At 67.0% G+C, this 112,412-nt stretch carries 103 protein-coding genes, 3 tRNA genes and 1 pseudogene; 66 read left to right on the top strand and 41 right to left on the bottom strand.

From position 1 onward, the window contains the following. Together EJ903_RS18385 and EJ903_RS18380 are read left to right on the top strand one after the other, a co-directional pair. Window positions 1–3,260: site-specific DNA-methyltransferase (locus EJ903_RS18385; protein ID WP_210211475.1), on the top strand; the 3,260-nt coding region annotated here is incomplete at its 5' end. 10 nt (window positions 3,261–3,270) lie between these two features. Beyond that, window positions 3,271–6,057 (top strand): BPTD_3080 family restriction endonuclease, encoded by a 2,787-nt coding sequence (locus tag EJ903_RS18380; RefSeq protein WP_126618150.1) that lies wholly within the window; start codon window positions 3,271–3,273, stop codon window positions 6,055–6,057. 122 nt (window positions 6,058–6,179) lie between these two features. On the opposite strand, the gene EJ903_RS18375 is transcribed toward EJ903_RS18380, so the two are convergent. Then, a complete protein-coding gene (locus EJ903_RS18375; protein ID WP_126618148.1) occupies window positions 6,180–7,487 on the bottom strand; it encodes a hypothetical protein in 1,308 nt (435 codons plus the stop codon). 496 nt (window positions 7,488–7,983) lie between these two features. Between EJ903_RS18375 and EJ903_RS18370 the strand changes: the two genes are divergently transcribed. Next, on the top strand, window positions 7,984–8,208 hold the full coding sequence (locus tag EJ903_RS18370; RefSeq protein WP_126618146.1) for a hypothetical protein: 225 nt from the start codon (window positions 7,984–7,986) through the stop codon (window positions 8,206–8,208). 2 nt (window positions 8,209–8,210) lie between these two features. After that, window positions 8,211–8,798 carry a site-specific integrase gene (locus tag EJ903_RS18365; RefSeq protein ID WP_126618144.1) on the top strand — a complete coding sequence of 196 codons (588 nt, stop codon included), beginning with the start codon at window positions 8,211–8,213 and terminating at the stop codon, window positions 8,796–8,798. A 112-nt stretch (window positions 8,799–8,910) separates the two neighbouring features. On the opposite strand, the gene EJ903_RS18360 is transcribed toward EJ903_RS18365, so the two are convergent. Together EJ903_RS18360 and EJ903_RS18355 are read right to left on the bottom strand one after the other, a co-directional pair. Further along, window positions 8,911–8,986, bottom strand: a tRNA-Ala gene (locus EJ903_RS18360). A 146-nt stretch (window positions 8,987–9,132) separates the two neighbouring features. Continuing rightward, window positions 9,133–9,516: a TIGR02300 family protein gene (locus EJ903_RS18355; protein ID WP_126618142.1), complete on the bottom strand. Its 384-nt coding sequence runs from the start codon at window positions 9,514–9,516 to the stop codon at window positions 9,133–9,135. Between the two features lie 246 nt (window positions 9,517–9,762). On the opposite strand from EJ903_RS18355, the gene aroA reads away from it, so the two are divergent. From aroA to EJ903_RS18330, 5 genes are all read left to right on the top strand, one after another. Next, window positions 9,763–11,100 carry a 3-phosphoshikimate 1-carboxyvinyltransferase gene (gene aroA, locus EJ903_RS18350; RefSeq protein WP_126618140.1) on the top strand — a complete coding sequence of 446 codons (1,338 nt, stop codon included), beginning with the start codon at window positions 9,763–9,765 and terminating at the stop codon, window positions 11,098–11,100. Between the two features lie 17 nt (window positions 11,101–11,117). Next, entirely contained in the window at window positions 11,118–11,774 is a 657-nt protein-coding gene (gene cmk / locus EJ903_RS18345; protein ID WP_174237328.1) for a (d)CMP kinase, read from the top strand. 169 nt (window positions 11,775–11,943) lie between these two features. After that, on the top strand, window positions 11,944–13,650 hold the full coding sequence (rpsA, locus tag EJ903_RS18340; RefSeq protein WP_126618136.1) for a 30S ribosomal protein S1: 1,707 nt from the start codon (window positions 11,944–11,946) through the stop codon (window positions 13,648–13,650). Window positions 13,651–13,901: 251 nt separating this feature from the next. After that, window positions 13,902–15,557 (top strand): HD domain-containing phosphohydrolase, encoded by a 1,656-nt coding sequence (locus EJ903_RS18335; RefSeq protein ID WP_126618134.1) that lies wholly within the window; start codon window positions 13,902–13,904, stop codon window positions 15,555–15,557. A 160-nt stretch (window positions 15,558–15,717) separates the two neighbouring features. Continuing rightward, complete coding sequence (locus tag EJ903_RS18330) at window positions 15,718–16,185, top strand: preQ0 transporter (protein WP_126618132.1); 468 nt, start codon at window positions 15,718–15,720, stop codon at window positions 16,183–16,185. Between the two features lie 105 nt (window positions 16,186–16,290). On the opposite strand, the gene EJ903_RS27360 is transcribed toward EJ903_RS18330, so the two are convergent. The 3 genes from EJ903_RS27360 to EJ903_RS18315 form a co-directional block, all read right to left on the bottom strand. Beyond that, on the bottom strand, window positions 16,291–16,689 hold the full coding sequence (locus tag EJ903_RS27360; protein ID WP_210211474.1) for a hypothetical protein: 399 nt from the start codon (window positions 16,687–16,689) through the stop codon (window positions 16,291–16,293). Window positions 16,690–16,820: 131 nt separating this feature from the next. After that, window positions 16,821–17,195 (bottom strand): response regulator, encoded by a 375-nt coding sequence (locus EJ903_RS18320; protein ID WP_126618130.1) that lies wholly within the window; start codon window positions 17,193–17,195, stop codon window positions 16,821–16,823. A 106-nt stretch (window positions 17,196–17,301) separates the two neighbouring features. Further along, window positions 17,302–17,913: a LysE family translocator gene (locus EJ903_RS18315; RefSeq protein WP_126618128.1), complete on the bottom strand. Its 612-nt coding sequence runs from the start codon at window positions 17,911–17,913 to the stop codon at window positions 17,302–17,304. 174 nt (window positions 17,914–18,087) lie between these two features. Here EJ903_RS18315 and EJ903_RS18310 point away from each other — a divergent pair, with 174 nt between their 5' ends. Continuing rightward, a complete protein-coding gene (locus tag EJ903_RS18310) occupies window positions 18,088–18,354 on the top strand; it encodes a hypothetical protein (RefSeq protein ID WP_126618126.1) in 267 nt (88 codons plus the stop codon). A 36-nt stretch (window positions 18,355–18,390) separates the two neighbouring features. Here EJ903_RS18310 and EJ903_RS18305 read toward each other — a convergent pair whose 3' ends face one another. The 8 genes from EJ903_RS18305 to EJ903_RS18270 form a co-directional block, all read right to left on the bottom strand. Next, complete coding sequence (locus tag EJ903_RS18305) at window positions 18,391–20,376, bottom strand: molybdopterin biosynthesis protein (protein WP_126618124.1); 1,986 nt, start codon at window positions 20,374–20,376, stop codon at window positions 18,391–18,393. A gap of 101 nt (window positions 20,377–20,477) precedes the next feature. Beyond that, window positions 20,478–21,707: a molybdopterin-binding protein gene (locus tag EJ903_RS18300; protein ID WP_126618122.1), complete on the bottom strand. Its 1,230-nt coding sequence runs from the start codon at window positions 21,705–21,707 to the stop codon at window positions 20,478–20,480. Window positions 21,708–21,747: 40 nt separating this feature from the next. Then, window positions 21,748–22,665, bottom strand: a complete 918-nt coding sequence (locus tag EJ903_RS18295) for a diguanylate cyclase (protein ID WP_126618120.1) — start codon at window positions 22,663–22,665, stop codon at window positions 21,748–21,750. Between the two features lie 8 nt (window positions 22,666–22,673). Next, window positions 22,674–26,468, bottom strand: coding sequence for a response regulator (locus EJ903_RS18290; RefSeq protein ID WP_246015724.1), 3,795 nt, complete (start codon window positions 26,466–26,468; stop codon window positions 22,674–22,676). Window positions 26,469–26,601: 133 nt separating this feature from the next. Further along, window positions 26,602–27,372 (bottom strand): RNA methyltransferase, encoded by a 771-nt coding sequence (locus EJ903_RS18285; RefSeq protein ID WP_126618116.1) that lies wholly within the window; start codon window positions 27,370–27,372, stop codon window positions 26,602–26,604. Between the two features lie 47 nt (window positions 27,373–27,419). Then, window positions 27,420–28,544, bottom strand: a complete 1,125-nt coding sequence (locus tag EJ903_RS18280) for a UDP-3-O-(3-hydroxymyristoyl)glucosamine N-acyltransferase (protein ID WP_126618114.1) — start codon at window positions 28,542–28,544, stop codon at window positions 27,420–27,422. Between the two features lie 128 nt (window positions 28,545–28,672). Then, on the bottom strand, window positions 28,673–29,497 hold the full coding sequence (locus EJ903_RS18275; protein WP_126618112.1) for an ABC transporter permease: 825 nt from the start codon (window positions 29,495–29,497) through the stop codon (window positions 28,673–28,675). After that, on the bottom strand, window positions 29,484–30,302 hold the full coding sequence (locus EJ903_RS18270) for an ABC transporter ATP-binding protein (protein ID WP_126618110.1): 819 nt from the start codon (window positions 30,300–30,302) through the stop codon (window positions 29,484–29,486). Before EJ903_RS18270 ends, EJ903_RS18275 begins: the two co-directional genes overlap by 14 nt. 117 nt (window positions 30,303–30,419) lie before the next feature. On the opposite strand from EJ903_RS18270, the gene EJ903_RS18265 reads away from it, so the two are divergent. Then, complete coding sequence (locus EJ903_RS18265) at window positions 30,420–31,742, top strand: ActS/PrrB/RegB family redox-sensitive histidine kinase (RefSeq protein WP_126618108.1); 1,323 nt, start codon at window positions 30,420–30,422, stop codon at window positions 31,740–31,742. 2 nt (window positions 31,743–31,744) lie between these two features. After that, window positions 31,745–32,341 carry an ActR/PrrA/RegA family redox response regulator transcription factor gene (locus tag EJ903_RS18260; protein WP_126618106.1) on the top strand — a complete coding sequence of 199 codons (597 nt, stop codon included), beginning with the start codon at window positions 31,745–31,747 and terminating at the stop codon, window positions 32,339–32,341. Between the two features lie 91 nt (window positions 32,342–32,432). Here the strand turns inward: EJ903_RS18260 and EJ903_RS18255 are convergent, their stop codons facing one another. The 8 genes from EJ903_RS18255 to EJ903_RS18220 all read right to left on the bottom strand — a co-directional run bounded on the left by EJ903_RS18255 (window position 32,433) and on the right by EJ903_RS18220 (window position 40,353). Further along, window positions 32,433–32,636: a YgaP family membrane protein gene (locus EJ903_RS18255; protein WP_126618104.1), complete on the bottom strand. Its 204-nt coding sequence runs from the start codon at window positions 32,634–32,636 to the stop codon at window positions 32,433–32,435. 110 nt (window positions 32,637–32,746) lie between these two features. Continuing rightward, window positions 32,747–33,412: a Crp/Fnr family transcriptional regulator gene (locus EJ903_RS18250; RefSeq protein ID WP_126618102.1), complete on the bottom strand. Its 666-nt coding sequence runs from the start codon at window positions 33,410–33,412 to the stop codon at window positions 32,747–32,749. A gap of 36 nt (window positions 33,413–33,448) precedes the next feature. Beyond that, complete coding sequence (locus EJ903_RS18245) at window positions 33,449–33,985, bottom strand: MAPEG family protein (protein ID WP_126618100.1); 537 nt, start codon at window positions 33,983–33,985, stop codon at window positions 33,449–33,451. A 36-nt stretch (window positions 33,986–34,021) separates the two neighbouring features. Then, the gene (locus EJ903_RS18240; RefSeq protein WP_126618098.1) at window positions 34,022–34,978 is read right to left on the bottom strand and encodes an acetyl-CoA carboxylase carboxyltransferase subunit alpha; all 957 of its coding nucleotides are present in this window, start codon (window positions 34,976–34,978) and stop codon (window positions 34,022–34,024) included. A 259-nt stretch (window positions 34,979–35,237) separates the two neighbouring features. Then, window positions 35,238–36,833, bottom strand: coding sequence for a malate synthase A (gene aceB / locus EJ903_RS18235; RefSeq protein ID WP_126618096.1), 1,596 nt, complete (start codon window positions 36,831–36,833; stop codon window positions 35,238–35,240). Window positions 36,834–37,197: 364 nt separating this feature from the next. Continuing rightward, window positions 37,198–38,274, bottom strand: coding sequence for a site-specific tyrosine recombinase XerD (locus tag EJ903_RS18230; protein WP_126618094.1), 1,077 nt, complete (start codon window positions 38,272–38,274; stop codon window positions 37,198–37,200). Continuing rightward, on the bottom strand, window positions 38,271–40,232 hold the full coding sequence (locus tag EJ903_RS18225) for a hypothetical protein (RefSeq protein ID WP_126618092.1): 1,962 nt from the start codon (window positions 40,230–40,232) through the stop codon (window positions 38,271–38,273). Before EJ903_RS18225 ends, EJ903_RS18230 begins: the two co-directional genes overlap by 4 nt. After that, window positions 40,213–40,353 carry a hypothetical protein gene (locus EJ903_RS18220; protein WP_246015723.1) on the bottom strand — a complete coding sequence of 47 codons (141 nt, stop codon included), beginning with the start codon at window positions 40,351–40,353 and terminating at the stop codon, window positions 40,213–40,215. The genes EJ903_RS18225 and EJ903_RS18220 overlap by 20 nt, the downstream gene beginning before the upstream one ends. Before the next feature lie 303 nt (window positions 40,354–40,656). Between EJ903_RS18220 and EJ903_RS18215 the strand changes: the two genes are divergently transcribed. The 4 genes from EJ903_RS18215 to EJ903_RS18200 all read left to right on the top strand — a co-directional run bounded on the left by EJ903_RS18215 (window position 40,657) and on the right by EJ903_RS18200 (window position 43,799). After that, window positions 40,657–41,304 (top strand): shikimate kinase, encoded by a 648-nt coding sequence (locus tag EJ903_RS18215; protein ID WP_126618087.1) that lies wholly within the window; start codon window positions 40,657–40,659, stop codon window positions 41,302–41,304. Between the two features lie 4 nt (window positions 41,305–41,308). After that, window positions 41,309–42,430 (top strand): 3-dehydroquinate synthase, encoded by a 1,122-nt coding sequence (aroB, locus tag EJ903_RS18210; RefSeq protein ID WP_126618085.1) that lies wholly within the window; start codon window positions 41,309–41,311, stop codon window positions 42,428–42,430. 183 nt (window positions 42,431–42,613) lie between these two features. After that, window positions 42,614–43,072, top strand: a complete 459-nt coding sequence (locus tag EJ903_RS18205; protein WP_126618084.1) for a CBS domain-containing protein — start codon at window positions 42,614–42,616, stop codon at window positions 43,070–43,072. Between the two features lie 130 nt (window positions 43,073–43,202). Beyond that, window positions 43,203–43,799: a DUF2889 domain-containing protein gene (locus EJ903_RS18200; RefSeq protein ID WP_126618082.1), complete on the top strand. Its 597-nt coding sequence runs from the start codon at window positions 43,203–43,205 to the stop codon at window positions 43,797–43,799. A gap of 45 nt (window positions 43,800–43,844) precedes the next feature. Here EJ903_RS18200 and EJ903_RS18195 read toward each other — a convergent pair whose 3' ends face one another. Both EJ903_RS18195 and EJ903_RS18190 read right to left on the bottom strand, forming a co-directional pair. Next, window positions 43,845–44,339: a ribbon-helix-helix domain-containing protein gene (locus EJ903_RS18195; RefSeq protein WP_126618080.1), complete on the bottom strand. Its 495-nt coding sequence runs from the start codon at window positions 44,337–44,339 to the stop codon at window positions 43,845–43,847. A gap of 218 nt (window positions 44,340–44,557) precedes the next feature. Next, entirely contained in the window at window positions 44,558–44,833 is a 276-nt protein-coding gene (locus EJ903_RS18190) for a BolA family protein (RefSeq protein WP_126618078.1), read from the bottom strand. A 155-nt stretch (window positions 44,834–44,988) separates the two neighbouring features. On the opposite strand from EJ903_RS18190, the gene EJ903_RS18185 reads away from it, so the two are divergent. From EJ903_RS18185 to cobT, 3 genes are all read left to right on the top strand, one after another. Beyond that, window positions 44,989–45,582, top strand: a complete 594-nt coding sequence (locus EJ903_RS18185; protein WP_417281850.1) for a J domain-containing protein — start codon at window positions 44,989–44,991, stop codon at window positions 45,580–45,582. Between the two features lie 75 nt (window positions 45,583–45,657). Then, the gene (gene cobS / locus EJ903_RS18180) at window positions 45,658–46,662 is read left to right on the top strand and encodes a cobaltochelatase subunit CobS (protein WP_126618076.1); all 1,005 of its coding nucleotides are present in this window, start codon (window positions 45,658–45,660) and stop codon (window positions 46,660–46,662) included. A 110-nt stretch (window positions 46,663–46,772) separates the two neighbouring features. Next, window positions 46,773–48,650: a cobaltochelatase subunit CobT gene (gene cobT, locus EJ903_RS18175; RefSeq protein WP_126618074.1), complete on the top strand. Its 1,878-nt coding sequence runs from the start codon at window positions 46,773–46,775 to the stop codon at window positions 48,648–48,650. A 69-nt stretch (window positions 48,651–48,719) separates the two neighbouring features. Here the strand turns inward: cobT and EJ903_RS18170 are convergent, their stop codons facing one another. After that, a complete protein-coding gene (locus EJ903_RS18170; RefSeq protein WP_126618072.1) occupies window positions 48,720–49,460 on the bottom strand; it encodes a TetR/AcrR family transcriptional regulator C-terminal domain-containing protein in 741 nt (246 codons plus the stop codon). A gap of 103 nt (window positions 49,461–49,563) precedes the next feature. Between EJ903_RS18170 and EJ903_RS18165 the strand changes: the two genes are divergently transcribed. Beyond that, a complete protein-coding gene (locus EJ903_RS18165; RefSeq protein WP_210211473.1) occupies window positions 49,564–50,640 on the top strand; it encodes an NAD(P)-dependent alcohol dehydrogenase in 1,077 nt (358 codons plus the stop codon). A 190-nt stretch (window positions 50,641–50,830) separates the two neighbouring features. Here the strand turns inward: EJ903_RS18165 and EJ903_RS18160 are convergent. Then, window positions 50,831–50,920 (bottom strand) — tRNA-Ser (locus EJ903_RS18160). Between the two features lie 207 nt (window positions 50,921–51,127). Here EJ903_RS18160 and rplU point away from each other — a divergent pair. From rplU to EJ903_RS18135, 5 genes are all read left to right on the top strand, one after another. Next, entirely contained in the window at window positions 51,128–51,445 is a 318-nt protein-coding gene (gene rplU / locus EJ903_RS18155) for a 50S ribosomal protein L21 (protein WP_126618158.1), read from the top strand. Between the two features lie 36 nt (window positions 51,446–51,481). Then, window positions 51,482–51,769, top strand: coding sequence for a 50S ribosomal protein L27 (gene rpmA / locus EJ903_RS18150; RefSeq protein ID WP_126618070.1), 288 nt, complete (start codon window positions 51,482–51,484; stop codon window positions 51,767–51,769). 165 nt (window positions 51,770–51,934) lie between these two features. Beyond that, window positions 51,935–53,290: a GTPase ObgE gene (gene obgE, locus EJ903_RS18145; RefSeq protein ID WP_126618068.1), complete on the top strand. Its 1,356-nt coding sequence runs from the start codon at window positions 51,935–51,937 to the stop codon at window positions 53,288–53,290. After that, window positions 53,280–54,419: a glutamate 5-kinase gene (proB, locus tag EJ903_RS18140; protein ID WP_126618066.1), complete on the top strand. Its 1,140-nt coding sequence runs from the start codon at window positions 53,280–53,282 to the stop codon at window positions 54,417–54,419. Before obgE ends, proB begins: the two co-directional genes overlap by 11 nt. Further along, window positions 54,419–55,072 (top strand): HAD family hydrolase, encoded by a 654-nt coding sequence (locus tag EJ903_RS18135; RefSeq protein WP_126618064.1) that lies wholly within the window; start codon window positions 54,419–54,421, stop codon window positions 55,070–55,072. Before proB ends, EJ903_RS18135 begins: the two co-directional genes overlap by 1 nt. A 49-nt stretch (window positions 55,073–55,121) precedes the next feature. On the opposite strand, the gene EJ903_RS18130 is transcribed toward EJ903_RS18135, so the two are convergent. After that, entirely contained in the window at window positions 55,122–55,865 is a 744-nt protein-coding gene (locus tag EJ903_RS18130) for a sulfite exporter TauE/SafE family protein (RefSeq protein WP_126618062.1), read from the bottom strand. A 184-nt stretch (window positions 55,866–56,049) separates the two neighbouring features. Between EJ903_RS18130 and EJ903_RS18125 the strand changes: the two genes are divergently transcribed. From EJ903_RS18125 to EJ903_RS18020, 22 genes and pseudogenes are all read left to right on the top strand, one after another. After that, on the top strand, window positions 56,050–57,324 hold the full coding sequence (locus tag EJ903_RS18125) for a glutamate-5-semialdehyde dehydrogenase (RefSeq protein WP_126618060.1): 1,275 nt from the start codon (window positions 56,050–56,052) through the stop codon (window positions 57,322–57,324). A 40-nt stretch (window positions 57,325–57,364) separates the two neighbouring features. Next, window positions 57,365–58,021, top strand: a complete 657-nt coding sequence (locus EJ903_RS18120; protein ID WP_246015722.1) for a nicotinate-nucleotide adenylyltransferase — start codon at window positions 57,365–57,367, stop codon at window positions 58,019–58,021. 4 nt (window positions 58,022–58,025) lie between these two features. After that, window positions 58,026–58,463 (top strand): ribosome silencing factor, encoded by a 438-nt coding sequence (gene rsfS / locus EJ903_RS18115; protein WP_126618056.1) that lies wholly within the window; start codon window positions 58,026–58,028, stop codon window positions 58,461–58,463. Between the two features lie 30 nt (window positions 58,464–58,493). Further along, entirely contained in the window at window positions 58,494–58,952 is a 459-nt protein-coding gene (gene rlmH / locus EJ903_RS18110) for a 23S rRNA (pseudouridine(1915)-N(3))-methyltransferase RlmH (protein ID WP_126618054.1), read from the top strand. Between the two features lie 76 nt (window positions 58,953–59,028). Then, window positions 59,029–60,603, top strand: coding sequence for a 2,3-bisphosphoglycerate-independent phosphoglycerate mutase (gpmI, locus tag EJ903_RS18105; RefSeq protein WP_126618052.1), 1,575 nt, complete (start codon window positions 59,029–59,031; stop codon window positions 60,601–60,603). 80 nt (window positions 60,604–60,683) lie between these two features. Further along, window positions 60,684–62,093, top strand: coding sequence for a murein hydrolase activator EnvC family protein (locus tag EJ903_RS18100; protein WP_246015721.1), 1,410 nt, complete (start codon window positions 60,684–60,686; stop codon window positions 62,091–62,093). After that, entirely contained in the window at window positions 62,094–63,488 is a 1,395-nt protein-coding gene (locus EJ903_RS18095) for a S41 family peptidase (protein WP_126618048.1), read from the top strand. A gap of 21 nt (window positions 63,489–63,509) precedes the next feature. Continuing rightward, the gene (locus tag EJ903_RS18090; RefSeq protein ID WP_126618046.1) at window positions 63,510–64,733 is read left to right on the top strand and encodes a divergent polysaccharide deacetylase family protein; all 1,224 of its coding nucleotides are present in this window, start codon (window positions 63,510–63,512) and stop codon (window positions 64,731–64,733) included. 17 nt (window positions 64,734–64,750) lie between these two features. Further along, the gene (locus tag EJ903_RS18085) at window positions 64,751–65,266 is read left to right on the top strand and encodes an RNA pyrophosphohydrolase (RefSeq protein ID WP_126618044.1); all 516 of its coding nucleotides are present in this window, start codon (window positions 64,751–64,753) and stop codon (window positions 65,264–65,266) included. 147 nt (window positions 65,267–65,413) lie between these two features. Continuing rightward, window positions 65,414–65,725 (top strand): STAS domain-containing protein, encoded by a 312-nt coding sequence (locus EJ903_RS18080; protein ID WP_126618042.1) that lies wholly within the window; start codon window positions 65,414–65,416, stop codon window positions 65,723–65,725. Further along, window positions 65,710–66,087 (top strand): response regulator, encoded by a 378-nt coding sequence (locus EJ903_RS18075; RefSeq protein ID WP_126618040.1) that lies wholly within the window; start codon window positions 65,710–65,712, stop codon window positions 66,085–66,087. Before EJ903_RS18080 ends, EJ903_RS18075 begins: the two co-directional genes overlap by 16 nt. A gap of 49 nt (window positions 66,088–66,136) precedes the next feature. Next, on the top strand, window positions 66,137–68,440 hold the full coding sequence (locus EJ903_RS18070; RefSeq protein WP_126618038.1) for a chemotaxis protein CheA: 2,304 nt from the start codon (window positions 66,137–66,139) through the stop codon (window positions 68,438–68,440). Window positions 68,441–68,467: 27 nt separating this feature from the next. Then, window positions 68,468–69,007 (top strand): chemotaxis protein CheW, encoded by a 540-nt coding sequence (locus tag EJ903_RS18065; protein ID WP_246015720.1) that lies wholly within the window; start codon window positions 68,468–68,470, stop codon window positions 69,005–69,007. Between the two features lie 100 nt (window positions 69,008–69,107). Continuing rightward, entirely contained in the window at window positions 69,108–71,723 is a 2,616-nt protein-coding gene (locus EJ903_RS28055; protein WP_126618034.1) for a methyl-accepting chemotaxis protein, read from the top strand. Between the two features lie 25 nt (window positions 71,724–71,748). Next, window positions 71,749–72,681 carry a CheR family methyltransferase gene (locus tag EJ903_RS18055; protein ID WP_126618032.1) on the top strand — a complete coding sequence of 311 codons (933 nt, stop codon included), beginning with the start codon at window positions 71,749–71,751 and terminating at the stop codon, window positions 72,679–72,681. Continuing rightward, entirely contained in the window at window positions 72,678–73,352 is a 675-nt protein-coding gene (locus EJ903_RS18050; RefSeq protein ID WP_126618030.1) for a chemotaxis protein, read from the top strand. Before EJ903_RS18055 ends, EJ903_RS18050 begins: the two co-directional genes overlap by 4 nt. Further along, complete coding sequence (locus EJ903_RS18045; protein WP_417281851.1) at window positions 73,352–74,416, top strand: protein-glutamate methylesterase/protein-glutamine glutaminase; 1,065 nt, start codon at window positions 73,352–73,354, stop codon at window positions 74,414–74,416. Before EJ903_RS18050 ends, EJ903_RS18045 begins: the two co-directional genes overlap by 1 nt. Window positions 74,417–74,908: 492 nt before the next feature. Beyond that, window positions 74,909–75,589: pseudogene (locus EJ903_RS28155) on the top strand (methyl-accepting chemotaxis protein); the annotation flags it as partial. Between the two features lie 49 nt (window positions 75,590–75,638). Next, a complete protein-coding gene (locus tag EJ903_RS18035; RefSeq protein ID WP_126618026.1) occupies window positions 75,639–75,944 on the top strand; it encodes an STAS domain-containing protein in 306 nt (101 codons plus the stop codon). Between the two features lie 6 nt (window positions 75,945–75,950). Then, window positions 75,951–76,694 carry an ATP-binding protein gene (locus tag EJ903_RS18030; RefSeq protein WP_126618024.1) on the top strand — a complete coding sequence of 248 codons (744 nt, stop codon included), beginning with the start codon at window positions 75,951–75,953 and terminating at the stop codon, window positions 76,692–76,694. Further along, window positions 76,691–77,899 carry a fused response regulator/phosphatase gene (locus EJ903_RS18025; protein ID WP_126618022.1) on the top strand — a complete coding sequence of 403 codons (1,209 nt, stop codon included), beginning with the start codon at window positions 76,691–76,693 and terminating at the stop codon, window positions 77,897–77,899. Before EJ903_RS18030 ends, EJ903_RS18025 begins: the two co-directional genes overlap by 4 nt. Beyond that, window positions 77,896–79,047 carry a PP2C family protein-serine/threonine phosphatase gene (locus tag EJ903_RS18020; RefSeq protein ID WP_126618020.1) on the top strand — a complete coding sequence of 384 codons (1,152 nt, stop codon included), beginning with the start codon at window positions 77,896–77,898 and terminating at the stop codon, window positions 79,045–79,047. Before EJ903_RS18025 ends, EJ903_RS18020 begins: the two co-directional genes overlap by 4 nt. A gap of 128 nt (window positions 79,048–79,175) precedes the next feature. Here EJ903_RS18020 and rpsD read toward each other — a convergent pair whose 3' ends face one another. Continuing rightward, complete coding sequence (gene rpsD, locus EJ903_RS18015) at window positions 79,176–79,790, bottom strand: 30S ribosomal protein S4 (protein ID WP_126618018.1); 615 nt, start codon at window positions 79,788–79,790, stop codon at window positions 79,176–79,178. Between the two features lie 270 nt (window positions 79,791–80,060). On the opposite strand from rpsD, the gene EJ903_RS18010 reads away from it, so the two are divergent. From EJ903_RS18010 to EJ903_RS17970, 9 genes are all read left to right on the top strand, one after another. Beyond that, complete coding sequence (locus EJ903_RS18010; protein ID WP_126618016.1) at window positions 80,061–81,203, top strand: NAD(P)/FAD-dependent oxidoreductase; 1,143 nt, start codon at window positions 80,061–80,063, stop codon at window positions 81,201–81,203. Between the two features lie 140 nt (window positions 81,204–81,343). Beyond that, on the top strand, window positions 81,344–81,823 hold the full coding sequence (locus EJ903_RS18005; protein WP_126618014.1) for an Hsp20 family protein: 480 nt from the start codon (window positions 81,344–81,346) through the stop codon (window positions 81,821–81,823). Window positions 81,824–81,920: 97 nt separating this feature from the next. After that, window positions 81,921–82,142 (top strand): DUF1150 family protein, encoded by a 222-nt coding sequence (locus tag EJ903_RS18000; protein WP_126618012.1) that lies wholly within the window; start codon window positions 81,921–81,923, stop codon window positions 82,140–82,142. 185 nt (window positions 82,143–82,327) lie between these two features. After that, window positions 82,328–83,416, top strand: coding sequence for a hypothetical protein (locus tag EJ903_RS17995; RefSeq protein WP_126618010.1), 1,089 nt, complete (start codon window positions 82,328–82,330; stop codon window positions 83,414–83,416). Between the two features lie 36 nt (window positions 83,417–83,452). Further along, the gene (locus tag EJ903_RS17990) at window positions 83,453–83,947 is read left to right on the top strand and encodes a VOC family protein (RefSeq protein WP_126618008.1); all 495 of its coding nucleotides are present in this window, start codon (window positions 83,453–83,455) and stop codon (window positions 83,945–83,947) included. A gap of 77 nt (window positions 83,948–84,024) precedes the next feature. After that, a complete protein-coding gene (locus EJ903_RS17985) occupies window positions 84,025–84,450 on the top strand; it encodes a tellurite resistance TerB family protein (RefSeq protein WP_174237326.1) in 426 nt (141 codons plus the stop codon). Window positions 84,451–84,585: 135 nt separating this feature from the next. Then, window positions 84,586–84,969 (top strand): VOC family protein, encoded by a 384-nt coding sequence (locus tag EJ903_RS17980; RefSeq protein ID WP_126618006.1) that lies wholly within the window; start codon window positions 84,586–84,588, stop codon window positions 84,967–84,969. A 7-nt stretch (window positions 84,970–84,976) separates the two neighbouring features. Beyond that, window positions 84,977–85,657: a helix-turn-helix transcriptional regulator gene (locus EJ903_RS17975; protein WP_126618004.1), complete on the top strand. Its 681-nt coding sequence runs from the start codon at window positions 84,977–84,979 to the stop codon at window positions 85,655–85,657. 149 nt (window positions 85,658–85,806) lie between these two features. Beyond that, on the top strand, window positions 85,807–86,670 hold the full coding sequence (locus EJ903_RS17970) for a LytTR family DNA-binding domain-containing protein (protein WP_126618002.1): 864 nt from the start codon (window positions 85,807–85,809) through the stop codon (window positions 86,668–86,670). Between the two features lie 66 nt (window positions 86,671–86,736). Here the strand turns inward: EJ903_RS17970 and EJ903_RS17965 are convergent, their stop codons facing one another. From EJ903_RS17965 to EJ903_RS17955, 3 genes are all read right to left on the bottom strand, one after another. Continuing rightward, window positions 86,737–88,314 (bottom strand): hypothetical protein, encoded by a 1,578-nt coding sequence (locus EJ903_RS17965; protein WP_126618000.1) that lies wholly within the window; start codon window positions 88,312–88,314, stop codon window positions 86,737–86,739. Next, window positions 88,314–89,003: a ParA family protein gene (locus EJ903_RS17960; RefSeq protein WP_126617998.1), complete on the bottom strand. Its 690-nt coding sequence runs from the start codon at window positions 89,001–89,003 to the stop codon at window positions 88,314–88,316. Before EJ903_RS17960 ends, EJ903_RS17965 begins: the two co-directional genes overlap by 1 nt. A gap of 149 nt (window positions 89,004–89,152) precedes the next feature. Next, window positions 89,153–90,232, bottom strand: coding sequence for a class I SAM-dependent methyltransferase (locus EJ903_RS17955; protein WP_174237325.1), 1,080 nt, complete (start codon window positions 90,230–90,232; stop codon window positions 89,153–89,155). 261 nt (window positions 90,233–90,493) lie between these two features. Between EJ903_RS17955 and EJ903_RS17950 the strand changes: the two genes are divergently transcribed. The 3 genes from EJ903_RS17950 (at window position 90,494) to EJ903_RS17940 (ending at window position 92,521) form a co-directional block, all read left to right on the top strand. Beyond that, window positions 90,494–91,084, top strand: a complete 591-nt coding sequence (locus tag EJ903_RS17950; RefSeq protein WP_246015718.1) for an NUDIX domain-containing protein — start codon at window positions 90,494–90,496, stop codon at window positions 91,082–91,084. Window positions 91,085–91,097: 13 nt separating this feature from the next. Then, window positions 91,098–91,754, top strand: coding sequence for a 3'-5' exonuclease (locus EJ903_RS17945; RefSeq protein WP_126617993.1), 657 nt, complete (start codon window positions 91,098–91,100; stop codon window positions 91,752–91,754). Between the two features lie 101 nt (window positions 91,755–91,855). Then, a complete protein-coding gene (locus EJ903_RS17940) occupies window positions 91,856–92,521 on the top strand; it encodes an NnrU family protein (RefSeq protein WP_126617992.1) in 666 nt (221 codons plus the stop codon). 59 nt (window positions 92,522–92,580) lie between these two features. Here the strand turns inward: EJ903_RS17940 and EJ903_RS28050 are convergent, their stop codons facing one another. Continuing rightward, entirely contained in the window at window positions 92,581–93,375 is a 795-nt protein-coding gene (locus EJ903_RS28050; RefSeq protein WP_126617989.1) for a cold-shock protein, read from the bottom strand. A 286-nt stretch (window positions 93,376–93,661) separates the two neighbouring features. Here EJ903_RS28050 and EJ903_RS17930 point away from each other — a divergent pair, with 286 nt between their 5' ends. Beyond that, a complete protein-coding gene (locus EJ903_RS17930; RefSeq protein WP_126617987.1) occupies window positions 93,662–94,546 on the top strand; it encodes a DMT family transporter in 885 nt (294 codons plus the stop codon). Between the two features lie 31 nt (window positions 94,547–94,577). Here the strand turns inward: EJ903_RS17930 and EJ903_RS17925 are convergent, their stop codons facing one another. From EJ903_RS17925 to EJ903_RS17890, 8 genes are all read right to left on the bottom strand, one after another. Further along, window positions 94,578–97,157, bottom strand: coding sequence for an ATP-binding protein (locus EJ903_RS17925; RefSeq protein ID WP_126617985.1), 2,580 nt, complete (start codon window positions 97,155–97,157; stop codon window positions 94,578–94,580). 133 nt (window positions 97,158–97,290) lie between these two features. Next, on the bottom strand, window positions 97,291–97,932 hold the full coding sequence (gene maiA / locus EJ903_RS17920; protein ID WP_126617983.1) for a maleylacetoacetate isomerase: 642 nt from the start codon (window positions 97,930–97,932) through the stop codon (window positions 97,291–97,293). Window positions 97,933–98,049: 117 nt separating this feature from the next. Next, the gene (locus EJ903_RS17915; RefSeq protein ID WP_126617981.1) at window positions 98,050–99,015 is read right to left on the bottom strand and encodes an MBL fold metallo-hydrolase; all 966 of its coding nucleotides are present in this window, start codon (window positions 99,013–99,015) and stop codon (window positions 98,050–98,052) included. A 31-nt stretch (window positions 99,016–99,046) separates the two neighbouring features. After that, window positions 99,047–99,751, bottom strand: a complete 705-nt coding sequence (locus EJ903_RS17910) for an ABC transporter ATP-binding protein (protein WP_126617980.1) — start codon at window positions 99,749–99,751, stop codon at window positions 99,047–99,049. 12 nt (window positions 99,752–99,763) lie between these two features. Then, entirely contained in the window at window positions 99,764–100,588 is an 825-nt protein-coding gene (locus EJ903_RS17905; protein WP_126617978.1) for an ABC transporter ATP-binding protein, read from the bottom strand. Further along, window positions 100,585–101,532 (bottom strand): branched-chain amino acid ABC transporter permease, encoded by a 948-nt coding sequence (locus EJ903_RS17900; protein ID WP_126617976.1) that lies wholly within the window; start codon window positions 101,530–101,532, stop codon window positions 100,585–100,587. The genes EJ903_RS17905 and EJ903_RS17900 overlap by 4 nt, the downstream gene beginning before the upstream one ends. A 4-nt stretch (window positions 101,533–101,536) precedes the next feature. Then, complete coding sequence (locus EJ903_RS17895; RefSeq protein WP_126617974.1) at window positions 101,537–102,412, bottom strand: branched-chain amino acid ABC transporter permease; 876 nt, start codon at window positions 102,410–102,412, stop codon at window positions 101,537–101,539. Between the two features lie 108 nt (window positions 102,413–102,520). After that, window positions 102,521–103,675, bottom strand: a complete 1,155-nt coding sequence (locus EJ903_RS17890; protein WP_126617972.1) for an ABC transporter substrate-binding protein — start codon at window positions 103,673–103,675, stop codon at window positions 102,521–102,523. A 405-nt stretch (window positions 103,676–104,080) separates the two neighbouring features. Here EJ903_RS17890 and paaX point away from each other — a divergent pair, with 405 nt between their 5' ends. The 6 genes from paaX to EJ903_RS17860 all read left to right on the top strand — a co-directional run bounded on the left by paaX (window position 104,081) and on the right by EJ903_RS17860 (window position 112,142). Then, a complete protein-coding gene (paaX, locus tag EJ903_RS17885) occupies window positions 104,081–105,040 on the top strand; it encodes a phenylacetic acid degradation operon negative regulatory protein PaaX (protein ID WP_126617970.1) in 960 nt (319 codons plus the stop codon). A 333-nt stretch (window positions 105,041–105,373) separates the two neighbouring features. Further along, window positions 105,374–106,402: a diiron oxygenase gene (locus tag EJ903_RS17880; RefSeq protein WP_126617968.1), complete on the top strand. Its 1,029-nt coding sequence runs from the start codon at window positions 105,374–105,376 to the stop codon at window positions 106,400–106,402. 114 nt (window positions 106,403–106,516) lie between these two features. Further along, window positions 106,517–107,572 carry a 2Fe-2S iron-sulfur cluster-binding protein gene (locus EJ903_RS17875; protein ID WP_126617966.1) on the top strand — a complete coding sequence of 352 codons (1,056 nt, stop codon included), beginning with the start codon at window positions 106,517–106,519 and terminating at the stop codon, window positions 107,570–107,572. Window positions 107,573–108,256: 684 nt separating this feature from the next. Then, window positions 108,257–109,312: a sulfotransferase family protein gene (locus EJ903_RS17870; protein ID WP_210211472.1), complete on the top strand. Its 1,056-nt coding sequence runs from the start codon at window positions 108,257–108,259 to the stop codon at window positions 109,310–109,312. A gap of 71 nt (window positions 109,313–109,383) precedes the next feature. Then, window positions 109,384–111,060: a methyl-accepting chemotaxis protein gene (locus tag EJ903_RS17865; RefSeq protein WP_126617964.1), complete on the top strand. Its 1,677-nt coding sequence runs from the start codon at window positions 109,384–109,386 to the stop codon at window positions 111,058–111,060. A 92-nt stretch (window positions 111,061–111,152) separates the two neighbouring features. Beyond that, a complete protein-coding gene (locus tag EJ903_RS17860; protein WP_126617962.1) occupies window positions 111,153–112,142 on the top strand; it encodes a 50S ribosomal protein L11 methyltransferase in 990 nt (329 codons plus the stop codon). Window positions 112,143–112,196: 54 nt separating this feature from the next. Here the strand turns inward: EJ903_RS17860 and EJ903_RS17855 are convergent. Then, window positions 112,197–112,273 (bottom strand) — tRNA-Met (locus EJ903_RS17855). Window positions 112,274–112,412: the final 139 nt, after the last annotated feature.

The raw sequence follows: 112,412 nt of genomic DNA, 5'->3' as shown, positions 1-112,412 counted from the left end.
GTCGAGTCTACCCGCAGCGACTCCCGCTGAAAATCCCCGACCGCACCACAAGCCAAGCCGATTCATCTATTTTGAATCGGCTCCTAACGGCGCGCGACAGCCTGATCGATGAGGGCGTGTTGGAACGCGGACGCGGCAAAGGCGGTTCCGTGCGCCGGGTTCCAGCGGAGGAGCCGGTTGTCATTGAGGATGAAGAGGAAACCTCTGTCGCCCTTGAGGAGGACGAGGACGGCCCTGTCGAGATCGAAGAGGACGAGGAGGAAACCGAGGACGGCTTCACCCTGACCCACACGGAAGAGGCACCAGCCACACGGAAACCAACGTCGGGTGGAAGGCAGAAGTCCCGGAAGGGCGCCAAGCCGACCGAAGACGCACAGGTCATCAGCTATCGGCACCTCAACAAGCGGGTGAATAACCCGGAGGTCGGCATGGTGCATCCGGAAAACGATCCCGACCGTCCGAAGACCGTCTGGGCCTACGATCCCCACATCGACCCGGCATTGCAGTTCGACAGCGGCCGGGCCGCCATCGAAAAGCTGATCGACGACGCGCTGGACAGCGGCGATCTGGAGCGCATGCGTGACGCCCTGACCGAACTGAAGCGGCTGCAATCCCCCTATCTGAATTGGACGGGCAAAGCCGAACACACCAGCTTCGCCGTCGATACGGTGTCGCTGCATGTGCATGAGCGCATCGACCCGGCCAGCATCCTGTCCGCCGTTCGCAAGCGGCTGAAGTCCGGTAAGGAAACGGTCGAGCGGGCGGTGCAGTTGGGGCTGTTCGAGGCCCCCTTCGAGACCCTGCCGCTGCGGCAGGCGGTGGATTTTTACCGGCATGAAAAGAACTGGTCCAACCGCCTGATCGCGGGTGATTCCCTGCTGGTGATGAACTCCCTGATCCAGAAGGAAAGCATGGCCGGGCAGGTGCAGATGATCTACATCGACCCACCCTATGGCATCAAGTATGGGTCAAATTTCCAGCCGTTTACCAACAAACGCGACGTGAAGGATGGAGCGGACAGTGATCTCACTCAAGAACCGGAGATGATAAAGGCATTTCGGGATACTTGGGAACTCGGGATTCACTCTTATTTGACTTACCTAAAAGATAGAATTTTTCTATCTCATGAACTTCTATCCGAAAGCGGAAGTATTTTTGTCCAAATCTCTGATGAGAATGTACATTTTGTTCGCAATATTATGGATGAGATTTTCGGAAAAGAAAATTTTTGCGCGCAGATTATTTTTAGAAAAACCACAGGAAAAGCTAGCACCCTCTTGGATACAACTTGTGATTTTATCATTTGGTATGCCAAAAATCGGGATAACGTAAAGTACCATTCTCTTTATGAATCCAGAACGCCAAGTGACGACTATAACCTGAGGTTTATCGAATTGAGCAATGGAGCTCGGAGAAATTTAACTAATGAGGAGGCCCTGGGGGTTGTTGACATTCCTGCTAATTCAAGAGTTTTTCGACCAAACCCTATAACAAGCGCTCGTCCTCCACAAGAAAATGACGTTAAATTATTTAAATTTCAGAACAAGGAATTTAGCCCTGGGCAACGGACATTTAGCACAGACAAGAGCGGGCTAGATCGTATTAGCAAAGCGGGAAGGCTTATAGCAAGTGGGAATACTCTAGGATTTACAAGATATCTGGACGATTTCCCCTTCAAACCTAGCAATGACATTTGGGAAGATACTAGGCAAAGTGGATTCGGAGATACCAAGGTATATGTCGTCCAAACATCCATGAGGGCAATTGAGCGATGCCTTCTCATGACCACTGATTCCGGTGATTTAGTGCTTGATCCAACATGTGGTTCGGGCACGACTGCGTTCGTCGCTGAAAAGTGGGGACGGCGTTGGATCACATGCGATACGTCGCGGGTTGCCGTGACGCTGGCAAAGCAGCGGCTGATGACCGCTAGTTTTGACTATTATGCGCTTCGTTATCCACATGAAGGTCTGAAGGGTGGATTTATCTATAAAACGGTGCCTCACGTAACCTTGAAATCTATCGCCAACAACCCTGAGATCGATGAGATCTATAACAGAATGCATCCGGTAATAACGGCGGCGCTTGCCACGCTCAATGCCGGGCTAAAGAATACGCCCCCCTTCACGCCGGATCAGGGAGTACGTAAGGGCAAAAAGGTGACGTTTGCCAAAGGCGAAACCCTGCATGAATGGGAAGTGCCGTGCGACTGGCCGGAGGAATGGCCCGGCGCCGCACGCCCGGCTTTCGACGTCTTCCGCGCTGCACGTCAGGCCATGCAGAGGGAGATGGACCGCTCTATCTCCGCCCATGCCGAACCGGAAACCCTGTACGACCAGCCGGAACCGGAGCGGAATAAGCTGCGCATCACCGGCCCCTTCACGGTAGAGGCGGTGCCGAACCCAACCGTGCTGGCGCTGGACGAAACCCTGCCGGCCGACGAGGCGACGGTGACGGTCGCCCGGTCCGGCGAAACCTCGCGGCAAACCCTTTGGCGGGATGAGCTGATCAAGACCGGCATCCGCGGCAAGGGTGGGCAGACGCTGCGCTTCGCCGAGCTGGAAACCGTTCCCGGCCTGCGCCACCTGCACGCCATCGGCACCTTTGCCGACAGCGGAGAACGTGTGGTCGTCAGCTTCGGCCCCGAACATGCGGCATTGGAACAGCGGCAGGTCGAACGGGCGCTGTCGGAAGCGGAAACCCTGCGGCCCGCACCGAAATTCATCGTCTTCTGCGCCTTCACCTTCGATCCCGAGGCCTCCAAGGACATCGACGAGGTGAAATGGCCGGGGGTGACGCTGCTGAAGGCGCAGATGAACACCGACCTGCTGACCGAGGATCTGAAGAAGGCGCGGTCGAGCAATCAAAGCTTCTGGCTGATGGGACAGCCTGATGTGGATGTCCGCCGTCGCTCCGATGGCCTGTGGGAGGTCGAGGTCAACGGCTTCGACTATTTCGATCCAAAGGCGGGGGAACTGATTTCCGGGGGCAAGAACAAGATCGCGATGTGGTCGCTCGACATCGATTACGACCAGCGTTCCCTGTTTCCCCATCAGGTGTTCTTCCCGATGGCCGACAAGAAGGGCGGATGGAACCGCCTGAAAAAGACCATCCGGGCCGAACTGGATGAAGGGCTGCTGTCGCAGTTCCACGGCACCGTGTCGCTGCCGTTCGCGGCCGGCGACAACCGGCGCATCGCGGTGAAGATCGTGGACGACCGGGGTATCGAGTCCCTGAAGATCGTCGCCCTGGACGAGTGAGAAGCCGGTCGTGAATACCCCCCAGTCTCTCATCATCAATTCCGCCTTCCAGTGCCCGGAACAGCATTGGGTGGAAGGGCCGGGCGGCACGCTGGTGATCCGCCCGGAACGGCGGCCCGCCGCCTATGAGATCTTCGACATCCGCAACAATACCCGCCGAACCGAGGAACTGCCCCAGGTCAACGACATCCGCCAGCGGGTGGACCGCTGGCGCGACGCCGATTATCCCGGTGTCACCAGCGTTTCCCGCCGGCTTCTGGAACATTGGCACGACCGGGCGGCCCGACAGCACCCCTTCTACTTTTGCCAGCTTGAAGCGATCGAGACGCTGATCTGGTGGGTGGAGGCGGCGGCGGAATATCGCCAGGGCATCTATGTGCCCGGCGATGGCGGCCCGTGGGAACGACTTTGCAACAAGATGGCGACGGGCGCCGGTAAGACCACGGTGATGGCGATGATCATCACATGGCAGGTGCTGAACGCTCTGACCTATCCCAAGCGCAACAAGGATTTCAGCCGAGCCGTCTTCATCGTGGCGCCGGGGTTGACCGTGAAGGATCGGCTGCGCGTGCTCTATCCTGGCGAGCCGGACAATTACTATGATGCCTTCTCGCTCTGCCCGTCGGAGGCGTTGCGCCAGAAGTTGAACCAGGCGGTCATCCGGATCGAGAACTGGCACACCCTGATGCCACTGAAGGAGCCGAAACGGTCGGTGGTGAAGAAGGGTGCTGAGTCGGACGCCGCCTTTGCCCGTCGCGTGCTGGGTCCGCTTGTGAGCTTCCGGGATATCGTGGTCATCAACGACGAGGCCCACCACGCCTATCGCAAGCCGCCGGAACTGAAGATCAGCAAGAAGGTCGCCGAGGAACAGGGCATCGACCTGGACGAGGCGACCCGCTGGATCGAAGGGCTGGACCGCATCCACAAGACCCGGCGTATCCAGCGCTGTTTCGACCTGTCGGCAACGCCCTTCGCCCCCACCGGCAAGGCCAGCACCGACACCGCCCTTTTCGACTGGATCGTGTCCGATTTCGGCCTGAACGACGCCATCGAAGCCGGGCTGGTGAAGACGCCGCGCGTGGTGGTGCGGGATGACGCCCTGCCCGATGCCCGGACGCTGCGGTCCCGCCTGTACCACATCTATCGCGACCCGTCGGTGTCGGAGGACCTGAACCGCAAGGCGCAGCCGCATGAAGCCCTGCCCAAGCTGGTGCAGGACGCCTATACCCTGCTCGGTGCCGATTGGCGGATCACGCTTCAGCAATGGCAGGATGCCGGTCATCATTCGCCGCCGGTGATGCTGACCGTCTGCAACCGCACCGAAACCGCCGCCAGGATCGAGCATTATTTCAGCCATGGCGATGCTCATTGGCCGGAACTCCATGCCCCGACGAAGACGCTGCGAGTCGACTCGAAGGTGCTGGAGAAGGCGGAACTGGGCGAGGCCGCCGCTGCCGACAAAGATTACGAGGCCAAGCTCAAGGCGATCATCGATGCCGCCGATCTGCCGGAAACGCGGAAGGAAGCCCTTCTAGAGCTGAAGAAGGAAGATCTGCTGCGCGCCATCGTCGACAGCGTGGGCAAGCGCGGAGGAGCCGGCCAGGAGCTTCAGAAGGTCGTCTCCGTCGCGATGCTCTCGGAAGGGTGGGACGCCAAGAACGTTACCCACATCATGGGGCTACGTGCCTTCACCTCTCAGCTTCTGTGCGAACAGGTGATCGGTCGCGGTCTGCGGCGCGTCTCCTACGACACCGATGACAACGGGCTTTTCATCCCTGAATACGTCAACGTGTTCGGCGTGCCGCTGTCGATCAGCCAGAATGTCGGCGATGCTGGAGAAGCGCCGCCCCCACCCAAGCCCAGCACGCAGATCGAGGTTCTTCCCGACCGTGGCGCGCTGGAGATCCGTTGGCCGAACGTGCTGCGGATTGAAACGGTGGTGCGGCCGACTCTCACGGTGGATTGGACTCGGGTGGAGGCTCTTCAGCTGAACCCAGCGGCAACCCCGATTTCTACCGATCTTGCTCCGGCGCTGGGCGGTGCCACTGACATGAGCAAGGTAACGCGTATCGACCTTGAAGCCCTTCCTGATGGCTTCCGGCTTCAGCGGTTGACCTTCCAAGCGGCGCGCAAGGGCTTTGCCGAGCTGCGTCAGAGCTTTAAGGGGACGGAGGGCTTTCTGGTTTTCCAGCTCATCCGGCTGGTTGAGCATTTCCTGACATCCAACCTGTTGGATATCCCGTCGCTGTTCCATCAGGACCCGTTGAGGAAACGTATTCTGGTCGCGCTCAACATCGATCTCGTTGTCCAGCATCTGTTGCGCTACGTCCGGGAGCAGAACACGACGAAGCTGGAACCGATCTATGACGAGGAGAACCCCATCGGTTCAACGGCACAGATGCGGACTTGGTACACGACCAAACCGGCCACCCCGACGGTCAAATCCCACATCAGCCATGTTGTCGGCGACTCGGCATGGGAGCAATACGCGGCCAACGCCTTTGAGAGAAGCCCCAACGTGATTGCCTATGCCAAGAACGATCACCTTGGCTTCCAAGTTCATTACCTGTGGGCTGGTTCCCGACGGCGCTACATCCCCGACTTCATCGTCAGGTTGTCAAACGGCAAGACGCTGGCCCTGGAGATCAAGGGCGAAGACAGCCCGCAGAACCGTGCCAAGCGCGACGCGCTGGACGAGTGGGTGAAGGCGGTGAACGCCGCCGGCGGGTTCGGGGAATGGGTTTGGGGAGTGGCGTTTCGACCGGAGGAAGTGCATGATGTTATCGCAGGTATTTGATAGGCCCTCTATATTAGTCCAGTATAGGTATTTCCATTAAATTGAATACGCAGCAAGGTAAAGCCTGCTTGATATAATCCATAATTTTGGAAGATATTCATGGCAGGCTTTCATTGCCTGAATCAAACTACTTTTGAAAAATATTCCTTCAAGAGTGTTTGGTTCCTAAATAGACGATTAAGGAAGAAAAACAGGACGCAAGTTCCATCATCAAGAAAAAACGGCAATGATGAGTTGTCAATCTTGAATGTTTTATATCGAGTTCTTGCCTCCCCCTTTTGGTGGGGGTTCTTTTCCCTAACAGAAAACTCGTCTATCGTATAGAAAAAATACTCATGATCAAGATGGTTTATGATATATTTGCCCCCAATTTTTGAATACTGCAAGTGAAGACCTTGAGTAACAATGCAATCATCATGAACTTCAAAGTTGCTGCATATCTCTTCAAATGTAATTTCTCCTTCTGATATCACGACCCAAAGATTGTCATAATTATCTGGAGAGTACAGTTTTGAGATTTCGGGCGACCCGAGGTCAGAAAGTGAAAATATCTTCCCAAACTCAAGCTCTTCCATGATAATGGAATTATTCGGAATTTTATCTGCTACATAGTGACTGTCTACACGAAACGCGACATCCACTATAGCACCAATGTCTTTAAGTTCCTTAATAAAAAGTACTATTGAATTCTCCACGCCTTTTATAAGTATGTGTGTATCAAGAGTCTTGTCATAAAGCTTTGACTGTGTGCTTGGCTTTATCTCAAATCTGCTTCCAGTAGATATAAGCCCATATTTATTGTATTGCATATCATCATTCAAATCTATTCCTTTAGATTTATAATATTCCTCAAGAAAATTTATCCTAGGGTCATCAAATGCCGGCACCATGTAAGAACAAAAATCCTTATACATCATGTTAACTATCTCAAAATGGAAAAGTTCGTCATCCGTCAAAATCCGACCAGATTGATGGAAAATATCCTTCAAGATTTGGTAATCTTCGCATATATATGATTTCATTGAATCAAATGAAATATTTTCTAATTTGTTATTTGATCTCACGATATATGATAAGGATATGTAGTCAAACATATTATGATCTAAATTTTTCTTGAAGCGTTCCATTGATGCCGATCTTTCGTCGAGAATTTTTTCCTTATATCTTTTGATAATAAGATCTTTTATAAAATCTTCTTTAGTTATGCCCCACACAAAAGCCATAAGATCAGAGCTAATTCTTTCATCTCCGTTAATATACAATCCATTTAGATAACCAAATTGGAAATTTCTATAATATTTATTAGATGTTAGGGATTCAATCGCAAAATTTCTTTCCTCTCTGAATATAGATTCAAATATACTGCTAATATCTATATTAGACTTTTGGCGGATAAGGATATCTTTAAGGGCAACATACAGGTTTTTCATTTAATTACTCCTTGGTCTTTCTGAGATATTAGGGGCTTTAGATCTCTTTGATCTGTTCAACCGACATAAGTTGTGCGACCGCAAAACTAATACCGGACGGACCAGTGACATTTTAGACGAGCATATCAAAAATAGCATGTATACGCCATCTGGAACCACGCTCATCACCGCGTCGAGGATAGAGCTATTAGGTAAGACGAAAACAAGGTACGGTCACTTACGTAATCGCTTACATTTCTTGATGCTCTTTCCTATATTTTATATATTTCAATATATTATGATGGAAATTAATAAGCTTCCCAAGCTTACGACGAGGGTTCGATTCCCTTCACCCGCTCCAAAAAATCTCCCAGAAAAATCAACAGATTGCGCAAGCTCCTAGGTTCTAAGGCCGAAAATCCCTTAGAATTTCTGGACCAGATTGGACCACGCAGGTCCAACGCACGCGGTCCAACGGGGGCAGCATGGCGACCATCGACAAACGCGGTGAGTACCAGTGGCGCGCGTGCGGCGCGACGGTAAGAGCCTGACCAAGACGTTTGAGACCTTCGAGGCTGCCCAGGCGTGGGCTTTGAGCCTTGAGGGCAAGATCGTCGGTGACGAATACCAGGACCGCCGGAAAGCGCAGGGCACCACCCTCGCCCAGGCCTGCGACTGGATGATCGCCAATCTCAACCGGCGGCAGGGTGGAGGTGCCCTGAGCCGCCGGAGCGGGCGCTGACGATGCAACAGCTCGCCACCATCATCAATCGAACCCGTGAGTTCACCCCCAACGGCGCCAAGGTTCCCGGACGGGATCACCTGTTCATGTTCATCCTGGTGGGGATCGCCACCTGGGCGCGGCCGGACGCGATCTTCGACCTCACCAGGGATCAGGTGAACTTTGACTCTCGACGGATCGCCCTGAACCCGGAGGGGCGGGGGCAGACCAAGAAGTACCGGCCGGTCGTCGCGATGCCGGACTTCATCACCGAGTTCCTGAAGCACGCGGACCACCAGATCGTGAACTATTGCGGTCGGAAGGTCGCCTCGGTGCGCGGGTTCTTCCAGGACCTTCAGGGCACGCAAGGTTTGCCTGACTGGCTCCAGGCGAAGTCGATCCGCCACACCATGGCGAAGCACGCCCGCGCCGCCGGGGTGGACGACTGGCACGTCTCCGGTCAGCTCGGCCACCGCAAGCCCGGTCGCTCGACGACCGAAATCTACGCCAAATACGACCCGTCCTACCTGTCGGAGACCCGGCAATTCACGGACGATTTCGTGCGCCAGCTTCAGAAGCTGGTCCGACCGTCGCTGGGCGTGGACAGATGAACCGGCGTACCCAAAGCGCGCTGCGTATCCCGTGCGTATCCCAAGCCAAATATGCAGCCACTGGCCGAAAAGAGAAAAGGCCAGCAACCCCTTGGGATTGCTGGCCTTTATTTGGTGGAGCCAAGGAGGATCGAACTCCTGACCTCTACAATGCCATTGTAGCGCTCTCCCAGCTGAGCTATGGCCCCTTTGTCTCTGGGAGCCGGTCGTTTCCAACCGGCGTCGGTGGAGCGGGATAATAGTCAGGACGCCGGGCGATGCAAGCGGAAAATTCCGGGGGCATCGCTTTTTTGTCCGGCCTCCGCCAGCGGCCCGCGCCACCGGCGGGCGCGCGTCAGCGCTCCTCCTCGTCCTCGCCGTCGACCACGACCTCGTCCATGTCGTCTTCGCCCAGTTCGGAGGTGTCTTCGATCAGGACGTCGTCCTCATCCTCGACCGCGTCGGCGGCGTCGTCGATGTCGTCGACCGACACGTCGTCCTCAACGCCCTCCAGCTCGGCGGCCTCGGCGTCCTCAACCTCGACCTCATCCTCCTCGACGACGACGACCTTCTTGGTGTCGTCCGCCGGGGCCGGGCGGGCCTTGCGGGACTTCAGCAACGCTTCGGGGTCGAATTGCGCGCCGCAGCTCGGGCAGACCGGCGGATCCTTGCGCATGTCGTAATAGCGAGCGCCACAGCTCGGGCAGATGCGCTTGACGCCCCATTCGGGTTTGGCCACGCCACGTCCTCCGTCACAGAAAAAATCAGGAAAGCTCAAGTTGCGCCCTTTGCCACGCGGCACGGCGCTTGTCAAAAAAAACCTGCGACGCGGCGCACAAGTGGGAAGATCATGCCCGAATCCGCGCCCCAATCCACCGGAAACCGCACCGCGCTCGCGTCGCGTGCGGGCCTGTGCTAGGTACACGGCCAATGGCTTTGCGCCCATATCGTTTCGCCCGTATCACTTCATGCCCGAGGGTTTCCCATGTCGCAGGTCAAACCGCTGCGTTCCTCGTTTTCCGGCCCGCTCGTCGGCACCGTCCAGGTGCCGGGCGACAAGTCGATCTCGCACCGGTCGCTGATGCTGGGGGCCATCGCCGTCGGGGAAACCGTGATCCATGGCCTGTTGGAAGGCGAAGACGTGCTGCACACCGCCGCCGCCATGCGGCTGCTCGGCGCGCAGGCCGACCGCGACTCCGATGGGGTGTGGCGCGTGCGCGGCGTCGGGCTGGGCGCGTTGCAGGAACCGGCCCAGGTGCTGGACATGGGCAACAGCGGAACCGCCGCGCGGCTGCTGATGGGTCTGGTCGCCGCCCACCCGATCACCTGCGTGTTCACCGGCGACGCCTCGCTGAACAAGCGCCCGATGGCGCGCGTGACCAAGCCGCTGGAACAGATGGGCGCGCGCTTCGTCGGGCGGTCGGGCGGTCGGCTGCCGCTGACCGTGGTCGGCAGCGACCAATTGGTGCCGATCACCTACCGGCTGCCGGTGGCGTCGGCCCAGGTGAAATCGGCCATCCTGCTGGCCGGCCTGAACACCCCCGGCACCACCACGGTGATCGAGGCGGAACCCACCCGCGACCACACCGAAACCATGCTGCGGCATTTCGGCGCGACGGTGACGACCGAGCGGCAGGAGGACGGCGCGCTGGCCGTCACCGTCACCGGCCAGCCGGAATTGACCGGGCGCAGCATCCATGTGCCCGCCGATCCCAGCTCCGCCGCCTTCCCGCTGGTGGCCGCGCTGCTGCGCCCCGGCTCGGAGATCGTGTTGAAGGACGTCGGCATGAACCCCCGCCGCACCGGCCTGTACGACACGCTGATCGAGATGGGGGCCGACATCACCTTTGAAAACCAGCGCGACGAAGCCGGGGAGCCGGTGGCCGACCTGCGGGTGAAGCACAGCCGCCTGCGCGGCGTGGTGGTCCCCGCCGACCGCGCCCCCAGCATGATCGACGAATACCCGGTGCTCGCCGCCGCCGCCGCCTGCGCGGAAGGGACCACGGTGATGCTGGGGCTGAAGGAGCTGCGGGTGAAGGAAAGCGACCGTCTGGCCATGGTCGCCGACGGGCTGGCCGCCTGCGGCGTGTCGCGCGAGGTCGGGGCCGACGACAGCCTGACCGTGCACGGGACCGGCGAACCGCCCAAGGGCGGCGCGCTGATCGCCACCGCGATGGACCACCGCATCGCCATGAGCTTCCTGGTGCTCGGCACCGCTTCGGCCGAACCGATCCAGGTCGATGACGGGGCCTTCATCGAAACCAGTTTCCCCGGCTTCGTGGAGCTGATGAACGGGCTGGGCGCGAAAATTTCGGAGGCCTGACCGCCATGACCACCCCCATCGTTGTCGCCATCGACGGCCCGGCGGCCAGCGGCAAGGGCACATTGTCGCAACGCGTCGCCCAGGCCTTTGGGTTCGCCCATCTCGACACCGGGGTGCTGTACCGCGCCGTCGGCCTGTCGGTGCTGCGGGCGGGTGGCGATCCTGCCGACACCGCAGCGGCGGCGCAGGCGGCCTTGGCGCTGACCCCCGACCACCCGATCCTGCGCGAGGTGGAGCTGCGCACCGACGAGGCGGCGCAGGCCGCCAGCAAGGTGGCGGCGGTCCCGGAGGTGCGGGCGGCCCTGCTGGATTTCCAGCGCCGCTTCACCCAACACCCCCCCGGCGGCGCGCCGGGGTCGGTGCTGGACGGGCGGGACATCGGCACCGTGGTGTGCCCCGACGCCAGCGCCAAGCTGTTCGTCACCGCCTCGCTGGAGGTGCGGGCGGAGCGGCGACTCAAGGAGTTGCGGACTCGGGGGATTCCGGCTATACCGTCCGACGTCCTGGAGGACATGAAGGCTCGTGATGCGCGTGACAGCCAGAGAGCGGTGGCCCCGCTCCGTCCGGCTGTTGACGCTTTTGTGCTTGATACTTCCGCTCTCAGCGCCGACGAGGTGTTTGATCAGGCGGTGGCTTACATCGGCTCGAAAACCGGACTGCGGCCTGCGGCCTGACCGCTGGGCTTGGGTCGCGGGGCGGGCGGGTCGAACGCTCTCCACGGAAAACCATCAACCCAAGTCGCCGGGCGTGGTGCCCGGCGCGGCGGTTTTGTGAGGGTCGCGCCCATTTTGCCGTGGGCATGGCCGAAGCGGAGCCGCTTTTGCGCCACCTTTAGGAGTTTCAATGGCACAAGCACAGGCCCGGACGGTCGAAAAGGAAAGCTTTGCGGCTCTGTTGGAAGAGTCGCTCGGCGCCGCCGACTCGCTGGAAGGCACCGTCGTCAAGGGGCGCGTGGTCGCTGTCGAGAACGACATGGTCACGATCGACGTCGGTCTGAAGTCGGAAGGCCGCGTCGCGCTGAAGGAATTCGCCGTCGCCGGGCAGGCTCCCGAGCTGAAGGCCGGTGACACGGTCGAAGTCTACCTGGAGCGCATGGAAGACAAGAACGGCGAAGCGATGCTGAGCCGTGAGAAGGCCAAGCGCGAAGAAGCCTGGGCGCTGTTGGAGAAGTCCTTCACCGACCAGAGCCGCGTCACCGGCGTCATCTTCGGTCGCGTCAAGGGCGGCTTCACCGTCGACCTGTCGGGCGCGGTTGCCTTCCTGCCCGGCTCGCAGGTTGACATCCGTCCGGTCCGCGACATCTCGCCGCTGCTGGGCACGCCGCAGCCCTTCCAGATCCTCAAGATGGACCGTTCGCGCGGCAACATCGTTGTCTCGCGCCGCGCCGTGCTCGAAGAGAGCCGTGCGGAGGCCCGTTCGGAGCTGGTGGCCAACCTCAAGGAAGGCCAGATTCTCCAGGGTGTGGTCAAGAACATCACCGACTACGGCGCGTTCGTGGATCTGGGTGGCGTCGATGGCCTGCTGCACGTCACCGACATCGCGTGGCGCCGCATCAACCATCCGTCGGAAGCCCTGCAGATCGGCCAGACCGTCACGGTCCAGGTCATCCGCTTCAACCCGGAAACCCAGCGCATCAGCCTGGGCATGAAGCAACTGGAAGCCGATCCGTGGGAAGGCGTCGAAGCCAAGTACCCGGTCAGCGCCAAGTTCAAGGGCCGCGTCACCAACATCACCGACTACGGCGCCTTCGTGGAGCTGGAGCCGGGGATCGAGGGCCTGGTCCACGTGTCCGAAATGTCCTGGACCAAGAAGAACGTCCATCCGGGCAAGATCGTGTCGACCTCGCAAGAAGTCGAAGTCATGGTCCTGGACGTCGATCCGCAGAAGCGCCGCATCAGCCTCGGCCTCAAGCAGTGCCTGGACAACCCGTGGGAAACCTTCACGGACAAGTTCGGCGCGGGCACCGAGCTGGAAGGCGAAGTCAAGAACATCACCGAATTCGGTCTGTTCGTTGGCCTGCCGGGCGACATCGACGGCATGGTCCACATGTCGGATCTCGACTGGAACAAGTCGGGTGAAGAGGCGATCGCCGAGTACAAGAAGGGCGACCGCGTCAAGGTCAAGGTCCTCGACGTCGACGTCGAGAAGGAGCGCATCAGCCTCGGCATCAAGCAGCTCGCGAACGATCCGTTCGAAGCCGCCACCGCCGGTCTGAAGAAGAACGAGGTCGTCACCTGCACCGTGACCCAGGTCACGGACGGCGGCATCGAAGTGTCCGTTGGCGAGGGCTACACCGGCTTCATCCGCAAGTCGGACCTGTCCCGCGAGCGTTCCGAACAGCGCCCCGAGCGTTTCGCCGTTGGCGAAAAGATCGACGCCAAGGTCACGCAGATCGACCGTGGTTCGCGCCGCATCTCGCTGTCCATCAAGGCCCGCGAGATGGAAGAAGAGAAGCAGGCGATGGCCGAGTACGGTTCGTCCGACTCGGGTGCGTCGCTGGGCGACATCCTGGGCGCCGCGCTGAAGCGCAAGCAGCAGCACGACGAGTGATCGGATCGGCGGCGATCCCGTTTCCCGCGCCTGGGCGCGGCGTGACGGGATCGCCCCGCCCCCGTCACGCCGGGTTATGAGACGAAAAGGCCGCTGCCCATCCGGGACAGCGGCCTTTTTGCTGCCGCGCGCCCGGCCTGCGCCCAGCGCGGCGAAAGTTCGAAGACCGAACCGATGAGGATTGAAGCGGCGGCGTTGCCCAGGTAGTTTTGACCAGCGGGCGACGCTGACACACAACCACCGGGATCGCCATGCCGAACCGTTCTGCACCCTCGGACACTCCTGGCCCGGCCAAACCCGCCGCATCCCTGCCCATTCTGGTGGTGGACGCCGCGCCAACCCTGATGGCGCTGGCCACCGAGGCGCTGGCCACCCTGACGGTGGAGGGGGCCGCTGTCCGGTTGATCGCCGCACACAGCAGCGCCGACGCGCAACAGGCGCTCTACGATCACCCGGACATCGCCCTCATCCTGATCGATCCGGCCCTGGGCGGCGGGGCTGATGATGCGCGCGTCGGGCTGGACCTGATCGCGCACATCCGCACCGACATGGGCAACCAGCGCACCCGCATCGTCCTGTGCACCGAACATCCGGAAGCGCTGGGTGATGACGCCCTGCCCGCCACCCACGACGTCAGCGATTGCCGCGCCAAGGCCGATCTGACGCCGCGCGCCCTGCGCGCCGCCGTGGCCGGGCAATTGCGCGCCTTCGCCAGCCTTCAGGCGCTGGCCGCCGGACGCAAGGATTTGGCCCGCATGCTGGTGGCGACCACCGGCCTGTTGGAGATGCGCACGCCCGACACCCTGTTTCCCGCCATCCTGCCCCGCGTCGTCGGCCTGTTGGGGATGGGGCGGCACGCTCTGCTGTGCGTGCAGGGCGACACCCAGCCGCGCGACCGCAAGATCCGCGTGCGCGCCTGCATCGGGCGCTTTGCCGCCTGGAAGGACGCCGATCTGGCCAATGTGGGCGAACCGGCCATCGAAGCGGCGCTGGCCCGGCTGTCGCCCAGCAGCGAAACCATCATCGAGGATGGCTTCTGCGCCCTGCGCCTGCGCGCCCGTGGCGGCATCACCGGCATGATCTATGTCGAAGGCCAGCGCGACAGCGGTGCCCGTGAATGGCAGTTGCTGGAGCTGTTCCGCAACAAATGCGCCATCGCCTTTGAAAACGCCCTGCTGTTCGAAGAGCTGAACATCGCGCAAAAGGCCACGGTTCTGGCGATGGCCTCCTTGGCCGAATACAAGGACAACGCCGCTCCCGGCCATTTGCAGCGCATCGAACGTCTGGTCGGCGACACCGCGCGCGAATTGCACGCCCGTGGCCAGTTCCGCGACGAGCTGGACGCCGATTGCCTGGACCGCGTCGGCCTCGCCGCCATCCTGCACGATGTCGGGATGCTCAGCATTTCCGAAGAAACGCTGGGCATGCCGGGGGAATTGGGCGGCAACGACATGATCGCGGTGCGCCGCCACACCGAGGTCGGCCACCGCATCCTCAGCGCGGCGGCGGCCCCGCTGCGCGGTCGTTCGCTGTTGGCGATGGCGGCGGAGATCGCCCGTTACCACCACGAACGCTTTGACGGGTCGGGCTATGTCGAAGGCTTGGCGGGCGACGCCATCCCCATCGCCGCCCGCATCACCGCCGTCGCCGACGTGTTCGACGCGCTGATCACCGAACGCCCCTATCGCGGGGCCTGGACGCTGGACGAGGCGGTCGACTGGATCGCCGCCAAGGCGGGGGAGGAGTTCGACCCCCGTGTGGTGGACGCCTTCCTGGCCGTGATCCGCCGCCTGCGCGCCACCGAACCCGATTGGTTCCCCAAGGCCGGGGGCGGCAACGGTGTGCTGGGCGGCTTGTTGGGGCGCAAGCTGCGCGGCCTGTTCGGACGCCGCCCCGTGTCACCGTAAGCGTCGCCGCAAACGCGCGTGTGGGGTGACGGGCCGCCTCTTCTCTCGGCTTGGCGAATCTGGTAGATCCCGCGTCGCGCGGGGCGCTCGCATTCACGCGGGTTTGCTCCGGTCATCCGCGCCCGTATTGCCACGGGTCGCCCATCCGGGAATCGTGAACATGATCTGGCTTTCCGCCTACATCGGCAGCATCCTTGCCATCAACTACGCCTTCAGCCTGTTTCCCCATCTGGATCTCGTCTGGTCCTGCTGGGTTGGTCTGATTTTCGTTCTGCGCGACATGGTGCAGGTCCGTTTCGGCCATTGGGCGCTGGCCGCCATGCTGGCCGGGACCGTGCTGTCCTATCTGCTGGCGGACCCCTTCGTCGCCACCGCCAGCGTCGCCGCCTTCGCCGTGTCGGAACTGATCGACTGGCTGGTCTTCACCGTCACCAAGCGCCCGCTGCGCGATCGCCTGTGGCTGAGCGCGGCCCTGTCGGTGCCGGTGGACACCGCGCTGTTCTTCGGCATGCTGGGGGTGTGGGATCCCGGCGTGTGGGCCGCCAGCCTGGCGTCGAAGCTGGTGGGCGTGTCGGCGGTGTGGGCGCTGATGCGCGCGCGCGAAGGCCGGATCGCCGTCCCCGCCTGATCGCCAGCGCTTTGCCAAAGCGAACCGCAAGGGCACAAAAAAGCCCCCGCCCTGTTGGGCCGGGGGCTTTTTTCATGCCCTGGGAAGCGCGCCGAACGGCCAGCCTCAGCGACGCGGACCACCACCGGCGGGCTTGGAGGCGTACCACCAATCACCGATCAACGCGCCCGCCGCCGCCCCGATGAGCGTCGAGAAGGGGCCATGCGCCAGCGCGCCGACGCCAACACCCCCCGCCGCCATGCCGACGCCAATCGCCAACGCCTGACCGGGCGGCAGACCGAACACGGTCGGAGAGGCCGCAGCCACAGGGGCCGGGGCCGCCGGGGCGGAAACCGCAGGGGCTGGAGCCGCCGCCGTTGGCGCAGCCGGGGTTGTTGGCACAGCCGGAGCCGGTGTTGCCGCCGGAGCGGGAGCGGCGGGGGCTGGGGCAGCCGTCTGCGCCTGAACGCTCAGGGGGGCGACCGCCAGAAGCGTGGCAACCGCCAGCAGACCGATTTTGCGCATCACACAATCTCCACGCGGAAGGATGGGAGCCTCATCATGACACCGCAACGCGAGCACCGCCACATCGGCGCGGCCCCGGCGTGTCTCCGCCGGTCCATCGACGTGTCCCCCGAGGGACTCAACCGGTGGCCTCAGCCGATGACGTGAGCGGCCAGCACCTCGGACGCCAACAGCCCCGGATTGATCGGTTTGGAAATCACCCGGGTCACGCCCAGCCGTTCGAACACGGCGGCGGTCATGTGGGCGGGGACCTTCTCGTCCACCGCCGACAGAACGATGATCTGGGCGTGCGGGCGCAGGTTGCGCGCCGCCTGGATCAGTTCGAATCCGTCATGCTCCGGCATGATGATGTCGGTGACGATCACGTCGAAATCCTGCAACGACAACACCTCGATGGCGGCCAGCGCCCCATCGCACATGACGATCTCGTGCCCGTCCTTCGCCAGGATCGCGCGCACCAGATTGCGCGTCACCGGATCGTCATCGACCACCAGAACCTTCGCCATCCGCCCCATACCCCTGCTGCGCGGCCAAACCGCATAAGCTTAATAGCAGATGCGCAAACAACCAATGCGGAAAGATCCCGATCGCCCACACCGCAACGCCCGCGCGTCAGCGGTCGGCCAAGGCCAGCTTGGCCCCCAACGCCGCGAACGCCCCGGCAAAGACCCGCCGCATCCAGGTCAGCGCCTGCGGACGAGACACCACATGGGTGCGGACAGCGGCGGCGCACAGCCCATAGACGGCAAAAACACCGAACGTGATCAGCATGAACACGCCGCTGAGTTCCAGCATCCGCGCCAGGGGCTGGTCGGCCCCATCGGGCACGAATTGCGGCAGGAAGGCCAGGAAGAAGATCGACAGTTTGGGGTTGAGGATGTTGATGAGCACCGCCGACAGGATCACCTGCGCGTCGCTGCGGGGGCTGTGGTCCGGCTCCACCGTCAGCGCGCCATGGTCGCGCAGCGTCACCCAGGCCATGCAGAGCAGATAGAGCACACCCAGATATTTCAGGATCTGGAAGGCCAGCGCGCTGGCGTGCAGCACCGCCGCCACCCCCAATATCGCCGCCGCCATGTGCGGGACGATGCCGATGGTGCAGCCAAACGCCGCAACCAGGCTGGCCCGCGACCCGCGCGACAGGCCCGCCGCCAGCGTGAACAGAACCCCGGTGCCGGGCGACGCGGCCACGATCAGGGAGGTCAACAGGAACTCAACGCCCATGGCCAACGCGCTCCCGCTTCCGGTGACTCCACCCAGGGTGCCCGCGATACCCCTGCCCTGTCCAGCGTGGACGCGGGACGCGCGCGCTGCACGCTTGACAGCGCGCGCGTCCCGGCGCTTTCTGCCCCGCATCCAGGCCCGCCGCCCGGGCCGACCGCCTTCGGAACCCGTGCCATGCCCCTCGACGATTTGACCGACGCCGCGCTGACCGCCGACACCAGCCTCGCCACGCTCGACCGGATGGATCCCTCCGCCCGTCCGCGTCTGGCCCTGCTGCACCCGGTGTTCGCCATGGCGGACGCGCTGCCGGGCGAGGCCAGCCTCGGCGCGGTGGCCGACGCCATCGGCCTGCCGGTCGCCGCCCTGCTGGCGACGGCGGGCGGGGCGATCCGGGTGGAGGCACCGGCGGGCGGCTGCGGCTGCTCCTGCTCCACCCACTGACCCCCGCCTCACCGACCCGCGCGTCGGCGGGGATGCTCAGCGGCTGAAGCCCATCTCCCGCAGCGCCTGGACCACCTCCGCCGACTCGAGCAACGCGATGAAGCGCCGCACCGCCGGACGGTCGCGGCGACTCGTGGGCAACACAAAATCATAGTGTTCCTCGCGCAGCGGCAGGAACCCCAAGCCGTAGAGCGACGCCGCGCTGGAGATCGCCACCCCCCAATCCGCCCGCCCCTGCGCCACCGCCACGGCGACGGCGTTGTGCGATTTCGCCTGCGTCCAATAGCCGGTTGGGCGGACACCGCCCAGCAGCCGGTCGGTCAGAATGCGGGTCCCGCTGCCCGCGTTGCGGTTGATCAGGATGCAGTCGGCCTGCCCGGCCACCCCGGCCAACGCCTCCTCCGCTGTCTTTCCCGCGAATCGCCCATCGCCCGGACGGAACAGGATGCCCTGCATCCGGCGATAGCCGGGAACAAGCTCCAGCCCTGGCGACAGGAACGGCGTGTTGTAGGCACCGGTCGCCGCGTCCATCAGATGGATCGGGGCCAGATCGCATTCGCCGCGCCGCGCCGCCGCCAGCCCGCCGCTGGACCCGACGTTCAACGCCTTCACCGTCATCCCATCGGCGATCAGGCGGCCCAGAACCGCGTTCAGGCCCAAACACTGGCTGCCGACCACGATCAGATCCGCCGGGGCCAGCGACCGCCCCAGCAACTGGACCGACACCGGGGTTCCGGCCTCCACCGCTTCGGCCTGCGCGTCGATGGCAAGGAAACCGTCGGCGTGGCTGAAGGCCGTGACGGCACCCGATCCCTTCGACAGCGGGTAGGCGGCCAACCCGTCGGCCTCCGCGCCGTCCGCGCCCTGCACCAGCGACACCATGACGTATTCGGTGCGCCCGCGCTCCGACCCCAACCGGACCGGCAGGGTGGCGGCGACCGCCTCCGTCGTCGCGGGCGGCAGCCCGGCCAGCGCGCGCAGAACCGGGGCGACAAAGCTGTGGAAGGTGAACATGGCGGAGGTTGGAAAGCCCGGCAACACCACCACCGGCTTGCCCGCCGTCACCGCCAGACAAAGCGGCTTGCCGGGTTTCAGCGCCACGCCATGGGCGACGATGCCCGGATCGGTCAGACGGGCGATCATCGCGTGCGACCGGTCCCCCGCCCCTTTCGAGGTGCCGCCCGACAGCAGCAGCGCGTCGCAGGCCAGCCCCTGGGCGATCAAACGGTCGAGCGATTCGTCGTCGTCCGCCGCGATGCCCAGCGCAACCGGCTCGCAGCCCAGTTCGGTGACGGCGGCGGCGAGGATGGCGGCGTTGGAATCATAAACCAGGCCGGGGCGGATCGGCTGGCCAGGAGCCACCAGCTCGTCGCCGGTGGACAGGATGGCGACGCGCGGGCGGCGGAAGACCGTCACCTCCGCCTGACCGATGGCGGCCAGCACGCCGATCTCGCGCGAGGTCAGGAGCTGCCCGCGCCGCAACACCACCTCCCCCCGGCCGATGTCGGACCCGGCGGCGGCGACAAAAGCCCCCGGCGTGGCCGCTTTGCCCACCACGAGCCACAGGCCGGTCTCGCCTGCCGCCGCCCCGGTTTCCTCGGTGTCGGTGTGTTCGACCATCACCACGGCGTCGGCCCCGCGCGGCATCATCCCGCCGGTGGCGATGACGGTGGCGGTTCCCGGTGCCACCGGGATCGTCGGCGTGCGCCCGGCGGCCAACACCTCGGCGTTCAGGCGCAGGCGGACGGGGGTGTCCTCCGTGGCGCCCGCCGTGTCGTCGGCGCGCACGGCAAAACCATCGACGACGGCGCGGTCGAAGCCCGGCACATCGACACCCGCCGTCGCGTCCTCTGCCAACACCCGGCCCAGCGCGGCGGCCAACGGAACCACATCGCGCCCGCGCGGGGTCAGATCGAGATGGCGGTGAAAGCGGGCGCGCGCCTCCTCGCCGCTGATCACGTCGAGAAACTGCTCCTGGCGGGCGGCCTGGGCCACGAAACGGCGGATGTCCTCGGTCGGCACGCGCGCACCCTCATCGCTCAAAGGCGGTCAAACGGAGCCGCATGCTAGCACAGCCGCCGACAGCGCCACCCCCTGCGTTGGTCGCACCCGCTCTTTGCCCATCACACCAGCATGTGAACCTGAACCGTGGCCCCCGCCGGGACCCCTTCGCTGTCCGCCGGGCACACGACCACGCCATCGGCGCGCGCCAACGCCGCCAAGCCCGGAACCACCGGGGACGCCACCGGCTCCACCCGATCACCACCCCGGCCATCGCCCCAGCCATCGCCCCAGCCATCGCCGATGAAGCGCACCCGGTGCAGATCGACGCTGCCGATCTCCGACACCAGCTTGCGGGCGGTCACGGCGGTCACGGCACGGCCCAACCCAGCCCCCACAAAATCCGTCACGCCCAGGCCCGCCCGCCGCCGCACCGCGCGCGCCCCCAACAGCGCGTAAGCCGACCAGCAGGCCATCGGCTCGCCGGGCAGCAGCAGCACCGGCACCGCCCCCACGGCCCCCAGCCCGGCGCTGTCGCCGGGGCGCAGGGCCACGCCGTGCCACGCGACCCGACCGGCGGCGGCCAGCGCCAGCGGGGCCACATCGTCCACCCCCACCCCGGTGCGTCCGGCGGTCAGAACCAGATCGGCCCCACCATCATCACAGGCCGCGCGCAGCGCGTCGGCCACCACCCGCCCGTCGGCGTCGGTGGAAACCGGCCCCAGCACGTCCGGAACGCCGCCATCGCGGCGGACCAGCGCGGCCAGCATCAGGCCCAGCGCCTCCCCCTCCCCGCCGCGCGGCCCACCCACCAGCAGAATGCGGACGCGCGGCGGCGGGTGCGCCGTGACCAGCCGCAGCCCAAGCCCCGCCAGCAGACCAAGATCGGACGGTCGGAGCACCCGGCCCACCGGCAGCGCACTGGCCCCCGCCGACAGGGCGGCGGCCCGCCGCTCCACACCGGCCCCCGGCGGGACCGCCTCGACCGCTTCGACACCGCCAGAGCTGCGCAGGAGCGCCTCCACCGGCAGCACCGCGTTGGTCCCGGGGGGCAGGGGATCGCCCGACGACAGGCCGTGCGCGCCGATCAAGGGAATGGGGGTATAACTCCCGGCCCCAAGGCTGTCGGCGGCGTCGATCGCCACCCCGTCGCGCGCCGCACGGTCGGCAGGGGGCCAATCCCCGGGGGCGATGACGGGCGCGGCCAGACACAGGCCGACCGCCCCGGCCAACGGAACCGGTCGGGGGGCCAGCGGCGGACAGGCGGCATCGATCCCGGCCTGCGCGTCGCGCAACGACACCCGGCGGGAAAAGCCGCGCCCGCGCGCGTCCTGAAAGACAAAGCCGGTCATGGATCCGTCCGTGCTGCGACTCCGTCCACGCCCCTGCGCGTCAACGGGCGGGAACCAGCGCGCCTTGCGCCCGGTTGCGCCCGCTGCGCTTGGCCTGATAGAGCAACTGATCGGCGGTTTGCGTCAGGGTGGCCGGGGCCACGTCCATGGTGGGAATGACCGTCGCCACCCCCAGGCTGATGGTGACGTGCGAGGCGACCAACGACTGGGCGTGCGGAATGGCGCTGTCCGCCACCGCGCTGCGCAGCCGTTCGGCCACCTGCATCGCCCCCTCGCCCTCCGTTTCCGGCAGCAGACAGACAAACTCCTCCCCACCGTAGCGGGCGACCAGATCGCCGGTGCGCTTCACCCGGTCGGCCAGCACCGCCGCCACCGCGCGCAGGCATTCGTCACCGGCCTGATGGCCGTAATGGTCGTTGTAGGTCTTGAAATGATCGACATCGAGGAGGATGAGCGACAGCGGTTGCCGCGAGCGCGCGCAGCGCCGCCATTCCCGCGCCATCGTCTCGTCGAAGCGGCGGCGGTTGGCGATGCCGGTCAGCCCATCCAGAAAGGACAGGCTGCGCAGCAGATCGGTTTGCCGTTTCAGCAGCAGATGGTTGCGCACCCGCGCCTTGACGATGGGCGGGCTGATCGGCTTGGTGATGAAGTCGATGGCCCCGACCTCCAGCCCGCGTGTCTCGTCCTCCACCTCGCTTTTGGCCGAGATGAAGATGATCGGGATGTCGTGGGTGGCGGGATCGGCCTTGATGCGGGCGCACACCTCGTACCCGTCCATCCCCGGCATCATGATGTCCAGCAGAACCAGATCGGGCAGCCGGGTCTGCACCAGATCCAGGGCCTTTTCGCCATCGGTGGCGAAATAGATGTCGTAGTCGTCCTTCAGAATCCGGCTGAGCACATGGACATTCGACGGAATGTCATCAACAACCAGGATCTTCGGGCGCGCGTCGGCCATGGGCGGTGTCAAACCGTGGGCAGGGAGACACCCAACTCTCGCGCAATCCGCTGCACGATGCCAAGCGCCCTTGGAAAGTCCAAACTGTCGATGGCGGCGGTCAGGCTCTTCATGGCGGAAGACTCGACCACCGGCGTCAACAGCGGTGCGAGTATAGCGAACTCCTCCGCCGCTGCGAAGTTACTGTCTTGCAACAATCTGACAAATTGCGCCAACTCCCTTTCCAGACGGGCAACATCATCGGACGACGACACCGCCGAGGGCGGTGGCACGGCGGCGGCCCCGGCGCGCTCCAGACGCCGGGCGGAGTCCAGAACGGCGGCCATTTCCACCCGCATGGTGGGGATCTGCGCCGCAACCCCGTCGGCGCTGCCCACATGGGCGGCGATCTGCACCGCATCCGCCGCCGCTGACAGGGTGCGCGCGCCGATGTTGCCCGCCAGACTTTTCAACTCGTGCCCCAACGCCTTGGCGCGCGGCAAATCGCCCCGCTCCAGCGCCGCCGCGATCTCCTCCACCGCGCCGCTGTAGGTTTTCGCAAAACTCTCGACGAAGCGGCGCAGCAGGGCGACGTCGCCATCAAAGCGGCTGAGGGCGTCGACCACATCCAACCCCGGCAAGGCATCGGGCAAGGCGTCGGGGTTTGGGGCCGGCGATGGAGAGGGGGACGCTGCCAATGACGGCCGACCGGGTCGCGCGGGCGGCGGTGCCGCGTCCCACCCGGGCCCCGGCTCCGCCCGCAACGGCGGACCGATCCAGCGCGTCAGCACCGTGAAAAGCTGTTCGATGTCGAACGGCTTGGGCACATGGTCGCTCATGCCGTGATCCAGGCAGCGTTGGCGGTCGGCGGGCAACGCGCTGGCGGTCATGGCGATGATCGGCAGGCGGTCGCCACCGGGAAAGCTGCGCATCGCGGCCGTCGCTTCGAATCCGTTCATGTCCGGCATGTGGACGTCCATCAGCACCGCGTCGAACCCCTGGGGGTTGTTGCGCAGCAAGGCCAGGGCGTGCCGACCATCCTCGGCGGTTTCCACGCGCGCGCCCGCGCGCTCCAGGATCTCGCGCGCAACGTCACGGCTGATGCCGTTGTCCTCCGCCAGCAGCAGGCGACGCCCCCGCAGCACCCGGCGGGCCGACCATTCCGCCGCCTCGGTGACAGTGGTCGCGGTGTCGGCGGTGGCCCCGACCGCCCGGTCGGCGGATGGGGCGCTCCCTTCGCCCCGGCCTTCCTGCCGGGCGTAGGCCACCGTCACCGCGTCCAGCAGGGTGGAGGCCGTGACCGGCTTCACCAGGAACCCCGCCACGCCGATCTCCTCGAATTGCGTGCCGACCCGCTCGCGCCCATAGCCGCTGATGACGATGATGATGGGCGCGCCGGTGGGATCATCGGCGCGGACACGGCGGGCGGCCTCCAGCCCGTCCATCTCCGGCATCTTCCAATCCATCAGGACCAGATCGTACGGATGGCCCGACCGGGTGGCGCGTTCGATCTCGTCCAGCGCCTCGCGCCCGTTGGCGCAGGCGGTCGCCGCCCAGCCAAAGGTTCCAGCGATCTCGGCCAGCACCGCGCGCGCGGTCGGGTGGTCGTCCACCACCAGCACCGACAGATCGCGCGGAACCGACCGCGCAACGGTTCGCGACGGCAGCGCCTCGCGCCGAACGCCGAAGCGGGCCTCGAAATGGAAATCGCTGCCCCGCCCCACCACGCTGTCCACATCCATGCGTCCGCCCATCAGCCCGACCAGCCGGGCGCAGATGGCCAGCCCCAGCCCGGTGCCGCCAAAGCGGCGGGTGGTGGAGGCGTCGCCCTGGCTGAAGGCCTGGAACAGCCGCTCCTTCTGCTCAGCGGAAATGCCAATGCCGCTGTCGCGCACGGAAAAGGACAGGATCACCCCGTCGTCCGTGTCGGCCCGCCGCTTGACCGCCACCACCACCTCGCCCCGGTCGGTGAATTTGATGGCGTTGCCCGCCAGATTGATCAGCACCTGCTGCAACCGCAACGGATCGCCGATCAGGCTCAACGGCACGTCGGGGGCCACCGAAAACAGCACCTCGATGTCCTTGTCCTGCGCGGCGGCCCCGATGATGACGCCCAGATTCTGCAACAGATCGTCCAGGCGGAAATCGACGCTTTCCAGCTCGATCCGCCCGGCCTCGACCTTCGAGAAATCCAGGATGTCGTTCAGGATGCCCAGCAGCGATTGCGCCGACACCCGCACCTTGCGCAGGTAATCGGCCTGCCGGTCCGACAGCGCGGTCTGCTGCAACAGATGGGTCAGGCCCAGGATGGCGTTCATCGGTGTGCGGATTTCGTGGCTCATGTTGGCCAGAAATTCGGTTTTGGCCCGGTTGGCGGTTTCGGCGGCCACACGGGCGCTCGTCATCGCCGCTTCGGCGCGCTTGCGTTCGGCGATCTCGTGGAACACCAGAACCGCCCCCTCGACCCGGCCATCCTCCAGCATCGGCGAGGCGGTGTATTCCACCGCCACGGCGTTGCCGTCCTTGGTCCAATAGGTGTCTTCCAGGCCCCGACGGATCTCGCCGGTCTGCAACACCGCCATCACCGGACATTCCATAAACGGGTACGGGGTTCCATCCGCGCGGGTGTGGTGGATGAGGGCGTGCAGGTTGCGGCCCAGCAGCTCCTCGTTCGAATACCCGGTCAGCACCGAAGCCGCCGGGTTGGCAAAGGTGACGATGCCGTTGCGGTCCACACCGCAAATGCTGTCGGAGGCCGAATGCAGGATCAGGTTCATCCGCCGATTGGCGTTGGCGAACGCCCGGTTGGCCTCCGCCAGACGGTTGGCGGTGCGGTCCAGGTCGGTGTTGGCGTCCGCCAGCCGCCGTTGACCGGCGTCCTCGCGCGTCAGGCTGCGGGCGGCGGCAAAGGCCAGACCGGCGCAGCAGAACACCGCCAGCGCCAGGAAGAGACCGCCGCGCACCGCGCGCTCCTCCCACACCGCCATCTCCGCCGCTTTGGACACGCCGACCAGAACGATCAGCGGCAGATTGGTCACGCGCTGGAAGGAGACGATGCGCGTGCCGCCTGACGTCGGGGCGGCGATTTCAAAGGTTTCCGAGGCGGAGTAGATGGCGCGGCGCAGCGCCTCCCGCACATCCTCCCCCACCAACGCCTCCGCCGCCGGAACGCGCAGCACCGGCTTTCCATCGGTGCGGAACACCGCGATGGTCGCCCCTGCGCCCAGTTCCAGGCTGTCGAACAATTGCTGGTAATAATCCAGATCGACGTTCGCCTGCACCACCGCCTGAAGCGGCCCCTTGTCCGGCACCCGCCGGGTGATGACGAAGGAGTCCTGGCCGGTGATCGGCCCGACGATCCGTTCCCCAACCTGGAACTCGGTTCCGTTGGCGTGAAGCGGGAAAAAGCCGCGATCCGACGCGTTGAAGGCTGGCGCGGGAAAGCCCCGGGTGGTCAGCAGGGTCCGGCCATCGGGGGCGTAAACCCAGGCCGCCGAGATCTCCGGCAGATTGTCGACCATCTGGCTCATCGATTGCCACATCGGGCGGTTGCCGGGCAACCCCTCCAGCCCGTACCGACCGATCTGCTCGATGATGCGGACCAGAGCCAGATCGCCGGTGGCCACCGTGCGGCGCAGATGCTCCTGCACCACCCGCGCGGCGTTCTGCACCCGCTCTTCGGCGTGGCGCAGGGTGTCCTCGTGATCGGTCCAGGTGTGGTAAACCCGCAGCGCCACGCCCAGCGCCACAATCAGCACCAGGGCGATCAACAGCAGCCGATGGGACCGGGAGCGGGACACGGGCGTCGGCTTGGTCACTGTCATGCTCTCGCTCATCATCGCCGCCGTCGGTCGGCCCCCACGCCGCGCCCATGCCGCAAAGTATGAGCGTCGGCGCACCGCAACGGCAAGTGGGATGATCCCGACCCCAACCAACCGTTCCGGCGGTCGGACGCGCTCAGGCGTCGCCCTTGCGCTTGCCGGTCAGCGCGGCGATGACGCCGTGGAAGGTGCGGACCTCCTGCTCCGTCATCTCCATGCGCTCCAGCGCGTTGCGCAGGGTGCGGACCATCGACGGGCGTTTTTCCGGGCTGGTGAAAAAGCCGGTGCGGTCCAGAGCGCCTTCCAGATGCTCGAAGAAATTGACCAGTTCGCCCTTGGTCGCCGGGCGGGTCGCGCCGAAATGGACGAAGCGGTCGGGCGGCAGATCGCCGGTCTGGAACCACTCATAGCCGATCAGCAGAACCGCTTGGGCCAGATTGAGCGAGGCGAAGGACGGGTTGAGCGGCACGGTGATGAGGGTCTGGGCCAAGGTCAGATCGTCGTTCACCAGCCCGGTGCGCTCCGGCCCGAACAGCACGCCCACCCGCTGCCCGGCGCTGTAGCGCGCCCGCATCTCCTCCGCCGCCACGCGCGGGGTGACGAAGCGCTGGATCATGTCGCGGGTGCGCACGGTGGTGGCGAACACCACCTCCAGATCGGCCACCGCCTCGGCCGTGCTGTCGTAAAGCCGGACGTTGTCGATGACCAGATCGGCCCCGGAGGCGCTGGCCCGCGCCTTCTCGTTCGGCCAGCCGTCGCGCGGGCGGACCAGACGCAGATCGGTCAGGCCGCAATTCAGCATCGCGCGGGCGCAGGCCCCGATGTTCTCGCCCATCTGGGGCTGGACCAGAATGACGGACGGGCCGCCCAGAACGGACGGCAGGGTGGGGTTTTGGCCGGAGGTCATCGGATCAAACGCTGTGTCTGGTGTCGCAAATGAGGGATGGCGGCGGATCAGCCGCGTTCGGGCTGATCGGCACCCGGGCCGTCCGTTGACGGGGTGGCGGGGGCGTCGCTGGCGCGCAAGCGGGCCTTCAGCTCCGCCACGTCGGCGAACAGGCGCTTGAGCCGGGCCAACCCCTTGTACTGCTCGAACGCGCGGGCGCGCGGCACGGCGGGGTAGCCCATATAGACCTCTTTGGCCGGGATGTCGGTGCCGACGCCGGAATTGGCCGCGACCACCGCGTCGTTGCCGATCTTCACATGGTCGGCCACCCCGACCTTGCCCGCCAGCACCACGCGGTCGCCGATGATCGTGCTGCCCGCGACACCGACATGGCCGCACAGCATGCAGTTGGTTCCGATCTGCACGTTGTGGCCGATCTGCACGAGGTTGTCGATCTTGGTCCCGCTGCCGATGCGGGTGGCGGTGACGGTTCCCCGGTCGATGGTCGCCCCGGCCCCGATCTCCACATCGTCGCCCAAAATCACGGTGCCGATGGAGTTGACCCGGCGGATCAGCACGTTGGTGCCGACCACGCGCCCGGTGGTCTTGGCCGATTCGACGCTGCCCGGCTCGGGCGTGACAAAGCTGAAGCCGTCGTTGCCGACCGCCGCGTTGGGGTGGATGATGCAGCGTTCGCCCAGCACCACCCGTTCGCCGATCCGCGCGCCGGGGTGCAGCAGGCTGCCCGCACCGATCACCGCGTCGGCCCCGACGGTGACGTGCGGCAGGATGACCACCCCCGCCCCGATCCGCGCGCGCGGCCCGACATAGGCAAAGGGCGCGATCGACACGCCATCGGCGATCTCCGCATCCGGCGCGACGTATGCCTGCGGGTGGACACCCGCCTCTGCGTGGACCGGGCGTTCGAACAGGTCGAGCAAACCGGCCATGGCGTAGCGCGGCCGCTTGACGATGATGCGCGCGGCCAGCCCCTCCGGCACCTCCGCCCCTTCGGCCACCACGGCGGCGCGCGCCCGGCTGCCGGGCAGCAGCGCCAGCAGATCCTTGTCCATGGCCAGCGCCAGATCCTCCGGCCCCTCGGCCTCCGACGGATGGACGGCGCGCCGGATCACGAGGGTGGCGTCGCCCTCAACCTGGGCACCCAACGCGGCGGCGATCTCGGCGATGTTCATGGCGGCGCAAGCTCCACAACAAAAAGACGGGCGCGGCGATCAGGACACACACGGCGCGCCGGGCGCGCCCTGCTTACCACGGTCGCCCCGCCGCTGGCGAGCCGTTCGGGCAGGCGCTCCCCGCTCCATCACTCCCCGGTCTGCAACAGCGCCCCGCGCACCCGCGCCCGGTGGAAACCGTACAGAAACACCCCGACCGCCACCGCCATATAGAGCGCGTTCAGCCCGACGGCCCAGGCCAGATGATCCCAGCGCATCGCCCCGTCATAGACCACCGCCCGCAGCCCTTCGAACACATGGGCGGACGGCAGCGCCCACGCCACCGCCTGCAACCAGCCGGGCAGGACCGCCACCGGGTAATAGACGGCGCTGACCGGGGCCAGCATGAAGGTGACGATCCAGGCCAGCCCCTCCGCCCCCATGCCATAGCGCAGGATCAGGGCGATGATGACCAGCCCCAGCGACCAGCCCATCAGGATCAGGTTGGCGAAGAACAGCAGCAGCGGCAGCCCCAGCCCGAACACCGAATAGCCGAAAAAGGGCAGCGCCAGCAGGGCGGCGGGGATCACCCCCAGCAGGGTGCGCAGCAGGCTCATCGCCATCAGCGACAGCAGCCATTCGCCGGGGCGCAACGGGCTGACGAACAGATGGCCCAGATTGCGCGACCACATTTCCTCCAGAAACGAGATCGACACCCCCAACTGCCCGCGAAACAGCACGTCCCACAGCAAAACCGCGCTGACCAGCACGCCGCCGCCCTGGGCCACCCAACCGCTCGACGTCGCCATGAACTGGTTGATGTAGCCCCACAGGATCATCTGCACGGTCGGCCAATAGGCCAGCTCCAGCAGGCGCGGCCAGGATCCGCGCAGAAGATACCAATAGCGCAACACCATCGCGCCGACCCGGCGCGGGGAGAAGGCGGGGGAAGCCACCACGTCAGTCCGCCGCATTCGCCCGCTCCGTCATGGGGGTTTCAGCCCGCGCGATGTCCAGGAACACCTCCTCCAGCGTGGCGCGGCCGTAGCGGGCGAGCAGGTCGGACGGCGCGCCCTGGTCGACCACCCGGCCCCGCCGCATCACCAGCACATCGTCGCACAGCCGTTCGACCTCCGGCATGTTGTGGGAGGCGAGCAGGATGGTGGCCCCGGTGCGGGCGCGGTACGCCTCCAGATAGCGGCGGATCCAATCCGCCGTGTCGGGGTCGAGCGAGGCCGTGGGTTCGTCCAGCAACAGCACCTCCGGCTCGTTCAGCAGCGCCTTGGCCAGGGCCACCCGTGTTTTCTGCCCGGCGGACAGACCGCCCGACGGACGATTGAGAAAACGCGCAAGGTCAAGCTGATCGGCCAGATCGCGGACGCGCTTTTTGACGCAGGTCAAACCGTAGAGGTGCCCATAAACGGTAAGGTTCTCCTGCACCGTCAATCGATGGGGCAACTCGACGTAGGGGGAGGAGAAGTTCATGCGCGCAAGCACGGCATGCCGATGGCGCGCCATGTCCACGCCCAGAATTTCCACCCGTCCCGCCGTCGGCAGCAACACCCCCAGCAGCATGGAGATGGTCGTCGTCTTTCCGGCCCCGTTGCCGCCCAACAACCCGGTGACGCTGCCGCGCGCCACCCGAAAGGACACCGCATCCACCGCCGTCACCGCCCCGCCGGGCGTGTCGAACCGTTTGGTCAGTGCCTCGACCGCAATGGCGGGGGGCCGAAGGGGGGAGGCATCGGCGGCGGATGGATCGGGCGGGCGCTGGGTCATGGGCACAGAATATGGTGGCCCCCGGCGCGAACGCCAGAGCCGCAAGCGCCGCCGCCACGCCGACACCCGCACAAAAACAGCGCCGCGACTCACGCGGCCGACCGAGGAAACGCCCCTGTGACCACGCTTGCCACCACCCTGACGGCCCCGCTGTCGCCCCCCACCTACGGATCCCACCCCGACGGGCGCATCACCCTGCGCACGCTGATCCTCATCCGCTGGGTGGCGATCCTGGGACAGATGGCGACGGTGGGGGTTGTGCAGGGCGTCTTGGGCTTTGCCCTGCCGCTGGGTCCGGTGCTGGCGACCATCAGCGCGTCGGTCCTGCTGAATCTGGTGGCGATGGCCCAGCGCGGCGGGCGGCTGCGCCTGCCCGACCGCGACGCCGCGCTCTATCTCAGTTACGACATGCTGCAACTGTCGCTGCTGCTGTATCTGACCGGCGGCCTGAGCAACCCGTTCTGCATCCTGCTGCTGGCCCCGATGACGGTGGGTGCCGCGATCCTGTCGCGCTACAGCACCGTGCTGCTGACCGGGCTGAACCTGAACTGCCTGACCGCGCTGGCGCTGTGGCACTTCCCCTTGCCGTGGGAGGAGCCGATCCGCTCGATGGCCCCGCTCTACGCCTTCGGCGTCTGGCTGGCGCTGTCGGTGTCGGCGGTGTTCATCGCGGGCTACGTCTTCCGCGTGGCGGCGGAGGCCCGCCGCTTCGCCGACGCGCTCGCCGCCTCGCAGGTGGCCTTGGCGCGCGAACAACGGCTGTCGTCGCTGGGCGCGCTCGCCGCCGCCGCCGCGCACGAGCTGGGATCGCCGCTGGGGACCATCGCCGTGGTGGCCAAGGAGTTGGCGCACGACCTGCCGCCCGACAGCCCCTACGCCGAGGACATCGGCCTGCTGCAAAGCCAGGTGATGCGCTGCCGCGAGATCCTGGCCGATCTGGCGCGCAAGCCGGAGGCCGACGGCGGCGACCCGTTCGAACGGCTGCCGTTGACCGCGCTGATCGAGGCCGCCGCCGCGCCGCACCGGCTGGGTCACATCGCCTTCGCCGTCGATCCCCATCCGGTGGGCGAAGCCGAGGAGCCGGTGTTCCGCCGCAGCCCGGAGATCATCCACGGCATCGGCAACTTCATCCAGAACGCCCACCAGTTCGCCCGCCAGCGGGTGACGGTCGCCGCCGCCTGGGACGGCCGGACCGTGACCGTCACCGTGATGGACGACGGCCCCGGCTTTCCCGCCCATCTGCTGGGCCGGATCGGCGAGCCGTATCTGTCGGTGCGCGGCGAACGCTCCAGCCAATCCAGCCACATGGGGCTTGGCATCTTCATCGCCCAGACGCTGCTGGAAAAAACCGGCGCGACGGTGCGTTACGAAAACAACAAGGGCGGTGGTGCCCGGATTTCCGTACGCTGGAAATCAATCAACAGCAAGAAAGAGGATTAACGGTGGAGAACGCCAAGACAACCGACGACGCGCTGTCGGGGGAAACCGTCAAACTCACCTTCACCGGCGACGTGACCCGCAGCCTTTTGATCGTTGACGACGACGCGCCCTTTCGCCTGCGACTGGCGCGCGCCATGGAAAAACGCGGCTTCAACGTGGTGGCCGTGGACAGCGTGCAGTTGGGGATCGAGGTGGCGCAGGAATCCGCCCCCGCCTTCGCCGTGGTCGATCTGCGGCTGGCCGACGGCAGCGGGCTGGACGTGGTGTCCGCCCTGCGCGACGCCCGGCCCGACGCCCGCATCGTCATGCTGACCGGCTATGGCAACATCGCCACGGCGGTGGCGGCGGTGAAGGCCGGGGCGGTCGATTACCTGCCCAAGCCCGCCGACGCCGACGCGGTGGAATCGGCGCTGCTGGCCGATGGCCGCCCCCTGCCCCAGCCGCCGGAAAACCCGATGTCCGCCGACCGCGTGCGCTGGGAACACATCCAGCGCGTGTTCGAGCAGTGCGAGCGCAACGTGTCGGAGACGGCGCGCCGCCTGAAGATGCACCGCCGCACGCTTCAGCGCATCCTAAACAAGCACGCCCCGCGCGGCTGACGCCCCCGGACTTGCGAAAGCGAACAGCCCGCCCGGAATCAACCGAGTGGACTGTTCGCATGGCCAGCGGGCGCGTTGCGTGTGACCCGGATCAGGCCGCGCGGTCATCCCCCGCACCGGTGTTCACCCCCAACAGGGTGTAGGCCGGGCAGGACCCCAAAAACGCGGTCAACAAGGGAACGACGCCGATCAGGCCCCACAGGCTTTGCGGCCCGACAACGGTCAGCGAAATCAGCACAAGCCCGACGATGGCGCGCAAGGCCCGGTCAACCGGGCCGACGTTGCGGCAGAACATGATGGCACCTCTCAGGTGGAAAGAACGCGGGATCGACTCCCGTCCTACGCCCTTTCCCCACCCCCGTCTGTGACGGAGTCACATGATTTCCTAATATTTTCCGGAACGCCTCAACCGTCTGCCAGGCCACCCAGCGCCGCCGCGTCGCGCAGATCGATCCGCCCGCGCGACAGCGCCAGCAAGCCGCGCCGCTCGAACTCCTTCAACTGGCGGCTGACCACCTCGCGCGCGGTCCCCAACTCGACCGCCAGCGCCTGATGGGTCATGGTCAGGCCGCCGTCGGCGTCGCGGTGGTCCAACAGGAAGCGGGCCAGACGCAGATCGACGCGGCCGAACGCCACCTCCTCCACCAGCGCCATCATCCCGGTCAGCCGGGTGCCGAAGGAGGCGAAGACGAAGTTGCGGAACACCGCCGACCGCGCGACCAGATCCTGGAACGGCCCGGCGGCCAGCGCCACCCCGTCCAGGTCGCTTTCGGCCACCGCCTCGGCGCTGTAATCGGCCTGGGTCAGCAGACAGGCGGTGGTGACGATGCAGGTCTCCCCCCGCGCCACCCGGTACAGCACGATCTCGCGCCCGCTGTCGGAGGTCATCTGCACCCGGACCGACCCATCCAGCACCATCAGGAAGGTGTGGCAGCGGTCGCCCGCCCGGAACAGCACCGCCCCGCGCGGGACCGCCACCCGCTGCCCGGCGGCGGTCAGCGCGGCCAACCCGTCGCGCTCCAACCCGGCCAACAACGGAAACGCGCTCAGCCAATCCGATCGGTCGAGCATGTCCTGTCCCCCATACCGCGCTTGCGGCCCCGCCGCTCACGCCACGCTTTTGCTCAGCGCCAGCCCCAGCACCGTGACGTTGGTCGCCAACGTCATCGCCATGCCCGGCGCGCGCCACAGCGGGTGCACCAGATAGCCGCCCCAGAACAGCAAACGGCCCAGACAGAACAGCCCCACCGCCAGCCGCGCCACGCCCAACTCACCCGGCGGTGACAGCGCCACCAGCGCGGCGAGCGCGGGCAGGAAGACCAGCGCCTGTTCCACGCTGTTGCTCAACACCCGTTGGTTGACGCGCTGAAAGGCCGATTCGGGATCGGTCAGCGGGTTGACGGCCCGGCTCCGTCCGCGCGCCAGGATGACGCCGCCAACCATGGCGAACAGGATCGCGGCGGGCCACAGCGCCAACCCGGCCCACACGGCAAAACGGTCCAGCGTGGGATCGGGGAGCGGAACACGACCGGCAAAAACAAAAAACGCGGCGGCGGTGAGGACCGCCACCGCGCCGTTGAGACCGGGGATGCGCGTGATGGACGAAACGGGCCGCGCGGGGGAGGGACGGTTCTCATCGGCCATGGCGATTGCGCCTCCCCCACCCGGTCGTCAGGGCGATCAGCCCAAACCCTTCTGGCCCATCTCCAGGAACTTTTCGCGGCGCTTGGCGCGCAGCGTCGCCCCGTCCAGCCCGTCCAGATCGCGCAGCGACTGTTCGATGGAATCGCCCAACGCCTTGACCATGCCAGCCGGGTCGCGGTGCGCGCCGCCGATGGGTTCCGGCACGACGCGGTCGATGACGCCCAGTTCCTTCAGGTCATGGCTGATGAGGCGCAGCGCAATCGCCGCCTCCCCCGCCATGTCGGAGCTGCGCCACAAGATCGACGCACAGCCTTCCGGCGAGATCACCGAATAGATGGCGTGCTCCAACATCAGGACACGGTCGGCGGTGGCGATGGCGATGGCCCCGCCCGACCCGCCTTCGCCGATCACTGAGGCGACCATCGGCACCTTCAACCGCAGACAGCGGGCGATGCTCGACGCGATGGCCTCCGCCTGCCCGCGCTCTTCCGCCTGCACGCCGGGGAAGGCCCCCGCCGTGTCGACCAGCGAGACGACCGGCAGGTTGAAGCGGTCGGCCAGATCCATCAGGCGTTGGGCCTTGCGGTAGCCCTCGGGCTTGGCCATGCCGAAATTGTGACGGACGCGCGACTCGGTGTCGTGGCCCTTTTCCTGGCCGATGACGACGACCGACCGGCCCCGGAACCGCCCCAGCCCGCCGATGACCGCGCGGTCTTCGGCAAAGCAGCGGTCGCCCGCCAGCGGCGTGAAATCCTCGATCAGCCCGTTGACGTAATCCAGGCAATGCGGACGGTTGGGGTGGCGGGCCACCTGCACCTTTTGCGCGGGCGTCAGCTTGGCGTAGGTCTGCCGCAGGAGCTTGTCGACCTTGGTTTGCAGCTTGGCGACTTCGTCGGCGATGTTGATGTCGCCGGCGTTGGTCAGGTGCCGCAACTCCTCGATCTTGCCTTCAAGCTCGGCGATCGGCTTTTCAAATTCGAGAAAGGTTTGCATGCCGGACACTGTGTTTGGGCGGGGCCTGGGTTTGGCACGGCGTGGGATCGCCAAGCGCGGGCTTGGTTAGCACGACGCGCGCCCCCAAGCCACCGGATAACGACACAACGACAACGTCACGTCCCCCAGGACGGGGTCCAGGACGCCGACCTTCCTCTACCGTGATCGCCCCTGGGATGCCAGGATCATTTTTGGATCAAGGCGGGCAGTGATCAGGTCTTGCCTCCGATCCTCCGCACCGCACCCGGACGTTTCGACCTCACCCCACCCCCGCCAGCAGCCGGTCATCGGCGGGCGTGGTCAGGAAGTCGATGAAATCGGGGGCCGTCACCAGATCGGTGAAGAGAGCGGCGGCGGCGTGGTCGTCCGGCGCGGTGGGGGTGCCGGGCCGGTTGCGGGCGGCCAACTCCTCGGCGATCAGGGCGCGCACCAGATCCACCGTCACCGTCCGGCCATCGTCCAGCGTAACGGCGTGGCGGATCCAGTGCCAAACCTGGCTGCGGCTGATGTCGGCGGTCGCCGCGTCCTCCATCTGGTTGAACAGCGGCACGCAGCCGACGCCGCGCCGCCACGCCGCGATGTGGGCGATGCCGACGGCGATGTTGGTGCGCAGCCCCGCTTCCGTCTTCGGCCCGGTGGGCAGGGCCAGCAAGTCGGCGGCGGTCACGGCCACGTCGGCGCGTTTGCGGGCGGTCTGGTTGGGGGTGGGCATGTAGGCGTCGAACACCGCCATCGCCACCGGGACCAGGCCGGGATGCGCCACCCAGGTACCGTCATGGCCGTTCGACGCCTCGCGCTCCTTGTCGGCGCGCACGCGGGAGAAGGCGGCCTCGTTGGCGGCGGGATCGTCCTTCACCGGGATGAAGGCGGACATGCCGCCGATGACGGGGGCGTTGCGGCGGTGGCCGACCTTGACCGCCAACTGGCTGTAGGCCGAGAGAAAGGGCGTGTCCATCGTCACCGCCGCCCGGTCGGGCAGGACGGCGGCGGGGTCGTTGCGGAAGGTCTTGATGACGCTGGCGATGTAACCCCAACGCCCGCAATTCAGCCCGGCGGCGTGGTCGCGCAGTTCATACAGGATCTCGTCCATTTCAAAGGCGGCGGTGATCGTCTCGATCAACACCGTGGCCTTGATCGAGCCATAGGGCAGCCCCAGGCACTCTTCGGCCAGCACGAACACCTCACGCCACAGCCGCGCCTCGAAATGGCTTTCCAGCTTGGGCAAATAGAGATAGGGGCCGCTGCCGCGCGCCAGCAGGTCCCGCGCGTTGTGGAACAGGAACAGGCCCGCGTCGAACAGGGCGGCGGACACCGCCTCCCCCTCCATCCGCAGACGGGGTTCCGCCCGGTGCCAGCCGCGCGGCCGGACCGCCAGCACGGCGGGGCGGTCGGTCAGCCGGTACGTCTTCCCGGTGGCGGGATCCTCGTGGGTGATCGTCCGGCGCACCGCGTCATAGAGATTGATCTGGCCGTGGAGCAGGTTGGCCCAGGTCGGGCTGCTCGCGTCCTCGAAATCGGCCATGAACAGCTTGGCCTCGGAATTCAGGGCGTTGATGACCGTCTTGCGGTCCACCGGCCCGGTGATCTCGACCCGGCGGTCGCGCAGATCGACCGGCAGTGGGGCGATGGTCCAATCCGCCTCGCGAATCGCGCGGGTTTCGGGCAGGAGATCCGGGCGCTTGCCCTGATCGAACAGCGCCTGCCGCTGGGCGCGGACGTCCAGAAGCCGCAACCGCTCCGGCCCGAACCGCCCCTCCAGCTCCGCCAGAAAGGCCAGCGCCTCCGGCGTCAGGATGCGGTCGAATCCGGGTTCCATCGACCCGCGAATCTCCAGACCCGCGATGATGTCGGCCATGGCGCTGCTCCCCCATCCCTGTTCGTGACCGCCCGATTTGCGGCGGTGGGTTGAAGAGCCTTTGTAGCACGCGACCGTTTTTGGTTGAGGACGACCCAACGTCGCAGTGCGGGGCGCGGGGGGAGGGCGTTGGGATTTTTTGACACAGATGAACACAGATGAACACAGATGAACACAGATGGACACAGATGGACACAGATGAAGATAGATGAAAATTTACTCTCTTCATTTGATCAAAAAACGGCAGCAGTTGATTGAAACACCAATTGATTTATCAATGATTCAGCCATCGAAATTGACGGGATCATTTATTTGTTAAACAACAAAAAACAACACCCCATCATCCATCAAAATCCATCTGTGTTTATCTGTGTTCATCTGTGTCAAAACCATCCCCAACGTCTCCAACCACCCGCCGGGCCAGCGGATGATGTTCCTGCATGACCGCGCGCAGGCGTTCGGTGACGACGTGGGTGTAGATCTGGGTCGTCGCGATGTCGGCATGGCCCAGCATTTTTTGGACGGAGCGCAGATCGGCCCCATGGTCCAGCAGATGGGTGGCGAAGGCGTGGCGCAGGACGTGGGGGCTGACCTTGTCCGGGTCGATGTTGGCGGCCAGCGCCAAATCCTTCAGCAATTGGGCGAAGCGCTGCCGGGTCAGATGCCCATCGGTCGAGCTGCGGGAGGGGAAGAGGAAGGGCGTCTGCGCCGCCTCGCGCCCCGGCACCACGAAATGACCCCGCAGGGGCAGATAGGCGACCAGCGCGGCCAGCGCCGGATCGGACAGCGGGACCAGCCGTTCCTTGCCGCCCTTGCCGCGCACCACCAGCCCGCGCCCGTCGCGCAGGATCGCCGTCATCGGCAGCCCGACCAGCTCGGACACGCGCAGGCCGGTGGCGTAGAGCACCTCCAGCAGGGCGACCAGCCGCAGCCCCTCCGGCCCGCCGCGCGCCTCGGCGGTGGCGATCATCGCCCCGACCTCCGCCTCCGTCAGGATCTTGGGCAGGGGCCGCCCCAGCTTGGGGCTGTCGAGCGCGGAGGCCGGATCGTCCACCCGCAAGCCTTCCGACACCAGAAAGCGGAAGAACTGCCGCATTGCCGACAGCCGCCGGGCAAGGGTCCGGGGGGAGGCCGGATCAACGGATGAATCCCCCTTCGCCATCCGGCCCGACGAGGATTCGTCCGGCGATCCGCTCTGCGCGGCCAGATAGGCCCGCAGATCGTCGGTTCCCGCCCGGTCCAGCGGCGTGCCGCGTTGGCCCAGCCAGCGCCCCAGATCGGTCAGGTCGCGCTCATAGGCCATGCGGGTGTTGGCCGCCGCCCCGCGCTCGGCGGTCAGCATGTCGAGAAAGGCGTCGAGGTGCGGCGACACCGGCAGCGGGCGGGGCTTGGCCGGGCGGCCGCGCCGTTTGGCCGGGGCCGAAGCCGGGGGCTTGATCATCGTTCGGATCCTGTCGGGGCGACCAGGGCCGCCATCGCTTCGCGGACCAGGGCGCGGGCGTCGCCCTCCAGCCCGACCGCCGTCAGATTGGCGGCGACCCGCGCCACCAGCCGGGGCGGCGTTCCGGTGGGGCCGCCCTCGCCCAGCAGCAACAGCGCCACCGCCACGGTTTCGCCTACCCGGCCACCGGTCGCCGCGTCGCCCAGCCGTTGCCACAGCGCCGGATCGACGCCGCCCACCACGCCACCGGGCGGCCCGGCCCCGTCGGTCGCCGCCAGCCACGCCGAATCGGGCACGGCCACGCCCACCGCCTGCAACAAGGCCAGCTGCCCGGCCACCCGCGTCCGCGCGTCGTCCCCGGCCCCGCGCACCGCTTCGGCCAACCAGGGGGACAGGCCCGCCGCGTCGGCCCCGCGCGGCAGCAGGCCGGACACCGCCGCCAGCGGCCACAGCCACGCCGCGTCCGCCGTCCGCCCACGCTGGGCCAGATCGTACCAGCGCTTGGCCGCGTCCAGCCGCCCCACGGCGGCGTAGAGCCGGGTCGCCGCCGGAGCCAGCGCCGCCGCGTCCGGCGTCGGCGACACGGTGTCGAGCAGCGCCGCCGCCGCCCCGCCCACCGGACCGGAGCGCCACAACGGATCGACCAGTTCCACCGCCAGCGCCGCCAGGGCGACGCGGCGGCTTCCGTCCATCGTCGCCGCCATCGCCTGGTGCAGCAGCGCCCGGCCATAGGCGGAGCGGTCGCGCCCGGCCAGATCGCGGGCGCGCAGGATCTCGTCCCCCCGCACCGGGATTTGCGCGTAGAGATCCAGCAATTGCCGGGTGTCGAGGAACAGCGCCGCCGCCGCCCGTTCCCCCGCCGACGCCCGCGTCGCCGGGTCGGTCGCCGGGTTGGTGGCGATCGCCGCCAGCAGGGCCGGGTCGGTCAGCGCCAGCGCGTCCGGCGGAACCGGCACCCGGGCCGTGCGCATCGCCGCCAACGCCACCGGGCTGGCGTCGAGCAGGGCGCGCCGTCCCGGCGGCGGTCCGCCGGTCAACGACTCGGCCAACGGCAAAAAGGGATCGGCCCGACCGGCGCGCTCGCGCAGCATCGCCAGCGCCAGATCGGCCCCGGCGCGGTCGCCCAGACGGGCGCGGCAATAGAGATCGACCTTGCGCCAATAGGGATCCTCGAACCCCTGCCCACGGGCCTGAGCCTTGGCGCACTCCATCGGGCCGAACAGCAGCTCCGCGTCGGTCAGGGCGCGGGCGGCGGCCTCATCCCCGCTCAACAGGCCGGGCAGCCGGTCGGCCAGTTCGGCGGCGGCGCGGGCGTCGCCCAGCCGGGCCAGCGCCGTCACCCGCAGCGCGCCAAAGCGGCGGCCAGAGCGGTGGGAGGATGGCGCGTCGCCAAAAACGGGGGCCGGGCCGGAGGGTGGCGCGCCAGCGGACACCGCCAAAGCGGGGGATCCCGCGCTCAACAGCAAACGGCGTTGCAGCGCCTTGGCGGTGGGCGACGGGGTGTTGACCGGCAACGCGGCGAGCAGCGGGAGGGCATCGGCCTGGGACACGCCGCGCCAGGGATCGCCGCCCAGCCCCTCGCCACCGCTGAGCAGACCGGCCCCGTCCGGGTCGGGCGGCCCCAGCGGCTGGGACGCGACCGGCGGCGGGCGCGGAACCACCGGAACCACCGCCATGGAGGGAGCGGCGGGCGGGGCGGCCTCCTCCACCGGCGAGGTCACAGGGGGAGCCACAGGCGACGGAACCGGGACCGAGGCGGACGGATCAGCCGACGGTGTGAGGCGGATCGGCGGGCCAACCACCTGGGCGCAGGCGGTGTCCATCGTCATCAGTGGAAGCGCCGCGAGGCAAGCGGCCAGGCATCGGGCGGTCAGCGCGCAGGCCAGCGACGACCGGCTGATTCCCCGCCCCCGCCGGGTCGCCCCCGGTCGGGACGGGTCAGCGCGGGAACCGCTCATCCGGCAGAACCTTCTCCACCGCCTTGGACGGAGCCGGCAGGTCCCAGGACGCCAGGAGCACCACACCGCCACACAAGACCAGCAGCAGCAAAACGAGAAGGACGGAGGCGAACCGGCTCATGACACCAGAACTGTTGTGACGGGAGAACGACAAGGCCAGGAACCCTATCAGAGTGGAAACCACGCGGCGTGGGACAAGAAACGGCCGCCGCCCCGCGCGCGGCCACCGGGCAGCGTCGGCCCGAAGGCCACCCGTCGCTCAACGGGGCGCAGTGTAGCCGCAGGACCGGACCCGGCGCAACAGACGCAACCGTGCGGAATGCGCGGATCAACCGCCCGCCGCCTGCGTTCCGGGATGGCGTCCGGGGGCGGTTGCTTGCTATGACGGTGCGACGTCACGAATCGGCGATATGGACAAGGCACGATGGGACTGCGCAACGCGACGACCGACCCGCATCCGGCTCCGGCGGAGGACGCGCCGCCGCGCCTGCCCCGCACGGTGGTGCTGGTCGGCCTGATGGGGGCGGGGAAAAGCGCCATCGGTCGCCGTCTGGCCGCGCGCCTGAACCTGCCCTTCCGCGACGCCGACATCGAGATCGAGGCGGCGGCGGGCTGCACCATCGCCGAAATCTTCGCGCGCGATGGCGAACCGGTGTTCCGCGCGGTGGAACGCAAGATCATCGCCCGCCTGCTGACCGAGGAGCCGGTGCACATCCTGGCCACCGGCGGCGGGGCCTTCATGGACGCCGACACCCGCGCCACCGTCCACGCCCATGGCGTGTCGGTCTGGCTGCGCGCGGAACTCGACGTGCTGATCGCCCGCACCGCCAAGCGCACCCACCGCCCGCTGCTGAACCAGGGCAACCCGCGCGACGTGCTCAGCCGCCTGATGAATCTGCGCTATCCGGTCTACGCCGACTCCGACCTGACCGTGGTCAGCGACGAACGCCCGCCCGACGCCACGGTCGAACTGGTGATCGAGGCGCTGGAGCGGCATTTCGGCATCCCCCTGCCCCACCGCGCCGCGCCGACCGCCGCCCCCGCCACCAGCAAACCCGCCGGGACTCCATAAGACCATGACCGCTCCGCTCGACACCGTTCACCTGAACCTCGGCGCCCGCAGCTACGACATTCTGGTCGGCGACGGCATCCTGTCCGACGCGGGGTCCCGCATCGCCGCGATCACGCGGGGCCGCGCCCCCATCGTCGTCACCGACGCCAACGTCGGGCCGCGCCACCTCGACACGCTGAACGCCGCGCTGATCGAGGCGGGGATTGCGCCCGCCCCGGCCATCACCGTCCCGGCGGGGGAAAAGACCAAGGATTTCGGCCACTTCCAAACCCTGCTGGAGGAGGTTCTGGGGCGCGGAATCGAACGGTCCACCGTGCTGCTGGCGCTGGGCGGCGGGGTGGTCGGCGATCTGTGCGGCTTCGCAGCGGCCTCTCTGCTGCGCGGCATCGACTTCATCCAGGTGCCGACGACGCTGCTGTCGCAGGTGGACAGCTCCGTCGGCGGCAAGACCGGCATCAACAGCCGCCACGGCAAGAACCTGATCGGGGCCTTCCACCAACCCCGGCTGGTCATCGCCGACACCGCCACGCTCGACACCCTGCCCAAGCGCGAGGTGCTGGCCGGTTACGCCGAGGTGGTGAAATACGGGCTGATCCGCCTGCCCGACTTCTTCACCTGGCTGGAGGGCAACGGCCAGCGCGTGGTCGATGGCGACAGCGCCGCCCGCCGCCACGCCGTGACCGTCAGTTGCCGGGCCAAGGCCGACATCGTCGGGGTGGACGAGCGGGAGAGCGGCGACCGCGCCCTGCTCAATCTCGGCCACACCTTCGGCCACGCGCTGGAGGCGGCGACCGGCTTCGGCCAAACCCTGCTGCACGGCGAAGGTGTGGCGATCGGCATGGTGCTGGCTTTTGACCTGTCGGTGAAGCTCGGCCTGTGCCCGGCCGACGACGCGCGGCGCGCCCGCGCCCATCTGGCCGCCGTCGGCCTGCCGGTGCGCCCGACCGACATCCCCGGCGTGGCCTGGAACGTCGATGAGCTGATCGCGTCGATGGCCAAGGACAAGAAGGTGGCCGATGGCCGCATCACCTTCATCCTGGCCAACGGCATCGGCCAGGCCTTCACCCGCCGCGACGTGGACGCCGACGCGGTTCGCGCCGTGTTGACCGAGGCGGTGACGGCCTGATCCTTTTGGCGCAGGGGTGGGGCCTTCCCTCCTTCCACCCCAGCCGAAATGGATAGGGTTATGACAATCCGTCTCGTTGACTGATTGGATGGTCCGCTGTCACGATCAAGGGTCCGCAGCGCACACCGCGCGCCGCGCAACGTTGGTTGTCCGCTAAAATCCACACAATCAGGAGGGGGACACATGCCGACCCGCAAACTGGTGCCCGACGTCATCAAGAATCAGGCTTTGTCGTGCCTGCCGCCCAGCGCGACGGCGCGCGACGCCGCCTTGCTGATGGCCGAGCGCCGCATCGCCGCCGTTCTGGTGACGGAAGGCCGGACCCTGAAGGGCATCGTCACCGAACGCGACATGACCGTGCGGGTGGTGGCCGCCGGGCTGGATCCGGCGACCACCCCATTGAGCGTGGTGATGACCGCCGACCCGGACACGCTGCCGCCCTCTTCCCCCGCCATCGCCGCGCTGGACCTGATGGAACGGCACCATTACCGCCATCTTCCCGTCGCCGTGGACGGCGAGGCCGTGGGTATGGTGTCGATTCGCGACCTGTTCGCCGTGGTCCGCGCCCATCTGGAGGATGAGATCCGCGACCGCGAAGCCTACATGTTCGGATCGGGCTATTCGGCGGAGGGGGCGGCCTGATCGCCTCACCCCTGACGCATAGGTAACGCTGCATTGCGGCGGGGTTGGCTTGACCCATGGGCGAACCCCGCCGATAGTTCGTGATGCCGCAGGACAATCCGTTCCCAGGCACACCGAACCGAGAGCCGCGATGCCCCTGTCCGCCCCCGCCGACCGCCAGCCGATCCACACCCGCAAGGTGACGTGCGAAGGCTTCCGCCGCGCCGATGGCCTGTGGGACATCGAGGGCCACATCACCGACGTCAAGGCCTATCCCTTCCACACGGACGAGCGCGGCCACCTGGAACCGGGCGACCCCATCCATCAGATGTGGATGCGCCTGACGGTGGACGACCAGTTGACCGTCCAGGCGGTGGAGGCGGTGACGGACCACAGCCCCTACCGCGCCTGCCCCACGATCACCCCCCGGTTCCAGGCACTGGTCGGTTTGCGCGTCGGCCCCGGTTGGACCCGTGCGGTCAAGGAAAGGCTGGGCGGGCCGCAGGGCTGCACCCATCTGGTGGAGTTGCTGGGACCGATGGCGACCACCGCCTTTCAGACCGTGTTTCCCATCCTGACGCGGGAAAAGGCGGAAAAGGCGAAGGCCGAAGGTCGCCCGGCAGCGGACCGCAAGGAGCGCCCGGCCCTGTTGAACATGTGCCACATCTTCGCCAGCGATGGCGAGGTTACGCGCAAGCACTGGCCGGAGCATTACACCGGCCCAGGCGCTGAAGAAGCGGCGGACTGACGCGCGCCTCGGCCCGCATCACCCCGCGTCACACCCCGGCGCGCGTCACACCTCCACGAAGGACCGCGCGCCCGTCACCAGCTTCGCACCGGTCGTACAGAAATCTTCATCGTTCACATCGCGGGTGGGCGGTGCGGACACGGCGTCCGCATCGCCCTCACCCTTGGGCAATTCGAACGGGGTTCCCACAAAGGGATCGCTGCCGCCGTGACCGGCGCGCAGATGGCCGTCCTCCGTGCAGGCCCGCCGATAATAGGCGGCGATGAAAACCCGCACCGCCGAGGTCAGGGTGACGTCGGCCTCCTCCGGTGGCACGCCGCGACGGCGGGCCTGCTCCTCGATCCGTTCCTTGATCGCGGTGCACAGCTTGTTGACCGAAAGATTTTCCCGATGGCCGATCTCTTCCAGCGCATCCCACATGGACGGTTCCAACCGCATGCTCGTGCGGTGGCCCCCGACCATGATGTTCTGGCTCCTCAGCGGCTCCACCCCGTGCTTGGGAAGATCCGCCCGCTTTTTCTTCGGCCCACGTTTAGCCATTCGCCGCCCTTTCCATGAACCCCAACGAACACGCGCAGTGTGTGTCCGTCCTGGCGCGATACATGGTTGTACAGATGGCACTCTACTAAACGATACGAGAATTGCAACAACACTCGCCGAATTTCGCGTCCCGGTTTTCTAAAATGACGACCATCGGTTGCACGCCTATGTGTGCATTTCTGTCGAGCACCCCCCGCAATGTTTCGAATTATTTGGTCTCACGCCGCCGCTTCGGCTGGGGTTTGCGTGGTCAGGGCCAGGGCATGGACACGCTCGCGCAGCTCGTCCGCCAGCAGGGCGTAAACCATCCGCTGCCGCGCCACCCGTGATTGCCCGGTGAAGGCCGCTGACACGACGGTGACGTGGAAATGGGTTTCGCCCTTGGCGTCGGCCCCGGCGTGCCCGGCGTGTCGGTGGGATTCATCCACAACCTCCAATCGGTCGGGCGACAGGCCATCGGTCAGCTTTTGGCGGATGCGGGCGGCGTATTCCATGGGAGCCTCAATTGGTGATCAGGCAGAACGGCTTGTGCCCACCCAAGAGGGGCAAGCTGCGGCACCCCTGTCAAGCCGGTGATGCTCCTTGCGCGCGCATGACGGACGGACGCGCGGGCGCGCTTGCCAGACCGTTTGCCGCTTCTCATACTCCGATGATGACCAAGAGCCGTGCCCGCAACAGCTATGATCCCCACCCCGCCGCCGCGCGCGCGGGTGCCCGCGTCTGCGATCATCCCGATTGCGTCGCGGCGGGTGAGCATCGCGCGCCCAAAAGCCGCAGCTCGCTGAACGAGTATTGGTGGTTCTGCCTGGAGCACGCGCGCGACTACAACCGCGCCTGGGACTATTACGCGGGCATGAGCGTCGACGAGATCGAGGCCGAGGTCCGCCGCGACACCACATGGCAGCGCCCAAGCTGGCCGATGGGCAAATGGGGTGCCCAGGAAAAATTCCTGCGCGACCGCGTGCTGCACGGCTTCAGCTTTGAATTCGGCCGCGACGCCGACAGCGCGGAGGCCGAGGCGAAGGCCGCCCAGCGCCGCCAGGCCGTCCGCACGGCGGAGGAGGAGGCGTTGGCCGTCCTGAACCTGACGCCGCCGGTCGATTTCGTGCAGATCAAGGCGCGTTACCGCGAGCTGGCCAAACAGCACCATCCCGACGCGAACGGAGGAGACAAGGCCGCCGAAGAAAAATTGAAAGAGATCAATCTCGCCTACAACACGCTGAAAGCCTGTTATGCTGCGTGAACCCCCGATGGCGGGCCGGGTTTTCCCCGCGACCGCCGGACAACCGACACTCGCTGGAACGTAAGAAGCCAACCCATGCCTTCCCAAGGAGCCACGCAGGCCAGTTCGGCCCTGTTCGACCACAAGCCCGACACCACCGTTTCCGTGCGCGATGTCTTCGGCATCGACAGCACCATGCAGGTGCCGGCTTTCAGCCAACGCACCGAACATGTGCCGGACGTGGACGAAGCCTATCGCTTCGACCGCGACACGACGCTGGCGATCCTTGCCGGATTCGCGTTCAACCGACGCGTCATGATCCAGGGCTATCACGGCACCGGCAAATCCACCCACATCGAGCAGGTGGCCGCCCGCCTCAACTGGCCCTGCATCCGCGTCAACCTGGACAGCCACATCAGCCGCATCGACCTGATGGGCAAGGACGCCATCGTCCTGCGCGACGGCGTCCAGGTCACGGAATACCGCGAAGGCATCCTGCCCTGGGCCTTGCAGCACGCCTGCGCCCTGGTGTTCGACGAATACGACGCGGGCCGCCCCGACGTGATGTTCGTGATCCAGCGCGTGCTGGAACTGGAAGGCAAGCTGACGCTGCTGGACCAGAACCGCGTCATCCGCCCGCACCCGGCCTTCCGCCTGTTCGCCACCGCCAACACGGTCGGTCTGGGCGACACCACCGGCCTGTATCACGGGACCCAGCAGATCAACCAGGGCCAGATGGACCGCTGGAACATCGTGGCGACGCTGAATTACCTGCCGGTCGAGGATGAAATCCGCATCGTCTCGGCCAAGGTGAAGGTGTACGACGACGCCAAGGGCCGCGATCTGGTCGCGTCGATGGTGCGTCTGGCCGACCTGACCCGCACCGGCTTCATCCAGGGGGACATCTCCACCGTGATGAGTCCGCGCACGGTCATCACCTGGGCGGAAAACGCGCGCATCTTCAACGACGTGGCCTTTGCCTTCCGCATCACCTTCCTCAACAAGTGCGATGAGGTGGAGCGTCCGACGGTCGCGGAATATTACCAGCGCTGCTTCGGCGTCGAACTGCCGGAAACCGGGGTCCAAGCCACCCTCGTGTGACCGGCCGCCGGACCGCCGCGCCTGCTCCCCGACCGGACAGGCGCGGCGTTGCGGCCCGGTTGCAACGCCGGACCGCCGCTGATTGACCGCCACCAACGAAGACCCCAGCGATGACCACCCAGAACGACAGCCCCGTCGAGGCCTTCAAGCGGTCCACCACCGCCACCGTGCGCGCCCTGTCGCACCGGGCGGAGGTGCAGGTCGCCTTTTCCTCCGACCCGCCGGGCATGGCCGGGCAACGGGTGCGGGTCCCGCTTCCGGCGCGCGATCTCAACCCGGTGGACATCGCCAAGCTGCGCGGGGCCGCCGACGCGGTGGCGCTGCGCCTGCGTCACCATGATCCGATGATTCACGCCCACCGCCAGCCGCTGGGCGATTCCGCCCGACTGGCCTTCGACGCGCTGGAACAGGCGCGGTGCGAGGCGCTGGGCGCGCGCCACATGGCGGGCATCGCCCGCAATCTGGAAGCGGCACTGGACGACAAATACGCCCGCCAGGGCTTCGACCGCTTCGAGGATCGCGGGCAGGTCCCCTTGTCCGAAGCGCTGCGGATGATCGCGCGCGAGGTGATGACCGGCGCGCCGCCGCCGCCTGCCGCCGCCCACGCCGTCGATCTCTGGCGGCCCTGGATCGAGGAGAAGCTGGGCAAGGATCTGCACGGACTGGCCGATCACGCCGCCGATCAGGATTCCTACGCCCGCGCCGTCCGCCGCCTGCTGACCGATCTCGACATGGAGGTCGGCCAGGAACCGGAAGACCAGGAGCAGGAGGAGGACGACACCCAAAACGCGTCGGACAATTCCGACTCCTCGCAACAGGGGCAATCGCGCGGGGAGGATGACTCCGACAGCGACTCCGAATCGATGGCGTCGTCGGAGATGCAGGACTCCTCCGAAATGGGCGACAGCGCCGAGGAGGGGGCCGGCGAAGACGGCGACATGGAGATGGGCGAGGGCGAAGGGGCCGAACAGCCCGCCGGTCCCGGCCAACCCTGGCGCGCCGACCAGAGCCGCCGCAACGACACCGATCCCAACGCCTACAAGGCCTACACCACCAAATTCGACGAGGTGGTCGAGGCGTCCGACCTGTGCGACCCGGCGGAGCTGGAACGGCTGCGCGCCCTGCTGGACCAGCAGTTGCAGCATCTTCAGGGCGTGATCTCCAAACTGGCCAACCGCCTGCAACGCCGCCTGATGGCCAAGCAGCAACGGACCTGGAGCTTCGATCTGGAGGAGGGCATCCTCGACGCCGCCCGGCTGGCCCGCGTCGTCGCCAACCCGGTGCTGCCGCTGTCCTTCAAGAAGGAAAAGGAAACCGATTTCCGCGACACCGTGGTGTCGTTGCTGATCGACAATTCCGGCTCGATGCGCGGGCGGCCCATCTCCATCGCCGCGATGAGCGCCGACATCCTCGCCCGCACGCTGGAACGCTGCGCGGTGAAGGTGGAGGTTCTGGGTTTCACCACCCGCGCGTGGAAGGGCGGGCAATCGCGCGAATCCTGGGTGGCGGCGGGCAAGCCGTCCAACCCAGGCCGCCTGAACGATCTGCGCCACATCGTCTACAAGGCCGCCGACATGCCGTGGCGGCGCGCCCGCAAGAATCTGGGCCTGATGCTGCGCGAAGGCGTGCTGAAGGAGAACATCGACGGCGAGGCGCTGCAATGGGCCTTCAACCGCCTGTTGGCCCGCCCCGAACAGCGCCGCATCCTGATGGTGATCTCCGACGGAGCGCCGGTCGATGATTCGACGCTTTCGGTCAACGCGGGTAACTATCTGGAACGCCACCTGCGCCAGGTGATCGAACAGATCGAAACCCGGTCGCCGGTGGAGCTGGTCGCCATCGGCATCGGCCACGACGTCACCCGCTATTACCGCCGCGCCGTCACCATCGTGGACGCCGAGCAGTTGGGCGGAACCATGATGAACAAGCTGGCCGAACTGTTCGACGAGGACGACCGGCGCGGCGGCGGGCGTCGCCGCTGGCGCTGACCAGGGCCATCACACGGGCGGCGATCATGACGCGGGCGACCCATGGCGGGGAGCCGGGCCGCCCGTCTTTCAGGCACCTGTCGGGTGCTGCGGGGGCGGCGTTTCCGACGGCGACTCGGCAAGGCTGGCCAACCGCACCCGTTCCAAACCGTCCAGAATCAGGTCCAGCCCAAAGGTGAAGGCGTGCAGGCCGTCGTGGCGGCCCTCCGCCACCTCGGCCGTCAGCCCCCGGAAATAGGGCAGATCGGGCGGAATCATCGGCAGATAGCCGCGCGCCGCCGGGGCGTATTCTTCCGGCTTCAGCGGAAATTTCAGCGCCTGGACCGTGAAGCCATAGACATGGCTGTCGATGGCGTTCCACGCGTGATCGGCCTGGGCGTAGCTGAACCCCGCCTCGCGCAGGCAACCGACGGTCGCGTTGATGTAGCGCAGCATCATCGGCCCGACGCTGATCCGCGAGATGATGAGCAAGGCCGCCCAGGGATGGCGCGTCAGCGTCGCGTGGGCCGATACCGCGCGCCGCCGCATCTCGGCCCGCCAATCGCCGCCGATGGCGGGCAAGTCGATCTCCCCGACGACGCGGTCGACCAGACCGGACAGCAGCGCGTCCTTGTTGGCGACGTGGTTGTAGAGCGACATCGCCTCCACCCCCAGGGCGCTGGCCACCCGGCGCATGGACAGCGCGTCCAACCCCTCCGCGTCCGCAAGCGACAGGGCGGCGTCCAGCACCCGGTCCGGCGTCAGCGGTTGGCGCGTCGAGGAACGCGGGGCGCGGCGCGTCGGAGTCGGTGGGGTGGTGGCTTTGGCCATCGCTTGAATCGTCCCGGCTTGACAAACTTACCACGTAAGTTTTACCTGATCCCACGCTTACGCCGTAAGCACAAGACCCTTGCAACACAGGTGGTAGCCGATCATGAGTGCGCTGAAAAGCCCGGCAGAGGACGGGGATGATCTGGGGGCTGATGCGGATTCGCCCCGGCGTGGCGACCACCGTCTCAGCATGGCGGCGGTGGTGGCCGACCGCTATGGCCCGCCCGACATCCTGCGGGTGGACGCGCTGCCTCCTCCGGTCGTTGCGGACGACGAGGCGCTGATCCAGGTCCGGGCCGCGACCTTGTGCAAGGGTGACGTCCATCTCCTCACCGGCCGCCCCCACGCGCTTCGGCTCGCCGGATACGGCCTCCGTCGCCCGGCCCACCGGGTTCCCGGTCAATCCCTGGCCGGGTGGGTGTGCGCCGTCGGGCGGAACGTCACCGGCCTGCGGGTGGGACAGGAGGTGTTCGGGCTGGTGCATGGCGGGGCCTTCGCCGAATTCGCCGCCGTCCCGGCCGATCACCTCGTGCCGATTCCCGCCCACCGAACGGCGGAACAGGCCGCCGCGCTGCCGCTGTCGGGCCTGACCGCGCTGCAAGCGCTGCGCAACGCCGGGCGGCTGCAAGCCGGGCAGCGCGCGCTCATCAACGGCGCGTCGGGCGGGGTGGGAACGCTCGCGGTGCAGATCGCCAAGGCGCTGGGGGCGGAGGTGACGGCGGTGTGCAGCGGGCGGAACGTGGCCAGCGTCGCCGCGCTGGGGGCGGACCGCGTGGTGGATTACCAGCGGGAGGATGTGGCCCGCTGCGGCCTGACCCACGATGTGATTCTGGATTTGGTCGGCAACCGCCCACCGTCGGACTGGCTTCCCCTGATGACGCGCGAGGGCGTCTTCGTCTCCGGCTCCGCCGGGCCGGGCGGCGATTGGGTGGGGCCGCTGGTGTGGATGGCCAGGGTGGCGGCCGTCGGGGCGCTGTCCCGCCGCCGGATGACCCCGTTCCTGATGAAGCCGAACAGGCCCGATCTGCTGACGCTTGGCTCCCTGCTGGAACGCGGGCAGGTGCTGCCGGTGATCGACCGCCGTTTCTCCCTGGACCAGACCGCCGACGGATACCGTCATTTGATGGAGGGGCACGCCCAGGGAATCAGCGTGATCGCGATGCCGCAGGGCGCGGCGTGACCAAACGGCCCCGCCACAGAAGCCGTCGCCAACCGGGCGGCGGCGCGGGATGCGCAGCCAAAGGAAGGGAGCGCAAAGACCGCGCACAGCAAAAAGGCCACTCGAACGAGCGGCCTTGCTGAAACTCTGTGAACTGAGCGTTCTGTTTTCTTCGCAGATCGCCGTGGTCCGGCGTGTCAACTCTGCGATATGGCGGAGGGGGGGAGATTCGAACTCCCGATACCCTCACAGGTATGCCGCATTTCGAGTGCGGTGCAATCGACCACTCTGCCACCCCTCCGCGCCCCCGTTTCCGGGGTGGGCGGAACCTAATCAAACCGCCGGACCGGTGCAAGCCCTTTTTTGCAGAAAAATGCACGAAGACCGAACAGCAACCTGTTGACTCTCGGCATGGGCTGCGTATAGATCCCCGCTCCCATGAACGGGCTTGCGCATCGAACGGTGGGCGAGCAGCCCGCCGTTTGTTTTGATATAGGCAGTGACGACGATGTTTGCAGTGATCCGCACCGGCGGCAAGCAGTACAAGGTCGCCAATGGCGACGTGATCCGCGTTGAAAAGATCGAAGCCGAAGCTGGCGCTTCCATCACGCTCGATGACGTGCTGATGGTCGGCGACGTCGGCAACACGACGATTGGCACCCCGACCGTGGCAGGTGCCGCCGTGGTGGCCGAGGTGGTCGCTCAGGACCGTGGTCCGAAGATCATCGTCTTCAAGAAGAAGCGCCGCCAGAACTATCGCCGTAAGAACGGCCATCGCCAGGACCTGACCGTCCTGCGCATCACCGGGATCAACGGCGCGGCCTGATCGGGCCGACGTCGTTTCAGGACAGGAGTCAGATAAATGGCGCATAAAAAGGCAGGCGGCTCGTCCCGCAACGGTCGCGATTCCGCTGGTCGCCGTCTGGGCGTGAAGCGTTTCGGCGGCGAAGCCGTTGTGTCGGGCAACATCATTGTCCGTCAGCGCGGCACCAAGTTCCATCCGGGCGTGAACGTCGGCCTGGGCCGCGACCACACCCTGTTCGCGACCGCCAACGGCCACGTGTTCTTCAAGCACGCCGCCAACGGCCGCACCTATGTGTGCGTTGTCGAGCCGGCGAACGACTCGGTTCCGGCCGTCGCGGCTGAGTAACCAGAGCCTCTGTATCGGGGTCGTCGCACGGCCCATATAGCAGGCCCGTACGGTTGTGGGATAAAATCGGGGGACCGGGCGACCGGACCCCCGATTTTTTGTTTCTAGCCCCCTGTTTTTCTGTCTTTTCCGCCAACCGGGCGTTCCACCGGGCAAAGGTGCACGATGAAGTTTCTCGATCAGGCCAAGGTGTTTCTGAAGAGCGGTGACGGCGGCCCCGGTGCCGTGGCCTTCCGCCGCGAGAAGTTCATCGAGTTCGGCGGCCCGGACGGCGGCGACGGCGGGCGCGGCGGCGATGTGGTGATCGAGGCCGCCGAGGGCCTGAACACCCTGATCGACTACCGCTACAAACAGCATTTCAAGGCGCAGCGCGGCCATCACGGCATGGGCAGCAACCGCAACGGCGCGCGCGGGGCCGATGTGGTGCTGCGCGTCCCGGTCGGCACCCAGATTCTGGACGAGAATCAGGAAACCGTGCTGTGCGACCTGACCGAACCCGGCCAGCGCCGCGTGTTCCTGCGCGGGGGTGACGGCGGGGCGGGCAACGCCCATTTCAAGACGCCGACGAATCGCGCCCCGCGCAAGTTCCATCCCGGTTGGCCGGGGCAGGAGCAATGGGTGTGGCTGCGGTTGAAGCTGATCGCCGACGCCGGTCTGCTGGGCCTGCCCAACGCCGGGAAATCGACCTTCCTCGCCGCGACCACGGCGGCCAAGCCGAAGATCGCCGATTACCCCTTCACCACGCTGACCCCGAATCTGGGCGTCGTCCGCGCCGGTGACGAGGAGTTCGTGATCGCCGACATCCCCGGCCTGATCGAGGGCGCACACGAGGGCCACGGGCTGGGCGACCGCTTCCTGGGCCATGTCGAGCGCTCCCGCATCCTGCTGCACCTGATCGACGGGACCGCCGAGGACGTCGTCGCCTCCTACCGCACGATCCGCAACGAGCTGAACGCCTATGGCGGCAATCTGGCCGACAAGCTGGAGGTGATCGGGCTGAACAAGGCCGACGCCCTGCTCGACGAGGAGATCGAGGAGAAAAAGGCCGCACTGGAAGCCGAATCGGGGGCCGAGGTGATGATCCTGTCCGGGGCCACCGGCCAGGGCGTGCAGCAGGTGCTGTACCGTCTGCTCACCGTCATCAAGGAGTCGAAGGCGGAGGATCCCGACGTCATCCACGCCCCCGCCACCCGCTCCCTGCCCCGCCCGCCGGTTGGCCAGAAGCTGCCGGACGACGGCGAAATGCACTGGGACGACGAGATCGGCGAATGGGTCGGCGGCGACGACGCCGATGAGGCGTTCGACGACGAGGAACATGAGGGCGAGGAAGCCGCTCTGGCCGAGGACGAGCTTGAGGACGGCGAGCTTGAGGACGGCGACGACTCCGAATCGGACGAGACCGAATCGGAAGACGCGGAGTCGGATGAGGCCGACGACGAGGCCGAAGACAGCGAAGACGCCGAGGACCAGGACGGCGCGCCCCAGAAAGACACGAACGGAACCAAGCCCGATGTCGTCTGAGAATCCCACCCTGCTGTCGTCGCGCCGTCTGGTCGTCAAGATCGGCTCCGCGCTGCTGGTCGATGGTGAGACGCGGCAAATCCGCCGCGCCTGGCTCGACGCCCTGGCCGACGACGTCGCCGCCTGCCGCAAGCGCGGGCAGGAGGTGGTGATCGTCACCTCCGGGGCCGTGGCCTGCGGGCGCGAGCATCTCGGCCTTGTCGGGCGGGCGCTGAAGCTGGAGGAAAAGCAGGCGGCGGCGGCCACCGGGCAAATCCGCCTCGCCCACGCCTATCAGGAAACCTTGGCCCGCCATGACGTGACCGTGGCGCAGGTGCTGGTGACGCTGGAAGACACCGAGGAGCGGCGGCGGCACCTGAACGCCCGCAGCACCATCGACACCCTGCTGAAGCTGGGCGCGGTCCCGGTCATCAACGAAAACGACACCGTCGCCACCGCCGAAATCCGCTTTGGCGACAATGACCGCCTCGCCGCCCGCGTGGCCCAGATGATCAGCGCCGACACGCTGATTCTGCTGTCGGACATCGACGGTCTTTACACCGCCGACCCGCGCAAGGATCCCGACGCCACCCACATCCCGACGGTGCGCGAACTGACCCCCGACATCGAGGGCATGGCGGGCGAACCGCCCCCCGGCTACAGCAGCGGCGGCATGGTGACGAAGATCGCGGCGGCGCGCGTCGCCCTGTCGGCCGGGTGCCGTATGGTCATCGCCAAGGGCAAGCGCCAGAACCCGCTGGCGGCGCTGGAACAGCGCCCGGAGGAAGGCGGCGCGCTGTGCACCTGGTTCCTGCCGCAGGCCGAACCGTCGAGCGCGCGCAAGGCCTGGATCGCCGGGCATGTGAACACCGGCGGCGTGCTGACGGTCGATGACGGCGCGTTGCGCGCGCTGTCCAACGGGGCCAGCCTGCTGCCCGCCGGTGTCATCGACGTGGCCGGGGATTTCGAACGCGGCGACGTCGTCATCGTCCGCACCCGCGAGGGGCGCGAGGTGGCGCGCGGTCTGGCCGCCTACTCCGCCGCCAACGCCCGCCGCATCGCCGGGCGCAAAAGCCACGAGATCGAAGAGTTGCTGGGCTACCGCGACCGCGACGAGATCATCCACCGCGACGATCTGGTGGTGCGCTGATGCGCCGCCCGCCCGTCCGCGCCGTTCTGTGGGACATCGACGGCACGCTGATGGACAGCGAGCCGTGGCACAAGCGCGCCATCGTCGATGTCTGCCGGGGCTATGGCCATGACCTGACGGAGGCGCAATGCGCGTCGCTGGTCGGCGTGTCCTTCCGCGAGCTGTGCACCCAACTGAACGCCGCCCGGCCGCTTCCGGTCACGGTCGATCAGTGCCTGGACGAGATCAACGCGCTCTACCTGACGCGGGTGGCGCAGGTCCAGCCGCGTCCGGGAGCCTTCGCGCTGGTCGAATCCTTTGCCGCGCGCGGCTTGCATCAGGCCTGCGTGTCCAACAGCGGGCGCGAGGTGGTGGACGCCCACATGGTGGCGATGGCCCTGCCCCATTTCCGTTTCAGCATCAGCCGCAACGATGTCGCCAACGGCAAACCGCACCCGGAACCCTATCTGACCGCCGCCGCCAAGCTGGGCCTGCCGCCCGAGGCCTGCGCGGTGATCGAAGACAGCCCGACCGGTGCCCGCAGCGCCGCCGCCGCCGGGATGCTGACCATCGCCTGGCCGCAGGATCCCGGCATCGTCTTCGACGCCGTCGATCATCTGGTCGAGGATCCGGGCGCGCTGGATTGGGACCGGCTGTGCGGGGCGCGCGCCTGACGGCGCGGCCCTCGCGGCGCTCAGACTGTCCTGTTCAGCTCTGTACCAATCAGGCTTTCACCAGAAAGAAATAGACCGTCATCGCCACGCCGACGGCGATGACGAATTTGCGCAGGATCGGCGGCGGGATGCGGCGGGCGATGGACGCCCCGGCGTAACCACCGGCCACCGCCGCCACCAGCATGATCAGCGCCTCGGTCCAATAAACGGCCCCGCCGAAGACGAAGGCGATGACCGCCACGGCGTTCAGGCAGCCCGACACCAGGGTTTTCAGCCCGTTCATCGCGTGCAGATCGGTCAGACCGAACACGCCCAGCGTCGCCAAAATCAGAATGCCGATGCCGCCGCCGAAATAGCCGCCATAGACGGCGATGAAGAACTGCGTCACCAGGACCGAGCTGTAACCGACCGTCACCGTCCGCCGGATCCAGGCCGACACCTTCGGCCCGAAGGCGAACAGCACGGTGGCGAACAGCAGCAGCCACGGAACGATGGCTTCGAAGGTGCGTTCGGGCGTCCACAGCAGGGCCAACGCGCCGATCAGCCCGCCGATCAGGCTGACACCCAGGAAGGAGGGCAAATGCACCTCCTTGATCTTGCCCAACTCCCGCCGATAGCCGTAGGCGCTGGCCAGCGCGCCGGGGGCGACGGCCACCGTGCTGGTGGCGTTGGCGTTGAGCGGCGGCACGCCCGCCAGGATCAGCGCCGGAAAGGTCAGAAAGCTGCCGCCACCGGCCACGGCGTTCAAGGCACCGGCGAAAAAGGCGGACACGATCAGCAGCAGCGTGAGCATCGGCAACCATCCGGTCGTTGACGGAAAACGGCCCCGACTATGCCCCGCGCCCACGAAAACCGCGCATTGCGTTTTCGGCGGGTCGGCTGCGCACGCCCTCCGTGCGGCTTTCGTCGGGGCGCGGCTTTGGTTTAAGGTCGGTGTCCCCCGTCAGAGGGATTCCCTTTTCTGGAAAGAAAGCGCCATGTCCGCCTTGCTCGACACCGCCGATGCCCTGCACGACCAGATGCTTGCCCTTGGCCGCGCCGCCCGCGCCGCCTCGGTCTCGCTGGCGGCCGCGCCAGGACCGGACAAGGATCGGGCCTTGCGGGCGGCGGCGGCGGCCATCCGCGCCAACAAGGCGGCGATCCAGGCCGCCAACGACGCCGATCTGGCCAACGCGGGCGATCTGTCCGGCCCCCTGCGCGAACGGCTGACGCTGAACGATGAGCGGATCGAGGCGATGGCCAAGGGTCTGGAGGACATCGCCGATTTCCCCGATCCCATCGGCGGCGTGCTGGCCGACTGGACCCGGCCCAACGGGCTGAACATCCAGCGCGTGCGCGTGCCGCTGGGCGTGATCGGCATCATCTATGAAAGCCGCCCCAACGTGACCGCCGACGCCGGGGGCCTGTGCCTGAAATCCGGCAACGCCGCCATCCTGCGCGGCGGATCGGAAAGCGTCCAATCCTCCCGCGCCATCGCCGCCTGCCTGGCCGAAGGGCTGCGCGCGGCGGGCCTGCCGGAGGACGCGATCCAACTGGTCCCCACCACCGACCGGGCGGCGGTCGGCCACATGCTGCGGATGCGCGAGTTCATCGACGTCATCATCCCGCGCGGCGGCAAATCGCTGATCCAGCGCATCGCCGACGAAAGCCGGGTCCCGGTCATCAAGCATCTGGACGGCAATTGCCACGTCTATGTCCACGCCGGGGCCGATCTGGACAAGGCGCGCAAGGTGGTGCTGAACGCCAAGATGCGCCGGACCTCCATCTGCGGGGCGGCGGAAACGCTGCTGGTCGACCGCGCCATCGCCGACACCGCCCTCGCCCCGCTCGTCACCGATCTGCTGAACGCCGGGTGCGCCGTGCGCGGCGACGCCGCCACCCAGGCGGTCGATCCGCGCGTGACCCCGGTGGACGCGGCGGATTGGGACACCGAATATCTCGACGCCATCATCGCCTGCGGCGTGGTGGACGGGGTGGACGCCGCCATCGACCACATCAACCGCCACGGCTCCCACCACACCGACTCGATCGTCACAGAGGATGCGGCGGCGGCCGAACGCTTCCTCCAACGGATCGACAGCGGCATCGTGCTGTGGAACGCCTCCACCCAGTTCGCCGACGGCGGGCAGTTCGGCATGGGGGCGGAGATCGGCATCTCGACCGACAAGTTCCACGCCCGTGGCCCGGTGGGGGCGGAGCAGCTCACCAGCTACAAATACGTCGTGCGCGGCAATGGCCAGACCCGGCCCTGACCCGGACGCGGGAAAGACCCTCTCCCCCCCGGGGAGAGGGTTGGGTGAGGGGGCACCCGCAAGACCGCCCAGGGGCGGGCCGCACCCCTTCTCCGGCCCGCGTTACGCCGGGTTGACCATCGGGCTGCTCGGCGGCTCCTTCAACCCGGCCCATGACGGGCATCGGGACATCAGCCTGTACGCGCTGAAGACGCTGGGGCTGGATCGGGTGTGGTGGCTGGTCAGCCCGCAGAATCCGCTGAAGGCGCAGGCGGGCATGGCCCCGCTGCCCGAACGGCTGGCCGAAGCCTGGACCGTGGCCGCCCACCCCCGCATCGAGGTGACGGCGATCGAGACCGCGCTGAAGACCCGCTTCACCGCCGACACGCTGGCCGCCCTGATCCGGAAATTCCCCAAAACCCGCTTTGTTTGGCTGATGGGGGCGGACAATTTGCGGCAAATCCCCCGTTGGCGGGCCTGGACGCGAATCTTCGAGTCGGTCCCCGTTGCGGTTTTCGCCCGTCCGACCTATTGTCTGAATGCGTTGAGCGGCCAGGCCGCCCAGCGTTACAGGCGTCGGCGGGTGTCCGTTTGCGGGGTGAAGGGGCTGGCGCGCCAAAAGCGGCCGGCCTGGGCGTTCTTGCGCAACCCCCTCAATCCGGCCTCGGCGACGGCGATCCGGCACGCACGCGCCACCCGGATCGCGCATCCGTCGTGACACGTTGCAAGAGGTTACAGCCATCACCACGCACACCGAAACGGCCGCGTCCGCTGCGCAGCCGGTCGCCGTTCCCCTGATCCCGGAAGTCCAGGATCTGAAGGCGCTCATCGAACAGGCCCTTGACGAGGATCAGGCCGACGGCGTCACCGTCATCGATCTCGCCGGGAAGGCCACCTTCGCGGATTACATGATCGTCGCCTCGGGCCGCAACACGCGGCACGTCGGGGCCATGGCCACCAAGCTGACCGAAAAGCTGAAGCAGGCCGGGTTCCGTTACGTCGAAACCGAAGGCATGGAACAGTGCGATTGGGTGCTGGTCGATGCCGGTGACATCATCGTCCATCTGTTCAAGCCGGAAGTCCGGACCTTCTACAACATCGAAAAGATGTGGGGGGCCGAGATGCCGGCACCGACCGACCCGGCGCGTTTGAGCGCCTGACGGTCCACGGGGCGGAGGGGCATCAGCGTCATGCGATTGTGGCTCGCCGCCGTCGGTCGGTCGCGGGGGGGACCCGCCCGCGACCTGTTCGACGAGTATGTCGGACGCCTGAGCTGGCCCTTCACCCTGCGCGAGGTCGAGGTGAAAAAACGCCTGACCTCCGACGAGTTGAAACGGCAGGAGGCCGACCTGCTGCTGGCCGCGATCCCCGCCGGGGCGGTGGTGGTCGCGCTGGACGAGCGCGGCAAGGCCCTGCCGAGCGAAGCCTTCGCCGCCAAGCTGGGCGACTGGCGCGACCGGGGAACCGGCGACCTCGCCTTTCTGATCGGCGGGGCCGATGGCCATGGCGACGCCGTGCGGGCGCGCGCCGATTTCCTGATGGCCTTCGGCCCGATGACCTGGCCCCACATGCTGGTGCGCGGCATGCTGGCCGAACAGATTTACCGGGCGCAGCAGATTTTGGCCGGGCACCCCTATCACCGAGTCTGATCCCCCGAACACCCCAACCCGAACCCACCCGAACCCACGGTTCCTGACCCCCATCCGTCCGCAAGAGGCACCCGCGATGACCGATCCGCAGCGTCCCGCCCACACCCCGAAGCCCGTCGTCCTGTGCATTCTGGACGGCTGGGGGTATCGCGAGGAACAGGCCGACAACGCCATCGCGCTGGGCGACACGCCCAATTGGGATCGGCTGTGGGCGGACGAACCCACGGCACTCCTCGACGCCAGCGAGGAGGAGGTCGGCCTGCCCAAGGGCCAGATGGGCAATTCCGAGGTCGGTCACATGAATCTCGGGGCCGGGCGCATCGTCATGCAGGATCTGGTCATGATCGACCACGCCATCCTGAACGGCGATCTGGAGCGCAACCAGGCGCTCTATGATCTGGTCAAGACCCTGACCAAGACCGGCGGCACCTGCCACCTGATGGGGCTGCTGTCGCCGGGCGGGGTGCATTCGCATCAGGAGCACATGGCCGCTCTGGCCGCGATCCTGGCGCGCGAAGGCGTGCCGGTGGCCATCCACGCCTTCACCGACGGGCGCGACGTGCCGCCGCAAAGCGCCAAGGATCAGGTTGCGGAGTTCATGGCCGACGTGTTCGAGCTGCCGGGCGTGGAGATCGCCACGGTGATCGGGCGTTACTACGCGATGGACCGCGACAAGCGGTGGGACCGCGTGGCCAAGGCCTTCGCCGCCATGACCCAGGGCGTGGGCGAACGCGCCGCCGACCCGATCCAGGCGATCGAACAGAGCTACGCCACCGGCAAGCACGACGAATTCATCCTGCCGACCATCATCGGCGACTACAGCGGCATGAAGGACGGCGACGCCATCCTGATGGCGAATTTCCGCGCCGACCGCGCCCGCGAGATCCTGAGCGCCTATGTCGAGCCGGGCTTTGACGGGTTCGAACGCGGCGCGCAACCGGCGCTGTCGGCCATTGTCGGCATGGTCGAATACTCCAACGCGCTGGCCCAGCGCATGACCACCCTGTTCCCGCCGAAATCCCTGACCAAGGTGCTGGGCGAGGTGGTGAGCGACGCCGGGATGAAGCAACTCCGCATCGCCGAAACGGAGAAGTATCCGCACGTCACCTTCTTCTTCAACGGCGGGGAGGAGCGCGTCTACCCCGGCGAGGACCGCATCCTGGTCCCGTCGCCGAAGGTCGCGACCTATGATCTTCAGCCGGAAATGTCGGCGGCCGAAGTCACCGACAAGCTGGAAGCCGCCATCGACGCCGGGACCTACGACCTGATCGTCGTCAACTACGCCAACCCCGACATGGTCGGCCATTCGGGCATGCTCGACGCCGCGATCAAGGCCGTCCACGCGGTGGACACCAGCATCGGCCGCCTGGAGGCCGCCGTGCGGCGCCAGGGCGGGACCATGCTGATCACCGCCGACCATGGCAATTGCGAGCTGATGAAGGACCCGGACAACGGCGGCCCGCACACCGCCCACACGCTGGACAAGGTGCCGCTGGTGCTGGTCAACGGCCCGGCGGGGGCGCGGCTGGACAACGGCCGCCTCGCCGACATCGCGCCGACCCTGCTCGACCTCATCGGCCTGCCGCAGCCCGAGGAAATGACCGGCCGCAACCTGCTGACCCGCGACGCCGCCCGCGCAGCGGCCGAATAAGCGGTCCAGCGATGGCATCACCGCCCCCCTCTCCCCCCCGTTTCCCTTCTCCCCGCCGGGGAGAGGGTCGGGGTGAGGGGGTGCCGGGTGCCGGACCGTCCTCGGCCCGATTCGTCGTCGTTGCCCTCCTCACGCTCTCCACCCCCGCCATCGCCCAGACCGACCCCCACCCCGACGCCGCCGGGCAGGCGTTGAAGCGGGTGGAGCAGGAACTCCAAAACGACCGCAACCGCCAGCGCCAGTTGGACCGCCAGTCGCAGACGCTCGACAAGGAGCTGAACGAGCTGCGCGGCCAGGTGATCGGGCTGGCCGATCAGGCCCGTGTGCAGGAACGCGGCCTCGACGAGCTGGAAGGCACGCTGGCCGCGCTGGAGGCCGAGGAGCAGCGCCGCACCGCCGCGCTGGACAGCGAACGCGCCCAGATCGCCGGGCTGCTGGCCGCGCTGCAACGGCTGGCGCGGGTCCCGCCGGAAGCCGCCCTGATCCGGCCGGAGGGGCCGGTGGACACGCTGCGCTCCGCCCTGCTGCTGCGCGACACCGTGCCCGCCCTGCGCGCCCGCGCCGACGCGCTGCTCGCCGCCCTGACCGGGCTGGCCGAGACCCGCGAATCGCTGGTCGCCCAACGGGCCAAGGCGCTGGCCGCGCGCAAGGCGCTGGCCGAGAAGCAGGCCGACATCAGCCGTCTGGTCAGCCGCCGCGAGGAGCTGTCCCGCCAGACCGACGCCGAACGGCAGCAGCTGGCCCAGCACATGGGGCAATTGTCCGGCCAGGCCAGCGACCTGCGCCAATTGATGGACCGGATCGAAAGCGAACGCCGCGCCGCCGCCGAGACCGCCGCCAAGCGCGAGGCCGAACGCCGGGACAGCGAACGGAAAGAGGCGGAAAAGCGACAGGCCGAACAGCGCGAGGCCGAACGCCGACTCGCCGCCCAGAAGGAGGCGGAGCGCAAGGAGGCCGAACGCAAGCTGGCCGAGCTGCGCGCCGCCGAACAGAAGGCCGCCGCCCAGAAAGCCGCCGAGGAGCAGCGCGCCAAGGACGAGGCCGCCCGCGCCGCCGCCGAACTGGCGCTGGCGAAGAAGGCCCCCAGCGGCCCGCCCAGCGTGGCGGGCATGCCGACCCCGGTCGGCGGCAAGCTGACCACCCGATTCGGCGAGACCGACCGATTCGGCGCGACCAGCCGGGGCGTGACCATCCAGACCCGCGCGGCGGCCACCGTGGTCGCCCCGCAAGGCGGGTCCGTGGTGTATGCTGGGCCGTTCAAAGGCTATGGCCTTATTTTGATCGTTGAACACAGCGGCGGATATCATAGTCTCATTGCGGGTTTGGGCCGGATCGACACGGCGGTCGGCAAGACGGTGGCGGCGGGGGAACCCATCGCGGTCATGCCGGGCGACGGAGCGCCGGACCTCTATTTCGAACTGCGGCGCAATGGTCAGCCGATCAATCCGCAGCGCGGGTTCGGCACCCCAGAGGGAAAAGGACGCGGGTAGATGAGGATGTTGAAGCGAGCCGCAACGGCGGCGGCCCTGGTGTTTCTCGGCGCTGGGGTTGCCACCGTCACCGCCCAATCCAGCAACACGTCGGAGACCTACCGGCAACTGAACCTGTTCGGCGACGTGTTCGAGCGCGTGCGCGCCGAATATGTGGAAAAGGTCACGGACGAGCAGCTGGTCGAGGCGGCGATCAACGGGATGCTGACCTCCCTGGATCCGCACTCCAGCTACCTGAACAAAAAGAATTACCAGGATATGCAGGTCCAGACCCGGGGCGAGTTCGGCGGGTTGGGGATCGAGGTGACGATGGAAAACGGCCTGGTCAAGGTCGTCTCGCCCATCGACGACACCCCGGCCTTCCGCGCCGGCCTGCAACCGGGCGACCTGATCGTCCAGTTGAACGGCGAAGCGGTGATGGGCCTGACCCTGAACGAGGCCGTTGAAAAGATGCGCGGCCCGGTGGGCAGCGAGCTGAAGATCACCGTCCGCCGGGGCGACGTCGGCGAACCGTTCGAGGTGTCGCTGACCCGCGCGGTGGTCAAGGTGCAGTCCGTCCGCCACAGGGTGGAGGGCGAGATCGGCTATGTCCGCATCACCAGCTTCAACGAACAGACCCAGGTCGGCCTGGAAAAGGCCATCGCGGCGATCCAGCAGCAGTTGGGCGACAAGCTGCGCGGCTTCGTGCTCGACCTGCGCAACAACCCCGGCGGGCTGCTCGATCAGGCGGTGTCGGTGTCCGACAGCTTCCTGGACAAGGGGGAAATCGTCTCCACCCGTGGCCGCAAGTCCGAAGAGGGGACCCGCTTCAACGCCAAGCCGGGCGACCTCATCAAGGGGCTGCCGCTGGTCGTGCTGATCAACGGCGGGTCGGCCTCCGCCTCGGAAATCGTCGCCGGTGCGTTGCAGGACCACAAGCGCGCGATCATCATGGGGACGCAATCCTTCGGCAAGGGATCGGTCCAGACCATCATCCCGCTGCCCGGCCATGGGGCGATGCGCCTGACCACGGCGCGCTATTACACGCCGTCAGGCCGCTCGATCCAGCAATTGGGCATCACCCCCGACATCGAGGTGCACGTCGCCAAGGTGGAGGATCTGGAGGGCAACGTCGCCCGCCGCCGCGAGGCCGATCTGAAAGGCTCGCTGCGCAACACCGACCCGGCCAACCAGAACCGTCCGGGTGCCAAGCCGCCCGCCGCCGGGGCGGCCAACAGCGCCACCCCGCCCGCAGCCCCCACCCCGGCCCCCACCCCGGCCAACGCCCCCGCCGACCCCGACGCCCCGGCTCCGGCGGCTCCGGGTGCGGCCCCGCCGTTCGACAACCAGTTGACCCGCGCGCTCGACCTGTTGCGCGGTGTCGCGCTGTTCCAATCGCGCGCCGCCGGGCGCTGACCGGATCGGGAGCACGACGCGGTGAAAGCGCCAGCGTTTCTTGGGCGCCTGAAATTCGATGTCCGGGGTCTGCGCCCCGGCGTCGGGTTCCTGGCCCGCCTTCGCCGCAAGATGAACCCGCACGCCGATTTCGGCGATGAGGATGACAAGCCGCGCCGCCCACCGCCCAAACTGCTGTTGGGGGCGATCGGCGGTGTGGTGCTGGTCGTGGGCGGTCTGGTCGGCTGGCTGGCCCTGAACGCCGAGGGAACCACCCAGGCGTGGGAAGCGGCGTCGCCGAAACTCAGCCTCGCGGTGGCCCCGCCCCCCGCCCCGCCGCCGCCCAAAGCGCCGCAACCGGCCGCCACGCCGCCCGCCGCACCAACCCCGGCCACGCCAGCACCGGCGCAACCGCCCACCACCGCCGCGCCGCTCGCCCTGCCGGAGGCCACCGCCAACGTCACCCTGACCCCGGCCCCGGTCCCGGGCATGGTCGAGGACAGCCGCAACGGCCCGCTGCCGAAGGTGGCGGAGGATGGGCGCAAGCCCTGGCAGGTTTACGCCCGCCCCTTCCCCGCCGCCGACAAGCGTCCGCGTGTGGCCATCGTCATGGCCGACATGGGCATCAGCGGCGTGACCACCGGCAACGCGCTGGCCAAGCTGCCCCCCGCCGTGACGCTCGCCTTCGTCCCCTATGCCGAACGGCTGGACAATTGGGTGGAACGCGCGCGGACCAAGGGGCACGAGGTGATGCTGGCCGTGCCGATGGAGCCGCAGAATTACCCGCGCGACGATCCCGGCCCCAACGCCCTGCTGACCATGCTCGGCCCCGACCGCAACATGGAGCGGCTGGAATGGTCGCTGGGGAAGGTCGTCGGCTATGTCGGCATCACCAGCACCACCGGCAGCAAATTCACCGCCAACCAGGCCGCCGTCCAGCCGATGATCGACGCGCTGAAGGCGCGCGGCCTGCTGTTCGTCGACGCCCGCGCCAACCCCAAGAGCGTGGCCGGGCCGCTGGCGATGCTGGCCGGGGTCCCGCGCGCGCTGGCCGACCGCACCATCGACCGCGACCTGTCGCGCGGGGCCATCGACGACCAGCTGCGCGAGCTGGAAGGGCTGGCCAAGGCCAACGGGGCCGCCGTGGGCATGGCCTCCCCCTACCCGACCACGATCGAACGGATCGCCCTGTGGATGACCTCGCTGAACGACCGGGGGGTGGTGCTGGCCCCGGTGTCGGCGGTGGTCAACATCCAGAAGCAATGACGAAAGCGCCGTCCGCCATGTCCAAACACGACAAGACCAAGGCTCCCAAGCCCATCGACCGCGACTCGCTGCCCTACCGCCCCTGCGTCGGCATCATGCTGCTGAACGACCGGGGGGAGGTGTTCGTCGCCCGCCGCACCGGGTCGGAGGCCGACTGGCAAATGCCCCAGGGCGGCATCGACGACGGCGAGGACGCCCGCAGCGCCGCCTTCCGCGAGCTGGAGGAGGAGATCGGCACCGCCAAGGCCGAGTTCCTCGCCCTATCCGCCACCCCGCACCGCTACGACCTGCCCGACGATCTGCTGGGTCGGGTGTGGAAGGGGCGTTGGCGCGGGCAGGAGCAGACCTGGATGGCCGCCCGTTTCACCGGGACCGAGGCCGACATACGGCTCGACACCGACCACCCCGAATTCGACGCCTGGAAATGGATCGACGCGGAGGAGTTGCCGGGCCTGATCGTCGCCTTCAAACGCCATGTGTACGAAGCGGTCCTGGCCGAATTCCGCCCCCTCATCGCCCGGTTGAAAGGCTGACTCCCGATTCGCGGCACATCCCTCGCCGCTGCCCGTCGAAAAGGATTGCGGTTGCTCCTAAGTTCTAGGACCCTGCGCAACGTGGCAATGATTTTGGCTTAACACATCCGTGTGGCCGAACGCAGGGCAGCGAAGGGAAAGCGGGGCATGACTCTGATCAAATGGAGCGAAGAGGCCGGGCGCGTCCGCCTGACCCTGCCCAGCGACCTGGATCTGCCAATGGCGCAACCGCTGCTCGACAGCCTGCGCGCCGCCTTCGCCGCCGCCAACGACGTGACGGTGCAGGCCGACGCGGTGGAGCGCGTCAGCGCGGCCACCGTGCAGACCCTGGTGGTGGCCGCCCGCGACAGCGCCGCGCGCGGGGCCGTCTTTGCCATCGCCACCCCGTCGGACAGCCTGAGCGAAGCGTGTGAGGATTTGGGCCTTCAGGATTGGCTGAAGCAATGGAGCCGCGCGTGAAAAAGAAGGTTTTGACCGTCGATGATTCCCGCACCATGCGCGACATGGTGTCCTTCACCCTGCGCGGGGCCGGCTACGAGGTGGTGGAGGCCGCCGACGGACAGGCGGCGATGACCGCCATCGCCGCGTCCAAGGTCGATCTGGTCATCACCGACCTGAACATGCCGGTGATGGATGGCCTGACCCTGATCCGCAAGCTGCGCGCCATCCCGGCCCACCGCAGCCTGCCGATCCTGATGCTGACCACCGAAGCCGACGATTCGAAAAAGGCGGAGGGGCGGGCCGCCGGGGCAACCGGCTGGATCGTGAAGCCGTTCAACCCGGACAAACTGATTTCCGTCGTGCAGAAGGTCTGCGGCTGACCCCGCCGGGTCGGCACCCGCAAACCGCGCACGGGCAAGGAGAGCGATCGTGGACGATCTGAGCCGGTTCAAGCAGACCTATTTCGACGAGAGCGCCGAACTGATGGCGGTCGCCGAGGCCGGGCTGCTGCGGCTGTCCCCCGGCGACGTCGACATGGACGAGGTGAACGCGATCTTCCGCGCCGTCCATTCGATCAAGGGCGGAGCCGGGGCCTTCGGCTTTTCCGAACTGGTCGCCTTCTCCCACGAATTCGAAACGGTGATGGACGAGCTGCGCAACGGCGCGATCCCCGTCACCACCGACCTGATCGACACGCTGATCCGCGCCAACGACCTGTTGGGCCAGTTGCTGGGCTGCGCCGGGGACGAGATCGATCCGCCGCCCGGCCTGACCGACGACACCGTCGCCGCCCTGCGCCACGCCCTTGCGGCGAATCGCACCGGCGACCCGCCGCAGCCGGTGGCCGAATCGGCGGCTCCCCCCGCCAGCGCGACGCCGGACGATGAGGATGACGAGGCCGGAATCTTCGGCGACGCGCTGGCCGCGATCCACGCCGCCCGCGCCGACGACGACCCGCCCGGCACCGGTTCGGGCACCGCCGACCGCGTGCGCTGGACCATCCGTTTCCGCCCCAAAAGCGACCTGCTGCTGTCGGGCAACGAACCGGCCTACATGCTGCGCGCCCTGCGCCGTTTGGGCGAGGCGGACATCCACTGCCATCTGGACGACCTGCCCGCACTGGCCGATCTGGACGCCGAGCTGCTGCATCTGTCCTGGACCATCACCCTGACCGCCGACGCATCGGTCGGGCGCGACCGGATCGACGACGTGTTCGAGTTCGTCGCCGACGATTGCGACCTCCAGATCAGCGCCGATGCCCCGCTGCCCGCCGTCGTGGAACCGTCGGCCCCCGCCGCCAGCGCTGCCCCGCCGCCGCCCGCCCGCACCGAACCGTCGGCGGTCCCCGGCCCACCCGCCGCACAAACCACAACCACACCAGCCACCACATCACCGGCCACCGCCAAAAGCGACGGCGCGAAAACGGATGGCCCGGCCAAGCCGCGCAGCGGCAACAGCGGCGGCGATCATGGCGGTCTGACCACCCACACCATCCGCGTCGATCTCGACAAGATCGACCGGCTGGTGAACATGGTTGGCGAGATGGTCATCACGCAGGCGATGATCGCCGAGCATCTGCGCGATCTGCCCCCCGGCCAGTTCCAGGAGTTGCAGGAGGGGTTGGAGCAGCTGGCCCAGCACACCCGCGAACTGCGCGAAAGCGTGATGTCGATTCGCGCGCAACCGGTGTCGAGCGTCTTTTCGCGGATGCCGCGCCTGGTGCGCGAATGCGCCACGATGACCGGCAAGGAGGTGCTGCTCGCCACCTCCGGCGAAAACACCGAGGTGGACAAGACGGTGGTGGAGAACCTCGTCGATCCGCTGACCCACATGATCCGCAACTCCATCGACCACGGGCTGGAAGGGCCGGAGGAGCGCGAACGCATCGGCAAGCCGCGCGCCGGAACCGTCCATCTGTCGGCGCAGCACCGCTCCGGCCGCATCGTCATCGAGGTGACGGACGACGGGCGCGGCATCAACCGCGCCAAGGTGCTGTCCAAGGCCATCGAAAAGGGGCTGGTCCAACCCGGTGCCAGCCTGACCGACGAGGAGATCGACAATCTGATCTTCCTGCCGGGCTTCTCCACCGCCGATCAGGTGTCGAACCTGTCCGGGCGCGGCGTCGGCATGGATGTGGTGCGCCGCAACATCTCGGCGCTGGGCGGGCGCATCGGCGTCTATTCCACGCCGGGCGAAGGCTCCCGCTTCGTCTTGTCGCTGCCGCTGACGCTGGCGGTGCTGGACGGCATGGTCATTTCGGTGGGAGAGGAACGGTTCGTCCTGCCGCTGACCAACATCGTGGAAAGCCTGCGCCCCAAACCCGTCGATCTGCACGGGCTGGTCAACAAATGCGACGTGATGATGGCGCGCGGCGAGTATGTGCGGCTGGTCTATCTCCACCGCCTGTTCGGCATCCCCAAGGCGGTGGACGACGCCACCCGTGGGCTGGTCGTGCTGGTGGAGACGGAGGACGGATCGCGGCTGGGGCTGGTGGTGGACGAGGTGCTGGGCCAGCAGCAGGTCGTCATCAAAAGCCTGGAATCGAACTTCCGCCGCCTGGACGGCGTGGCCGCCGCCACCATCCTGGGCGACGGGCGGGTCGCCCTGATCCTGGACGTCGCGGGCCTGCGCGAGATGAGCCGCCACAGCGGCGACAGCGACCGCGCCCGCCCAACCGCCACCCCCACTCCGGCGCTGGCCGGTCCCTCCCCGCGTCAACGCCAAACGGTCTGAGGCCCAGCGATGAGCATGAGCAGTTCCATGGCACTCGCCACCGTCGGAGGCAGCCGGTCCGACGCCCTGTCCCTGAACGGGACGGAGGATCAATACGTCTCCTTCACCGTCGGCACCGAGGAATACGGGGTCAACATCCTGGCGGTCAGGGAAATACGCGGCTGGACACCGGAAAGCCGACTGCCCAATCTTCCCGACTATGTCCGGGGGGTCATCAACCTGCGCGGCATCATCATTCCGATCTTTGATCTGCGCGCCCGTTTCGGCGGCGGCAAGACCGAGGTGACGAAACGCCATGTGGTGGTGGTGATCCAGGTTGGCGAGCGGACGCGGGGCATTCTGGTCGACGCGATTTCCGACATTCTGGCCATCGGCCCGGACGCCATCAAACCGCCGCCCGACGTGGACAGCGGCCTGATCGACGCCGAGTATCTCAGCGGTCTCTACACCGCCGAGAACCGCATGGTGACGCTGCTGAACGTCGACAAGCTGTTCGCAAACGAACATGGCGATCATCAGGACCCGGTTGACAGCCGGGCGATCGCCGCCAACGCCGCGACTCCCTGAACGCCACCCGACCGGGGCCTCGCCCCATCGGCCAACACCCCAACCACCAACGCCCCAACCGCCCCACTGGCCAACGCCCAAGACGCCGGAGACAACCGTCATGACCACGCAAGTCACCACCGCGCCCGCCGCCACCGACAACGGTGCCCCCCTGCGCCGCATGGGCATCGCGCAACGGCTGTGGCTGGTGTTCGGCCTGCTCCTGGCCTTGATCGCCGCGCAGTTGGGGATTGGCATCCTGGGACAGAACAGCCTGAACAACCGGCTGGACCACGCGCTGAAATCGGGCGATCTGGCCCTGTTCGCCAAGGATCTGGAAAGCCGACTGGCCAACCAGCGCATCCAGGGGCGGGACTTCATCTTCACCGGTGACATCAGCTCGTTGGAGCGTCAGCGCGCCCTGCGCGCCGCCTTCGAAAAGGCGATGAGCGAGCGTCAGGCAACCCTCAACGCCTCCTCCCAGGCCGCTGCCTTTGCCGAACTGTCGCGGCTGCACGGCGAGTATCACGAGCAGTTCGAACAGGTCCGCGTGTTGCGCGAACGGTTCGACCGCCTCCTGCGCGACCGGATGGACCCGAACGGCGAGCGTGTCACTGCCCAACTGGAAGAGGTCGTGACGGCGAGCAAGGACAACAGCACCGCCGCCATCGACGCGCAGGAGGCGATCAAGCACTGGATCACCGTCCGCTTTGCCGCCAACCGCGCCCTCGGTCTGAAGGATCCCGCCGCCGCCACCCAGGTGGAAGGCCAGAGCAAGGAGCTGGGTGAGCATCTGGCCGAGTTGACCGCCGCCTTCCGCGCCTCCCCCACCGTCAGCGCGGTTTTGCGCGATGTGGAGGCGCGCGCCACCGACTACCGCGCCGCCGTCAAGGACGCGCTGGCGCTCAACGCCACCATCACCCAACGCACCGCCGAAGTGGCCAAACAGGTGGCGCGGATCAACGATGTGATCGGCGGCATCATCACCGCCCTGCGGGCCGAGCAACTCGCCGACGAGACCGCTGCCGAGCAGGAGGCAACGACGAACACCCGCCTGTCGATCGGGCTGGGCCTGCTGTCGCTGCTGATCGGGGTCTTCGCCGCCCACCGGATCGGGCGGTCGATCATCGACCCGATCACCGGAATCAAGACGGTGATGACCGACCTGCTGGCGGGCAAGCTGAACGTCGCCGTTCCCCACACCCAATCCGGCGACGAGATGGGCGAGATGGCCCGCGCCGTCGCCGCCTTCAAGGACGAGGCGGTGGAGGCGGCCCGGCTGCGCATCGCGCTGGACCGGGTGTCGGCCAACATCATGATGGCGGACGCCGATGGCCAGATCCTCTACGCCAACGACTCCATCATGGGCATGTTCCGCCACGCTGAAGCCGATCTGAAAAAGGCCTTGCCCAACTTCGACAGCAAGACGCTGTTGGGCCAGAATTACGACATCTTCCACCGCGACCCCAGCCACCAGCGCCGTCTGTTGAGCGCCCTGACCCAGACCTATCGCGGGTCGGCCAAGGCGGGCGGGCGCACGTTCGAGGTGATCGCCAACCCGGTGGTCAGCCGCCAGGGCGAAAAGCTGGGGACCGTCATCGAGTGGCGCGACCGCACCGACGAACTGGCGATTGAGGCCGAGATCAGCGGCATGGTGGACCGTGCGGTGCGCGGCGACTTCGCCCACCGCATTGATCTGGCCGACAAGGCCGGTTTCTTCCGCTTGGTCAGCGAGGGCATCAACCGCCTGTCGGAAAACGTCTCCGCCGTCACCGAGGAGCTGGCCACCGCGCTCGAAACCCTGTCGCGCGGCGACCTGACCCGCCGGATCGAGCAAAATTACGAGGGCGTGTTCCAGCGTCTGAAGAACGACTTCAACAACACCGTCGCGCAACTGTCCGACACCGTGCGGCGCATCGACAGCGCGGCGTCCTCCATCGCCACCGCCAGCCGCGAGGTGGCGGCGGGCAGCCTGGACCTGTCGGAACGCACCGAGCAGCAGGCCAGCAGCCTGGAGGAAACCGCCGCCAGCATGGAACAACTGGCCGCGACCGTGCGGTCGAACGCCGAGAACGCCCAGCAGGTCAACCGCTTCGCCACCGACGCCCGCAGCGTGGCGGCGCGTGGCGGTCAGGTGGCGGGTGACGCGGTGGAGGCGATGCGGCGGATCGAGCAATCCTCGCAGAAGATCTCCGACATCATCGGGGTGATCGACGAGATCGCCTTCCAAACCAACTTGCTGGCGCTGAACGCGGCGGTGGAGGCCGCGCGCGCGGGCGACGCCGGGCGTGGCTTCGCCGTGGTGGCGCAGGAGGTCCGGCAACTGGCCCAGCGCTCCGCCCAGGCGTCGAAGGAGATCAAGGCGCTGATCCTGGACAGCGGCGCGCAGGTGCGCGAGGGCGTCGATCTGGTGCGTTCGGCGGGCGGTGCCCTGACCGAGATCGTCACCGGCATCGGTCGCGTCGCCGATCTGGTCGCTGAGATCGCCCGCGCCACCAGCGAACAGGCCAGCGGTCTGGACGAGGTGAACATCGCCGTCGCCCAGATGGACGAGATGACCCAGAAGAACGCCGCCCTGGTGGAGGAAAGCACCGCCGCCGCCCGGTCGTTGGAGGATCAGGCCGACCAGCTGCGCGAACAGATGACCTATTTCACCCTGGATCGTGTTTCTGGAGATCGCTTCTCGGGGGATCGCGCCTCCGGGGATCGGGGCGACCGCCGCCGCGCCCGCGTCTGACCACCCTTGTTGAGATCGGCCCACCATGACCGGCCCGCAGGTTCCGTCCGATGATCCCCGCCCCGACGCCGACCGGCGGCCCCGCCCGACCGGTGCGGCGGCGGATTTTCGGAACACCCGCGAGTTCCGTTTTGAACGGCACCATTTCGACCTGATCGCCCGGCTGCTGCACCAGTTGGCCGGGATCGCGCTGGCCTCGCACAAGGTGGAGATGGTCTACGCCCGGTTGGCGCGCCGCCTGCGCGACCTGCGCCTGCCCGATTTCGACGCCTATTGCGCCCTGTTGCAGAGCGAAGACGGGGCGCACGAGATCGGCTACCTCGTCAACGCTCTGACCACCAACCTGACCAGCTTTTACCGCGAGGCCCACCACTTCACCTTTCTGGAACAGACGGTGCTGCCGGAACTGCGCGAGCGGCACGCCAAGGTTCCCAAGCCCCGGCTGCGCCTGTGGTCGGCGGGCTGCTCCTCGGGGCCGGAACCCTACAGCCTCGCCATGGTGCTGGTTGCCAGCCTGGGGCCGGAGCTGCGGCGCTGGGACGCCCGCATCCTGGCCACCGACATCGACACCCACATGGTCGACACCGCCCGGCGGGGGGTGTACAGCGCCGACAGCGCGTCGGGCATCCCGGCGGCGATCCGGTCCCGCTTCACCCGCCCGACGACGCTGAACGGCGAACCGGCCATCGCCATGACCGACGATCTGAAGCGCCTCATCACCGTCAAGCCGCTCAATCTGCTGGAACGTTGGCCGATGTCCGGCCCGTTCGACGCCATCTTCTGCCGCAACGTGCTGATCTATTTCGACCGGCCCGGACGGATGCAGGTGATCGAGAATTTTGCCCGGATGATCGGCCCCGGCGGCTATCTGTTCCTGGGGCATTCGGAAAGCCTGTATGGCGTGTCGGACCGTTTCCAGCAGGTCGGCCCCACCATCTACCAACGGGTGGGGCCATGACGCGCGAGACGACGGACGATCACCCCGACGCGGACGCCACCCGGCGCAGCACCGGCTCCCCCAACCGGCGCGCCAGGTCGGCCCTCAACCGGGGAACGGGGCTGGAAACGATCAAGGTGTTTCTGGGCGACCACGCCGTCAGCGACCGGATGGACGTGATGATGTCCACCACCCTGGGGTCCTGCGTGTCGGCCTGCATCCACGACCCGGTGCGCGGCATCGGCGGCATGAACCATTTCCTGCTGCCCGAGGTCCCGGAATCGGAGCTGAGCGGCAACGGGGAGGCGGCGCGCTATGGCTCGGTGGCGATGGAGCGCCTGATCAACGCGCTGCTCTGCGCCGGGGCCGAGCGGCGGCGCTTGCAGGTCAAGCTGTTCGGCGGTGCCCGCGTCATCGACAGCAGCTATGACATCGGCGGCATGAACAGCCGCTTTGCCCTGGACTATGTGCGGGCCGAGGGGTTGATTTTGACCGGTCAGGATCTGGGCGGTGCGTCGGCGCGCCGCATCCGGTATTTTCCCCACGCCGGGCGGGCGATGCGCCGTATGCTGAATCCCACCATGGTTGTGGACACCATCACCCAGGAGCATCATTTCATGTCCAACCTGCGGCGCGGCCCGATCGATGGCCCCGTCGAGCTGTTCATCGCCACCGACACGGACGAGGGTTGATGATGAGCCGAGCCATCCGCGTCGTGATCGTCGATGACAGCGCGCTGATGCGCGAAATGCTGAAGGACATGCTGGCGCGCGAACCGGCCATCGAGGTGGTGGGCGTGGCCCGCGACCCGTTCGAGGCGCGCGAGATCATCAAGGCCACCAACCCCGACGTCATCACGCTGGACGTCGAAATGCCGAAGATGGACGGGCTGTCCTTCCTGGAAAAGATCATGACCCTGCGGCCGACGCCGGTCATCATGATCTCCACCCTGACGCAGGAAGGCTCCGACGCCGCCATCCGCGCGCTGGAGCTGGGGGCGGTCGATTGCCTGGCCAAGCCGGGCAGCGCCGACGGCAAAGGGTTCGAACAGACCGGACGCGAGCTGGTGTCCAAGATCATGGTCGCCGCCACCGCCCGCCTGTCGATGCGCCGCCCCGCCGCCGCCGTCGCCCCGCTTCCCAGACCGCGCCGGGCCGAGACGGGCAACCGCCTGATCGCCATCGGTGCCTCCACCGGCGGGGTCGAACGCATCCGCGACGTGCTGGCCGTCCTGCCCGCCGATTGCCCGCCCATCGTCATCACCCAGCATATGGGGCCGAGCTACGTCCCCAGCTTCGCCGCCCGGCTCGACCGGATGTCCGCCCCCAACGTCCAGGTCGCCAGCCACGGCGCGCGGCTGGCGCAGGGGGTGGTCTTCATCGCCCCCGGCGACCGCCATCTTGCCATCGCCCGCGATGGTCTGGGGCTGGTCTGCCACATCCAGGACAGCCCGGCGGTCAGCGGCCACCGGCCATCGGTGGATGTGCTGTTCGGTTCCGTCGCCAAGGCCGCCGGGCCGAACGCCGTCGGCGTCATCCTGTCGGGCATGGGCCGCGACGGGGCCATCGGCCTGAAGGCGATGCGCGACGCCGGTGCCCACACCATTGGTGAACAGGAATCGAGCTGCGTGGTGTATGGAATGCCGCGCGCCGCCCGCGAAGGCGGGGCGGTGGCGGTGGAGCTGTCTTTGGCGCAGATTCCCGCCGAAATGATGCGCGCCTACGACGCCATCGGCGACCGCCCGCGCGGTTCCTGAGGCGGATGATGCCCGGACGGAAGGGACAGAGTGAGGAGTTTGGATATGTCGTTTGACGGTGCCGCGCCCCGGACGCCCGCCGCCGGAACCGCTTCGGTCGACGCCACCGCCAACACGGTGGCGGTGTCGCACGACCTGCTGTCCACCTGGATGGGGTTCGCCGACGTTCAGCGCCGGACCTTGGGCGTGGTGCAGAGCGAGTTGATGCGCACCTCCCAGCATGTGGAAGACGCCACGCTCGATCTCTCCACCCGCTTCCGCATCCTGGCGGAAAAGGCGCTGGAACAGTCCCAGCGCGTCGCCGACATCATCGCCATCGCCGGGTCCGTCCGCATCGACGACGAACGGGTGCCAATGGACCAGCTGGTCGTTGGCATGCAGGACATGATTTCGGACATGGTCAGCAACATCGTCACCCTGTCCCGCCACGCCATGAGCATGGTCTATCTGCTCGACGACGTGCAAAAGGACGTGGTGGAGCTGGAAAAATCCATCGGCGACATCGACGGCATCAACCGGCAGACCAATTTCCTGGCGCTGAACGCCACCATCGAGGCCAGCCGCGCCGGGGAGGCCGGGCGCACCTTCGCCGTCGTCGCCCAGGAGGTGCGCCACCTGTCCAGCTCCACCGCCGCGCTGGCCGAACGGATGCGCAGCAAGGTGACGGCGGTGGTCAAGGGCGTGCGCCACGGCCACGAGATCCTGCGCGAGATCGCCAACACCGACATGTCGCCGCAGATGCTGGCCAAGGAACGGGTCGACAAGACCATGGTCAGCCTGGTGGAGCAAACCAACCATTTCCAAAGCGTGCTGGAAACCGCCGCCACCGTGTCGGCGGAGATGTCCTCCACCATCGGGCGCGTCATCACCGGCATGCAGTTCCAGGATCTGACCAAGCAGCGGATCGAGGCGATCAACGACAGCCTCGCCGTGCTGTGCGTCGGCCTGAGCGACCTGGAAACCCAGATCCGCGACCAGGTGCCACCGGATGTCGGCGCGCGCGAACCGCAGGAATGGCTGAACACCCTGTTGAGTCGCTTCACGTTGAGCGAAATGCGCGGGCGTTTTGTGCGAAAACTTCTGTTGGAAGGCACCGCGTTGGACGAAAACGGGGTGCTTGACGTGGACGCATCGCATAGCGACAGTGCCGGTGGAGACATTGAGCTGTTCTGACGAATCGCTGTTCTTTGGTTGAAAGACACGGGTTTCTGGGAGCACTAGTATGGATTACGGGATTGAACAGCGCGACCGGGACGACACCATCCGCCTGCGCGGACGCCTGACCTTCAACGATCACGCCAAGCTGCGGGCGTTGATCGGCGAAATGAAGCAGGCCAAAGGGCAGCGCCAGACGCTGGATCTGTCGTCGCTGGAGTTCGTCGATTCGGCGGGCATTGGCATGTTGTTGATCGCGCGGGAGGAAATGACCGCCGTGAACAAGACCCTGGTGCTGCGCGGCGCGGTTGGCCAGGTCAAGCGGGTGCTGACCGTGGCGCAAATCGGCAAGCTCATCCCCATCGAGGATTGAGGCCGCATGGCCCGCCGGACGCCCGCCCCACGAACCCGCTTCACCGCCCTGCGCGGTCTGGCGATTGACGAGGAGCGGCTGTCCCGCTGCGCCGCGTGGTTGGGATTGCCATCGGTCGCCGGTGCCGACGCGGGCAGGCGGGGGCACGGTTCGACGCTGGCCCTGCTGGATGGTCCGCAAGGGGCGGAGGACAGCGCCGCATGGCTGCCACCGGTGGCGGCCTGGATCGAACCGACATCCGCCCCCGACGCCCAACCCACCCTGACCTGGCAGACCGAACGGGCCGGATCGGTCGATCTCTACATCAATCTGACCACCGAAACCGCCAATGACCTGCATCTGGCCGGACGCGTGCTGACCGCGCTGGCCGCCCGCCACCCCTTGCCGCCGGAGCGGCGCGACGATCTGGAGCTGGCCCTGCACGAGGCCATCAGCAACGCGCTGGTGCATGGCAATCTGGAGGTCGCGGGCATGAAGGAGTTGAGCGCAACCGAGTTGGAGCGCTTCTCCCGCGATCTGGTCCGCCAGATGGCGAATCCGGTTCTGGCGCAACGGCGTCTGGAGGTGGCCGTCACCCTGGAACCCTCGGCCCTGGCGGTTGAGGTCGCCGACGAGGGCGGCGGTTTCCAGCCCAACCGGACGGAGTGCCATGGCGCGTCCGGCCGGGGATTGGATTTGATCGCCACCGTGGCGGATTCGGTGGAGTTGAAGGACGGCGGTCGCCGCATCCGCATGAGGTTTTCGCTGTGACGCCGCTGACACTGGATCCCGAAAGCGATCTCGCGGCGGATGTCGGCGCTGGACTGCCCGATTGCCCGATTCTGATCGTGGACGACACCCACCTGAACCGGACCCTGATCGGGGCGATCCTGAGCGAGGCCGGGTTCCACAACCTGCATTACGCCCGCGATGGGCAGGAGGCGCTGGATCTGGTGGCGGCGCGGCAACCCGATCTGGTCATCCTGGACATCATGATGCCGGGAATCGACGGGTTCGAGGTGTGCCGCCGTTTGCGCGCCGATCCGGAGACCGCCGATCTGCCGATCCTGGTGCAGACCTCGCTGACCTCCGGCGAGGATCGCAACCGCGCCTTCGTCGCCGGAACCACCGATCTGGTGTCCAAGCCGCTCGACCGGTCGGAGTTGGTCGCGCGCGTGCGCATCCATCTGGAAAGCCGCGTGCTCATCCGCCACCTGCAAAGCTTCCGGGCGCGGGTGGAAGGGGAGTTGGCCATCGCCCGCTCCATGCACGAGCATCTGTTGCCCTCGCCCACCCTGTGCAACACGCTGGGGTCGCTGGCTGGGGTGGTGCTGCGCGCCCACACCGAGATTTCAGCCAATCTGGGAGGCGACCTGTGGGGGGTGCTGCCGCTGGATGACGGGCGGCTCGGCATTTTCCTGCTGAACATGTCCGGGCAAGGCGTGTCGGCGGCGATGAACGCCTTCCGGCTCCACACCCTGCTGCACGAACTGACCGTCGATCATGGCCTGGACCCGGCGGCGATGCTGACCGCGCTGAACCGGCAGGCGGTGGGTTTGCTGGAAGACGGGCAACACGCCACCGCCATTTATGGCGTGATCGATGGCGAGCGGGGCAGCTTCACCTACGCCGCCGCCGAATCCGCCCCGCCGTTTCTGCTGCCGCCGAACGGGGAACCACCGGTCTATGGCGGCACGGGCGGCATGGCCATCGGGATGAACAGCGGCACCCGCTACCACAGCGACACGCTGCCCCTCGCCCCCGGGGCCGTGCTGGCGCTTTATTCCGTCGCGGTGCTGCAATCGCTGAACGAGGGGGGAGTCGGGGTCGGCCTGGGATGGATGATCGCGGGGGCGATGTCCGAAGGCGGGGGAGACGAGGGTTTTTCCCGCGTCGTGAACGCCTTGCGCGCCGCTCTGGGCCACGCGAGCGGCGATGACCACACGCTGGTCTGGATCGAGCGGAGGGGACCATGACGACCGCCGCCGACGCCCGCATCCTGGTGGTGGACGACAACCGGGTGAACCGCAACCTGCTGCTGGCGTTGTTGGAGCGCGGCGGTTTTCATCACGTCGAGCAGGCCGAGGATGGGAACGACGGGTTGGCCCGGTTGGAGCTGTTCCAGCCCGATCTGATCCTGCTGGATCTGATGATGCCGCGCATGGACGGGTTCGAGATGTGTCGGCACCTGCGCGCCGATCCCCGATGGAAATCCCTGCCCGTCCTGATCCAATCCAGCCTGAACCGGCCCGAAGACCGCGCCCGCGCCTTTTCCGTTGGGGCGACCGATTACGTGGCCAAGCCGATCAATGGCGGCGAATTGCTGGCCCGGGTGCGCATCCATCTGACCAAACGCGCGCTGCTGCACGACCTGCAACGATATCACCGCCGCGCCCAAAGCGAGTTGGCCCTGGCCCGCAGCATGCAGGAACGGCTGTTGCCGTCCGCAGCGCGACTGACCAGCACGCAAGAGGCGCTGGGCATCGCCATCGACGCCCATTTCGCCCCGTCGTCGGAGTTGGGGGGAGATTTCTGGGGTGAGCGGCGGTTGCCCGACGGGCGGCTGGCGGTGTATCTGGTCGATTTTTCCGGCCATGGCGTCGGTGCCGCGCTCAACACCTTCCGCCTGCACGCGATTTGCCAGCAATTGGCCGCCATCAGCGGCGAACCGGCGCGTTTTCTCGCCACCCTCAACAAGCGGCTGTGCGGGTTGCTGCCTTTTGGCCAGTTCGCCACCATGCTGGCCGGGGTGATCGACCCGATGGAAGGGGTGTTCCACTACGCCTCCGCCGCCGCCACCGCGCCGATGGTGTGGGCACCGGGCGACGACGCCCCGCAACTGGGCGATGGCAGCGGGTTGCCGCTGGGGCTGCTGTCGTCCGCCCAATACGACAACCGCAGCCTGCCGCTGCCGCCGGGCGGGCGGTTGTTCCTGTATTCCGACGCCGCCATCGAAATCCCGGTTGGTGGCGATGTGCTGGACGAAACCGGGCTGGCCGCGCTGGTCGCCCGCCACCGCGACCGGGAGGGCGACGCCTTCCTCGCCGCGCTGCTGGCCGATCTGCGGGCCACCGGCCCGATCGACGACGATCTGACCGCGCTGCTGCTGACCCGCAAGACCTGACGGCGCGATCGGGCGCGCCGGGCGTCTCCCTCCCAAAATCCAGCCATAGAAAAAGGCCGCTCCCGAAGGAGCGGCCTTTTTCGTGTTCGCCGTGTTCGACGCGATGGGACGGGCCGAAGCCCGACCGATCAACGCGAGTAGAATTCGACGACCAGGTTCGGTTCCATCTGGACCGGGTACGGCACGTCGGCGAGCAGCGGCGCGCGGACGAAGCGGCCCTTCAGGGCGCTGCTGTCGACTTCCAGATAGTCGGGGATGTCGCGCTCACCCGAGGCCGAGGCTTCGAGGATGAGGGCCATCTGCTTCGACTTGGTCTTGACCTCGACCACGTCGTTGTCCTTCAGGCGGGCCGACGCGATGTTCAGGCGACGACCGTTCACCAGGATGTGACCATGGTTGATGATCTGGCGCGCGGCGAACGGGGTCGGCGCGAACTTCATGCGGTACACGACCGCGTCCAGACGACGCTCCAGCAGGCCGATCAGGTTCTCGCCGGTGTCGCCCTTGCGGCGGACGGCTTCGGCGTAAATGCGGCGGAACTGCTTCTCACCGATGTTGCCGTAGTAGCCCTTCAGCTTCTGCTTGGCCATCAGCTGCAAGCCGTAATCCGACGGCTTCTTGCGACGCTGGCCGTGCTGGCCGGGGCCGTACTCGCGCTTGTTCAGCGGGCTTTTGGAACGGCCCCACAGGTTGACGCCAAGGCGGCGGTCAATCTTAAACTTGGACTCTTGACGCTTGCTCATAACGACCTGCCTCGTTGATGCACGAGTTGATGTTGTCCCGGTAGTTCCGCCCGCCTTGCGGCGACGGACGGGGCGCAAACGCTACGCGCGCCCGCTTTCCCAGGAGGTGAAGGCGCGCACTATACCCATCCCGCGCCCCGAGTCAAACGCGCTGTGACGGCAAAGCCCGCAACGCCCCCATGCCCGTGGCATCATCATGGTTCTTGCGCCCCGCCCGGCTTTGCGCTCCCCTGCCCGTCGCCTGGAACGCGGAACAGAGGGTGCGGCGCGATGGAGCGGGTGGAATGCGTGGTGGTCGGGGCCGGGGTGGTCGGGCTGGCGGTGGCCCGGCGGCTGGCGCAGGCCGGGCGGGAGGTCATCGTTCTGGAGGCCGCCGACGCCATCGGCACCGGGACCAGCTCCCGCAATTCGGAGGTCATCCACGCCGGCATCTATTACCCCACCGGCAGCCTGCGCGCCCGCCTGTGTGTGGCCGGGCGCGACGCGCTCTATGACTATTGCCGCAGCCATGGGGTGGAGCACCGCCGCATCGGCAAGCTGATCGTCGCCAGCGACGAGAACCAGCTGCCCAAGCTGGAGAGCATCCGGGCGCAGGCCGCCGCCAACGGCGTGACCGACCTCTACGCCATCGACGCCGCCACCGCGCGGGCCTGGGAACCCAACCTGCGCGCCGCAGGGGCGCTGGTCTCCCCCTCCACCGGGATCATCGACAGCCACGGGCTGATGCTGGCGCTGCTGGGCGACGCCGAGGATTCCGGGGCCATGCTGGCCCTGCTCAGCCCGCTGGTGCGCGGCCACCGCAGCGCCGACGGCTTCGTGCTGGAGGTCGGCGGGGCTGAGCCGATGCGGCTGGGCTGCACCACGCTGATCAACGCCGCCGGTCTGGGGGCCTGGGCGGTCGCCGCCGGGCTGGAGGGGTTCCCCGCCGAACAGGTGCCGCCGCGCGTGCTGGCCAAGGGCAATTATTACGCACTGGGTCAGGGCCGCTCCCCCTTCGCGCGGCTGGTCTATCCGGTCCCGGTCGATGGCGGGCTGGGCGTGCATCTGACGCTCGACCTGGCCGGGCAGGCTCGCTTCGGCCCGGATGTGGAATGGCTGGGCAACCCCGACACCGGCCCGACCGGTGACGGCATCGACTACGCCGTCGATCCGGCGCGGGCGGAGAGCTTCTACGACTCGGTGCGCGCCTATTGGCCGGGCCTGCCCGACGGGGCGCTGGTTCCCGCCTATTCCGGGGTGCGGCCGAAACTCAGCGGCCCCGGCCAGCCCCAGCGTGATTTTCTGCTGCAAGGGCCGGAGACGCACGGAATCCCCGGTCTGGTGAACCTGTTCGGCATCGAATCGCCGGGTCTCACCTCCTGTTTGGCCATCGCCGACGCGGTGGCGGGGATGGCGGGCGTGGTCGATCCCTGATCGAGAGCCTTGACCACGGCCCCCCATCTCCCAATCTATTGTCGTGGCAGCGCCGAATCCGTTTGGGCTGCCGCTTCGCCGGGCGCCGGAAACGGGCCTTAGCTTTGTGCAACTCGCTCGCGTCAAGAGGAGGATGCGCCGTGACGACCACCCGCCTGTCCCTGTTCAACAGCCCGCTGCTGTTGGGCTTCGATCAGTTCGAACGCACGCTCGACCGGATCGCCAAGAATTCCGCCGAAGGCTACCCCCCCTACAACATCGAACAGATCGGCGACGACGGCCTGCGCATCACGCTGGCGGTCGCGGGCTTCACGTCCGAAGACCTGTCGGTGCAGATCGAAGACAACCAACTCGTCATTCGCGGTCGCCAGACCGACGACAAGTCGCGCATCTACATCCATCGCGGCATCGCCGCCCGCCAGTTCCAGCGCAGCTTCGTGCTGGCCGATGGGATCGAGGTGGTGGGCTGTTCGCTCGACAACGGTCTGCTGAACATCGACCTGACCCGCCCGCTGCCCGAACCGAAGGTGCGGACGATCAAGATCGAGCAGCCCGGTGCCGCCGCACCCGGTGGAGCCGCCCGCACCATCGACCTTGCGGCGGATCGCAACGGGGGCTGACCCCCGCGTTGACCGCCTTGCCGCCCGCTGCATCGGCATCCGTCTTTCCGCATCACGGCCCGCCCACCGTCCGGGGGCCGTTTGGAGTGTCGCGACCATGACCCACGAAACGATCGAGCATCTGCGCCATCTCTCGGTCCAGGATTTCGCCACGCTGGGCCTGGATCACCTCGCCTATGTCCGTCCGATGGAACGGGACGGCGCGCTGGTCTTTTCCATCCACGCCGCCGACGGGTCGCCGTTGAGCGTGCTGGCGGAACGCGACACCGCGTTCGCCGCCATCCGCCAGAACGACATGGAGCCGTTGAGCGTCCATTGATGACCGTTTGGCAACGCCTTCCCCGCGTTGCCAAACCGGGCTGCTGGCGGGTATTGCGTTGTACCCTAATGGTTTTCTGTTGCGAATCGTGGCATCTCCATCCTTGCCACCATCGGCCTCTGCTGTATGGTGCATCCTGACGATGACGGATTTGCAACACGCTGCACGCATTGGGAGAGGTTGGGTTGAACGGCGACGCCAGTCAGGCCGACGCACACGCACAAACCGAAGCATCCTCCAGCGCCGAGGAGACCAAACGTCGATCGCTGGACGAGGAGGCGCGCGATTCGCTGCACATCCTGCCCTTGTCCAGCATCCCGTTGGAGACGCCCGGCCTGCAGCACGCCCGCCTGATCAAGAATGTGCGACTGCAAACCGTGGTCGAGATGTTTCACGGCACCCAGACCGGCAGCGGTCAGGTGGTTCCCCGCCATGTCCCGGCCTATTTCGAATCCTACAAGGAAGAGGTCGAGCGCGATCTGGTGAAGATCGAGAAGATCGCCACCGCGTCAAGCTTTGACGTCTATTCCTCGCGCATCGAGTTGCGGCGTTTGAAAATCGACGTGAACAACGTCGAGTGTCTGACCTTGTCGGACCGCAAGAAAAAGGAACTGACCAGCTACATGCGGGTCTTCACCCGCCCCTTGATGGAGTATGTCTACGGCCAGGAAGACATGCAGGTCGCCGACGTCAGCGACATCATCCGCCTGTTCGCCACCCCCAACAAGGACGAGGCGCTGCGCAACCTGCGCATGATGGCCGACCGGCTGGACATCGAGCTGACCGAGATCCCGCATTTCCTGGAAGAGTATGGCGACATCTTCCTGTCGCTGGCCTATTTCCGCAAATGCCTGGACGAGATCGTGCCGGAGGTTCAGCGCTTCGTCACCTGGATGGCCGACATCCGCACCTCGGCGGAGGTCAAGCGCGACCCGCGCCAGATGAAGATGCTGGACGACATCGCCCGCGACCTGACCGACATCTCCACCTCGATCACCGGGCGGTTCGAAAGCTTTGACAACCGTTCCAAGGATTTCTGGAGCGACATCAACGCCGACACCTTCCGCACCATCCGCGAGCTGATCGCGTCCCACCACGTCACCATCGGCGGCGTGCTGTGCGGGTTGGCGGTGAAGATGAATTTGTGGAAAAGCCGGTTCCAGCGCGGCGGCGGCGGCCCCAACCGCCGGATGGAGTTCGTGAAGTCGGAGATCCTGCCCGGCCTGTCGCACATCAAAGCGCTGGAAACCTCCGCCCGCATCGGGCACAGCTGAGTCGGTTCCCGTTCCGACGCAAGGCTCCGCCCCACCATGCCCGCCAGCCCCGCCATAGCCGACAGCCACGCCCGCCACGACCACATCAACGTCATCGTGCGCGACATGAAGCGCGCCGTGGCCTTTTACCGCACGGTGTTCGGCATGACGGTGACGCTGAACCAGACCTTGGGCGGTCCCTGGTTCGAAGCGCTGCTGGAACGGCCCGGGGCCACCGCCGACTGCGTGATCCTGGTCAACGCCGACCGACGTCTGCGCATCGAGCTGCTGCGCTTTCCCGACCGCGACGGGGTGCCGGACGGCCCGCAGGCCATCGGTCATTTCGCCGTGGCGGTGGACGACCTTCACGCCGTGCGCGACCGCGCCCTGGCGGCGGGGGCAACCGCCGTCGGCCCGGTGGTGACGGTTCCCGACAGCGTGCTGCCGCGCGGCAAGCTGATGTGCTACCTGCGCGACCCCGACGGCGCGCTGTTCGAACTGGCGCAGTACCCGGAACCCATCCCGGCCCCGCCCGCAGCCCCCACCCCATAATTTTTTGCATGGCCCCTCTGTTCGTCACGCGCAGCATCCCCACATGCAGGGCGGTTCAACGACAACGGAGTTTTTCCATGGGCCTGTTCGACAAGTTCAAGGGTGCCGCCCCGCTGGACATCACCCCCCGCCGCGCGCTGGCGGTGGCGCTGATCCAATGCATGGCGTCGGATGGCGAGATCGACCCGGAAGAGGTCGCGCATCTCATTTCCGTCCTGGGCCGCAACGCGACGCGCGACGAATTGGACCGCTGCCTGAAGCACGCCCGCAGCACGCCCCCCGCCCAGTTCCTGGCCGATGCAACGCCGAAGCTGTCGCAACAGCAGCGGCTGTGCATCCTGCTGAACATGATCGACAGCGCCATGGCCGATGGCGAGGCCGAGGCGGGCGAACGCGATCTGATCATCCAGTACCAGCAGGCCTTCGGGTTCGACGACGCGACGATGGAACCCTACTTCGCCGCCCTGGTCGCCAAGAACGACCGCGCGGTGCTTGACGCCTGATCCTCCACCGGCGGATTTTGTCCGCCGGGCGTCACCCTCCTGACAGCACGCTGTCAGGAGGGGGGGCGTACACAGGGTGCGTGCCGGCACACACCCTGTCTACCACCCTCCCTCTTCTGTCAGGAGTTTGTTGCGATGATGCCCACCAACGTGGCCGTGTGGTTCGAGATTCCGGTCAGCGATCTGGCCCGCGCCGTCAGCTTTTACGAAACGGTGTTCGCCGTCACTCTCGACCAGAGCGGTTGCCCCAGCGGCATGACGATCCGTCTGGCCCTGTTCCCCGCCGACAAGGGGGCCGTGACCGGCTGCCTGATCGAGCATGAAGGGCACACCCCCGGCGACAGCGGCTCCATCGTCTATCTGAACGGCGGGGTGGATCTGTCCGAACCGCTGGCCCGCGCCGAGGCCGCCGGTGCCCGCATCGTCGTGCCCAAGACGCCGATCACCCCCGAGCTGGGTTACTTCGCGCAATTCATCGACAGCGAAGGCAACCGCATCGGCCTTCATTCCATGGGTTGATGCCACCATGCGCCGCGCCGACCGCCTGTTCGACATCGTGCAACTGCTCCGCAAAGGGCGGTTGATCACGGCGAGCGAGCTGGCGCGGCGCTTGGAGGTGTCGGAGCGCACCATCTACCGCGACATCCGCGACCTCGCCGCCTCCGGCGTGCCGGTGGAGGGCGAGGCCGGGGTCGGCTATCTGCTGCGCGACGGTTACGATCTGCCGCCGCTGATGTTCACCCGCGACGAGGTGGAGGCGCTGGTCGTCGGGGCGCGGCTGGCCCGCGCCTGGACCGGCGGGGCGCTGGCCGCCGCCGCCGCCCGCGTGCTCGACAAGGTCGAAGCGGTGGTCCCGGAAACCCGGCGGCGGGAGTTGGCCGACAGCCGCCTGTTCGCCCCCGATTTCTTCCCGCCCGCCCTGCGCGAGCGGATGGACCTGCTGCGCGCCGCGATCAACGATCGCCGGGTCCTGCTGTTCGATTACCGACGGGAGGATGGGGCGGCGTCGGCCCGCGCCGTCCATCCGCTGGGCCTGTTCTTCTGGGGCCGAACCTGGACGCTGGCCGCCTGGTGCGAGCTGCGCCAGGAGTTCCGCAATTTCCGCATCGACCGGATGGACGCGGTGCAGACCTTGGAACGCGGGTTCGAGGACGCGCCCGGCCGCCGCCTGGCCGATTTTCTCGCCTCCTGCCCCTATCAGGACTGACGCGCGCGCGTTTCCGCTTGACCGGGCCGACGGCTGCGCGACTCTCCCGCATCGGTCGCCCCTGTTTCGAGACGGTCCATCTTGCGGTGTCCTGCCCGTGCGTTGTTGCCCCACCCGTTCGCGCCCGCGCCTTTGCGCAGGAGAGCGGAATGACCGCCTTGCGCGCCCATCTCGCCCGCCGCGCGCCGGTTCTGGTCATCAGCGTCGCCGCGCTGGCGGTGCTGGGACCGTTCGGCACCTTTCAGGATTTGAGCCTCGCCGGGCGGCTGGCCTATTGGGGCGGGTTGCTTCTGGCGGGCACGCTGGAATTCGATCTGGTCGTCTGGCTTGCCAAACGGATGTCCGCCGACCTGACCCGATCCTGGCGCTGGATGTTGGCGGCGGGGTTGCTGACCGTCAGCGTCGTGCAAACCGGCGTGGTCGCCCTCATCGAACAAACCTGGCGGAACGGCGGCCCGCAGGGGTTGGGCAGTCTGCTGACGCTGTACGGCTATGTGCTGGTCGTCACCCTGCTGGTCGCCGCCCCGCCGATCTGGCTGGAGCTGCGCCGCCACGGCGTGATCGACGCGGCCCCGCCGCCAGCACCCCCAACGATCCCCGATGCGGTGGAACCGGACGCCGCCCTGGTGCCGGATCTGATGCCGACGCCAGCGCCCGATCCCGGCACGGCCCCGTTCCTGGACCGCATCCCGCCCCGGCTGGGCCGCAACCTGCTGGCCCTGGAAATGGAGGATCACTATGTCCGGGTTCACACCGACCAGGGCAGCGATTTGATTTTGCTGCGGCTGCGCGACGCCATCGGCGAATTGACCGGAATGGAGGGGATGCAGGTCCACCGTTCCCATTGGGTGGCGGACCGCGCGGTGGCGGGGGTGGAGCGCACCGCCGACGGGCGCTTGACGCTGGTGCTGACCGACAGCCGCCGCGTTCCGGTCAGCCGACGTTACAACGCCGCCGTGCGCGCCGCCGGATGGACGGAGCGCAACGACGGCGTGGAAACAAACGAGATGTAAGCGGGCCGCGATGGACCCGGGCGGACACGATCATCCGCCACGGATCACGGCGGGATCACGTCAAGATCAGGACTTGCCACCCAGCAGCGCCGCGCTGCGCGCGGTCAGCAGGGCCGACGCCTGGTTGGCGGCCACGCGCGCGCGCGCGTCATCCAGCCACGGGCCATAGGCCTTGGCCGCAGCCCCTTCCAGCGTGGAGAGCAGTTCGACCGTGGCGACCAGATCGCCCGAGGCGATCAGGACACCCGCCTGCTCCAGCACGGTCGCGGACTTGCGGACCTCGCCGGTGCTGAAGGAGACGACGCGCAGCAGATCGGCGGCACCGTAAAGAGCCGACCACAATTGATCGACGATGCCGGGACCGGCGTCGGCCACCACGGGGGCGGTTTCCGGGCTGGTCCCGCTGTCGGCGGCGGCGGGGGCCTCCACCGGCGGTTCGGCGGGGGTGGCGGGGGCCGGAGTCGGCGCGGCGGCAGCGGCTTCGGCGGCGGCCTTGGCCTCGTCAGCGGCGGCGCGCAAATCGGCGGCCAGCGCGTCCGGGACGATCAGCACAAAGCTTTCGGCCAGCGTGTCGGCGGTGGGTATGCCGACGGCCGCGCGCGGAACCAGCGCGTCCAACGCCTTCTTCAGCGGTTCATCGACCACGCCCGAGGCGCGCACCGCCGCCAATTCCGCCGCGAAGGGATCGGAATCGTCCAGCGCCGCCGTCAGCTGGGCGATGGCCAGCGCGCCGAACGCCTTGGCGTCGGGCAGAGCGGCGACCTTCTTGTTCAACGCCGCCAGCGCGCCTTCCAGCGCGGTCACACGCTCGGTCAACGAGGCGCTGGCGGTCGTCGCCGTGCCAAGCTTGCCTTCGACCGCCGTCACCCGTTCGTCCAGGACGCGGCTGGCCGCAACCTGACGCTTGATCTGCGGCGACCACAGCGGGGTGGTGGCCGCCGCCGCCAGTCCGGCGGTCGCCAACACAACCGCGACCGTCGCCAGGAGGCCACCGGACCGGGCCGGGGGCGGAGCCGGAACGAAGGTGGACTGAGAGGGGGAGGCAGAGGCCGGTGCTTTGACCGTTTCGCTGGGGGCAGAGGACACAACGGTCTCCATGACTGGGGGGACAAGGATGGGGGCGGGAGCGACCGGCGCGGCGGGCGGAGCGGGTGCAGGCCCCACGGGCGAAACGGGAGTCGCCACCGGCGGCGGGGATGGTGGCATGACCGCCTCTGGCGGCGATGGTTCGGCTGCCGCCTCTGGCGGCGATGGTTCGGCTGCCGCCTCTGGCGGCGATGGTTCTGCCGCCGCCTCTGGCGGCGATGGTGCTGCTGCCGCCTCTGGCGGCGCGGGTTGAGGAGCGGGCTGGGCCTCCGGCGGCGGAACCACCTCGGACACCGCAACCGGCGCGACCACGACGGCGACCGTCGGCTCCACCGGTGCCGTCTCAACCGCCTCGACCGGAGCGTTCGCGACCGGCGCATCGGCGGGTGCCGCTCCCACGGGAACCACGGCGTCCACCGGTGCCGGTTGCGGCGGAGCGTCCACCGCCGCCTTGGATTTTGCTCTGCGCTTGGCCGGAGCCTTTGCGGGAGGCGGCCCGGCAACCGGATCGCTGGGGGTGAGGTTGTCGCGCAGGGACGGACGCTTGCGTGAGGCCATCACTTCACCCTTTTGACGATCGCGGCCAGCACGTCGATCTCGCCATGAGCCGCCGAACGCGGGGCGTAGGACCCCACCCATTCCCCCGCCGTGAAGGCATCGACGTGGGCGGTGCGCTGGCCGATGGCCGGGGCGACGGGTTCGCCGAAATCATGCAGCACGGCCTCGATCTCCTTGCCCGCCGCCGTGCGACGGTCCACCCGCGACGGAACCAGAAGGCAGGCCGGACGGCCATCGTCGCGCCGCGCGCGGGCGCGCCGCAACAGCTCGATCGCCTTGGTCGTCGCCTTCAGATCCGCCCCGCTGGCGGTGACGGGGACCACGAACAGGTTGGCCGCGACCAGCGCGTTGAGGATGGCGTCGCCCAGTTGCGGCGGCAGGTCGATGACGACGAAATCATGCTCCAACCGCAGCCGTTCAACCACCGTGCCCCAGGCCTCACCATCGCGACCCGATGCGGAACCGCCACCGTGCCCGGTGTTTTCCGATTCCTCAAAAGGCAAGGCGTGGACGGTCAGGCCCAAACGCCCCTTGGCCGCCCAATCGCTGGCGGTACCCTGCGCGTCGGCATCGACGACCGCGACCTTGACCTTGCCGCTGCCGCGCAGGGCGCAGGCGAGGTTGACCGCCACCGTGCTTTTGCCGGTGCCACCCTTCAGATTTCCGACCGCGATGATTTTTCCTGACATGGGAAAACGGTATCGCAGATATCCGCGCAAAGAAAAGCGCGGACATGCCCCAACACCCCCGATTTCCCCATATTTTTTGGCGTCGCAGCAAATGACCGGGCGGCAACGGCGCAACCGGAAGAAGCCACCCCCCTCCCGATGCCACGGCGTCACCCCGGCTTGATCGCCACATAGCGGCAGAATCGCAAGCCGTTGCCCAGAACGGACAGCCGCGACCACCACAGCCGCAACTCACGCGCCAGCGCCTGCAGCACCGGGCCGCTGGGAACGCTGTTCTTCAGCGTTTCGCCCAGCTTGCGCACCCGTTCGATGATCTGGCGGCGGTGAAGCTGGGTCAGATCCTCGCGGATTCGCAGATCAAGATTGCGTTGGGTCAGCTCGTCGGCCAGACGCGCGCCGGTCCAGGGATAGACCTCCATCGGCTCTTCCTCGCGCCAGCCGTTCCAATTGTCCCAGGAACCGGGGGTCCCGTCGATGACGTAATCGAACATCAGGATGCCGCCCTTGGGCTTGACGCAATCGCCGATCCGGTCGAGGAACGCCTCCTTGTCGCGGACCCGGTGGATCACCCGGTCGGCCATCACCAGATCAAAACTGCCCGCCTGGTTGAAATGCTCCGGATCGTAATGGGTGATCGGGGCCTTTTTCGACACGCCCGCCGCCTTGGACCGGTCCATCGCCAGCTTGGCCAGCAGGGGCGACGGCTCCAACCCCGTCACCCAGGTGTCGCAGGTGTTGACCAGCGCGCGGGCCGTGCCGCCCAGCCCGGCGGACAAATCCAGCACGCTCTTGGCCGCGTTCAAGCCAAAGGGGCGCGTGGCGTCCACCATCCATTGCGCGTCGCCCGGCCCGGTCAACCCCTCTCCCCACAGCAGTTGCGCGCCCTCGCTGCGGGCGGGCGACCACACCGGGTCGCCATGCCGGTCCAACTGCATCAAGGCCAAGCGGTCCAGCTCCGTGGTCGCGGCGGGTGGTTCCGCACCGGCGTCAACCTGCGCAGCGGTGGCCGCCGCGCCCGGCAACGGCGAGGTCGGACCCGCCACCGGCAGACCACCCGCACCGCCCACCGCATCCACCGGGCGCAGGGCGGACCGGCGATCCATCGCGGCACGGCCAACCGGGCGCGCGGACGGCAGGCGGGACAGGTCATAACCTTCCCACCACGCCGCCAACCGGGTGCGCCAGTCGGGCTTTTGCCAACGATCAAGATCACGCGGGGCGAAGGTCATCGGTTTTGCTGTTCCGCCTGGTTCCGGAGAATTTTATTTAAATTAACACTTGGGCCTTTTGCTGGACGCTCTTCTTGATTTAAAAAGTAAGCGCCAAGTCATTGCCTGTCAAGAAACCAATATTTAACGATTTTCTCTTGCTTGTGATGAATATGCAGAAAATTTTATCGAGTTTTCCCATGATGGGTCGTTGCGGGTTGGGCAATGCCTGCCTATAGTCCACCCACACCAACGCCCGACCCGACAGCGCAGGAGTGTCGCGTGCCGCACCAGACCGGCAACCCGTGGACGGTGCTGTCCAGCACGACCCAGTACGAGAACCCGTGGATCGAGGTGATCGAACACAAGGTTCTGGCACCAACGGGAAAACCAGGCCTTTACGGCGTGGTCCGTCCGCGCAGTCTGGCGACCGGGGTGGTGGCGATCGACGGCGAGGGCCGTGTGACCCTGGTGGGGCAGCACCGCTTTCCGCTTGATCAGTACAGTTGGGAGATCCCGGAGGGGGGCGGGGACAAATCCGTCGACCCTCAGCTCTCAGCCGCCCGCGAATTGCGGGAGGAAACCGGACAGACCGCCCGCCATTGGCTGCCGTTGATGACGATGCATCTGTCCAACTGCATCACCGACGAGGTGGCCCACACCTTCCTCGCCTGGGGGGTGGAGGAGGGAGCCGCCTGCCCGGACGACACCGAGGCGCTGTCCGTCCGCCGCGTTCCCTTCGCCGAGGCCGTCGCCATGGCGATGACCGGCGCGATCACCGATTCCATGTCGGTGGCCAGCCTGCTCAAGGTGCAACTGATGGCGCTGAACGGCTCTCTGCCCGACGATGTCGCCCGCCTGATCCGATCCTGACGGTCCTGCCCCCATGACCTTGCCCCTGCCCCTGGGCGACGACCGGGCGGTTGCCATCGATTTCGAGACCGCGAACGAACTGCGCACCAGCGCCTGTTCGATCGGTGTCGCCTGGATCGAGGATGGCCGAGTCACCGCCACGGAAGAGCATCTGATCCGCCCGCAGGAGATGCGCTTCAACCCCTTCAACACCGCCATCCATGGCATCCGGGCCGAGGATGTCGCCGACGCTCCGGAATTTCCCGGCGTGTGGGCGCGCCTGCGCGAGCGGATGGACGGGCGGTTGATCCTGGCCCACAACGCCGCCTTCGACCTCAGCGTGCTGCGCCACACCCTGACCGCCTATGGCCTGCCCTGGCCGACCTGCCCCTATCTGTGCACGGTGGTGCTGTCGCGGCGGGCCTGGCCGACGCTGGCGGCGCACAAGCTGAATCGCCTCGCCGATTTTCTGGGAATCGCGCTGGAGCACCACCGCGCGGGCAGCGACGCCGAAGCCTGCGCCCACATCGGGTTGGCCGCGCGGCAGGAGCTGGGGGTGGAGCGGTGGGCGGCCCTGCCCAAGGCCACCGGCCTGACCTTCGGCCAGCTCGGTCCCGATGGCTACACCGCCTGCAAGGGCGGCAAGACCCCGGTCCGCCGGGCACGCGCGCCCCTGACCGCACAGGGTTGACCGGAACCGGTTGAGCAGAAGCGCCGGATCGGGGGCGCTGGATCGGAAGCGCTTGACCCGCATCAAGGCGGTGTGTCCGCGTTCGCGTTGGGATGACGATCATGACCGCACCGCTTCTCGCCGCCGCCCTGCTCGTTGTCCTCAGCCACGCCCTGCCCTCCTGGCCGGGGGTGCGCCCGGCGCTGATCGCCCGGTTGGGCCGCCCCGGCTTCATCGCCCTGCATTCTCTGGGGTCGCTGCTGACGCTGGCGCTGTTCGTCACCGCCTATCGCGCCGCCGATGGCGGGGAGTTTCTGTTCACGCCGCCCCCCTGGGCGGCCCCGCTGGTCGCTGCGGTCATGCCGCTGGTCTTCGTCTTGCTGATCGCGCGCGTCACCACGCGGTTCGGCGCGCTGGACGCCCCCAACCCGCCGCGCGGCATTTTCCGGGTCAGCCGATGCCCGGGCAGTCTGGGGCTGTTGCTGTGGGCGCTGGCCCATCTCAACGCCACCGGCGACGGGCGGCGGGTGGTGCTGTTCGTCACCATGGCGGCCATCGCCCTGTTCGCCATCGTCAAAAACGACCTCGTCCTGAACCGCAGCGCGGCGGGACGGGCCTTTCGCGCGGAAACGCACCGACTGCCCTGGCCGGGACCGGTCGGCGGCTGGGCGGTGGCGCTGGGTGAAATCGGTTGGGCGCGGTTGGCCGGGGGACTCCTGGCCTATGGGGCGATGCTCGCCGCCCATCCCCATCTGTTCGGCGTCGATCCGCTCTATTGGCTGGGATGACGCGCCAGCGCGAATGACCGACGAACAGGGGCGGCCTTTGTCGGCCGCCCCGTTCCGGGTCATTCCACCGACAGGCTGACCGCTTCCATGCCCTTTTCACCCTGGCGGATGGTCATGCGCACGCGCTGCCCATCGTCCAGGCCGCGCAGGCCGGCGCGCTCCAGCGCGCGGGCGTGAATGAACACGTCGCGCCCGCCGGTGTCGGGAGAGGCAAAGCCGAAGCCCTTGCTGCTGTTGAACCATTTGACCGTGCCGGTCACTTCGCTGGTCGGCCCGCTGTCGGCCGAACGGCGCGGGGCCGGGCCGCGCGGCCCACCATCGCGGCCAAAATCCCGGCCGCCGCCATCACGCCCGCCGCCATCACGGCCGAAATCGCGCCCGCCGTCACGGGCACCGAAACCGCCCGGACGACCGCCAAAGCCGCGATCACCACCACGGTCGCCGCCCCGATCCCCAAAACCACGATCACCAAAACCGCCCCGGTCGCCGAAGCCGCCCCGATCACCGCCGCGCTCGCGGAAGCCGCCCCGATCACCGCCGCGTTCACCCCCCCGATCACCGCCGCGCGGGCGCGGCGGGGCGGCGGTGGAGAGATCGACGGAGTGCAGCGCGCTGACCTGCTGGCCCTTGCGGTCCTCGACCAGATCGACCACCACGGTGGCCCCCTCCGGCAAGGTCGTGTGCCCGGCGGGAACGACGACGGAGGCGGGCAGCAACGCGTCCTTCCCCGCACCGCCCAGGGTGACAAAGCCATAGCCACGCTCGGGATCGAACCACTTGACGGTGGCCGTCACCTCGGTGCCGACGACGTTGGGCTGACGATAGACATGCTGACGGGGGGGATGCTGACTCATGGGACGACCCAAACTCCGGGGAACAGAAACCGCGCCCGCGACCATCGAAATCAACGCAGGCGCGCGCAGGATCCACACATCGCCCTTTGCGCGCCGCTTGGCAAGCCGCGTCAACGCGGATCCGGGTTTTCCCGAGATGATTTCAGGCACGAATCACCCCCGCCACGGCGTGGCACGGGGTCGGGTGCGCAAAGGCGATCCGGCCATGCGTGTTGCTCATGTCGCGGGCACCCGCTCAGCGGCGTAGAGTGCTGGCCCTGTCAACCATTGGACGATCCTCCCTGTCATGCTTGCCTATCTGGCCGCGCTCGGCACCGCCACCTGCTGGGCCGTCGGCGGCCTCATCGCCATCGGTCCGGTGCGTGCCATCGGTTCCATCGCTTTCAACCGGCTGCGCCTGTGCGTCGTCGCCCTTGGTCTGCTGACCGTCGCCACGCTGATGGGCGGCTGGGCGAGCCTGGACGCCCACGCGATCCTGTTGCTGATCCTGTCGGGCGTGTTCGGCATCGTCGTGGGCGATTTGGCGCTGTTCTGGTCGCTCAGCCGCCTGGGTCCCCGCCGCAACGTGGTGGTCTACGCCGCCAACGCGCCGTTGACCGCCCTGCTGGCCTGGCTGGCGTTGGGGGAGGCGTTGAGCGCATGGACCATCCTGGGCATCCTGCTGGTGACGGCGGGGGTGATGCTGGCCGTCGCCCTGCGCTCCGGCTCCAGCCACAGTTGGGAGGCCGTGCAGGGCAGCCTGGTGGCCGGGGTCGGCGTCTGCCTGATCGGGGCCTGTGGGCAGGCGATCGGGTCGGTCATCGCCAAGCCGGTGATGGCGTCGGGCGTGGACCCGGTGGCGGCGGCGGCGGTGCGGGTGGCGGCGGGGGCGGTGATGCTGACGCTGGTCGGTCTGCTGCCGGGGCAGAATCTGAGCTTCGGCGGCAAGCTGACGCCCAAGATCGCCCTTCTGGTCGTGGTGAACGGGGCCATCGGCATCGGGCTGGGCATGACGCTGCTGCTGGTGGCGCTGGCCAGCGGCAACGCCGGGGTGGTCGCCACCCTGTCGGCCCTCAGCCCGGTTCTGATTTTGCCGATGCTGTGGCTGTGGACCGGCCAGCGTCCGGGTCAGGGGGCCTGGGCGGGGGCCGCCGTGGCGGTCGCCGGGGTGGCCCTGATCGTCAATCGGTGATCATCACCCGCTGACCATCGCCCGCTCCCCCTCAACCACCAAGGGGGAGGCGGACGGTGGAATCGCGGTGCTCCGGCGCACCGCCCACCCCTTCCGCCAACGCGGCGCGCAGGGCGTTGGACGCGCGGTTGACCGCTTCGCGCACCTGATCCTTCAGGGCCGGGGCGTCGGGCCGCTCCTGTTCGCAGGCGTGCTGAAGGGCGCGGGCCAGCCGGGCCAGCTCCACCAACCCCAGATTCCCCGCCAGCGACACCATCGCGTGCGCGTCGAAACCCGCGTCCTTCAGCCGTTCGGCCTCCAGGATGCGGTCGATGCGCAAGGCCAGCTCGCTCATGGTCCCGGTGACGAAACGGGGCGTGGCCTCCGGTCCCAAGGTGTCGATCAGGGTCTGCAACTTGGCGCGGTTCAGCACGGGATCGGCGGGAAACTCCGCACCGTCCGACCCGCCGACCTCACCCTGCGATTCCGCCCCCAACCAGCGATCGACCGCGCTCAACAGCGTGTCGCGATCGATCGGCTTGGTGACATGGTCGTTCATGCCCGCGTCCAGGCAGCGTTGAAGCTGGTCGGCCAGCGCGTTGGCGGTCAACGCGATGATCGGGATGGCTCCCCGCGCGCCCGCCATCCGCCGGATCTCCTGCGTGGCCTGCACCCCATCCATCCGGGGCATCTGCATGTCCATCAGGATCAGATCATACTCGCCCGCGCGCAACGCCTCGACCGCCGCCAACCCGTCCTCGGCCACCTCCACCGTGTGCCCGGCCTTGCACAGGATGGAAGAGGTGACGATCTGATTCATCGGCACATCCTCGGCCAGCAGAATCCGACCGGTGCGCGACAAACGGCGCGCCGCCGGTTCCTCCGTCACCGTGCGGATTTCGTTGGCGATGGGCAGGGGCAGCTCGAACCAAAAGGTGCTGCCGACGCCGGGGCTGCTCTGAAAGCCGATCCGTCCGCCCATCAGCTCCGCCAACTGCTTGGAAATGATCAGGCCCAGGCCGGTGCCGCCGTAACGGCGGGTGGTGGAGCGGTCGCCTTGGCTGAAGCGTTGGAACATGTTGGCCTGTTCGGCCAAGGGGATGCCGACGCCGGTGTCGCTGACCGAAAAACGCAGGAGCGGCAGCGTGCCGCGCTCTGCCGGGGCTTCCTCCCCCAGCAACAGGCCGACCGTCATCAGCACCGATCCCTGATCGGTGAACTTCACCGCGTTGCCCAGCAGGTTGAGCAGGATTTGCCGAACGCGCGCCTCGTCGCCGCGCACGTAACGCGGCACCGCCGCGCCCATCGACAATTGCAGCAGCAACCCCTTTTGCGAGGCGGCGTTGCTCATCAGGTCGCGGCAGTCGCGCATCAGCCGGTGCAGGTCGAAGGGACGCTCCTCCAACTCCAGCTTGCCCGCCTCGATCTTCGAATAATCGAGAATGTCGCCGATGATCGCCAACAGGCCGCGCCCGGCCTCGCGCTGGAGCGCCACATACTGGCGCTGTTCAGGCGTCAGATCGGTGCTCAGCAGCAAATCGGCAAAGCCGATCACCCCGTTCAACGGCGTGCGAATCTCGTGGCTCATCGCCGCCAGGAACTCCGACTTCACCCGGTTGGCCGCTTCGGCCTCCAGCCGGGCGTCGCGCAACTGCTCCTCGGCGATCTTGCGTTCGGTCACGTCGCGGATGGCGGCCACGATGGTGAAATCGCCGCCTTCGTCACGGGCCGGGCGCATGCTCGATTCCATCCACACAAAACGGCCATCCTTGTGCCGGACCCGATGGGTGATGGTCCGGGTGGGTGCGCCCGCCTGCATCCCGGTGAAGGCGTTGGCCGCGTGCTTCTGATCGTCGGGGTGAAGCAGGGCGGACGGAAACGTGCCCAGGATGTCCGCCGGATCATAGCCCAGCAGGTCACGCATCGACGGCGACACGTAGGTGATCCGCCCATCGGCCCGCATCACCAGAATGAGGTCGGTGACGTTGTCGGCCAACAGGCGATAACGCGCCTCGCTTTCCGACACCCGGATTTCGGCGTCGCGCTGGCGCTGTTCGCGCAGCAGCAGGCCGCCCAGGAACAGCGTGCCGATGGGAATGAGGATTTGCAGCGGCAAGCCGGTCTTGACCAGCACCTGCAACGCCAAATCCCAGCTTGGCAGCAGCGCGATGGTGGTCAGCGTCACCACGCTCAGCACAAAGCCGAAAATCAGCAGGTCCGATCCCTGCATCGGCCGACCCCGCCGCTCAAGCCAGCGCGCATAACCGATTCCGACCAGCAGCGACAGGGCGACATTCGCCACCCCGGTCGGCATGCCCGCCCCGCCCAACCAGACGCGGTAGCCCCCGCCCACCAGCGCCGCCAGCGCGCCGGCGAAGGTTCCGCCGAACAGCGTCGTCAACCCGACCAGCGGCGACCGGGCGTCGATGAACACCCCCGGCTGGATGTGGATCGGGTGGACCATCGTGAAGATGATGGTCAGGCCCATGAACAGGCCGAACAACCCCTGGCGCAGATGGTGGTTCCAACCGGCCAGGCTGCGGATGATGACGGTGTAGGCCAGAACGACGAAGGCGCTCGCCGCGATGTTCTCGGCAAGGTCATAGGCTATGGATGAAAAATTGCCCAGCATTGCCCCGCTGCCCGCCGGTGTTCCGCCCCTCGGCACCGGTGTGACGGGTGGGGGGCGGCTCTCTGTGATCTCTTTATAACATGGGCGGGCGGCGGTGAACCGCGAAAGCGGCCCGTGATCGTGGGCCGTGCGGTTACGCCTCGGCGTCGGGCTGGTTTTCCGGGGCCGCCGCGATGAAGGCGGGCAAGTCCCGGCAAGCCGAATCGATCCGCAACAGGGTGGGGAAGCCATCAAGCGGGCAATCCATCCGGCGGGCGTTGTAGAGCTGCGGGACCAGCAGCGCGTCGGCCAGCCCCGGCGTGTCGCCGTGGCAGAACCGCCCGGTGCGCGGATCGCCCGCCAGACGGGCTTCCAGGCCGCTCAACCCCACAGCGATCCAATGGCGGTACCAGGAATCGACCTCCTCCTGGCTGTGGCCCATCGCGTTTTTCAGATGCTTCAGCACCCGCAGATTGTCGAGCGGGTGGATGTCGCAGGCGACCGCCAGCGCCAGCGCCCGCACCCGCGCGCGGTCCAGCGGGTCGGCGGGCAGCAGCGCCGGGGTGGGGTGGGTTTCCTCAAGATACTCGATGATCGCCAGCGACTGGGACAGCACCTGGCCATCCACCGCCAGCGCCGGAACCAGCTTTTCCGGGTTCAACGCGGTGAATTCGGGCTGCCCCTGCACGCCATGGCGCAGATGGACAAAGGCCATCTCGGGTTTCAACCCCTTGAGGTTCAGCGCGATGCGCACCCGGTAGGCGGCGGAGGAGCGGAAATAGCCGTACAGCTTCACAGCAGCGGTTCCTGAGAATGGGGGCGCGGCGCTGTTCCCGCCCCCGCTGAACGCGGAGAAGGCAACAGCGCCGCCATCAGCCGACGAGTCTACGCCAAACGCGTCAGGGCGAAACGGTCAGGCCTGCAACGCCGCCCACATCTCGCGGTCGCGGTCGGCGGTCCAGATGCGCGGGTCGCGGATGCCGCCCGATTCGTCGAAGGCGCGCGACACGTCGAACGGCAGGCAATGTTCAAAGATCACCCAGCGGCCAAAGCGCGGTTCCAGCGCCGCGCGGGCCTGGGTGAAGGCGTCGCCCAACCCGGCCCCGGCGGCGCGCGCTTCGGCCACCGCGCCGTACATGGCGGTCAGGAACTCCTTGGTTTCGGTGATCGCCTGGGCGCACAGCTCCGGCGTCGTCAGCGCCTCACCGCGCCCCGGCACCAGCTTTTCCGGCTTCAGCGCGGCCAGCGCGTCGAGCGTGGCGGGCCATTCCTGCAAATAGGCGTCGCCGGTGTAGGGGGTGGCCCCGAACTCCACCAGATCGCCGGAGAACAGCACCTTGCTGTCGGGCAGCCACGCCACGGTGTCGCCCTTGGTGTGGCCCCGGCCCAACTGCATGATCTCCACCCGCGTCTTGCCCAGCCACAGCGTCATGTGGTTTTCGAAGACGATGGTCGGCCAGGTCAGGCCGGGGATCGAATCGGCCCCCTGGAACAGGCGGGGGAAGCGGCCCAGCTCCGATTCGTAGTCCTGCTGGCCGCGCTCGACGATCAGGTCGTAGGTGTCGCGGCTGGCGATGATGTGGTCGGCCTTGTAGCCCGACGCGCCCAGCACGCGCACCGCGTGGTAATGGGTCAACAGGACGTATTTGATCGGCTTGTCGGTGACGGTGCGGACCTTGGCGATCACATCCTCGGCCATCAGCGGCGTGGCCTGGGCGTCGATCACCATCACCCCGTCGTCGCCGACGATGATGCCGGTGTTGGGATCCCCCTCGGCGGTGTAGGCGTAGGCACCGGGGGCCAGTTCGGCGAAGGTGACGGTTTTCGGCTCAAGATCGCCGGTGGAGGCGAAGGCTTTGGTCGGCGCGCTGGTGGACATCGGTTCCCGTCCTCTTGTTTTCTGAAAAAGATCAAAGACCCAGATAGGCTTGGCGCACCCGCTCGTTGCTCAACAGCGCCGGGCCGGTGTCGCTCAACACGATCTCGCCGGTTTCGATGACATAGCCGCGATCGGCGATGGACAGGGCGGCGTGGGCGTTCTGTTCGACCAGCAGGATGGTCACACCCTCGCGCTTGAGCCGCTGCACCGCCTCGAAGATTTCGGCGACCAGCAGCGGGGCCAGCCCCATGCTGGGTTCGTCGAGCAGCAGCAGGCGCGGCTTGGCCATCAACGCCCGTCCCAGCGCCACGATTTGTTGTTGCCCGCCCGACAGCGTGCCCGCCGGTTGGTCGCGCTTGACCCGCAGCACCGGAAACAGCTCGTACAGACGCTCCAGATCGGCGTCGGGGGTCCCGCTGCCCCGGCGGAAGGCCCCGAGGCGCAAATTGTCCTCGACCGTTTGCGGGCCGAAGAGCTGGCGGCCCTCCGGCACCTGGATCACCCCTTCGGCCACGCGGCGCACCGGATTCAGCCGGGTGATGTCGCGCCCGTCGAACTTGATGACCCCGCTGGACGCCGGATGGACGCCGGACAGGGTGCGCAGCAGCGTGGTCTTGCCCGCCCCGTTCGCCCCGACCAGCGCCACCAGCTCGCCTTCGCGCACGGTCAGGTTGGCCGATTTCAGCGCGTGGATGCGGCCGTAGTGACTGTTCAGACCCTCGATTTCCAACAGCATGGATCCGGTTCCTTACGGGGCCGCGCCGAGATAGGCGGCGATGACGTCGGGGTTCGCCGCCACCTCCGCCGGGGTGCCTTCGGCCAGCTTGCGCCCGTGATTGAGGGCGGTGATGTGGTCGGAAATGCCCATCACCATCTTCATGTCGTGTTCGACCAGGATGACGGTGACGCCGCTGGCGGCCACCGTCTTGATGACCTCGTCGATCTCACGGCTTTCGGTGGCGTTCAGCCCTGCTGCCGGTTCGTCGAGCAGCAGCAGCTTGGGTTGGGACGCCAGCGCGCGGGCGATCTCCAACCGTTTCAGCGCGCCATAGGGCATGGAATCGGCGTCGGCCCCGATGTAGCGCGACAACCCGACCTCGGTCATCAACTGCGCGGCCCGGTCGCGCGCCTCGGAATCCCGGCGCACCAGCGAGGGAAAACGGAACAGCGCGGGCAGCAGCCGGGTGTCCAGATGCAGATGACGCCCGACCATGACGTTTTCCAGCGCCGTCATGTTGAAGAAGATCTGCAAATTCTGGAAGGTGCGCGACATGCCGCGCGCCGCCAGCCGGTAGGGGGCCTGCCCCGACACGTCGGCCCCGTCGAACAGCACCCGCCCGCCCGAGGGTTTGTAAACCCCGGTGACGAGGTTGAAGAGCGTGGTTTTCCCCGCCCCGTTCGGGCCGATGATCGAATGGATGTCGCCCGCCGCCACGGTGAAGCTGAGATCCCCGATGGCGAGCACGCCGCCGAACTCGCGGCTGAGATGCTCCACCCGCAGCAGCGGCGGGCCGGGACGCCGGGCCGTCGGCGCGGCGTCGGAAGACGGTTCGTGCGATGTCAGCATGTTCATGCCCGCCTCCGCGACGGGAGCAAGCCGGCCAGGGTGGGAAGCAGCCCCTTCGGCATGAAAACCATCGTCGCCATCAGGATCGCGCCCAGCACGATCTGCTGATAGTCCTGGAACACGGTCAGCGCCTGCGGCAGCAGGGTCAGCACCACCGCCCCGACCACCGCCCCGAAGGTGGAGGCCATGCCGCCGAACACCACCATCGTCACCAGCTCGATGGATTTGAAGAAATCGGCCTTGGCCGGGGTGATCAGACCGGCGTAATGGGCGAACAGGCTGCCCGCGACGCTGGCAAACACCGCCGACAGCACGAAGACCATCACCTTGAACCGCGCGGTGTCGACGCCGACCACCTCGGCCGCCACCTCCGACCCGTGGACCGCGCGCAGCGCCCGGCCCATCGGGCTGTCGATCAGGTTCAAGGACAGCCAGACCACGCCGAACAGCAGAACGCCGACCACCCAGTACCAGGCCTTTTCGCCATACAGCTCGACGCCGAAGATTTTGAACGGCTCGACCATCATGCCGTCGGGGCCGCCGGTCAGGCCGCTTTCGGTGCGCAGCACGATGGACACGATGATGCCGATGCCCAGGGTGGCCATCGCCAGATAATGGCCCTTCAGCCGCAGGATCGGCTTGGCCACGACAAAGGCCAGCACCCCGACGAACGCCGCCCCGGCCAGCAGCGCGGCGACAGGCGGCCAGCCATAGACGCCGACCAGCACACCGGACGCGTAGGCCCCGATGCCGAAGAACCCGGCGTGGCCCAAGCTGATTTGCCCGGCGTAGCCGATCAACAGGTTGAGGCCGACGCACACCACCGCGTTGAACCCGGCGAGGATGGCGACGTCGAGGTGGAAGTTGTTGGTCAGGAAGACCGGCAGGACGGCGATGATCGCGCCCAGAACGGCCAGGCCGGTCAAACGGCCATGAAGAATGCGGTTCATGCGCTCACACCCGCTCGGTGCCGCGTTTGCCGAACAGACCGTTCGGCATGAAGAGAAGGACGGCCAGGATGATGACGAAGGCCACCGCGTCCTTGTAGGCCGACGACAGGTAGCCCGCGCCCAGCGCCTCCGCCACGCCGACGATCAGGCCCCCGGCGACGGCCCCCGGCCCATGGCCCAGCCCCCCCAGCACGGCGGCGGTGAAGCCCTTCAGCCCCAGCATGATGCCCATCTCGGTGTAGGAGAAGGTGATCGGCGCGACCACCGCCCCGCCCACCGCACCCAACGCCGCCGACAGCGCGAAGGAGGCCAGCACCACCCGCTTGACGTCGATGCCGACGAGCTGCGCGGCGAGCCGGTTGTGGGAGGTGGCGAGCATCGCCTTGCCGGTCAGCGTCTTGTTGAAAAACAGGCCGATGGCGACGATCAGCACCCCGGCGCAGCCCATCACCCACAGCGATTGCGGTTGCAGCGACGCGCCGAACAGCTGGATCGGCGTTTCCCCGGAAAAGGCGTCCAGCCGTTTGAAATCCTTGCCCCACACCAGTTCGGCCACGCCGCGCAGGAAGATCGACGCGCCGATGGTGATGATGATGAGGGTGACGGTGGACGCCTTGCGCGCCCGTTCCACCGCGAATTTCGCCACGGCCACGCCCACCAGCATCGCCCCGCCGCAACCGATCAGGATCGCCAGCGGCAGCGGGACCCCCGACGCGGTCAGCGTGGCCGAGGCCATGCCGCCGATCATGATGAACTCGCCCTGGGCGAAGTTGATGACGTGGCTGGCGTTGTAGATGATCGAAAAGCCAAGACCGGCCAACGCGTAAATCGCGCCGATGGTCAGGCCCGACAGCAGATATTGCAGCAGTTCCGCGAGCATTGTGGGTCTTTCGCTGTCGTGGACTTTCTCTGTCTGGCGGCTCCGCCCGCCGCCGCGCGCGCCCTGCAAGAAGGCGGCGCGGCGACGGACGGACCCGCATCCCTGTCGTTACTTCGCCAGCGTCCAGTCGCCCTGCTTGACCTCCACCATGTGGAAGGCGTCGAGCGTCAGGCCCATATGGTCCTTGGCCGACATCGTCACCGTGCCGCCGGTGCCGACATAGCCCTTGGTCTGTTCGATGGCGTCGCGCAGCTTGGCCTTGTCGGTCCCGCCCGCGCGCTTCACCGCGTCCAGCGCGATCATCAGCCCGTCATAGGCGTGACCGGCGAAGGTGGACACCTCGACGCTGAACGCCTCCTGGTAGACCTGGGTGAACTCGACGACGACCTTCTTCTGGGGGTCGCTGTCGGGAAGCTGGGAGGCCACCACCAGCCCCGCCGCCGGAAGCCGCACGCCTTCCGCCGCACCACCGGCCAAACGGATGTATTCCTTCGACGCCACGCCGTGCGACTGGTAGAGCGGCAGATTGATGCCAAGCTGACGGTAGTTCTTCGTCACCACCGCCGGCCCCTGCCCCAGCCCGAACACCAACACGGCCTGGGCCGCCGGGTTGTTGCGGATCTTGGTCAATTGCGCGGTGACGTCGGTGTCCTTCGCGCCATAGGTTTCATCGGCCACCAGCTCGATCCCGCGTTCCTTGGCGACGGCCAGCGTCTGTTCGCGGCCCGATTTGCCAAAGCCGGAATCCTCCGACACCAGCGCCAGCTTGGTCAGCCCGCGCTTTTTCAGATCGTCCATCACCTTTTCCGCCGCCATGCGGTCGGTGTGCGGGGTCTTGAACACCCATTTCTTGACCGGTTCGACAATCACCACGGCACCGGCCAGCGAGATGAACGGAACCTCGCCGCGTTCGACCAGCGGCACCGCCGCCATCGTGGTCGCCGTCGTCGTGCCGCCGACGATCACGTCCACCTTGTCGCTTTCGATCAGGCGCTTGGTGAAGGACGCCGCCTTGTCCGCCGCACCGCCATCGTCATACACGGTCAGCTGCACCGGACGCCCGGCCACCCCGCCCGCCTGGTTGATGCGGTCGGCGTAGAGTTCCAGCACCTTCTTTTCCGGATCGCCCAGGAAGGAGGCCGGGCCGGTGGCCGACACGATGGCCCCGACCTTGATCGGGTCGGCGGCGCTCGCCGTTCCGGCAACGGCGCCAAGGGTGAGGCCGACGACGGCGGCCATGGTGGAGAGCAAGCGGATGCGCATGGTGTCCTCCCGTTTGGATGCGCCCCCGTTTTCAGCCCGGGGGACGATTTGCCAACCATAATGTTTCAAACGAAACCGTTTCGGAAGAAAAAATTTTCCCCTAATGTAAAAATGGTTTTGTGGATGTTGCGCCAGCACCCCGCCCAACAACCCAAACCAGTCGCCAGAGCTTGATCGGCCGACGCTTCGTTTTATGACACACTTTCAATTGCTGTTTAGACGTTAGTGTATCATATTAATGATTGTCAAACGGAAAGTCCGGGGCCGGGATGGTCCAGGCCTGGACGGTCCGGGTGCGTCGGGCCGCGCGGGGGCGGTTGGGCATCCTTGGCTCTGGCCCTGGATGGGGTCGGTTGCGTATACAGGTGCCTTGATCCGCCCCGACCGTAAGGACACCGCGCCCGCATGGCCCGCCCGCGCCGCACCGAAGATCTCGTCGCCCCGCTGCTCGACGCGGTGGCCCCGCGCGCCAAGTCGCTCATCATCACCGTCTATGGCGACGCCGTGTTACCGCATGGCGGGTCGGCGTGGCTGGGCAGCCTGATCGACCTGATGGCGCATTTCGGCATGAGCGAGCGCATCGTCCGCACCTCCGTCTTCCGGCTGTGCAAGGATGATTGGCTGGACAACACCCAGATCGGGCGGCGCAGCTTCTACCGCGTCACCGACAGCGGCAAGGAACGCTTCGCCGTGGCCGAACGGCGGATCTACGCCCCGCTCGCCAGCGTGTGGGATCGCGGGTGGGACATCCTGATGCTGCCGCCCAACGCGCTGGACGCCGAGGCGCGCGACACGCTGAAGCGCGAGTTGCTGTGGGAGGGGTTCGGGGCCGCCTCCCCCACCGTGTACGCCCACCCCAATTGCGACGAAGGGGCGATGCACCGGCTGCTCGCCCGGCTGGGGGTGGCCGACAAGGTGGTGCACATGAAAGCCTCGCTGGACCGGGCGGGCGGATTCGGCGCGCTGCGCGATCTGGTCCGCGCCTGTTGGGACGTGGATCAACTGGAGCATGATTACACCGCCTTTCTGGATCGCTTCCGCCCGCTGTGGGCGGCGCTGGACGGGGTGGACAATCCCGATCCCCGGCTGTGCTTCGTCCTGCGCACGCTGATGATCCACGACTTCCGCCGCATCCTGCTGCGCGACCCGATGCTGCCGCAGGACCTGCTGCCGTCGGATTGGCCAGGGCAGGAATCGCGGATGCTGACCCGCAACCTCTACCGCCGCCTCACCGGACCGTCGGAAGCCCATCTGATGGCGGCCCTGACCACCGCCAACGGCCCGTTGCCCGAGGCGCAGCCGGAGTTTTTCGCCCGTTTCGGCGGGTTGTCGCCGACGGACGCCGAGTCCCTCGCCACCGCCTGACCCCACCGCGTCCGGATCCGCCCGCGCCTGCCCGCGTCTTCGCATCCCGCCCCATCCCCGTTGGGCCGGAGCGGAGACGCGCGAGGTACCAGACCCGCGTTTTACGATACAGATTTCATATAAGATTCTGGTTTTTTGTGAGAATTGATCTGGATCAATCCTCATAAATTCTCATTTTCCTGTTTAATATCATAATTTTAACCCCGGATTTGCCGCCGCGTTTATATGATACATAAAATGTTGATGATGCTGAAAATATGCGTCATAAAATCACCACACGGCGCCGATGGACAAACGCGAGCGCCCCCATAAAGTCCAGGAGGACACGCCCCCATGGCCAAGGATTACACCCCCATCGCCAACACGATGGACCTCCCCCCGGCCACGCCGCAGCCCAACGTCTACCCCCTGTCCTGGGAATCCCACACCAAGAAGCTGGAAGAGGTGTACGCCGCCGCCCAGCGGGAAAACTGGGATCCCGCCAAGCTGTGCTGGGACACCTTCGACGTCACCCGCTACAGCTGGGAAGAGCGCGAGGCCATCGCCTATTGGTGGACGATCCTGTCGGTGTTCGACGCCTCCGCCCCGCCGGTCTTCGCCCACGCGCTGATCAAGACCTATGAGGTGCACGAGGAAGATCCCGTCCGCCGCTGCTTCTTCTCCGTCACCCGCGACGAGCAGAACCACGAGCAGATGTGCGGTCTGGCCATCACCAAGCTGTTGGAAGCCTCCAGCCCGCTGACCTACGAGCCGAAGACCGAGCTTGGCCGCCGCCTGCAAAAGAACGCCCATTGGCTCTATTACAACGGCGGCCGCTATTGGGATGGCTACAAGAAGGCGGTGCCGAAATACTCGCTGGCGGTGCTGTTCAGCTCCTTCCTGATGGGCGAGATCGCGGCGGCCACCATCTTCCACCAGATGGCGGCGGGCTGCACCGAGCCGGTGTTCAAGGACGCCTTCCGCAACATCGGCCGCGACGAGGGCCGCCACATGGCGATCTGCATGTCGGTGATGGAGCGCGATTACCCCAAGCTGCCGCCGGAAGACCGCGCCGTCATCACCAAGCAGATCCGCGCCGGGTATCTGTTCCTGTCCGCCGTGCTGTTCGAACCGCCCCCGCAGTTCTGGGACCTGCCGGAGGATTTCATCGCCAACCAGCGCGCCGGTGAGGAGGTCGCTCGCAAGGCCGGTTTCCACATCCCGACCTACGAGGCCAAGAAGGAGAACTGGCGCAACGCCATGCTGAACCTGAAGGGCGTTCTGGACCGGTACAGCATCCCGTTCCCGGCAATCCCCGAGGTGGGCATCACCGGCGAGGAAGTCCGCGACATCGACATGGACGAGATCATCCCCGTGTTCTGATCGCGCGCCTTCACATCACGCGCTTGCCTCCCCCCTCCCCCAGTCGCGGGGGAGGGGCCTTGTCCGCCCTGCCGTCCGTTCCCTGCCCTCCGTTCGAAACAAAGGACCATCCCGGTGAGCCGCATTCGCCTTCATCCCTCGGGCCGCACGGTGGAGTGCCGCGACGGCGAAACCGTTCTGTCCGCGCTCGAACAGGCGGGCTACGCCCTGCCCAACAATTGCCGCGCCGGGGCCTGCGGCGAATGCAAGGTCAAGGTCATCAGCGGCCAGTTCGACCAGGGCATGGTCCTGGACATGGCGCTGTCGCAGGGCGAGCGGAAGGACGGCTATGGCCTGATGTGCATGGCCAAGCCGATTTCCGACGAATTGGTGATCGAATACGGGACCGCCGACGCCAAGCCCAAACTGTTTCCGCCGCGCGAGAACGCGCTGTTCGTCGTCACCGACCGCATCGCCCGCACCCCGCGCATCGTCGAATTGCGCCTGCGCCCGCTGGGCCAGCCGCTGCGCTATTGGCCGGGGCAATATGTGATGCTGGGCGACGCGGCGGCGGGCGCGCCGCCGCGCTGCTACTCCATCGCCAACGCCCCGCGCCCGGACGGCGAGATCGTTTTGCAGATCACGCGGGTCGATGGCGGCCCGACCAGCGCCTGGGCGCATGACCGCCTCAGCGTTGGCGATCAGGTCCGCCTGTCCGGTCCCTATGGCACCTTCATCGGCGACCCATCGGTCGACAGCCCGGTACTGTGCATGGCCGCCGGGTCCGGTCTGGCCCCGATTCTGGCCCTGACCGACGCGGCGCTGCGCCGGGGCTACCGCCCGCCGGTGACGCTTGTGGTCTCCGCCCAAACCCGGCGGGACCTGTACGAGCAAGGCTTGCTGGCCTATTGGCAGGCGAAGCACCGCAATTTCAAGGTTGTGGTGACGCTGACGCGCGAGGCGCAAGAGGGGAGCCTGACCGGGCGCATCCCCGCCATCCTGCCCGGCCTGTTCCCCGATCTGTCCAACCACGCGGTGTTTGTGGCGGGAAGCCCGGCCTTCGTCGGCGATTGCGTCACCGCCGCCCGGTCGCTGGGGGCCAAGGACGACCAGATCCACAGCGAAGGCTATGTCTCCCAGCACATCCCGGAAGCGCCGCCCGCAGATCGGCTGATGACCACCAACGGATGATGGTCGCGCTGGCTTGATGCCGCGCGCGCCTTCACAAGACCGCCCCCTGCGCTGCCTGACCGCGCCGCAGGGGGCGGTCTTGTGTGCGCATAGCGGCTATGCGTTTGCGGGCAGCCATCCCAGTTCATTCATGCTTTGAAATTTTATTCCCTCCAAAGGAAAAGACCGACCCACCGGCCACAACCCAAGATCGATCGATCACCACCACACTGTGAACCACTTTTGCGGGTGACTTGATCGGACGTATCTCAGATACCGGATTGCGCTGCTCCTTTGAAACACGCTTTGCTCCTCCGTCCTTTGAGGGGAAACACAACGGTTTTAAGCGCAAACAAATTGCCGATCTTTGATTCTACTTCCGAACCTTCCGAGTTCATTCAATTCAACATCCAAAAATCCAAGCTTCCTGACAGCCACTGTTTCAGAAAATCGTCATCGTTGTTTTAATAAAATTTGAAAAAATCTGATATTCCTCAAAATATGATCATGGGAGATACATTGAGGTAACTTTTTGTTAATGCCGCAAACACATTCTTTATCGGTGAACCAACCAAGTAAAATTCATATGTCATTCTCTCTATACGCCATTTTTCATACAACATCACTCTGATCATTGTCCTGACACCGGCCCGGCAAGGTTACGCGTCTGTTGACACAGAAACGATGCCGCAAAGGAGGCTCGACGTGGACGCCACCATCACCGCCGACACGCTGTTCCGTCTGTCCGACCGCATCCGGGCGGACGATGATTCCCTTCGCGCGCTCTGGTTGGAGCCGGATGGCAAATACCAGACCCGCCCGTTCCGGCTGGACGACCTGACCCTCCGGGTGGCGTCCCTGCTGGCCGACGACCTGCACCATCTTCCCGCCGACGCCTTTCCCCATCTCTGTTACGGCTGGGGCCGGTGCCGCGTCGGCTCCACCGCGCTGGCCAACCTGTTCGGCGAGGCGGGGATTCCCTCCTTCTTCCAACCGATCAAGGCGCTGATGCGCAGCACGTTGACCGGCGACCCGCCGGGTTCCTGGCAACCGCCCCCAGCGCACGAGCACGCGGCGATCTTCAGCAAGGACGTGGCCGGTCCCTATCTGATGGCCGAATGCCTCTACAACCCGTTGCAGATGCTGATCGAGGGTGGCTATCCCGCCGACCGGCTGCACCTGATCCTGTTGGACCGTGATCCGGTGAGATCCCTGGCCTCCTGGTTGACCAAATGGGCCGACCGGGTGCCGCGCGACCGGCTGGTGGCACACTTCATCCTCGCCTCGCTCAACGCCATACGGGTCGAACGCTACGCCCGGCGCGAGGGGGTGGCCGTCATCCATTACGCCCACGAAGCCAGCCGCGACCCGCTGCGCGCCACCGCCGCGCTGTTCGGCCATCTCGGCTTGACCGGTCACTTCTCGCCCCAGGCCGTCACCGATTGGGGCGCGGTCGAGGCGTTCGACAGCGACCAGTCCAGCCTGATCTTCACCAAGGAGCCGGAAGTCTATTTCGTGCCCGGCATCCACCGCGCCGGATCGGGCTACCGCTACATCGCGCGGGACCGTGGGGCCGTGACCGACGCGGACATCGCCCTCATCGACCGCATGGGTGTGTCCGCCCTGTACGAGGCCCACGCCACCGCCTGTGTGCAGGAGTTGGGCCTGCCGCTGGACCTGACGGACACCGTTCTGGGTCGCAACCTGTCCCCCACGTCCCGCTCCGCACACCCCGACCCGGTTCCGTGTCTGGTCGCCTGAACGCGGCCACCGGCGGACCAGAGACACCCCAGGAAGCAGACGACGCAAACCAAACGACGCGCGAGGGTTCCATGTTGAAACGACTGCGCATTTCCCATCGGCTGATGCTGTTCATCCCCGTCCTGCTGATCGCCCTGACGGTGGTCATCGGTTATGGCCTGAGCGTGCTGCGCGACAGCCTGATGGAAGACCGGAAGGAACAGCTGCGCCAGACGGTCGGCGTGGTGCGCGGCATGGTGCAGAGCTGGCACGACAAGGAGACGTCGGGCCAGCTCACCCGCGAGCAGGCCCAACAGGCCGCGCGCGACCAGATGCGCCCGCTGCGCTTCGGTGCCGGGGATTACTTCTTCGCCACCCGATTCGACGGGGTGACGATGGTTCACGCCAACACCGCGTTCGAGGGCAAGAACCGTCTGGATTTCAAGACCGCCGACGGCGTGCCGACCGTGCGTTTGCAGATCGAGGCGGCCCAGCGCGGCGGTGGTTTCTACAGCTTCCGCTTTCCCCGCCCCGGCCAGACCGAGCCGGTGGACAAAATCGCCTACGCGGCAGAGTTCAAGCCCTGGCAATGGTCGATCGGCACCGGCCTGTACATCGACGACGTCGATGCGATCTTCAACCGCATCCTCGAAATCTACCTCGGCATCTCGGCGGTGGTGGTTCTGGTGGGCAGCGCGCTGGCCTACGCGCTGGCCCGCAGCATCAGCCGCCCGGTGGCGGTGATGGCCGACGGCATGGGGCGTCTGGCCAACGGCGACCTGTCGGTTGACATCCCCCATCTGGACGACCGCCACGAAATCGGCGTGCTGGCCCGCGCGCTGGAGGTGTTCCGGGAGAACCGCCGCAAGGCCGACGAACTGATCGCGGCACAAGCCGCCGAGCAGGCTGCCAAGGAGCGCCGACAGGAGGCCGTCGAACGGTCGCTGGAGGAGTTCCGTGGCCAGATCGGCCAGATCGTCGCGGCGGTCGTGGCGGCGGCCCAACAGGTGCGCGCCAACGCGGGCAGCCTGTCGGACATGGCGCAGAACAGCCGGGGCCGGATCGACGCGGTCAACCGGGCCGCGAACGAGACCAGCGCCAACGTCGAAACCATCGCGAGCGCGGCGGAGGAGCTGTCAGCGGCGGTGCGAGAGGTCAACCAGCAGGTCGCCAACTCCACCGAAGTCAGCGAGCGCGCCGTGACCGAAACCGAACGCACCAGCACCACCATGCAAGGGCTGGCGAGTGCCGCCCAGCGGATCGAGGCCATCGTCAAGGTCATCCAGGACATCGCCACCCAAACCAACCTGCTGGCGCTGAACGCCACCATCGAAGCGGCCCGCGCCGGAGAGGCCGGAAAGGGCTTCGCCGTGGTCGCCAGCGAGGTGAAGGTGCTGGCCAACCAGACCACCCAGGCCACCGTTGAAATCCAGGCCTTCGTCGGCGAAATCCAGGGGGAGACCGACCGCGCCGTGGCGGCCATCTCCGCCATCGGCGGGATCGTCGGCAGCATGCGAAACATCTCCATGGGCATCGCGTCGGCCATGGAACAGCAGGGGGCGACCACGCAGGAGATTGCGCGCAGCATCGGGCGCGCCGCCGACGGTGCCCGCGACGTGTCCACCCACATCAACGGCGTGGCGGGGGCGGCGGAAACCACCAGCCAGGCCGCCGGGGATCTGCACGGCGCGTCCGACGCCCTGCAACACGAAGCGGCGGAGTTGAACAGCCGCGTCACCGGTTTCTTTGAACGGCTGCGGGCGATCTGAGGGCAGCCCGCCCAACCCACCATGATCCGGCGCGGGCGTGCGTCACGCGCCGATCCATCACCCGACTTGCGTCAACTGGAAGGCCAACCGCGATGACCGAGCGTTCCGCCGCCCCCCCGCCGCCGACCCGCGACGTTCACTTTTCCGTCGCCATGCATCTGCGCAACCTGCTGCGGTTGGATCGGACCTTCAGCGTCAAGCAGGCGGTGCGCGCCGCCGTCCGCCCCGGTGCCCGTGTGCTGGACGCCGGTTGCGGCATGGGCATTCTCTCCTTCCTGGCTCTGGAGGCCGGGGCCGGGGAGATCGTGGCGGTGGACCGCGACCACGTCGATCTCGCCCGCGATCTGGCCCGCGCCAACGGGGTGGAGGACCGCATCCGCTTTCTGGAGGCCGACCTGCGCCAGTTGACCCCGGCGGATCTGTCGGGCCGGTTCGACACGCTGTTCGCCTTCATCTACACCAACCACATCGTGGTGGACGAGGCGCGCTCCACCGCCGTCTGCGATCTGCGCCACCGCTTCGGCCTGCCCTCCTGCGTCACCGTGCCGAATCGGGTGGTGTACCGGGCGGTTCCCTGCGATTGGCCGCCGATCGACGTCTATTCCGAATTGACCGACCTGCGCCGCTCGGTCACGGACCTGGAACAACGTTGCGGCCTGAAGCTTGGCCCGCTGTTCGACGCGATGACCACCGAGATCGGTTACAACCGGTCCCGCCCGGTGACGTTCGGGGATTACGATTGGTCGCCTGGCTTCACCAACGGCGGCTACCGCCACCGGCGCGGCGGCGGGCGTTTCCTGGGCGATCCCGCCCCAGTGACGGAGATTCGCTACGACGGCGGCGGGCGCTTTGTCCGGCTGCCGGAACGGGCGGTGTTGACGGTGGAATCGGCCGGAATCCTGAACGCGGTGATGTGGATTCAGGAGCTGTGGTTCGGTGATTTCCTGATCTGGTCGACGGAGGTGTTCAGCCCCTTGATCGACGCGGTCCCCGTCCGGCGCGGCGACCGCGTGTCCGTTCTGCTGAACGACGCGTGGCGCTCCACCAACGCGCTGACGGTGGATAACGGGTTTCGCGGATAGGGCACACAGCAAAAAGCCCCTGAAAGCTTTTGGCTTTCAGGGGCTTTTGTGATTTGGTTGCGGGGGCAGGATTTGAACCTGCGGCCTTCAGGTTATGAGCCTGACGAGCTACCGGGCTGCTCCACCCCGCGGGCGATGGGTTTGGTGAGTGAGGATGACGGGCGCTTGTGTGTGTGTTGGATTGTGTGTGGTTTCTCGTGTGCCTGAGTGACCTGGCGGCGACCTACTCTCCCACGCCTTAAGACGCAGTACCATCGGCGCAGAGGCTTT

It is taken from the genome of Azospirillum griseum, assembly GCF_003966125.1.
Taxonomy (GTDB): domain Bacteria; phylum Pseudomonadota; class Alphaproteobacteria; order Azospirillales; family Azospirillaceae; genus Azospirillum; species Azospirillum griseum.
Note: the sequence above shows the minus strand (reverse complement) of the source record. Positions and strands in the feature narration are given on the sequence as shown.

Coding starts and splice junctions, on each gene's coding strand:
- EJ903_RS18195 (WP_126618080.1), bottom strand. CDS start 44,339: ATGGCTAAACGTGGGCCGAAGAAAAAGCGGGCGGATCTTCCCAAGCAC.
- EJ903_RS18295 (WP_126618120.1), bottom strand. CDS start 22,665: ATGGCCGACGCGCGCCCGAAGATCCTGGTTGTTGATGACATTCCGTCG.
- EJ903_RS17965 (WP_126618000.1), bottom strand. CDS start 88,314: ATGGCCTCACGCAAGCGTCCGTCCCTGCGCGACAACCTCACCCCCAGC.
- EJ903_RS17970 (WP_126618002.1), top strand. CDS start 85,807: ATGACCGCCTTGCGCGCCCATCTCGCCCGCCGCGCGCCGGTTCTGGTC.
- rpmA (WP_126618070.1), top strand. CDS start 51,482: ATGGCGCATAAAAAGGCAGGCGGCTCGTCCCGCAACGGTCGCGATTCC.
- EJ903_RS18365 (WP_126618144.1), top strand. CDS start 8,211: ATGCAACAGCTCGCCACCATCATCAATCGAACCCGTGAGTTCACCCCC.
- EJ903_RS18225 (WP_126618092.1), bottom strand. CDS start 40,232: ATGAGCGGTTCCCGCGCTGACCCGTCCCGACCGGGGGCGACCCGGCGG.
- EJ903_RS17865 (WP_126617964.1), top strand. CDS start 109,384: ATGTTGAAACGACTGCGCATTTCCCATCGGCTGATGCTGTTCATCCCC.
- cobT (WP_126618074.1), top strand. CDS start 46,773: ATGACCACCCAGAACGACAGCCCCGTCGAGGCCTTCAAGCGGTCCACC.
- EJ903_RS18135 (WP_126618064.1), top strand. CDS start 54,419: ATGCGCCGCCCGCCCGTCCGCGCCGTTCTGTGGGACATCGACGGCACG.
- EJ903_RS18045 (WP_417281851.1), top strand. CDS start 73,352: ATGATGAGCCGAGCCATCCGCGTCGTGATCGTCGATGACAGCGCGCTG.
- EJ903_RS28050 (WP_126617989.1), bottom strand. CDS start 93,375: ATGAGTCAGCATCCCCCCCGTCAGCATGTCTATCGTCAGCCCAACGTC.
- EJ903_RS17905 (WP_126617978.1), bottom strand. CDS start 100,588: ATGAACATGCTGACATCGCACGAACCGTCTTCCGACGCCGCGCCGACG.
- EJ903_RS18055 (WP_126618032.1), top strand. CDS start 71,749: ATGACCGGCCCGCAGGTTCCGTCCGATGATCCCCGCCCCGACGCCGAC.
- EJ903_RS17975 (WP_126618004.1), top strand. CDS start 84,977: ATGCGCCGCGCCGACCGCCTGTTCGACATCGTGCAACTGCTCCGCAAA.
- EJ903_RS17940 (WP_126617992.1), top strand. CDS start 91,856: ATGACCGCACCGCTTCTCGCCGCCGCCCTGCTCGTTGTCCTCAGCCAC.
- EJ903_RS18270 (WP_126618110.1), bottom strand. CDS start 30,302: ATGACCCAGCGCCCGCCCGATCCATCCGCCGCCGATGCCTCCCCCCTT.
- EJ903_RS18065 (WP_246015720.1), top strand. CDS start 68,468: ATGGCACTCGCCACCGTCGGAGGCAGCCGGTCCGACGCCCTGTCCCTG.
- EJ903_RS18310 (WP_126618126.1), top strand. CDS start 18,088: ATGCCCCTCGACGATTTGACCGACGCCGCGCTGACCGCCGACACCAGC.
- aroA (WP_126618140.1), top strand. CDS start 9,763: ATGTCGCAGGTCAAACCGCTGCGTTCCTCGTTTTCCGGCCCGCTCGTC.
- EJ903_RS17945 (WP_126617993.1), top strand. CDS start 91,098: ATGACCTTGCCCCTGCCCCTGGGCGACGACCGGGCGGTTGCCATCGAT.
- EJ903_RS17890 (WP_126617972.1), bottom strand. CDS start 103,675: ATGCGCATCCGCTTGCTCTCCACCATGGCCGCCGTCGTCGGCCTCACC.
- EJ903_RS18315 (WP_126618128.1), bottom strand. CDS start 17,913: ATGGGCGTTGAGTTCCTGTTGACCTCCCTGATCGTGGCCGCGTCGCCC.
- EJ903_RS18245 (WP_126618100.1), bottom strand. CDS start 33,985: ATGGCCGATGAGAACCGTCCCTCCCCCGCGCGGCCCGTTTCGTCCATC.
- EJ903_RS17955 (WP_174237325.1), bottom strand. CDS start 90,232: ATGACCTTCGCCCCGCGTGATCTTGATCGTTGGCAAAAGCCCGACTGG.
- EJ903_RS17900 (WP_126617976.1), bottom strand. CDS start 101,532: ATGAACCGCATTCTTCATGGCCGTTTGACCGGCCTGGCCGTTCTGGGC.
- EJ903_RS17985 (WP_174237326.1), top strand. CDS start 84,025: ATGGGCCTGTTCGACAAGTTCAAGGGTGCCGCCCCGCTGGACATCACC.
- gpmI (WP_126618052.1), top strand. CDS start 59,029: ATGACCGATCCGCAGCGTCCCGCCCACACCCCGAAGCCCGTCGTCCTG.
- EJ903_RS17960 (WP_126617998.1), bottom strand. CDS start 89,003: ATGTCAGGAAAAATCATCGCGGTCGGAAATCTGAAGGGTGGCACCGGC.
- EJ903_RS27360 (WP_210211474.1), bottom strand. CDS start 16,689: ATGCGCAAAATCGGTCTGCTGGCGGTTGCCACGCTTCTGGCGGTCGCC.
- EJ903_RS17980 (WP_126618006.1), top strand. CDS start 84,586: ATGATGCCCACCAACGTGGCCGTGTGGTTCGAGATTCCGGTCAGCGAT.
- EJ903_RS18255 (WP_126618104.1), bottom strand. CDS start 32,636: ATGTTCTGCCGCAACGTCGGCCCGGTTGACCGGGCCTTGCGCGCCATC.
- EJ903_RS17895 (WP_126617974.1), bottom strand. CDS start 102,412: ATGCTCGCGGAACTGCTGCAATATCTGCTGTCGGGCCTGACCATCGGC.
- EJ903_RS28055 (WP_126618034.1), top strand. CDS start 69,108: ATGACCACGCAAGTCACCACCGCGCCCGCCGCCACCGACAACGGTGCC.
- EJ903_RS18200 (WP_126618082.1), top strand. CDS start 43,203: ATGCCCCTGTCCGCCCCCGCCGACCGCCAGCCGATCCACACCCGCAAG.
- EJ903_RS18075 (WP_126618040.1), top strand. CDS start 65,710: ATGGAGCCGCGCGTGAAAAAGAAGGTTTTGACCGTCGATGATTCCCGC.
- EJ903_RS18220 (WP_246015723.1), bottom strand. CDS start 40,353: ATGAGCCGGTTCGCCTCCGTCCTTCTCGTTTTGCTGCTGCTGGTCTTG.
- EJ903_RS17880 (WP_126617968.1), top strand. CDS start 105,374: ATGGCCAAGGATTACACCCCCATCGCCAACACGATGGACCTCCCCCCG.
- proB (WP_126618066.1), top strand. CDS start 53,280: ATGTCGTCTGAGAATCCCACCCTGCTGTCGTCGCGCCGTCTGGTCGTC.
- EJ903_RS18020 (WP_126618020.1), top strand. CDS start 77,896: ATGACGACCGCCGCCGACGCCCGCATCCTGGTGGTGGACGACAACCGG.
- EJ903_RS18000 (WP_126618012.1), top strand. CDS start 81,921: ATGACCCACGAAACGATCGAGCATCTGCGCCATCTCTCGGTCCAGGAT.
- rlmH (WP_126618054.1), top strand. CDS start 58,494: ATGCGATTGTGGCTCGCCGCCGTCGGTCGGTCGCGGGGGGGACCCGCC.
- EJ903_RS18320 (WP_126618130.1), bottom strand. CDS start 17,195: ATGGCGAAGGTTCTGGTGGTCGATGACGATCCGGTGACGCGCAATCTG.
- paaX (WP_126617970.1), top strand. CDS start 104,081: ATGGCCCGCCCGCGCCGCACCGAAGATCTCGTCGCCCCGCTGCTCGAC.
- EJ903_RS18375 (WP_126618148.1), bottom strand. CDS start 7,487: ATGAAAAACCTGTATGTTGCCCTTAAAGATATCCTTATCCGCCAAAAG.
- EJ903_RS18130 (WP_126618062.1), bottom strand. CDS start 55,865: ATGCTCACGCTGCTGCTGATCGTGTCCGCCTTTTTCGCCGGTGCCTTG.
- EJ903_RS17930 (WP_126617987.1), top strand. CDS start 93,662: ATGCTTGCCTATCTGGCCGCGCTCGGCACCGCCACCTGCTGGGCCGTC.
- EJ903_RS18010 (WP_126618016.1), top strand. CDS start 80,061: ATGGAGCGGGTGGAATGCGTGGTGGTCGGGGCCGGGGTGGTCGGGCTG.
- rplU (WP_126618158.1), top strand. CDS start 51,128: ATGTTTGCAGTGATCCGCACCGGCGGCAAGCAGTACAAGGTCGCCAAT.
- EJ903_RS18335 (WP_126618134.1), top strand. CDS start 13,902: ATGCCGAACCGTTCTGCACCCTCGGACACTCCTGGCCCGGCCAAACCC.
- EJ903_RS18035 (WP_126618026.1), top strand. CDS start 75,639: ATGGATTACGGGATTGAACAGCGCGACCGGGACGACACCATCCGCCTG.
- EJ903_RS18330 (WP_126618132.1), top strand. CDS start 15,718: ATGATCTGGCTTTCCGCCTACATCGGCAGCATCCTTGCCATCAACTAC.
- EJ903_RS18240 (WP_126618098.1), bottom strand. CDS start 34,978: ATGCAAACCTTTCTCGAATTTGAAAAGCCGATCGCCGAGCTTGAAGGC.
- EJ903_RS18300 (WP_126618122.1), bottom strand. CDS start 21,707: ATGACCGGCTTTGTCTTTCAGGACGCGCGCGGGCGCGGCTTTTCCCGC.
- EJ903_RS18285 (WP_126618116.1), bottom strand. CDS start 27,372: ATGACCTCCGGCCAAAACCCCACCCTGCCGTCCGTTCTGGGCGGCCCG.
- aceB (WP_126618096.1), bottom strand. CDS start 36,833: ATGGCCGACATCATCGCGGGTCTGGAGATTCGCGGGTCGATGGAACCC.
- EJ903_RS18085 (WP_126618044.1), top strand. CDS start 64,751: ATGTCCAAACACGACAAGACCAAGGCTCCCAAGCCCATCGACCGCGAC.
- EJ903_RS18280 (WP_126618114.1), bottom strand. CDS start 28,544: ATGAACATCGCCGAGATCGCCGCCGCGTTGGGTGCCCAGGTTGAGGGC.
- aroB (WP_126618085.1), top strand. CDS start 41,309: ATGACCGCTCCGCTCGACACCGTTCACCTGAACCTCGGCGCCCGCAGC.
- EJ903_RS18190 (WP_126618078.1), bottom strand. CDS start 44,833: ATGGAATACGCCGCCCGCATCCGCCAAAAGCTGACCGATGGCCTGTCG.
- EJ903_RS18275 (WP_126618112.1), bottom strand. CDS start 29,497: ATGCGGCGGACTGACGTGGTGGCTTCCCCCGCCTTCTCCCCGCGCCGG.
- EJ903_RS17910 (WP_126617980.1), bottom strand. CDS start 99,751: ATGCTGTTGGAAATCGAGGGTCTGAACAGTCACTACGGCCGCATCCAC.
- EJ903_RS18215 (WP_126618087.1), top strand. CDS start 40,657: ATGGGACTGCGCAACGCGACGACCGACCCGCATCCGGCTCCGGCGGAG.
- EJ903_RS18125 (WP_126618060.1), top strand. CDS start 56,050: ATGTCCGCCTTGCTCGACACCGCCGATGCCCTGCACGACCAGATGCTT.
- EJ903_RS18080 (WP_126618042.1), top strand. CDS start 65,414: ATGACTCTGATCAAATGGAGCGAAGAGGCCGGGCGCGTCCGCCTGACC.
- EJ903_RS18290 (WP_246015724.1), bottom strand. CDS start 26,468: ATGACAGTGACCAAGCCGACGCCCGTGTCCCGCTCCCGGTCCCATCGG.
- obgE (WP_126618068.1), top strand. CDS start 51,935: ATGAAGTTTCTCGATCAGGCCAAGGTGTTTCTGAAGAGCGGTGACGGC.
- rpsA (WP_126618136.1), top strand. CDS start 11,944: ATGGCACAAGCACAGGCCCGGACGGTCGAAAAGGAAAGCTTTGCGGCT.
- cobS (WP_126618076.1), top strand. CDS start 45,658: ATGCCTTCCCAAGGAGCCACGCAGGCCAGTTCGGCCCTGTTCGACCAC.
- EJ903_RS18230 (WP_126618094.1), bottom strand. CDS start 38,274: ATGATCAAGCCCCCGGCTTCGGCCCCGGCCAAACGGCGCGGCCGCCCG.
- EJ903_RS17860 (WP_126617962.1), top strand. CDS start 111,153: ATGACCGAGCGTTCCGCCGCCCCCCCGCCGCCGACCCGCGACGTTCAC.
- EJ903_RS17990 (WP_126618008.1), top strand. CDS start 83,453: ATGCCCGCCAGCCCCGCCATAGCCGACAGCCACGCCCGCCACGACCAC.
- EJ903_RS17915 (WP_126617981.1), bottom strand. CDS start 99,015: ATGTCCACCAGCGCGCCGACCAAAGCCTTCGCCTCCACCGGCGATCTT.
- EJ903_RS18030 (WP_126618024.1), top strand. CDS start 75,951: ATGGCCCGCCGGACGCCCGCCCCACGAACCCGCTTCACCGCCCTGCGC.
- EJ903_RS18250 (WP_126618102.1), bottom strand. CDS start 33,412: ATGCTCGACCGATCGGATTGGCTGAGCGCGTTTCCGTTGTTGGCCGGG.
- EJ903_RS18050 (WP_126618030.1), top strand. CDS start 72,678: ATGACGCGCGAGACGACGGACGATCACCCCGACGCGGACGCCACCCGG.
- EJ903_RS18095 (WP_126618048.1), top strand. CDS start 62,094: ATGAGGATGTTGAAGCGAGCCGCAACGGCGGCGGCCCTGGTGTTTCTC.
- EJ903_RS18165 (WP_210211473.1), top strand. CDS start 49,564: ATGAGTGCGCTGAAAAGCCCGGCAGAGGACGGGGATGATCTGGGGGCT.
- EJ903_RS18185 (WP_417281850.1), top strand. CDS start 44,989: ATGATGACCAAGAGCCGTGCCCGCAACAGCTATGATCCCCACCCCGCC.
- rpsD (WP_126618018.1), bottom strand. CDS start 79,790: ATGAGCAAGCGTCAAGAGTCCAAGTTTAAGATTGACCGCCGCCTTGGC.
- EJ903_RS18170 (WP_126618072.1), bottom strand. CDS start 49,460: ATGGCCAAAGCCACCACCCCACCGACTCCGACGCGCCGCGCCCCGCGT.
- EJ903_RS17925 (WP_126617985.1), bottom strand. CDS start 97,157: ATGCTGGGCAATTTTTCATCCATAGCCTATGACCTTGCCGAGAACATC.
- EJ903_RS18205 (WP_126618084.1), top strand. CDS start 42,614: ATGCCGACCCGCAAACTGGTGCCCGACGTCATCAAGAATCAGGCTTTG.